Origin of the sequence: Grimontia sedimenti (assembly GCF_011045095.1) — a bacterium.
Lineage (GTDB): Bacteria > Pseudomonadota > Gammaproteobacteria > Enterobacterales > Vibrionaceae > Enterovibrio > Enterovibrio sedimenti.
The window spans coordinates 57,672-173,014 of record NZ_JAALDL010000008.1 but is presented as its reverse complement, the minus strand read 5'-3'; the positions used below and the strand labels follow the sequence as shown (position 1 = coordinate 173,014).

The 115,343-nt window shown below is 49.3% G+C and carries 98 protein-coding genes and 3 pseudogenes (2 of these 101 cut by a window edge); 47 read left to right on the top strand and 54 right to left on the bottom strand.

Annotated elements, in window-relative coordinates:
- Positions 1 to 156, top strand: partial view of a DUF6404 family protein gene (locus G5S52_RS12440; protein ID WP_165013959.1) — the final stretch only. 192 nt of this gene lie to the left of the window's left edge; 156 of the gene's 348 nt are visible here — the last part of the coding sequence; its start codon lies off the left edge, out of view; its stop codon occupies positions 154 to 156.
- Positions 157 to 214: 58 nt separating this feature from the next.
- Here the strand turns inward: G5S52_RS12440 and G5S52_RS12435 are convergent, their stop codons facing one another.
- The 5 genes from G5S52_RS12435 to G5S52_RS12415 form a co-directional block, all read right to left on the bottom strand.
- Complete coding sequence (locus G5S52_RS12435; protein WP_165013957.1) at positions 215 to 757, bottom strand: SRPBCC family protein; 543 nt, start codon at positions 755 to 757, stop codon at positions 215 to 217.
- Positions 758 to 920: 163 nt separating this feature from the next.
- Complete coding sequence (locus G5S52_RS12430; protein ID WP_046305993.1) at positions 921 to 1,769, bottom strand: ABC transporter permease; 849 nt, start codon at positions 1,767 to 1,769, stop codon at positions 921 to 923.
- 10 nt (positions 1,770 to 1,779) lie between these two features.
- Entirely contained in the window at positions 1,780 to 3,036 is a 1,257-nt protein-coding gene (locus G5S52_RS12425; protein ID WP_165013955.1) for an ABC transporter permease, read from the bottom strand.
- A gap of 71 nt (positions 3,037 to 3,107) precedes the next feature.
- Entirely contained in the window at positions 3,108 to 4,190 is a 1,083-nt protein-coding gene (locus G5S52_RS12420; RefSeq protein WP_165013953.1) for an ABC transporter substrate-binding protein, read from the bottom strand.
- 149 nt (positions 4,191 to 4,339) lie between these two features.
- The gene (locus tag G5S52_RS12415; RefSeq protein WP_165013951.1) at positions 4,340 to 5,452 is read right to left on the bottom strand and encodes an ABC transporter ATP-binding protein; all 1,113 of its coding nucleotides are present in this window, start codon (positions 5,450 to 5,452) and stop codon (positions 4,340 to 4,342) included.
- A 259-nt stretch (positions 5,453 to 5,711) separates the two neighbouring features.
- On the opposite strand from G5S52_RS12415, the gene G5S52_RS12410 reads away from it, so the two are divergent.
- The 3 genes from G5S52_RS12410 to G5S52_RS12400 all read left to right on the top strand — a co-directional run bounded on the left by G5S52_RS12410 (position 5,712) and on the right by G5S52_RS12400 (position 11,224).
- Entirely contained in the window at positions 5,712 to 6,698 is a 987-nt protein-coding gene (locus G5S52_RS12410) for an ABC transporter substrate-binding protein (protein WP_165013949.1), read from the top strand.
- Between the two features lie 307 nt (positions 6,699 to 7,005).
- Positions 7,006 to 8,109, top strand: coding sequence for an efflux RND transporter periplasmic adaptor subunit (locus tag G5S52_RS12405; RefSeq protein ID WP_165013947.1), 1,104 nt, complete (start codon positions 7,006 to 7,008; stop codon positions 8,107 to 8,109).
- Between the two features lie 10 nt (positions 8,110 to 8,119).
- Positions 8,120 to 11,224: an efflux RND transporter permease subunit gene (locus G5S52_RS12400; RefSeq protein ID WP_165013945.1), complete on the top strand. Its 3,105-nt coding sequence runs from the start codon at positions 8,120 to 8,122 to the stop codon at positions 11,222 to 11,224.
- Positions 11,225 to 11,303: 79 nt separating this feature from the next.
- Here the strand turns inward: G5S52_RS12400 and G5S52_RS12395 are convergent, their stop codons facing one another.
- From G5S52_RS12395 to G5S52_RS12350, 10 genes and pseudogenes are all read right to left on the bottom strand, one after another.
- Positions 11,304 to 11,768 carry a hypothetical protein gene (locus G5S52_RS12395; RefSeq protein WP_165013943.1) on the bottom strand — a complete coding sequence of 155 codons (465 nt, stop codon included), beginning with the start codon at positions 11,766 to 11,768 and terminating at the stop codon, positions 11,304 to 11,306.
- Positions 11,769 to 12,360: 592 nt separating this feature from the next.
- Positions 12,361 to 12,950, bottom strand: a pseudogene (locus tag G5S52_RS12390) (transposase); the annotation flags it as partial.
- A gap of 273 nt (positions 12,951 to 13,223) precedes the next feature.
- On the bottom strand, positions 13,224 to 14,186 hold the full coding sequence (locus tag G5S52_RS12385; RefSeq protein WP_165013941.1) for a transposase: 963 nt from the start codon (positions 14,184 to 14,186) through the stop codon (positions 13,224 to 13,226).
- A gap of 220 nt (positions 14,187 to 14,406) precedes the next feature.
- Positions 14,407 to 15,015: a hypothetical protein gene (locus G5S52_RS12380; protein ID WP_165013939.1), complete on the bottom strand. Its 609-nt coding sequence runs from the start codon at positions 15,013 to 15,015 to the stop codon at positions 14,407 to 14,409.
- Positions 15,016 to 15,404: 389 nt separating this feature from the next.
- Complete coding sequence (gene rodA, locus G5S52_RS12375) at positions 15,405 to 16,517, bottom strand: rod shape-determining protein RodA (protein WP_165013937.1); 1,113 nt, start codon at positions 16,515 to 16,517, stop codon at positions 15,405 to 15,407.
- A gap of 76 nt (positions 16,518 to 16,593) precedes the next feature.
- On the bottom strand, positions 16,594 to 17,271 hold the full coding sequence (locus G5S52_RS12370; protein WP_002539946.1) for a DedA family protein: 678 nt from the start codon (positions 17,269 to 17,271) through the stop codon (positions 16,594 to 16,596).
- Positions 17,272 to 17,300: 29 nt separating this feature from the next.
- The gene (locus G5S52_RS12365) at positions 17,301 to 17,696 is read right to left on the bottom strand and encodes a hypothetical protein (protein ID WP_165013935.1); all 396 of its coding nucleotides are present in this window, start codon (positions 17,694 to 17,696) and stop codon (positions 17,301 to 17,303) included.
- Positions 17,697 to 17,826: 130 nt separating this feature from the next.
- Entirely contained in the window at positions 17,827 to 18,837 is a 1,011-nt protein-coding gene (gene rlmF / locus G5S52_RS12360; RefSeq protein WP_165013933.1) for a 23S rRNA (adenine(1618)-N(6))-methyltransferase RlmF, read from the bottom strand.
- 81 nt (positions 18,838 to 18,918) lie between these two features.
- A complete protein-coding gene (locus G5S52_RS12355) occupies positions 18,919 to 19,308 on the bottom strand; it encodes a cupin domain-containing protein (protein WP_165013931.1) in 390 nt (129 codons plus the stop codon).
- Between the two features lie 23 nt (positions 19,309 to 19,331).
- Positions 19,332 to 19,679: a YkvA family protein gene (locus tag G5S52_RS12350; protein ID WP_165013929.1), complete on the bottom strand. Its 348-nt coding sequence runs from the start codon at positions 19,677 to 19,679 to the stop codon at positions 19,332 to 19,334.
- Between the two features lie 194 nt (positions 19,680 to 19,873).
- On the opposite strand from G5S52_RS12350, the gene G5S52_RS12345 reads away from it, so the two are divergent.
- Complete coding sequence (locus G5S52_RS12345) at positions 19,874 to 20,899, top strand: ion channel (RefSeq protein ID WP_165013927.1); 1,026 nt, start codon at positions 19,874 to 19,876, stop codon at positions 20,897 to 20,899.
- 67 nt (positions 20,900 to 20,966) lie between these two features.
- Here the strand turns inward: G5S52_RS12345 and G5S52_RS12340 are convergent, their stop codons facing one another.
- The 4 genes and pseudogenes from G5S52_RS12340 to G5S52_RS12325 all read right to left on the bottom strand — a co-directional run bounded on the left by G5S52_RS12340 (position 20,967) and on the right by G5S52_RS12325 (position 25,903).
- A complete protein-coding gene (locus G5S52_RS12340) occupies positions 20,967 to 21,932 on the bottom strand; it encodes a GTPase family protein (RefSeq protein WP_165013925.1) in 966 nt (321 codons plus the stop codon).
- Between the two features lie 506 nt (positions 21,933 to 22,438).
- Complete coding sequence (locus G5S52_RS12335; RefSeq protein ID WP_165013923.1) at positions 22,439 to 23,470, bottom strand: GTPase family protein; 1,032 nt, start codon at positions 23,468 to 23,470, stop codon at positions 22,439 to 22,441.
- 231 nt (positions 23,471 to 23,701) lie between these two features.
- Positions 23,702 to 24,129: pseudogene (locus tag G5S52_RS12330) on the bottom strand (Sbal_3080 family lipoprotein).
- A gap of 82 nt (positions 24,130 to 24,211) precedes the next feature.
- The gene (locus tag G5S52_RS12325; RefSeq protein ID WP_165013920.1) at positions 24,212 to 25,903 is read right to left on the bottom strand and encodes an amidohydrolase; all 1,692 of its coding nucleotides are present in this window, start codon (positions 25,901 to 25,903) and stop codon (positions 24,212 to 24,214) included.
- A 210-nt stretch (positions 25,904 to 26,113) separates the two neighbouring features.
- On the opposite strand from G5S52_RS12325, the gene G5S52_RS12320 reads away from it, so the two are divergent.
- Positions 26,114 to 26,554 carry a MarR family winged helix-turn-helix transcriptional regulator gene (locus G5S52_RS12320; RefSeq protein WP_165013916.1) on the top strand — a complete coding sequence of 147 codons (441 nt, stop codon included), beginning with the start codon at positions 26,114 to 26,116 and terminating at the stop codon, positions 26,552 to 26,554.
- 50 nt (positions 26,555 to 26,604) lie between these two features.
- On the opposite strand, the gene G5S52_RS12315 is transcribed toward G5S52_RS12320, so the two are convergent.
- The 7 genes from G5S52_RS12315 to malX all read right to left on the bottom strand — a co-directional run bounded on the left by G5S52_RS12315 (position 26,605) and on the right by malX (position 37,334).
- Positions 26,605 to 27,714 carry a porin gene (locus tag G5S52_RS12315; protein WP_165013914.1) on the bottom strand — a complete coding sequence of 370 codons (1,110 nt, stop codon included), beginning with the start codon at positions 27,712 to 27,714 and terminating at the stop codon, positions 26,605 to 26,607.
- Positions 27,715 to 27,729: 15 nt separating this feature from the next.
- Positions 27,730 to 28,491, bottom strand: a complete 762-nt coding sequence (locus G5S52_RS12310; RefSeq protein WP_165013912.1) for a hypothetical protein — start codon at positions 28,489 to 28,491, stop codon at positions 27,730 to 27,732.
- A gap of 207 nt (positions 28,492 to 28,698) precedes the next feature.
- Positions 28,699 to 31,827, bottom strand: a complete 3,129-nt coding sequence (locus tag G5S52_RS12305) for an efflux RND transporter permease subunit (RefSeq protein WP_165013910.1) — start codon at positions 31,825 to 31,827, stop codon at positions 28,699 to 28,701.
- 11 nt (positions 31,828 to 31,838) lie between these two features.
- Complete coding sequence (locus G5S52_RS12300) at positions 31,839 to 32,882, bottom strand: efflux RND transporter periplasmic adaptor subunit (RefSeq protein ID WP_165013908.1); 1,044 nt, start codon at positions 32,880 to 32,882, stop codon at positions 31,839 to 31,841.
- A 20-nt stretch (positions 32,883 to 32,902) separates the two neighbouring features.
- A complete protein-coding gene (locus tag G5S52_RS12295) occupies positions 32,903 to 34,264 on the bottom strand; it encodes a TolC family outer membrane protein (RefSeq protein WP_165013906.1) in 1,362 nt (453 codons plus the stop codon).
- Between the two features lie 241 nt (positions 34,265 to 34,505).
- Positions 34,506 to 35,678, bottom strand: coding sequence for a MalY/PatB family protein (locus G5S52_RS12290; RefSeq protein WP_165013904.1), 1,173 nt, complete (start codon positions 35,676 to 35,678; stop codon positions 34,506 to 34,508).
- Positions 35,679 to 35,753: 75 nt separating this feature from the next.
- Positions 35,754 to 37,334 (bottom strand): maltose/glucose-specific PTS transporter subunit IIBC, encoded by a 1,581-nt coding sequence (gene malX / locus G5S52_RS12285; RefSeq protein ID WP_165013902.1) that lies wholly within the window; start codon positions 37,332 to 37,334, stop codon positions 35,754 to 35,756.
- A 330-nt stretch (positions 37,335 to 37,664) separates the two neighbouring features.
- On the opposite strand from malX, the gene malI reads away from it, so the two are divergent.
- The 3 genes from malI to G5S52_RS12270 all read left to right on the top strand — a co-directional run bounded on the left by malI (position 37,665) and on the right by G5S52_RS12270 (position 40,721).
- On the top strand, positions 37,665 to 38,681 hold the full coding sequence (gene malI / locus G5S52_RS12280) for a Mal regulon transcriptional regulator MalI (RefSeq protein ID WP_165014018.1): 1,017 nt from the start codon (positions 37,665 to 37,667) through the stop codon (positions 38,679 to 38,681).
- Positions 38,682 to 38,742: 61 nt separating this feature from the next.
- Positions 38,743 to 39,825 carry a site-2 protease family protein gene (locus G5S52_RS12275; RefSeq protein ID WP_165013900.1) on the top strand — a complete coding sequence of 361 codons (1,083 nt, stop codon included), beginning with the start codon at positions 38,743 to 38,745 and terminating at the stop codon, positions 39,823 to 39,825.
- A gap of 110 nt (positions 39,826 to 39,935) precedes the next feature.
- Entirely contained in the window at positions 39,936 to 40,721 is a 786-nt protein-coding gene (locus G5S52_RS12270; RefSeq protein ID WP_165013898.1) for a class I SAM-dependent DNA methyltransferase, read from the top strand.
- A gap of 46 nt (positions 40,722 to 40,767) precedes the next feature.
- On the opposite strand, the gene G5S52_RS12265 is transcribed toward G5S52_RS12270, so the two are convergent.
- The 4 genes from G5S52_RS12265 to G5S52_RS12250 all read right to left on the bottom strand — a co-directional run bounded on the left by G5S52_RS12265 (position 40,768) and on the right by G5S52_RS12250 (position 45,817).
- Positions 40,768 to 41,586 (bottom strand): hypothetical protein, encoded by an 819-nt coding sequence (locus G5S52_RS12265; protein ID WP_165013896.1) that lies wholly within the window; start codon positions 41,584 to 41,586, stop codon positions 40,768 to 40,770.
- Between the two features lie 214 nt (positions 41,587 to 41,800).
- Complete coding sequence (locus tag G5S52_RS12260; RefSeq protein WP_165013894.1) at positions 41,801 to 42,739, bottom strand: class I SAM-dependent methyltransferase; 939 nt, start codon at positions 42,737 to 42,739, stop codon at positions 41,801 to 41,803.
- 539 nt (positions 42,740 to 43,278) lie between these two features.
- Complete coding sequence (locus G5S52_RS12255; RefSeq protein WP_165013892.1) at positions 43,279 to 44,289, bottom strand: M14 family metallopeptidase; 1,011 nt, start codon at positions 44,287 to 44,289, stop codon at positions 43,279 to 43,281.
- A gap of 58 nt (positions 44,290 to 44,347) precedes the next feature.
- A complete protein-coding gene (locus G5S52_RS12250; protein ID WP_165013890.1) occupies positions 44,348 to 45,817 on the bottom strand; it encodes a glutamate-cysteine ligase family protein in 1,470 nt (489 codons plus the stop codon).
- Positions 45,818 to 46,019: 202 nt separating this feature from the next.
- Here G5S52_RS12250 and G5S52_RS12245 point away from each other — a divergent pair, with 202 nt between their 5' ends.
- The gene (locus G5S52_RS12245; RefSeq protein WP_165013888.1) at positions 46,020 to 47,252 is read left to right on the top strand and encodes a DEAD/DEAH box helicase; all 1,233 of its coding nucleotides are present in this window, start codon (positions 46,020 to 46,022) and stop codon (positions 47,250 to 47,252) included.
- A 210-nt stretch (positions 47,253 to 47,462) separates the two neighbouring features.
- On the opposite strand, the gene G5S52_RS12240 is transcribed toward G5S52_RS12245, so the two are convergent.
- On the bottom strand, positions 47,463 to 48,056 hold the full coding sequence (locus tag G5S52_RS12240; RefSeq protein ID WP_165013886.1) for a pentapeptide repeat-containing protein: 594 nt from the start codon (positions 48,054 to 48,056) through the stop codon (positions 47,463 to 47,465).
- A 34-nt stretch (positions 48,057 to 48,090) separates the two neighbouring features.
- Complete coding sequence (locus tag G5S52_RS12235; RefSeq protein WP_165013884.1) at positions 48,091 to 48,861, bottom strand: alpha/beta hydrolase family protein; 771 nt, start codon at positions 48,859 to 48,861, stop codon at positions 48,091 to 48,093.
- A gap of 161 nt (positions 48,862 to 49,022) precedes the next feature.
- On the opposite strand from G5S52_RS12235, the gene G5S52_RS12230 reads away from it, so the two are divergent.
- The 4 genes from G5S52_RS12230 to G5S52_RS12215 all read left to right on the top strand — a co-directional run bounded on the left by G5S52_RS12230 (position 49,023) and on the right by G5S52_RS12215 (position 52,704).
- Positions 49,023 to 49,889 (top strand): helix-turn-helix domain-containing protein, encoded by an 867-nt coding sequence (locus tag G5S52_RS12230; protein ID WP_165013882.1) that lies wholly within the window; start codon positions 49,023 to 49,025, stop codon positions 49,887 to 49,889.
- Positions 49,890 to 50,027: 138 nt separating this feature from the next.
- The gene (locus G5S52_RS12225; RefSeq protein WP_165013880.1) at positions 50,028 to 50,894 is read left to right on the top strand and encodes a nuclear transport factor 2 family protein; all 867 of its coding nucleotides are present in this window, start codon (positions 50,028 to 50,030) and stop codon (positions 50,892 to 50,894) included.
- Positions 50,895 to 50,962: 68 nt separating this feature from the next.
- The gene (locus G5S52_RS12220; RefSeq protein WP_165013878.1) at positions 50,963 to 51,853 is read left to right on the top strand and encodes a protein-ADP-ribose hydrolase; all 891 of its coding nucleotides are present in this window, start codon (positions 50,963 to 50,965) and stop codon (positions 51,851 to 51,853) included.
- The gene (locus G5S52_RS12215) at positions 51,841 to 52,704 is read left to right on the top strand and encodes an SIR2 family NAD-dependent protein deacylase (protein ID WP_165013876.1); all 864 of its coding nucleotides are present in this window, start codon (positions 51,841 to 51,843) and stop codon (positions 52,702 to 52,704) included. Before G5S52_RS12220 ends, G5S52_RS12215 begins: the two co-directional genes overlap by 13 nt.
- A 60-nt stretch (positions 52,705 to 52,764) precedes the next feature.
- Here G5S52_RS12215 and G5S52_RS12210 read toward each other — a convergent pair whose 3' ends face one another.
- Positions 52,765 to 53,091 (bottom strand): gamma-glutamylcyclotransferase family protein, encoded by a 327-nt coding sequence (locus G5S52_RS12210; RefSeq protein ID WP_165013874.1) that lies wholly within the window; start codon positions 53,089 to 53,091, stop codon positions 52,765 to 52,767.
- Positions 53,092 to 53,354: 263 nt separating this feature from the next.
- On the opposite strand from G5S52_RS12210, the gene G5S52_RS12205 reads away from it, so the two are divergent.
- The 3 genes from G5S52_RS12205 to nadN all read left to right on the top strand — a co-directional run bounded on the left by G5S52_RS12205 (position 53,355) and on the right by nadN (position 56,262).
- Positions 53,355 to 53,780 carry a hypothetical protein gene (locus G5S52_RS12205; protein WP_165013873.1) on the top strand — a complete coding sequence of 142 codons (426 nt, stop codon included), beginning with the start codon at positions 53,355 to 53,357 and terminating at the stop codon, positions 53,778 to 53,780.
- A 99-nt stretch (positions 53,781 to 53,879) separates the two neighbouring features.
- Positions 53,880 to 54,248, top strand: coding sequence for a hypothetical protein (locus G5S52_RS12200; protein WP_165013871.1), 369 nt, complete (start codon positions 53,880 to 53,882; stop codon positions 54,246 to 54,248).
- Positions 54,249 to 54,435: 187 nt separating this feature from the next.
- A complete protein-coding gene (gene nadN / locus G5S52_RS12195; protein WP_165013869.1) occupies positions 54,436 to 56,262 on the top strand; it encodes an NAD nucleotidase in 1,827 nt (608 codons plus the stop codon).
- Between the two features lie 71 nt (positions 56,263 to 56,333).
- Here nadN and arsB read toward each other — a convergent pair whose 3' ends face one another.
- From arsB to G5S52_RS12180, 3 genes are all read right to left on the bottom strand, one after another.
- Entirely contained in the window at positions 56,334 to 57,359 is a 1,026-nt protein-coding gene (arsB, locus tag G5S52_RS12190) for an ACR3 family arsenite efflux transporter (protein ID WP_165014016.1), read from the bottom strand.
- Between the two features lie 81 nt (positions 57,360 to 57,440).
- A complete protein-coding gene (locus G5S52_RS12185) occupies positions 57,441 to 57,788 on the bottom strand; it encodes a metalloregulator ArsR/SmtB family transcription factor (RefSeq protein WP_205743883.1) in 348 nt (115 codons plus the stop codon).
- A gap of 96 nt (positions 57,789 to 57,884) precedes the next feature.
- Positions 57,885 to 58,913: an AraC family transcriptional regulator gene (locus G5S52_RS12180; RefSeq protein WP_165013867.1), complete on the bottom strand. Its 1,029-nt coding sequence runs from the start codon at positions 58,911 to 58,913 to the stop codon at positions 57,885 to 57,887.
- 161 nt (positions 58,914 to 59,074) lie between these two features.
- On the opposite strand from G5S52_RS12180, the gene G5S52_RS12175 reads away from it, so the two are divergent.
- The 3 genes from G5S52_RS12175 to G5S52_RS12165 are packed head-to-tail and all read left to right on the top strand — an operon-like array spanning position 59,075 to position 63,813.
- Positions 59,075 to 60,583, top strand: a complete 1,509-nt coding sequence (locus G5S52_RS12175) for a coniferyl aldehyde dehydrogenase (protein ID WP_165013865.1) — start codon at positions 59,075 to 59,077, stop codon at positions 60,581 to 60,583.
- Between the two features lie 50 nt (positions 60,584 to 60,633).
- A complete protein-coding gene (locus G5S52_RS12170) occupies positions 60,634 to 62,184 on the top strand; it encodes a long-chain-fatty-acid--CoA ligase (RefSeq protein ID WP_165013863.1) in 1,551 nt (516 codons plus the stop codon).
- Positions 62,185 to 63,813 (top strand): GMC family oxidoreductase, encoded by a 1,629-nt coding sequence (locus G5S52_RS12165; RefSeq protein WP_165013862.1) that lies wholly within the window; start codon positions 62,185 to 62,187, stop codon positions 63,811 to 63,813.
- Here G5S52_RS12165 and G5S52_RS12160 read toward each other — a convergent pair.
- Positions 63,810 to 64,040: a glutaredoxin family protein gene (locus G5S52_RS12160; RefSeq protein ID WP_165013860.1), complete on the bottom strand. Its 231-nt coding sequence runs from the start codon at positions 64,038 to 64,040 to the stop codon at positions 63,810 to 63,812. The genes G5S52_RS12165 and G5S52_RS12160 overlap by 4 nt on opposite strands.
- Positions 64,041 to 64,538: 498 nt before the next feature.
- Here G5S52_RS12160 and G5S52_RS12155 point away from each other — a divergent pair, with 498 nt between their 5' ends.
- Positions 64,539 to 66,260, top strand: a complete 1,722-nt coding sequence (locus tag G5S52_RS12155; protein WP_165013858.1) for a hypothetical protein — start codon at positions 64,539 to 64,541, stop codon at positions 66,258 to 66,260.
- Positions 66,261 to 66,325: 65 nt separating this feature from the next.
- Here G5S52_RS12155 and G5S52_RS24460 read toward each other — a convergent pair whose 3' ends face one another.
- A complete protein-coding gene (locus tag G5S52_RS24460; RefSeq protein WP_165013856.1) occupies positions 66,326 to 66,892 on the bottom strand; it encodes a glutaredoxin family protein in 567 nt (188 codons plus the stop codon).
- Between the two features lie 250 nt (positions 66,893 to 67,142).
- Between G5S52_RS24460 and G5S52_RS12145 the strand changes: the two genes are divergently transcribed.
- Positions 67,143 to 68,870 carry a hypothetical protein gene (locus tag G5S52_RS12145; protein ID WP_165013854.1) on the top strand — a complete coding sequence of 576 codons (1,728 nt, stop codon included), beginning with the start codon at positions 67,143 to 67,145 and terminating at the stop codon, positions 68,868 to 68,870.
- A gap of 70 nt (positions 68,871 to 68,940) precedes the next feature.
- Here G5S52_RS12145 and G5S52_RS12140 read toward each other — a convergent pair whose 3' ends face one another.
- From G5S52_RS12140 to G5S52_RS12095, 10 genes are all read right to left on the bottom strand, one after another.
- Positions 68,941 to 69,717, bottom strand: coding sequence for an adenine nucleotide alpha hydrolase family protein (locus tag G5S52_RS12140; RefSeq protein WP_165013852.1), 777 nt, complete (start codon positions 69,715 to 69,717; stop codon positions 68,941 to 68,943).
- Positions 69,707 to 70,906, bottom strand: coding sequence for an electron transfer flavoprotein subunit alpha/FixB family protein (locus G5S52_RS12135; RefSeq protein WP_165013850.1), 1,200 nt, complete (start codon positions 70,904 to 70,906; stop codon positions 69,707 to 69,709). Before G5S52_RS12135 ends, G5S52_RS12140 begins: the two co-directional genes overlap by 11 nt.
- Positions 70,907 to 72,823, bottom strand: a complete 1,917-nt coding sequence (locus tag G5S52_RS12130) for a (Fe-S)-binding protein (protein ID WP_165013848.1) — start codon at positions 72,821 to 72,823, stop codon at positions 70,907 to 70,909.
- 20 nt (positions 72,824 to 72,843) lie between these two features.
- Positions 72,844 to 74,904: an NADH:flavin oxidoreductase gene (locus G5S52_RS12125; RefSeq protein WP_165013846.1), complete on the bottom strand. Its 2,061-nt coding sequence runs from the start codon at positions 74,902 to 74,904 to the stop codon at positions 72,844 to 72,846.
- 158 nt (positions 74,905 to 75,062) lie between these two features.
- Positions 75,063 to 75,596, bottom strand: a complete 534-nt coding sequence (locus G5S52_RS12120) for a DUF5943 domain-containing protein (RefSeq protein ID WP_165013844.1) — start codon at positions 75,594 to 75,596, stop codon at positions 75,063 to 75,065.
- A gap of 28 nt (positions 75,597 to 75,624) precedes the next feature.
- A complete protein-coding gene (locus G5S52_RS12115; RefSeq protein ID WP_165013842.1) occupies positions 75,625 to 76,605 on the bottom strand; it encodes a dipeptidase in 981 nt (326 codons plus the stop codon).
- Positions 76,606 to 76,739: 134 nt separating this feature from the next.
- Complete coding sequence (locus G5S52_RS12110; RefSeq protein WP_165013840.1) at positions 76,740 to 77,894, bottom strand: sterol desaturase family protein; 1,155 nt, start codon at positions 77,892 to 77,894, stop codon at positions 76,740 to 76,742.
- Positions 77,895 to 78,035: 141 nt separating this feature from the next.
- Positions 78,036 to 79,649 carry a formate--tetrahydrofolate ligase gene (locus G5S52_RS12105; RefSeq protein ID WP_368737471.1) on the bottom strand — a complete coding sequence of 538 codons (1,614 nt, stop codon included), beginning with the start codon at positions 79,647 to 79,649 and terminating at the stop codon, positions 78,036 to 78,038.
- Between the two features lie 188 nt (positions 79,650 to 79,837).
- Positions 79,838 to 80,728 (bottom strand): methylenetetrahydrofolate reductase, encoded by an 891-nt coding sequence (locus tag G5S52_RS12100; RefSeq protein ID WP_205743882.1) that lies wholly within the window; start codon positions 80,726 to 80,728, stop codon positions 79,838 to 79,840.
- A gap of 47 nt (positions 80,729 to 80,775) precedes the next feature.
- A complete protein-coding gene (locus G5S52_RS12095; RefSeq protein WP_165013838.1) occupies positions 80,776 to 82,107 on the bottom strand; it encodes a glycine cleavage T C-terminal barrel domain-containing protein in 1,332 nt (443 codons plus the stop codon).
- A gap of 288 nt (positions 82,108 to 82,395) precedes the next feature.
- Here G5S52_RS12095 and G5S52_RS12090 point away from each other — a divergent pair, with 288 nt between their 5' ends.
- The 7 genes from G5S52_RS12090 (at position 82,396) to G5S52_RS12060 (ending at position 88,083) form a co-directional block, all read left to right on the top strand.
- Entirely contained in the window at positions 82,396 to 83,031 is a 636-nt protein-coding gene (locus G5S52_RS12090) for an SGNH/GDSL hydrolase family protein (RefSeq protein ID WP_165013836.1), read from the top strand.
- A 68-nt stretch (positions 83,032 to 83,099) separates the two neighbouring features.
- A complete protein-coding gene (locus G5S52_RS12085) occupies positions 83,100 to 83,618 on the top strand; it encodes a lipocalin family protein (RefSeq protein ID WP_165013834.1) in 519 nt (172 codons plus the stop codon).
- A gap of 312 nt (positions 83,619 to 83,930) precedes the next feature.
- Positions 83,931 to 84,128: a hypothetical protein gene (locus G5S52_RS12080; RefSeq protein ID WP_039850181.1), complete on the top strand. Its 198-nt coding sequence runs from the start codon at positions 83,931 to 83,933 to the stop codon at positions 84,126 to 84,128.
- A gap of 33 nt (positions 84,129 to 84,161) precedes the next feature.
- The gene (locus tag G5S52_RS12075; protein WP_165013832.1) at positions 84,162 to 84,656 is read left to right on the top strand and encodes a GNAT family N-acetyltransferase; all 495 of its coding nucleotides are present in this window, start codon (positions 84,162 to 84,164) and stop codon (positions 84,654 to 84,656) included.
- A gap of 97 nt (positions 84,657 to 84,753) precedes the next feature.
- Positions 84,754 to 85,896 (top strand): ABC transporter substrate-binding protein, encoded by a 1,143-nt coding sequence (locus G5S52_RS12070; protein ID WP_165013830.1) that lies wholly within the window; start codon positions 84,754 to 84,756, stop codon positions 85,894 to 85,896.
- 4 nt (positions 85,897 to 85,900) lie between these two features.
- Complete coding sequence (locus G5S52_RS12065) at positions 85,901 to 87,283, top strand: methyl-accepting chemotaxis protein (protein WP_165013828.1); 1,383 nt, start codon at positions 85,901 to 85,903, stop codon at positions 87,281 to 87,283.
- A 71-nt stretch (positions 87,284 to 87,354) separates the two neighbouring features.
- Positions 87,355 to 88,083, top strand: coding sequence for a MipA/OmpV family protein (locus G5S52_RS12060; RefSeq protein ID WP_165013826.1), 729 nt, complete (start codon positions 87,355 to 87,357; stop codon positions 88,081 to 88,083).
- A gap of 25 nt (positions 88,084 to 88,108) precedes the next feature.
- Here G5S52_RS12060 and G5S52_RS12055 read toward each other — a convergent pair whose 3' ends face one another.
- Complete coding sequence (locus G5S52_RS12055; RefSeq protein WP_165013824.1) at positions 88,109 to 89,056, bottom strand: LysR family transcriptional regulator; 948 nt, start codon at positions 89,054 to 89,056, stop codon at positions 88,109 to 88,111.
- Positions 89,057 to 89,175: 119 nt separating this feature from the next.
- On the opposite strand from G5S52_RS12055, the gene G5S52_RS12050 reads away from it, so the two are divergent.
- Together G5S52_RS12050 and G5S52_RS12045 are read left to right on the top strand one after the other, a co-directional pair.
- On the top strand, positions 89,176 to 90,198 hold the full coding sequence (locus tag G5S52_RS12050) for a zinc-binding alcohol dehydrogenase family protein (protein ID WP_165013822.1): 1,023 nt from the start codon (positions 89,176 to 89,178) through the stop codon (positions 90,196 to 90,198).
- 82 nt (positions 90,199 to 90,280) lie between these two features.
- Positions 90,281 to 90,571 carry a putative quinol monooxygenase gene (locus G5S52_RS12045; RefSeq protein WP_165013820.1) on the top strand — a complete coding sequence of 97 codons (291 nt, stop codon included), beginning with the start codon at positions 90,281 to 90,283 and terminating at the stop codon, positions 90,569 to 90,571.
- 54 nt (positions 90,572 to 90,625) lie between these two features.
- Here G5S52_RS12045 and G5S52_RS12040 read toward each other — a convergent pair whose 3' ends face one another.
- Both G5S52_RS12040 and G5S52_RS12035 read right to left on the bottom strand, forming a co-directional pair.
- Complete coding sequence (locus tag G5S52_RS12040; RefSeq protein ID WP_165013818.1) at positions 90,626 to 91,012, bottom strand: DUF2306 domain-containing protein; 387 nt, start codon at positions 91,010 to 91,012, stop codon at positions 90,626 to 90,628.
- A 133-nt stretch (positions 91,013 to 91,145) separates the two neighbouring features.
- Positions 91,146 to 91,652 carry a hypothetical protein gene (locus tag G5S52_RS12035; RefSeq protein ID WP_165013816.1) on the bottom strand — a complete coding sequence of 169 codons (507 nt, stop codon included), beginning with the start codon at positions 91,650 to 91,652 and terminating at the stop codon, positions 91,146 to 91,148.
- 210 nt (positions 91,653 to 91,862) lie between these two features.
- Here G5S52_RS12035 and G5S52_RS12030 point away from each other — a divergent pair, with 210 nt between their 5' ends.
- Together G5S52_RS12030 and G5S52_RS12025 are read left to right on the top strand one after the other, a co-directional pair.
- Positions 91,863 to 92,498 carry a DUF1826 domain-containing protein gene (locus tag G5S52_RS12030; RefSeq protein ID WP_165013814.1) on the top strand — a complete coding sequence of 212 codons (636 nt, stop codon included), beginning with the start codon at positions 91,863 to 91,865 and terminating at the stop codon, positions 92,496 to 92,498.
- A 338-nt stretch (positions 92,499 to 92,836) separates the two neighbouring features.
- Positions 92,837 to 93,715, top strand: coding sequence for a DMT family transporter (locus tag G5S52_RS12025; protein ID WP_165013812.1), 879 nt, complete (start codon positions 92,837 to 92,839; stop codon positions 93,713 to 93,715).
- A 38-nt stretch (positions 93,716 to 93,753) separates the two neighbouring features.
- On the opposite strand, the gene G5S52_RS12020 is transcribed toward G5S52_RS12025, so the two are convergent.
- Both G5S52_RS12020 and G5S52_RS12015 read right to left on the bottom strand, forming a co-directional pair.
- The gene (locus G5S52_RS12020) at positions 93,754 to 95,337 is read right to left on the bottom strand and encodes an alkaline phosphatase D family protein (protein ID WP_165013810.1); all 1,584 of its coding nucleotides are present in this window, start codon (positions 95,335 to 95,337) and stop codon (positions 93,754 to 93,756) included.
- A gap of 226 nt (positions 95,338 to 95,563) precedes the next feature.
- A complete protein-coding gene (locus tag G5S52_RS12015; protein WP_165013808.1) occupies positions 95,564 to 95,851 on the bottom strand; it encodes a hypothetical protein in 288 nt (95 codons plus the stop codon).
- Between the two features lie 286 nt (positions 95,852 to 96,137).
- Between G5S52_RS12015 and G5S52_RS12010 the strand changes: the two genes are divergently transcribed.
- From G5S52_RS12010 to G5S52_RS11960, 12 genes and pseudogenes are all read left to right on the top strand, one after another.
- Positions 96,138 to 97,148 carry a succinylglutamate desuccinylase/aspartoacylase family protein gene (locus G5S52_RS12010; protein WP_165013806.1) on the top strand — a complete coding sequence of 337 codons (1,011 nt, stop codon included), beginning with the start codon at positions 96,138 to 96,140 and terminating at the stop codon, positions 97,146 to 97,148.
- Between the two features lie 182 nt (positions 97,149 to 97,330).
- Positions 97,331 to 98,839, top strand: coding sequence for an O-antigen ligase family protein (locus tag G5S52_RS12005; protein WP_235956218.1), 1,509 nt, complete (start codon positions 97,331 to 97,333; stop codon positions 98,837 to 98,839).
- Positions 98,840 to 99,024: 185 nt separating this feature from the next.
- Positions 99,025 to 100,853: pseudogene (locus G5S52_RS24320) on the top strand (ATP-binding protein).
- Between the two features lie 120 nt (positions 100,854 to 100,973).
- Positions 100,974 to 101,216: a hypothetical protein gene (locus G5S52_RS11995; protein WP_165013804.1), complete on the top strand. Its 243-nt coding sequence runs from the start codon at positions 100,974 to 100,976 to the stop codon at positions 101,214 to 101,216.
- A gap of 318 nt (positions 101,217 to 101,534) precedes the next feature.
- Complete coding sequence (locus G5S52_RS11990; protein ID WP_002539874.1) at positions 101,535 to 101,861, top strand: STAS domain-containing protein; 327 nt, start codon at positions 101,535 to 101,537, stop codon at positions 101,859 to 101,861.
- A gap of 25 nt (positions 101,862 to 101,886) precedes the next feature.
- On the top strand, positions 101,887 to 102,696 hold the full coding sequence (locus G5S52_RS11985) for an OmpA family protein (protein WP_165013802.1): 810 nt from the start codon (positions 101,887 to 101,889) through the stop codon (positions 102,694 to 102,696).
- On the top strand, positions 102,693 to 104,792 hold the full coding sequence (locus tag G5S52_RS11980) for an SLBB domain-containing protein (RefSeq protein ID WP_165013800.1): 2,100 nt from the start codon (positions 102,693 to 102,695) through the stop codon (positions 104,790 to 104,792). Before G5S52_RS11985 ends, G5S52_RS11980 begins: the two co-directional genes overlap by 4 nt.
- Entirely contained in the window at positions 104,792 to 105,499 is a 708-nt protein-coding gene (locus tag G5S52_RS11975; protein ID WP_002539871.1) for a P-loop NTPase family protein, read from the top strand. Before G5S52_RS11980 ends, G5S52_RS11975 begins: the two co-directional genes overlap by 1 nt.
- 3 nt (positions 105,500 to 105,502) lie before the next feature.
- Positions 105,503 to 107,044: a response regulator gene (locus G5S52_RS11970; RefSeq protein WP_165013798.1), complete on the top strand. Its 1,542-nt coding sequence runs from the start codon at positions 105,503 to 105,505 to the stop codon at positions 107,042 to 107,044.
- Between the two features lie 55 nt (positions 107,045 to 107,099).
- Entirely contained in the window at positions 107,100 to 108,590 is a 1,491-nt protein-coding gene (locus G5S52_RS23935; protein ID WP_235956216.1) for a PAS domain-containing protein, read from the top strand.
- Positions 108,533 to 110,158 carry an ATP-binding protein gene (locus G5S52_RS23930; RefSeq protein ID WP_235956213.1) on the top strand — a complete coding sequence of 542 codons (1,626 nt, stop codon included), beginning with the start codon at positions 108,533 to 108,535 and terminating at the stop codon, positions 110,156 to 110,158. The genes G5S52_RS23935 and G5S52_RS23930 overlap by 58 nt, the downstream gene beginning before the upstream one ends.
- An 83-nt stretch (positions 110,159 to 110,241) precedes the next feature.
- Entirely contained in the window at positions 110,242 to 111,678 is a 1,437-nt protein-coding gene (locus G5S52_RS11960) for a sigma-54-dependent transcriptional regulator (RefSeq protein ID WP_165013796.1), read from the top strand.
- A gap of 81 nt (positions 111,679 to 111,759) precedes the next feature.
- On the opposite strand, the gene G5S52_RS11955 is transcribed toward G5S52_RS11960, so the two are convergent.
- Positions 111,760 to 112,698 carry an NAD-dependent epimerase/dehydratase family protein gene (locus G5S52_RS11955; protein ID WP_165013794.1) on the bottom strand — a complete coding sequence of 313 codons (939 nt, stop codon included), beginning with the start codon at positions 112,696 to 112,698 and terminating at the stop codon, positions 111,760 to 111,762.
- 423 nt (positions 112,699 to 113,121) lie between these two features.
- On the opposite strand from G5S52_RS11955, the gene G5S52_RS11950 reads away from it, so the two are divergent.
- Together G5S52_RS11950 and G5S52_RS11945 are read left to right on the top strand one after the other, a co-directional pair.
- Positions 113,122 to 114,129 (top strand): glycosyltransferase family 4 protein, encoded by a 1,008-nt coding sequence (locus G5S52_RS11950; RefSeq protein ID WP_165013792.1) that lies wholly within the window; start codon positions 113,122 to 113,124, stop codon positions 114,127 to 114,129.
- A 197-nt stretch (positions 114,130 to 114,326) separates the two neighbouring features.
- Positions 114,327 to 115,343, top strand: the 5' portion of a protein-coding gene (locus G5S52_RS11945; protein ID WP_165013790.1) for a glycosyltransferase. It continues 234 nt past the right edge of the window; the window shows 1,017 of its 1,251 coding nt (coding positions 1-1,017); the start codon lies at positions 114,327 to 114,329; the stop codon falls past the right edge of the window.

The window sequence follows — 115,343 nt, the reverse complement described above, 5'->3', positions numbered from 1 at the left end:
ATCATGTGGTTTATGCAGTGGAAATCTCTCGGGGTGTCCCTCAGCTATGCGTTTAACGCATCTCTGGTAACCGGCCTGTTTTTCGGTGTGATGATGTCTGCGTGGTACAAGCTTTCCGCGAAAAGAAAACAGCTTCCTAGCTGGGGCGAAATCTAGATCAGCCTGGTTTGCCGACCACCCTGATTAGGGGGATGGGTGGTCAGCAAGCCAGCTATTATTTTTTACCTTCCAGTACTTTCTTCAAGTTTCCTAAGCCAGCCTGATACAAGCCCGTGACACCTTTAACTGCCGCTTCATCTGTCAGATAGTCAGGCGGATTACTTTCTGGAAAGCCGCGGTAAAATTCACCGCTCCAACTCACTTCACTCACATTGTCTCCTTTCGAAGCCACCGAAATGGTTGAGGTGTAATGCGTGACGGGTAACAAGTCGACATTTTCCTTGGTGATTCTATAATTCAGCGTCATGGTTTTGTTATCTATGCCCATCAACTCTTCTGTTAACGAAGCATCATCAACATACAGTTTCCTTACCGCCCCGGCTTCGTTCGGCACACCCGACACCAGTTCATTTTTAGTGATACCCGGAATCCACGAATCCAGTCCATCAAAGCTGATGGCTTTGTTCCAAACTTCTTTCGCCGGCGCATCGATAATGACCATTTCCGTCACCGAAAGCTTTTCCAAACCATCCAATGCCATTGCAGGCATCGAGATCATCAATGCTGCCCCCGTAAAGGTTTTCAACGTCTTTATCATTCCTTGCATCCTCTGTTAGCGACACGCCATGTAAGCAACATCACCTTGCATAGGTGCCAGATGGAAATGAAATTAGTTGAGAGAGTCGGGATACAGATGAAAGAAAGATGGGAAAAAGAAAACACCCGCAGGAAGCGGGTGTTTTGAGTCTGTAAGGTCAGCGTTACTCTTCAATGCCCCGCATCTTTGCACTCCGTCGGCGGAGGAACTCCAAGGTTGTCAGCAAAGCGATAGATAACACCACTAACAGGGTTGCAGCGGCCAATATGGTTGGGCTGATTTCTTCCCGTATTCCCGACCACATCTGAATCGGCAGTGTCGTCTGTTCTGGGCCTGCGATAAAGAGAACCACGACCACTTCATCAAATGACGTAATGAAAGCGAACAGCGCGCCGGAGATAACCCCAGGCGTAACTAACGGCAGGACGACCTTGAAGAAAGTCTGAACCGGATTCGCCCCCAAGCTTGCCGACGCGCGGGTCAAGGAATGATCAAAACCACTCAGGGTCGCCGTGACGGTAATCACCACGAACGGAATACCCAACGCAGTATGCGCCAAGATCACGCCCACATAGGTTTGGGTAAGCTGAAAACGGGAGAAGAAAAAGAACATCGCCGCAGCGGAGATAATCAAAGGCACAATCATTGGCGAAATCAGAATGGCCATGATCGCGTCTTTATAAGGCATGTACCGGCTGGAAAGTCCAAGCGCCGCAATGGTTCCCAGTACCGTCGCCAACAAAGTGGAAGCAATCGCCACAATCACACTGTTTTTGACCGCCGTTTGCCACGCCTCAGAGGTGAAGAAATCGTCGTACCAGCGAAGCGAATACCCGGCAGGGTCAAAACTCAGCATTTCAGGTGTAAACGTAAAGTACGGTTCGGCATTGAAACTCAAAGGAATGATGACCAACAAGGGGCCAATCAAGAATAGGAAAATCGCCGCACAGATCAGGCGAAACACCACATACCAAACTTTTTCGCCTGTGGTTGCGCATTCAGGTAAAGCCATCTTGTCCTCCTTACCCTAACTTCACGTTGTCGACGCCGATAAGGCGGTTGTAAACCCAATACAGCAAGATCACCACGATCAGCAGAATGGAAGCGATAGCCGCCGCCAAACCCCAGTTGAGCGAAGTTTGCATGTGGTAAGCAATGAAGTTGGTGATAAAGGTCCCTGTTTGACCACCCACCAAGGCTGGTGTGATGTAATAGCCAATCGACAGAATAAACACCAAAATCGAGCCAGCGCCGATACCCGGCAGCGTTTGCGGGAAGTAGACACGGCGAAACGCCATGGTTTGCGTCGCCCCCATCGAGCGCGCAGCCCGCATATAACTCGGAGAGATGGTTTTCATAACGGAGTAGAGCGGCAGGATCATAAAGGGCAGCAGAATATGTGTCATCGCCACCAAGGTACCTGTCTGGTTATAGATCATTTGTATTCGGTTTTCGTCATCCAGAATACCAGCACCCACCATGAGATCATTCAGCACACCTTGTTGCTGTAAAATCGCTATCCAAGTGGCGGTACGTACCAAAAGTGACGTCCAGAACGGTAGCAGAACCAGAATCATCAAAAGGTTCGCCTGTTTCATTGGCAGGTTCGCCAACAAGTAAGCAACTGGGTAGCCCAAGAGCAGACAAAGGAATGTAATGCTCATACTCATGTAGAGCGTTCGCCAGAACAGGGCATTGTAAATTTGTAGATGTTCAGGCTGGGCGACGATACTGCCGTCATCGCCGTATTTCAGGTCAACCGCATTCAGGTAGTAAGAAAGCGTATAAGGCGACGACTCACGTTCAATCAGCTGCCAGACAGCAATGTCCATCCAGCGCTTGTCGATTTTTGCCATCGCTTCTTTGTAAGGGCCTTCGGTGAGGCGTTTGGATTTTCGCGCTGATTTCATGATCAGCGAACGCATACCGGATTTTGCATAGTTCAGGCGAGACGCCACTTTACCGATATTGCGCGCTTCAGCGCCGATTTTCAGATCTTGCACCAAAGCAGCATAAGTTTCTTCACCGGGCAGCTCTTCGCCATTCCAGTCTTGCAGCGCGGCTTTGGTGTTCGGAAGATAGGTAGAGACTTCAGGGTTTTCGACACTGCGTTGAAGCATGTCAACGATGGGGAATACAAAAGCCACCAGCAAAAAGATCAGTAGCGGCGACACCAACAAAAATGCCCTGATTTTGTTGCGGCGGATAGAGCGCTGCTGACTGACTCTCAGCGAGACACCATCGGCCGTGGTTAATTCATTCACTGGACTTCCCTGCACCAGACTCTCCCAACTTCAAATAAAAACTAAAACGGCGGGTTTCCTTTCAGAAACCCGCCAATCACTTCAGATTACTTCGCTAACCATGCGTTGAAACGCTGAGCCAGCTCATCACCGTTATCTGCCCAGAACTCATCGTCTTTCGGAATCGCGGTTTGGAAGTTTGGTCCGTAGGTTGGCATATGAGGTTTCATGTCGATGCCAGTATCAGCATGCGTCGTTACCATCGCCGCTGAAGAGTTACGCGCAGGACCATAAGAGATGTATTTCGCCTGATCGGCAAGACGTTGTGAGTCCGTTGCGAAGCGCAGATAGTCTTTCACCTTGTCCAGCTTGCCTTTTGGTACAACCCACCCATCCAGCTCGAACACCTGGCCATCCCAGATAATCTCAAACGGTTGCTTCTCGTTGACTGCAGCATTGAAGATACGGCCGTTGTATGCAGAAGCGAACGCCACTTCTTTGTCCGCAAGAAGTTGTGGTGGCTGCGCACCCTCTTCCCACCAAATCACATTGTCTTTGATGGTATCAAGCTTCTTAAATGCGCGCTGTACGCCCTCTTCGGTGCTCAGCACGTCATACACGTCTTCCGCTGCTACACCATCTGCAATCAAAGCCCACTCAAGGTTGTTGATCGGTTTTTTCTGCAGCGAACGCTTACCCGGGAAGTTTTTCAGGTCGAATACATCATCGATTTTGGTAGGCGCTTTATCAAACATCTCTTTGTTGTAAGCCACTATGTTTGAATAAACGATAGACGGAACAAAACACTCACTCAGCGAGCCCGCCAGGAAGTCTTTAGTTGCTGGCGTGCCGTCAGGTGCTGCTGCCAACAAGGTGTCGTGATCCAGCGGTTCAGCCAAACCCTCGTCACATGCAACAATGGCGTCTGAAGGCAGGATGTCTACCAAGTCCCAAGTCACGTTGCCAGATTCAACCTGTGCGCGCAGACCTGAAAGGCCGTTCTGAGATTTATCGATATTGATAACCTTGGTACCAGTTTTTTCAGTCCAAGGTTCGTGGTAAGCCTTAGTTTGGCTGGCGGTGTAAGCACCACCCCAAGAAACAACATTCAAGGTTTCATCGGCTACAGCGTGAGTCGCCATGCTTGCAACGCCTGCCAGAATGGCAACGTTTAACGCGAGTTTTTTCATTTGTCCTTCTCCTCAAGTCTTTCGCTTGTTTACGTCTGAGCATGAGCAGGAATCAAAATCTGCGCGTCGCCGCGACAGAAAAACTGCGTTCCTTACTAACTCAAATCAGATGTCGAGCCCTGCACAAAGCACTTGTGCTAGATGTTTCCTTACGAGGCGTCCAACGCCCTGCAATCTTCTTCAGACCAACCAATGCGAATGGTATCGCCACGCTGAAGGTTCGGGTGCCCTTCCGCATTGGGGGTTTTAATAATGAATTCATCGCTCTCACAGACTGAGACGCGGGTACGCAGGTGATCGCCGAGGTAAATCACTTCCTCTACCTTGGCGTCGAAAATATTGGAAAGCACGCCCTGTTCTGGATTTATCACAATGCGCTCTGGGCGGAGGGAGAGGGTAGATTTCTCACCAGTCTGGCCGACAGCCACGGGTTTGGCCGTGATAATATCGCCGTTGGGGATTTTCACCTGACAGGCTTGGTCATTCATTGAAATCACATCGCCGCGCAGACGGTTATTCTCACCAATAAACTGCGCAACAAAAGCGTTAACTGGGCGCTCGTAGAGCTCTTCTGGTGTTGCCAACTGTTGCACCACACCGTCGTTAAACACCGCAATGCGATCTGACATGGTCAGCGCTTCTGACTGATCGTGAGTCACGTAAATCATGGTCACGCCGAGATCTTCCTGAATGTGTTTTATCTCGTACTGCATTTCTTCGCGGAGGTTTTTATCCAGTGCGCCCAGTGGTTCATCCATCAGCACCAGCTCAGGTTCAAACACCAATGCACGGGCAACCGCAACACGTTGCTGCTGACCACCTGAGAGGTGCGCAGGACGGCGATGACCGAAATCAGACAAACGCACCATATCCAAGGCGCGCTTTACCTTCTTTTCAATTTCGGATTTAGAAAGGTTTCTGACTTGTAGAGGAAATGCGAGATTCTCTTCCACTGTCATATGGGGGAAAAGCGCATAGTTTTGGAATACCAAACCAATGCCACGCTTATGCGGCGGCAGCTTTTTGATCGGGTTACCGTTTAAGTAGATCTCTCCATGTGTTGGCTGCTCGAAGCCCGCCATCATCATCAACACAGTGGATTTTCCGGAACCTGATGGGCCTAACAGGGTAATAAACTCTCCCTGTTCGATATCCATTTCAAATCCTTTGACCACCAAGCTTCTGCCGTCATAGCTTTTCTGCACGTTATCGAACTTGACGAACGGCATCGAAGCGTTTCCGTTGCTCCCACTCTGCTGCATAAATTACGCATTCCTTTACACCACTAATCTTTTAGAGCCTATAACACGGTTTTAACAATGATCAAAAAGCGACCGCCCGAGTGAGAGGCTGATCATGAGCGCGTCATGATTCTGTGAAACATTGCACTTACTTCATGCTCATAGAAATGATGCAAAAGTCACGAATATCACTATCTTTCGGATATCGTTTTCAACACTTTTGATAAATTGGAAACCACTATTAAAAGACGTTCTATCGTCACAAATGGAGTCGCTCTCTATGCAATCCCGCTACTTACCTTTTGCGCTTCTGGCGCTCTCCCCCTTTGCTTCTGCTGATGAGTGTGGTGATGTCACCATCGCTGATATGAACTGGAACTCTGCTACTCTGATGGCACATGTGGATCAGTTCATTCTGGAAAACGGATATGGTTGTAACGCCGAACTGGTTCCCGGCGATACCATGCCAACCGGTGTATCCATGACCGAAAAAGGCGAACCTGATATTGCGCCGGAGTTTTGGAGTAACTCTCACAAAGAGATGCTGCAAAAAGGCGTTGATGCGAAGAAACTGCGCTTTGCTGGCCCTGCGTTTGCAGAAGGCGGTGAAGAAGGCTTCTGGGTACCGAAATACATGGTCGACAAAAACCCAGAGCTGGCAACGATTGAGGGCATCAAGGCCAACGCCAAGCTATTCCCTCATCCTGAAGATGATTCCAAATCAGGCTTTATGACCTGCCCTGCTGGTTGGACATGCCAGATCACTGCAGGTCACCTTTTTGATGCCCTTGGCCTTGAAGAAGCTGGCTTTGAAATGATTGACCCTGGCTCTGGTGCTGCGCTGGCAGGTTCAATTGCCCGCGCAAACGATCGCGAGAACGCATGGTTTGGTTACTACTGGTCACCAACACCTGTTCTGGGTCGCTATGACATGGTGAAAGTCGATTTCGGTGTGCCGGCAGATTCCGCGCACTACGAAAGCTGTATTACTCAAGTTGACTGTACCGATCCGAAAGTGACCGCGTACCCACCATCTGCCGTGAACACCATCACGACAGAAAGCTTTGCGACGGAATCCCCAGCCGCATATCACTACATCAGCAACCGTGCATATTCGAATGCAGACATGAGCGCCATGATGGCGTGGATGGAAGAAAATCAGGCAGACGGCGAAATCGCTGCATTTGAATTCCTCGAATCCTACCCGCAAGTTTGGACCCAATGGGTACCGGCAGACGTCGCTGAGAAAGTCAAAGCTGCGATGTAACCGCCCATTCATTATCTCAAAGGGAGGCATTCGCCTCCCTTTTTTAATTACCTCACTCATTTACTAAGAACTTCGTTCTGTCCCAACTTATAAACACGGCAGTATCACAGGTTGCATAATACTTTCCGCATTCGTCGCTGTTTAAAGTGAGTCTGCATGAAGCGGTACGCTGTTCACCTAAAGGTTTCCGGCATTTCAAACATGCCAATGCACGCCCTTCTTCCTCTCTTTTCGCCAGTTTTGGCGACGCTGCCCTATTTCGCTGAAACAACACCAAGCCGCAACATGTCGCCGGGGAGATCCACGCATGAGTAAATGGTTTATTGGAATGGTGGTTATCGCGGTTCTAGCCTTTGGCACCGTGATTGGCTTTAACCTCTTTGTGAATAAAAAGATTGAGACCACACTGGCTAACCTGCCTGAACCGGTTTATCCGGTCACGGTTGAGAAGCTCACGCCAACGGTCTGGCCACAAGGCATCAAAGCCATCGGCTTTATCGAGCCCAACCAAGGCGTCTCTGTCTCAAATGAAGTGGCGGGTATTGTCACCGCCATCAACTTCGAAAACGGCGCCAACGTGGAAAGTGGCACTGTGCTAGTGAGCCTTGATTCCTCCGTTCAGAAAGCGCAGCTAAAAGCACAGCAAGTACAACTGCCTTCCGTTCGGGATGACTACAACCGCTTGCGCAAGCTCTATCAGGAACGTTCTGTCTCGGAACAAAGCGTCGAGGCGGCACAATCCAAGTACGAAGCCATGCAGGCAAATATTGAAAGCCTGCAAGCCACCATTAATCAGCGGGAAATCAAAGCGCCATTCAGCGGTGTACTCGGCATTCGCAATATCAATCTGGGTCAATATGTTTCTGCTGGCACAGACATTGTCCGGCTCGACGATCTTTCCGTCATGCGGGTTCGTTTCAGCGTGCCGCAGGCAGAGATTGGTAAGCTTTCTGTTGGACAAGCCATTTCCCTAACCGTCGAAGCGTTTCCAGGTCGTGAATACAAAGGGAAGATCAACGCCATTCAGCCTGTGGTCAGTGACCAAACTGGACTGGTGATGGTGCAGGCAGAGCTGCCCAACGAAGACAAAACCCTGCGCGGTGGGATGTTCGCCGCTGTGAATGTCGCGCTGTCTGATTTGGATAATCAGGTGGTTGTGCCGCAAACCGCTATCGTCTTCGCCCTCTACGGGAACTCTGTGTTTGTGGCAGAAAAGAAAGACGATGAAACCCGCGTTCGGCAGGTCACGGTTGAAGTGCTGCAACGGGATGGCAACTTCGCCTTGGTAAAAGGGGATTTGAAGTTTGATGAGCAAGTGGTCACGACTGGCATTCTGAACCTCGGCAACAATACCAAGGTGAATATCGTCGACAACCCGATTTCGACACTAGACAGCATGCCGCAACTGTGAGGAACAAATTATGAGCTTCACAGACATATTCATCCATCGCCCGGTCATGGCGGCATCATTAAGTGTTCTGCTGCTCTTACTTGGCCTCAACGCCATGAAAGATTTGCAGGTTCGGCAATACCCTGACATGACCAATACGGTGATCACCGTTACTACGCCCTATCCCGGTGCCGATGCTGAACTGGTGGAAGGCTTTATCACACAGCCACTTGAACAAGCCTTGTCACAAGTGGATAACCTCGACTTTATGACCTCTGCCAGCCAACTCGGATCGTCGAGCATTACCCTGAACATGATGCTGAACACCAATCCGGAAGCCGCACTGGCAAACGTGCTTTCGCAGATAAATTCCGTCACCAACCAGCTACCCAAAGAGGCCTATAACCCTTCTGTTACCTCTTCGACGGGCTCCACAACCTCCATCATGTATATCTCGTTTTTCAGTGGTGACCTGAATTCAAGCCAAATCGCCGATTATCTCGAGCGGGTGGTCAATCCGCAGCTTTCGACGGTCAATGGCGTTTCCAATATCACCATGATGGGCGGCTCGCCATTTGCCCTGCGCATCTGGCCTGATCCGGAGAAGCTGGGGCAGTACGATCTCTCGACCTCTGATCTTGTCGGCATTTTGCAACAGAACAACTACCAGTCCGCGGTTGGTCAATTCAAAAGCTACTTCACCGTGCTCAACAGCACCATTGATAGCCAAGTCGACACGGTTGAAGGCCTGAAGAATCTGGTGATCAAAAGCTATAAGGGTCAGGTGGTGCAGCTTCGCGATGTGGCGGAGGTCAACCTCAGTAAAAGCAGCGACAGCTCGCGCGCACTGGCTAATGGCCGTGAAGCGGTGATCATCGGCATCAATGCCACACCAACCGCAAACCCATTGGATGTGGCAGCTGGCATTCGCGTGTTGTTCGAATCCATCCAGAAAAACCTGCCTTCCACCATCGAAGCCAGTGTGCTTTACGATTCCACCTTGGCGATCACTGACTCCATCAATGAAGTCGTCAAAACCATCGCTGAAGCCGCCGTCATCGTTATCGTGGTGATACTCCTGTTTCTTGGTTCTTTCCGCGCTGTAGTGATCCCTATTGTCACTATTCCGCTGTCACTGATTGGCGTCATGGTCGTGATGCAAGCCTTTGGCTTCACCTTAAACCTGATGACACTGCTCGCCATGGTATTGGCGATTGGCTTGGTGGTAGATGACGCTATCGTGGTGGTGGAAAACGTCGACCGTCATATCAAGATGGGCACCAAGCCTTTTAAAGCCGCCATTGAAGCCACGCGGGAAATTGCGGTTCCGGTTATCTCAATGACGATCACTCTGGCAGCGGTTTACGCGCCCATCGCCTTGATGGGCGGCGTGACAGGCTCGCTGTTCAAAGAGTTCGCGTTAACGCTGGCATGCTCGGTGTTTATCTCAGGATTTGTCGCACTCACTCTGTCACCCATGATGTGCTCGAAGATGCTCAAACCACACACTCATCCGAGTAAGTTTGAAGAAACCGTTGAACGGGTACTCGGTGGCCTCACCAAGCGGTATCACCATGCGCTTCTTGCCGTGCTTGACCACAAACGCGTCGTCGTCATCTTTGCCATTGTGGTGTTTGCTTCGCTGCCGGTGATATTCAAATTCATTCCTTCACAGCTCGCGCCGGATGAAGATCAAGGCGTGGTGGTGGTGATTGGCAGCACGCCTTCCACCTCCAACAATGACTACATTCAGGCCAACATGGAGCTGATTTCCAACATCATCGCCAAGCAGCCGCAGGCCGAAGCTTCACTGGCAATGATTGGCGTGCCAACGAGTAGCCAGGGCATCGCCATTGGCCCATTAATTCCCTGGACAGAGCGGACGCTCAGCCAGAAAGAAGTCTCAGCCAATATCAACGCAGAGGCGAAGAAACTTCCCGGCATCAACGCCACGGCTTACCAAATGCCCTCGTTACCCGGCGCGTCTGGCGGCTTGCCAATCCAGTTTGTGATCACCAGCCCCGCAGATTTCGAAACGCTTTACGCTGTCGGCAACAAGATTCTGGAGAAAGCCAAAGCCAGCCCGTTGTTTGTGTATACCGACGTCAACCTGAAATACGATTCCGGCCTGGTGCAGCTCAAAATCGACCGAGAAGCAGCAGGCGCGTATGGCGTGACCATGCAGGCGATTGGCGCTACACTCGGCACCATGATGAGCGGCGGCTACATCAACCGCGTCAACATTGATGGCCGTTCGTATGAAGTGATTCCCGAAGTGGAGCGGGTTTACCGCGCCAACCCTCATTTGATTTCGCAGTTCTATGTGAATGCGCAAAATGGCGAAGCCATCCCGCTATCAAGTTTGGTGAGCTTTACCGTGAATGGACAAGCGAGATCCTTGCCTCACTACAACCAGATGAACTCCATTTCCGTTGAAGCCGTGCCTGCACCGAATGTTGCTATGGGCGATGCGATTGCCTTCTTCGAACAGTTGGCAACCACCGACTTGCCGCAAGGCTACACCTACTCCTTTATGGGAGAAGCCCGCCAGTTCGTGGAAGAAGGCAGCTCTCTCTACCTGACTTTTGCCCTCGCCTTGGCGATTATCTTCCTTGTGCTCGCGAGTCAGTTTGAAAGTGTCCGCGACCCATTGGTCATTATGTTTACCGTGCCGCTTGCCATTAGCGGTGCGTTAATCGCCCTTGGGTGGACGCATATCTCAGGCGCAACCTCGATGAACATCTACTCTCAGGTTGGCTTGATTACCTTGGTCGGACTGATCACCAAGCACGGCATCTTGATGTGTGAAGTCGCTAAAGAGGAACAAGTGATGAAAGGGGTTTCCAAGCAAGACGCGATTGTGGAAGCCGCCACCGTTCGCCTTCGCCCAATTCTGATGACCACCTCCGCGATGATTGCGGGTTTGATTCCTTTGTTATTTGCAACAGGCGCAGGTGCCGCATCCCGCTACAACATCGGCTTAGTGATTGTGGCAGGGCTGGCAGTCGGTACCCTGTTTACCCTGTTCGTGCTCCCTGTGGTTTATACCTACATTTCAGGCGGTCACAGATACCATGAAGGAGAGCTTGATGAAGATGTGGATGAGGTGAACGAGGAGCATGCATATCCGAGTTAGCAAGGCTTAGTATTGGATTGAAAAAAGCAGGGAGAATCCTGCTTTTTCTCTTTTGTTGTTTAACTAAAAAGGCTCGACGCTAGCGCAATCTCTTGTAATAGAACTTGTTTCCCGACGTCAGGTTTTTAATAACCAGTGTATTTTCAGTTACCCTCAAGATTTTGTACGCATCATAGTTGTAGGCATCGTAGGGATCGGAAGGCGTCGCTGTCCCATTTTTCAGCCACCCTTTAAAGATCGTAAAATAGATGTCACCAGATACTCCCCAATCTCCGTATTCAGTCGTTTCATTGACGATATCTCCATCGTGGTTGGAAAATTCAAACCTGACTACATATCTTCCATCGGCACTTCTCGTTAAATGAGTCCTTCTGATGTTGCCGCCCTCCGTGTTTTGAAGTGATTCCCACTCCCCGAGAAAACTAGCTCTAAGCTGTTTCTGCTCTATAGTGAGGATTGGCTTAGCTTCAGTAATGGCAGGTAGTTCTGAGCTGGCGAAAACGAATAGTGGGAGAGCGAACAGAAGAAAAACGAGCTTTAACATCTTATCATCCTCGTTGAGCGACAGTGCTTTGGTAAGGAACAACGTACTACTCATTTAACTTTAGCAGTGAGAGCATATTGTAAGGAGATGCTCTCCATACCTAGGTGATTCATGGTTCGCAACCGGATACTGTTTTCCCACAAATTTCTGGGTGACTTGCAAAGCGAGGCTTGCACATCTTCTTGATAAAGCAACAGATGAGTAGTGGATGTCTAGGTTAGATTTAATACATCGCTGTGTGAGAAGCTGGCTTTGAATGCAAGATAAAACGTCTGCAAAGTTTGGGCTGCCAAACAGTCGAAAGGTCAATATGAAAACAAAAGCGGCAGCCCTTGTATTATTGCTACTTCCCCAAGGTATCCCTGAAGCCGAATCTGCAGAAGACAAATAGTTTTAGCAGGACAGGCATAAAACGAAAAATATGAGCAAATAGTGTTTCCCCCATTCGGTAAACCACATATTTAGGCAGCTATTTACGAAATTCAGCCTAAGCTTCGAAGCCTTAACGGAGTTTGGCTAGATTTATCTTGGTCTTAGGCAGCAGAAACATCAGACACAGGCCTGATTATCAAAAGGAAGGAGAAATAAGTGTTTAGCTGTCAGGTAAGCGTACTCCTGAGACTCTTTGGCACTGAAGAAGCGGTAATGCTGCTTTTATGGCGTTGTCCGTCCCCACCATATTGCCAGCTTCGATGTTTGAGGTTGTTCTTAGCCAAAGGGACGGCTCTATACCAAGGCGTTCCAGTAACGGCGGTAATTTAGCATCTATCTGCCCACGCTTATCATCACGAACTTGCCTGCCCGTCCATTCAACCAACTCCAGATAGTCCAAAAACCGAAAGGGGATACCGTCTGGCTGGTCTTTACGCAGATATCCCGTGAAAACATGTAAGCCTTCAGCATTCGCCTGGTCATTTCTCAGTGCTTCAATTCGGGCTTTGACCGACGTGTACTCAGAGGACTCAGGCGAATCGGAGATATCAGCGCGTATTGGGTTGAGGTCAACATAGGCCATCGCGGCAGCCAGCGCCTTTTCATCCAACAATGCTTGGCTCTTAAAACGCCCTTCCCAGAAGTGACCAGTGCACTGGTCTTCACGGTTTGCTTCCGCGGCAATATATTGATTTAGCAAGCGCATAAACAGCTGATAGAGGTTAAGCGTGCTCGCCACGTTTCTGAGACTATGTAAACTATGAGGACAGGCATGTAAACTATGAGGACAGGCATGTAAACTATGAGGACAGGCATGTAAACTATGAGGACAGGCATAACAAGAGAAGTATGGGCTGATAGTGTTTCCCCCATTCGCTAAACCACATATTTGGGTGACTATTTTCGAAATTCTGCCTTGGCTTCGAAGCCGTAACGGAGTTTGGCTAGATTTATCTTGGTCTTGGGCAGCAGAAACATCAGGCAAAAACCTGATTGTTTGAGGACAGAATTGAGAGAGGAGGATTAGCTGTCAGGTAAGCGCACTCCTGACACTCTTTGGCGCCGAAGAATCGGTAATGCTGCTTTAATGGCGTTTTCCGTCCCCACCATATTGCCAGCTTCAATGTTTGAGGTTGTTCTTAGCCAAAGGGACGGTTCAATACCAAGGCGCTCCAGTAACAGCGGTAATTTAGCATCTATCTGCCCACGCTTATCATCACGAACTTGCCTACCCGTCCAGTCAACCAACTCCAGATAGTCCAATAACCGAAAAGGAATGCCTTCTGGTTGGTCTTTACGCAGATATCCCGCGAAAACATGTAAGCCTTCAGCATTAACCTGGTTATTTCTCAGTGCTTCGATTCGAGCTTTGACCGACGTGTACTCAGAGGACTCAGGCGAATCGGCGATATCTGCTCGTATCGGGTTGAGGTCAACATAGGCCATCGCGGCAGCTAGCGCCTTTTCATCCAACAATGCCTGGCTCTTAAAACGCCCTTCCCAGAAGTGACCGGTGCACTGGTCTTCACGGTTTGCTTCTGCAGCAATGTATTGATTTAGCAGGCGCATAAACCAACTGATAGAGGTCAAGCGTTCTCGCCACGTTTCAATGAGTTCCAGACACCGTTCATTTTCTGCCTCAGACATTTCTTCGCCACGCATAAAGCGTTGTATCAGCACAGGGCCTTGATGAAACGACAACCACCGCTCAGCCAACTCTAATGGTGATAACACCTTGGCACTCTCTATGTTGATATGGAGAACGACGTGGTAATGATTGCTCATAATGGCGTAGGCGCACACATCGATACAGAACGCCTTTGATAATGAGAGTAGACGTTTCTCTATCCATCCTCGACGGTGCTCAAAGCACTTACCCTTTGCGTTATCAAAGCCGCAAAGAAATGAGCGGCGAACACAGCGAGATACACAGTGATAGTAAGGTGTGGCATCAACATTAATGAGTGAGGCGCGAGCGGTTGTCATAGTGAATTCGAATACTTATAGTCGTCATTGAATTCACTTACACTAACTTAGTCGGCCCATTCTTTCTGGATAAATGAACAGGTATGAGGCGACGTGCAAGCATGCATGAAACTGATAATTCGAACTTTTTCTAAAAGTGCCTGTCCTGCCATGTCCAACAGGTATGTCCTAACAGGTATGTCCTGCCAAGAGTGCCAACTAGATCCCCAACAACGAATTATTATTTTAACTTTGTATTCTCTGCCAAGTTAATAACTCCCAAAAGATTCTCCCAAGAAGTCATTGGATGAATTTTTTCATCAACATAACCTTGCTCCCCATAAAAACGTATCGTGACTGTACCGGGCGAAGCTGTAGCTATTTTCTTCGCATCTCGCATACTCAATGGTATTTTAAAGTGCTCATGTGTATAAACTGTATTTCCTAGACTTCCACCATCGACGATCGAAGTATTGGTATATCTACCTTCTTTCCAATTCGCGACTATCTTTTCTTTTCCTACAAAAATAGTTACTGAGTCTGCATGAATCCAGTTCAGTTGCATCGTGCGAACATCAGTGAGAATAGTGTTTTCTCCTGAGTCCGGATGATAAGTAAAGTTAATTTTGCGATAAGCTTCACCGAGGAGCCAATCATCAAAGTCAGAACCTGTATAATAAAATCGCCCTTCCAACTCATCTGTAACAACCAAGTTTGAATATTTGGTTAATAATGTTCCATCTACTGAATACTCCGATGCATCAATTACTGCTGTGTTCAATTTTTTTGACTGACAGCCGAGTAGGGAAAAAGATAAAACAATTGAAACTATTAAACTTTTGACATTCATTTCTTCGATTTATCCAAAAACATTCTCAAAACTTCACCTTTATTAATATAACCAAGGTGTTTATCACGAAATTCACATGGCAGAATCTATCACGTAGTACATAAGAGTAGACTTGATTTTCATCATATTAAAAACCAACTGGTTAATCATTATTCAACCAGCCCCCCATTTTAATAAACGAATAAGCTAAGAGGGAAAATTAGTTTTAATAAAAAAGGGTTGGTATTGCGAGACGAATGAAGAACGCACTTAACTGTACAAGATCAAAGATGGTTTATATAACCAAGAATTTTGTATTCCTAGTTGCAAAAACCATAGGAGACAAATCTCCCAAGAACCAAACCCTACCCTGACCTTCCCCTTAAAAAGGGGAAGGAACCAAGAGCAAGTTAAGCCTTACTGAACGTTCTCGCACTCCACGTCGCTTCTACTGGCTGCTTGCCACAACAGAGTGCCATGATGATGCCGAAGCATGCGCCTTGGGTGATCATCGCCGTGCCGCCGTAGCTGATAAATGGCAGCGGGCTTCCCATTACGGGTAGCAAACCGCTTACCATACCCAAGTTGATAAAGGCATAGAGGAAGAAGCTCATTGCCAGAGCGCCGCTGACAAGGCGGGAAAACGGTGAGGCGGTGTTGACTGCCAGCCATAAAGCGCGGCCTGAGATAAACAGATACAGCGCAATCATGACCGCACTTCCCAGAAAGCCCCACTCTTCTGCAAAGGTTGAGAAAATAAAATCAGTGTGGCTTTCGGGGATAAATCCCAACTGCCCTTGTGTCGCGTGCATAAAGCCTTTTCCGCGCACTCCGCCAGAGCCAATGGCAATCAATGATTGAATGATCTGATAGCCCGCGCCGAGTGGGTCAGATTCTGGGTTCAAAAACTGGGTGACGCGAAGTTTCTGGTAGTCCGCCATAAAGAAGAACCACATCACCGGTACTGTCGCCGCAACTGCTGCCAACACTGAGCCAATGATCTTCCAGCTCATACCTGCTAGGTAAAGCACGAACAGTGCGTACATCACGGTAAAGATCGCGCCGTCCAAGTCTGGCTGAATCACAATCAGCCCTGCGGGTAATGCTGTGACTAACGCGCAAAGTCCAATCTTTTGCAGACCCGGCCTGCCGGGGTCCCGCACTATCAACCAGGCGATAATCATAGGTACCGCCACTTTCACAATTTCTGAAGGCTGGAAGCGGATAGGGCCAAGCGCGAGCCAGCGTTTGGCACCGTTCACCGTGTCTCCCGCCACAATCACGCCAAGCAGAAGCACAATAGCCAAACCAAAAAGGTGCGGCGTGAGTGCCCGGTAGGTTTTGGCAGGGATCAGTGAGAAAAACAGTAAGGCCAGAAGCGCAATCATGGCGCGGGCGACGTGTCTCTCAAGGGTCGGAACACTGTAGCCACTCGCGCTCCATACGCTCATTGAGCCAAGGGTGATCAGCGAGACAATCGCGATCAGCAACGGAATATCCAGTCGTGGGCGCAGTATATTCATGGGTTAAAACGCCTTCGTAAAGTTCAGAAAAGCCACGTCGGTTTTGCAAGCGACGTGGCGATGAAATAGGTCAGGGTTAAGCTTGTGCTGAAGGGGGCTTATTGCCTCTCAGCAATTTGCGGACTCGCCAGGTAATCGCAGTCAGAATCGCCGCACAAAGCGTGATAACAGGAGCTGCCATCAGCCCCATGGTTACCGCACGTCCAAGTGCGTCTGGCAGTGAAGGCAGCAGGAACCCGATGCCCGCCAGCAGGAAGACCCAAAGGGTGGCACTCAGCCATGCAAAGTAGTGGAAACGTGGTGCTTCTTTCACGCGTATGCCCATCATCATCGGCACAATCGAGCGGACACCCGGAATAAAGCGCGCAGCAAAAAGCGCCACTAAACCATGCTGACGCAGTAAAGCATCGACGGTTTTCATGTTCTTTTCAGGGACTTTTTTCAGCCAGGATTGCACCATTGGCAACTTGTTCAGCCAGCGACCTTGCATAAAGGCCATCCAGCTTCCCATTGAAGCAGCCACAATCAGCAGCGGGAATGCGATAGCTGGCGTTAACACACCGACTGCCGCCAAAGTACCGACCAGTACAACCACGCTGTCGCAAGGTAAGGGAGCCGCCGGTAAAAAGCCGCTTTCAAGGCAAATCAACACAGCCACGATGATGTAGATTAGGGTCGCGCTGCCGGGAGCCAGCAGCGCATCGAAATCCTGGTTCCACAAGGCCACCAGCACTTCCTGAATTGCTTCAAACATATTCTCTCCAAGAATCAAAATAAATAGGGTTACGTGATGCTGGAGAAGGCTTCCCTAGAGTGGATAAAGCGAAACTGGAGATGGCAAGGTGCGAAGAAGCCTATGATGTTCTGTCGGCTCTGGCGAGTGCAGAAGTAGCCTGACGACAAAAGGCCAAAGAGAAGCAGAGAAATGCCTGAAGCTGGAAAGGCTGGCAGTGACGAAGGGTCGTCATCGATAAACTCGACGTCATCGGGAAGAATGCGTGATGCCACCGTGCGAAGCAGCGAATACTCTTCCTTTGCCAGCGGCACGCTTTCCCTATCCTGCAAAGCTGCGTGATGTCCCTGCGCCAAGTCGACCCCAATAACCCCCACAGCGCCGCTTAATAGCAGCACCATCATCAGGGCAACATAGAGGGGAAGTCGCGTGGTCGGCGTTTTCACAGCATATTCTCAAAGGTCAATTCAGGCAGAATTTACTGCTAAAACCACAAAAAGAACAACACTTTTTATCGCTTATGACGACCTTGCATAAGGCGGCGATTTTCCAACCAAAAACCGCCTGAAAAGCGCGCTATTTTTCGCCGTTTTTCGACCAGTTTTGGCGCGCAGATTCACTAAGGAAAGTCCATGCCACAATACGCGTTACTTTCTGGCCTTGCGCCATTTCGATAGTGCGGACATCTTCGACTTTTAGCGTCTTCAGCTGCTTGTAGATACCTGGCAGATTTTCTTTCTTGGAAACCATGGTGGTAAACCACAGGCATTGAGTCTTGAAGTCGGCACTTTGCTCTATCATTCGCTTGATAAAAGCAGCTTCACCACCCGGACACCAAAGCTCTGCGTTCTGACCACCAAAGTTCAATACAGGTTTGCCTCTACCTTTCATTGGCTGCGCTTTGAAGGGTTCTGAGCCTTTCTTGCGGGCATTGGCGGCAAGGTTCTTCACTTTGCGCTCAGAGCCTTTTGTTGCCTCTGCCATCGAAGCATGGAAGGGCGGGTTGCACATGGTGAAATCAAAACGCTCTTTGGCGTTAATCATGCCTGCGAAAATGTGGTCTGGGTTCTTTTGAAGGCGGCATTGAATGCCCCCTTTGAGGCTTGGGTTCATCTCCACCATCAGCTTCGCGCTTTTTACGGATACTGGGTCAATATCTGCACCCACGAACTGCCAGCCATAAACGCGGTGGCCGACCATGGGGTACACGCAGTTTGCGCCCATGCCAATATCCAGCCCCTTCACGGCTTTGCCTTTGGGAATTTCTCCGCTGTTGGATTCAGCCAGCAGATCTGCCAGGTAATGCAGGTAATCTGCGCGGCCTGGAATTGGCGGGCAAAGATAGCCTTCCGGAATATCCCAGAAACTGATTTGGTAGAAGTGTTGCAACAGAGCCTTATTGAGGGTTTTCACGGCTTGCGGGTTGGAAAAGTCGACAGATAAATCACCGAACGGGTTCTTCTTCACAAAGGCTTTGAGCTCTGGGGTACCTTTCATCAGCGCCGGGAAATCGTATCGCGCACGATGTGGATTTCTTGGGTGCAGACCTTTTTTAGGTTGTGAAGTGGTTTTGTGCGGTTTTGTCATGATGACGCCTAGTCGACTTTGTCCGGAAATTGCAGGGCAGCGATTCTAGCACGAGAGCCAGAAATTCCGAGCTGATTTCCGCTAGTTGTCAGGTCTTTCAATACTGTGTTCAGTCGGCTGCGGTGTCACTGTCATCACCTTCACGCCGCTTGGCGTATCAAAGCGGTGCCAGACATTTTCCGGCACCACGACCAACTCCCCGGCAGACAAGGAAATGGGGGTTTCTTCTTCGCCATTAAGCAAGAAAATGGTGGTTTGCCCTTCCAGCACATGCACCAGTTCGTCGCCCGGATGACGTTCCCATTCACTCTTTCCTTCGTAGTGGGCAATGAAAACGCCACCATCCCGATAATCTGCCAGCGTCGCAAAGGCATCTTCCCCTTCCCCGTTCAGCGAGTGTTCCGGCGTACGATCTTCCAGAAACGTGACTTTCTCAAACGCATCCTTGAGGTTGACTCTGCTTCCTTTCATGCCCCTTCCCCTCTCTGGATAAATTAATTGAGCTTCTTAAACCACTGATCCAGCTTCTCGCCCGCTTTTTCGCCGTGTTCTGCTTTCACATGCATCACGACCGCAGCTGCGGCTGCCGCCAATACACCGAGGTCATCAGAGAAGCCGACGGCAGGCGTGAGGTCGGGAATGGCATCAATAGGCGCAATAAAGTAGCCGAGCGCAGCGAATATAGTGGTTTTCGCCCATTTGGGTGTGTCGTCATCTGTCGCGGAGTAGTAAAGCTTGAGGGCATTTTCCAACACGTCATAACCTGCCTTTTGTGCAAAGTTACGGGCTTTGGTCCAAAAGCCATCATCGGAAAATTCATCCAGATATTTGTTGTCACTCATGGCGCAATCCTTCTCATTTAGAATGACTCACTTCAATCTACATCCTTCACCCTTTTTGCGCCTCAATCGAAAGTGAGAACTTCATCAAGATGAGAACTTTTTCACAGTCGGCAACATTGAGAAATTTGCTGATGGATTAGACTGTTATAGTGGCACGCTGGTTTGAACTCTAAGAAGGTTAAGGAAAACGGCTGATGAACAAGTGGTACATGGTTCGCCGATGGATCACCTCTCAATTTCAGCGTTTAAGCGGGAAGCACGTTGTTACTGCAGTGTTGGCCTATGCGGTCATAAGCTGGGTGCTGCTTCGCTTGGCGGGAGAGCACGCACTCACTTCTCCCTTCGTTGATTATATCTATTATCTGTTAGTGACCGCGTCTACCGTGGGTTACGGCGATATGTCCCCTACCACAACGGCAGGTAAATGGATTGTCGCCCTGTTTGTAATCCCCTGTGGACTAAGTATTTTTGCCATCGGTGTCGGTCGATTGGCAGGTGTAACCATTGAGTATTGGCGCAAAGGACTGTTAGGAAGAAGGAGCATTGACGTGTCCGGACACATTTTGATTTTGGGTTGGAACGAAAGCCGAACCCTTCACCTCATCGACATGCTTCTCCATGAAGAAAAGGACAAGCGCCCTATCGTACTTTGCGTGCGTGCTGACATCGAAAACCCGTTACCAAAGGAAATCGATTTTGTCCGCACCGCCAGCTTTACTGATGAAACCGCTATGAGTCGCGCTGGCGTCTCCGATGCAGACTGCATCATTATCGATAACCCGGAAGACGACATCACCTTCGCTGCTGCCCTATTCTGCGCCAGCAAAAATCCGGATGTTCACATTCTCGCTTACTTCCAGGAAGAAGTGCTGTCTGACCTATTGAAAACCCATTGCCCGAACGCAGAGTGTATTCCTTCCGTGTCGGTGGAAATGATGGCGAAATCTGCTGTGGACCCAGGCTCTTCAGAGCTTCATCATGAGCTCCTGAACACCCGAAAAGGTATGACGCAATATGCAGTCACCTATCCTGGCGATGCGCAATACACCACGGTTGAAGCGCTGTTTTTGCGTATGAAAAAGGAACATGATGCGACCTTGATTGGTTTCCGCCGCGATAGCAATGTCAAGCTGAACCCTTCCCTTGATCAAGAAATCAAACCGAACGATTTGCTGTTCTACATCGCCGATGAAAGGGTGCTGGACTTTAAGTGGGATTGATTTAACCCCACAGATAGCAAATACAAAAAAGGAGCCATTCGGCTCCTTTCCTTTTCTGTCTAGGCGCTTAAGCCAGGTTCAGACGCTGACGCAGGTTACGACGAAGCAGATAACCTATTTCACGTCCCTGCTTGCCCATATACGCACCAAGCAATCCGCCAAATCGTGCGCCGCCACGCGAGCCTTCGTAGATAGAATCAAACAGGGTGTTTTCCACTTCCACTACGTAATTCATACGGTCATCGCTATCAAACCATGCCAGCGATTGCTTGTTAAGTGGCGTGTCGACCAAGGTGATTTTTTTCTCTGCTGGCAGTTTTGCCACGATTTGGTTCAGCAACTTAATGGTGTTGAACGGACGACGGCCTTCGCCGTTTGAGCGCTCAAAATCAGCCGCATAACAAACAGGGGCAATCTCGAGGCCAGACTCATCCAGCATGCAGTGACGAATCAAAGACGCCGTGCTTTCCGGCCAGATTTCCACTTCTGGTGACGGCGAATCGTTGAGGAAATCCCACTCGTAGCTGTGACTGGCAATATCCACCTTGTTCAGTCCAACCACCAGACGGTTATCAAATTCATCGCCTAATGCTGGCACTATCACATCACAAATCAGTCTATAGCCTTGGTTAAGGTTGCGCTCCGCAGCGTCTAGCACCACAACCACCATATCGATAAGCGGGTTACCCTCGGCATCGCTTTCGCTCAAGGTCGAACCAATCTGCATATCCAGCATTTTGTCGTGCTGCTCATCACCGTTGTGACCAGGGTAGTCCCACACAACCAGATTGCCGTTTTGAAAACGGGTAATACCGGAAGAAGCATTGAACTCTTCAGTCAGGTTATCGCCAAACACCGCTCTGATGGTGGCGGTTTTACCGACACCTTTGGGGCCGGCAACCATAATGTTTAATGGCTGATCTTCCAGCTCATGCAGACGCAGTTGCAAGGTGGACTTTTTGAACTCGTCCACCAATGAAGAGTGGCTGATGTCCCAGGCCAGTTGTTGAGAAAATGACTTGCTGTTTTGCATGGGTATGTCCTCGGTAAATACTTCCTATACCCAAGCGTTTTTCACGCCAGCGACTTCCTGTCAGCTTGGGTATTACCATTCACGTAACCAATTTATCATCTGCAACTATACGCAATGCACAAGTGGCGATTTGTCTCGCTCTTGATAGCATTTAACAATTTGTTTACTTAGGGAATGATGTGCGGTTTGAAGCTAATGAAACTAGGGAAGTTAAGGGCTCACGAAGTTATGAGCCCTTTTGGAGATTTATATGGAAATAATACCCAAACAACCTGAAGATGCAGAATTCAGCGAGATTGACTGGCGTTGTGATCGCGGCGTTCCTTTGCAGGTGTAGTCACCTCCATCAAAAAGGAACAACAAAGAGCACGGCGTCAGTCAACTCGCCCGGAGGGAGGGCCTCAATGCGCCCACTTCGTCGTTAAATTCCACGGAAATAGAACCACTATTCCTCGCGAAATTTGCCTCGAATTGAACGCATTGATGACCTCTGAATACAAGTATCTTCAGGTTATTTGGGTATGCAATTGACTGCGGATTTCGTCTGAAACAATGTTTCCAAGCGCACGGCCATGACGCCCCAAAAACGCACCTAGCTGACCACCGAAACGATCACCATCGTGCGCGCCAAGATGGATGGCATCGAAGCAGGCATTTTCAATGAGCTGCAGATACAGCAAGTTGTCATCATGCTCACGCCAGTGGTCATCCCCACGGCTGAGAACATGATTGAGCAAGGTCAGCGCTTTGTCTTCGGGTAAGATTTCCATCGTGCGGGCCAGAAGTTTTAGCAAGTTGAAAGGACGGCCACTTGGGGACTCTCCCGCTTCGGCACTGAAGGCCAAAGGACGGGTCTGAACACCTGCGTTGTCAATCAGTCGATACCGAAGCGTGGCTGCTGTGCAATCTAACCAGATCTCTGCATCCATCGGCATCACATCTTTTACGTACTCTCCACGAATGGCATGAGCAACTTTGTCGCACTTGCTGAAAAGCACCATCAATCGACCATCAGCGTTTCTGCCCATCATAGGGATGATCGTGCGGCAGATATCAAGGTAACTATCGTCAATATTGCTGGAGGAGGCATCAAGCACCACCATGACCAGATCAATCAGTGGTTTGTTGTGGTCATCGGTTTCAGACAATAGCGCAGACAGTTCCTGTATTAGCGGCTTAGATTCTGGGCTGTAGTCCGGAAGGTTGGCTTCCCAAAGCGTCACTCGGTTGAGCTCTGTACGCTGAATCTCGTTGGCCGGGCGAGACCAATCCCTTTCTCCAAACATCGCTGAAAGCATGGCAGATTTGCCTGTTTGAGGCGAGCCGAGCACGAGAACGTTTAATGATTCATCGGCGAGCACCTGAAGGCGGCGCTTCAATCTCGCTTTGTACCCATGTTCCATTTCAACACTGTTTTCGACCTGGCTAAGCACGCGGTCAAAGAAGATATAGTCGGGCGTAGGTGAATTGGCATTCTCATCTTTTAAGGCGCTCAGTTTTTTGAACAACTGACTATCGACATAGTGGTTTCCCTGCATGGTGGTGGTTCTCCTCTTCAATCAGATTCACAACGGAACCATCCACCACTATATGCATGAAATGTCGTAACCAAGTGTCTCGCTGTTGATAGCAATCGATGATTTTCTACTTGAAGAATGCGGTAAGAATCGGTCGCTAAAAAGCTGCAGGCGAGAAAAAGCCCGCAATTGCGGGCTTTTTCTTCAGTACTCTCCGGCGCTCAACTTCTGTTGCGCTTCAGAAACGGTTATTCACCCAAACAATATATCCATCATGGCCTGAATACGTTTGTTGTCATCACCATACTTCGAGAATGTAGCGTGGTTCGGCGCTTTAAATTCTACTTCTCCCACTTGGGCATCATTCTTGTAGGCTTTGATTTTCGCATCAGCAACAAAGGTTCGGATGTCCCAACTCCAGCGGGAGATATATGTCAGGGTCAGTTCACTTGAATCAGGCGTGGTATTGGGTTTCGCCACTTTGCACTTTTTGCCTTCATCCATACACCACGTCAGCATGTTATCGAGAAACACACTGCGGGTCGCTGGATGCTCCACGATAGTAACTTCAGCGCTTTGCTTTGATTCGCTTCGCTGATTGGCGACGCTGTGTATTTGGGACCAGAGCAACCTGTGATGAAAACGCCAACTAGGATGATAAACAACAATCTTGCGGTCATTTTTCTTGCCTCTGCTTAAAACGAAAGGCCCGCTTGTTTGCAGGCCTTTCACGTGGATTATTTATTTCGTGCCACTTGTTACTTAACTTCTTTCGTAAACCACTCGGCCTTCGAAGATGGTGATTTCGACTTGAGTATCACGAATTGTATCTGGTTCTACTTTCAGCGGGTTGCGGTCGATAACAATCATATCAGCACGCTTACCTGGCTCCAACGAACCTGTCATGTCGTCTACACCAAACTGAATAGCGCCGTTGATAGTATAAGCTTCCAGTGCCTGCTGAACCGTGATCGCTTCAGAAGGGTTGAGTAAATTCCCGTCTTCTGTCACTCGGGTCACCGAGGTTTCAATGCCCAACCAAGGCAATGCCGGCGTTACAGGTGCATCGTTGTGGAGGCTGACTGGCAAACCCGCTTCAAACGCTGTGTTAACACGGAACATGTAGTCCTGAGCATGTTTCAGGAAGTACTGGTTCATGATTTGACCGCCCGCCCAGTAGGTATGGCCGATAATAAAGGTCGGTTCTACACCCAGCTCAGCCATACGCGCATATTGCTCTGGCGTTGAGATAGAAAGGTGAATCGCCTGACCTTTGAAGTTGGTGTCATCAATGCCTTCAGCTTTAGCACGCTCACGTGCATATTCCACCGCGTTTAGACCCATTTCCAGACTAAGATTGCCATTCGCATGGAATGAGTAGTTCACACCGTTCAGCACAGAGTTCCATGCCACATCGTTAAACATTTCCTGCGTGCCCCAAGGCGCCAGTTTGTTGTGCTTGTAGGCATCGTTCTGGTATTCCAGATCCGTGTAAATGTTGCCGCCGTGGACTGCGCCATCCAGCCACATCTTGGTCTGGCTGATCCAAACCTTGTCAGTTTCGAAATCCGCGCGGTTGCTCAGGATATCCAGATAGCCATCTGCATTGGTTACGCCAACAGCGACACGGACATTAAAGTTTTCATCCAAAGACGCTTCAGACAGGACTTTCAGGTTATCAACGTTATCGGCACCGATATCAGAAACCGTGGTAAAGCCTTGTGATGCCGCTTTGTGGGTTGCTTTTACTGCGGTGTCTAAGCGTGGTCCCGGATAGCTGCCAATAGCTTCCAGTACGGCATACAGACCGCTGATTTCTCCTGTCAATTCACCGTTTTCATCTTTCACATAGGCACTGTCACGAGGTGGCTCTTTGTCCTTGGTAATGCCTTTAAGCTCCATGCCTTTGCTGTTGTACCAACCACCATGACCTTGCATGGCAACGAATACTGGCGTGTCCGGGAACAGAGCATCGCGTTCTTCCAACGTTGGAACACGGCCGTGTTTACCTGCATCCCAACCAAGGCCAATCACCCAGCCCGGCATAAATGCGTTGTCTTCCGCAAGAGGCTGGCCCGCCGCGAAGATTTCCAACATCTTGTCGAAATCAGGCTCAGCCTGATAGCTCATATCGAGGAAGTCCATCATCGCCGCTTCCATCATGATGTGGTGATGGGTTTCTACCAAACCAGGCATCAGCGTCTTGCCCTGAAGGTCAAAAATGGTGTGGTTGTTCCACTCTTTCTGAAGATCAGACAGGCTACCCACTGCGACAATATCTTCACCAACCACCACCACCGCTTCTGCGTTAGGTGCCGCTTTGTTCATGGTCAGGATGTCGCCATTGGTGTAAATCACGGCTTCAGGCCCTGCTACTTCGTTATCTTTTGTACAACCCGCCGTCGCCAGAATTGCCGCTATTGGTAGTAGTTTGAACAGTTTATTTTTATTCATTGGATACCTGCATAAGAGCTTTAACGATTTGTTTAAATTCTAAAGATCTGGCAGTTTTTGAAAATCGCTCTAATTTTCAGTCATAAAGAATCCGAGGCATCTGAAAAGTCAGCACTCGACTATGTCACTGATTGCATCTTTGATCTCGAAATCACATAGCACTTAATAACTTTGATATCATCTCGGCGATAGTGATAAGTAAGGAACAACATGAACATCAGTAATGCATACAAGATGTATCGCGTCATTCTTGAGCTTAAAGACATTGTGTTGGCGGTTTACCCAGGCAAGGTGTCACTCAACGAGTTTTTCGTGTTGCAGCACATCAGTTTCAACACTGACGGATGCACACAGTATGAGCTGGCCAAAGCGATGAGACTGAACACTTCCCGAATCAATGCTTCGGTGAAGAAGTTAGTGACCGATGAGATGGTCACCATTGAGCAGATTGATGAAGATTCTGCACGGGTGAAAAAGCGTGTCGCCATAACAGAACAGGGCCAGGCATTGATCGACGAATATCACGCCCGTTCAAATAAGCTTTACCAGAAAGCGCTGGAAAACCTCGGCTACACCGATGATGAACAACAGGAGCAGAAAAAGGCAGAGTTCGAAAAGTCATTGACTGCCATGTTCATCAGCATTGACTGATTTGGAAAAGAAAGAAAAAGCCACCTTGGTGGCTTTTTTCGTTTAGAAGTTCAATCGGAAGGCAAGATAGAAGAAGTCTTCTTGTTTTTGCCTGATTCAGAACCGATCTCATCTGCATTTCTGAAGCTGTATTCGCCAATCAAACGCATCTTTGGTGATAGGAAATAGTGAGCATCAAACACAATGTCATTGATCATCTTGTCGCCATACACATCATTTTTCTGCATGAAATAGCCCGCACGAAGATCCAGCTTATCGAACCCTGTCCAACGCACCATGGTTTCCAAACCTTTGTTGGTACCCAGATCTTGCAACGTCCCATCAAGCTTGTCTTCGGAATAGATAAAGGACGTACCAAAGTCAGCATAATAATACTCTGCACCTATACCCCAGAAGGTGTAACTATCGGCATCATTGTCCGCGCGATCCGCAGCATAGGTTTTCTGGAACGCGACGACTGGCTTCACATGACTGAGTTCAGACAGGGTAAAGTTGTAGCTCAGCGCACCATTGAACCCCTTATCTACCCCAGTATCACTGAACACGCCAGAATCCATGATGTAACCAGTGGAGAAGGTCAGTCCGCCAATTTTATGCCCGTACTCAATAGTGTTGTCCTGACGGGTTACACCAGATGCGCTTGTATCAATCATTGATGCGCGCGATGCAATGGTTTCACCACCGCCGTTAAAGGCAAAAAAGTCTGTCAGGTTCACCAGCTCTAACAAGCCAGAACCTACACGGCCCACAGAGACCTTTCCGTATTCTTTTGAATCAATACCTGCAAACACATAGCGTGGCATCAGCTCGTTTTTCTTGTTATCCATTCCCACCACGGCTTCTTTGGAGCTGATATCAAACTCCATAATACCGAAAGCGGTCAGGTCATGATCAATCGGTTGATAGGTCTGAGCACCCAATCGCGCATCTAACCAGCCAATTGTGTCTTGAGATGGGAGCGCACCATCGCGGGTTTGAATATTGCTCACATTATATTGCAGACGACCCGTTACAAACGTTTTTGGTGGGGGAACTTCAGCTAATTGGATTTCTTCTACCTCGATAATGTCTTGCTCAGGGTTTTCTTGAATACCATCAGCAAATGCCATCACAGGAAATAGCGCAAAAGGGATTAAGATTTTCTTATTAATATTTGTCATTGTATTCAAACCTAATTAGAAGAAGTAACGAAGGCCCATATAAACCTGCGAGTCATCAGATTTAATGGCGGCAAGGTCATTGGCTTTCATTTCAGACTGACCGTAGTCAAGGCGGGTATTGACCCATAACTTTCTGCTCGTTGTGATTGGAGCATTCAAAGACAACTTTGCGCTGGCTTTAGTCAGGGTAAGGCCATAACCCGTGAGCTTTTGGTATTCTGGCCAGAGCAGGATAAACGCCCCTGTATCACCAATTTGGTGTGTCGCTGCCAGAGCAAGGCTGACTCCATCAACCTGTGCTTTGTGGTCAGAAATTTTGATGTCCCCGTCTACATAGGCAGCAATAGGAAAAACCATAAAGCCTGGTGTATACAAAGGATTAACACCCACCACAGTCCCAACCGCAGCCAGGTTGGTGGTGACTGAATCAGTTTTTTGATGAATGTAATCAAGCGACACTCCAAACGAAGGAATAAAGCGGTTGTTTGCATCTAGGACATGAAAATACTGCGCGCGGGAGTCGCGGTAATTCAGGCCGAACTTGTTATCTGCGTCTTCGCCTTTCGCGCCAAACGTCGCCTCACCCAAAAACGCAAATTTGTGCCCATTGTCATATCCGCCACTGACCATAGTGACTGGCTTTAACGTGGAGTCCCCTCCCACTAAAAAAGCAGCTTGGGTGTAAACATTGGTCAGGTCGGAAGGATCAATATTCTGCGCCATTGCAGTGGCAGAACATCCCGCGACTAATAGTGATAAGAGCAACCGTTTCTTCATCTCAACCTCATTGGATGGTGTTCACTTCCCGAAAATATTCGGGGAGTTTTTTAAGGTTGAGTTCACTCTATCAACGGGAGAAAAACGCCGAAATGACGTGTTTTTCGACCATTATTTTTTTTAGCTATTGGTGGAAGACTTCTAGGGGCTGTTGGAGAGTTGAAATAAAAAATGCCGGGGATTAACCCGGCATTTTTCTGGTATTTTTTAAACCGTAGCTGCTATTTGAGGCGCCTTTTTCAACTTCTCCCTCAGTCGCTGGAAGATGGCGTAGAACCCCGGCGTGATGATGGTACCTAAAGCCAGAATACATAGGATGCCGCCCAGCAAAGCGATACCCATATTGTTCTGAGCCACAGCACCGGCACCTGATGCCAGAGCCATTGGCAACACACCCAGAATGAATGACCAGGACGTCATGTTCACGGCACGGAAACGCATGGTTCCGCCAAGAATGGCTGCCGTTTCGATGTCCTTGCCTTCGCTCTCACGCTTCAGTTTCGCAAATTCAACGATAAGGATGGAGTTTCTTGCCGCCATGGAGATCAAAAGTACCAGACCAATCTGTGCGTAAAGGGTGATTGGCATACCTGCCAGGTACAAACCGACCATGGTTCCCACCGCAGCCATCGGTGCGGCAATGATGATCACCACAGGCAATGCCCATGATTCATACTGCGCCACCAAAAACAGGTAGATAAAGACCAATGCCGCCACCAATGCAATGGCGATGGTATTCCCTGCCGTTTTTTCCTGAAGTGCCATAGAAGTCCACTCATAGCTGTAGCCTTCGGGCAGCACTTCATTTGCCACACGCTCCATGGCTGCGATTGCCTGACCGGATGAGTATCCCGGCGCAACGCCCACGAACATCTTGGTCGCAGAAAGCATGTTGTAGGTATTGGTGACATCCGCATCCAGCTTTGGCTCCAGTGTTGCCAGTGCTGACAATGGAATCATCTCTCCTGCCGCAGAGCGAACATGGATACGTGAGATATCCTCTACATCTGCCCTTTGCTCCGTTTTCGCCTGCAAGAAGGTGTAGTAGGTGCGGCCAAACATCGAGAAATCGTTCACGCGTGAGCCCGCCAAGTAAGTCATCAGTGTTTCGTTGATCACCGAAACAGGAATGCCGTACTGACGCGCTTTTTCGCGGTCGATATCAATGTAGTAATGAGGAACGTTGGCGCGAAATAGCGAGAACACACCCTGCAACTCTGGCGCTTGGTTTGCTGCCATCATCAATTGGAATGTTGCAGCTGCCAGATCTGCTTTTGTACCGCCAGCCCTGTCTTGCAGCATGAACTCCAGGTTTTCACCCTGCCCTACACCCGGAATTGCCGGTGGCGCAATTGCCATCGCCATGCCTTCCTTGAGTGAGGCCATCGTCATGTTCAGGCGCGCTGCTACAGCGTTCACATCGTTCTGACCATCAAGTGCTTTGCGCTCTTCCCATGGTTTCAGGTTCACAAAGAAGGTCGCTGAATTCGGCTGGAAGGACATAGACAGTGCCGCAAAGCCTGTTGCTCCGCCCACTTCCTGAACGGCCGGATCAGCCAGCATGATCTCTTGCAGGTCATCGACAAAGGCTTGCGTTCTGGCGCGGGATGCGCCGTCCGGTAAGGTCGCGACTGCCAGCATGTTGCCCTTATCTTCCCTTTCAACAAACGCTGTAGGAATCGAGCTTCCCAGCATCACCATTGCTGCTAAGGTGCCACCAAACACCGAAAACAATACAACCGCTTTGCGGACAACCAAGGTCACCATCTTGCCGTAAGCTGCTGTAATGCGCTCGAAGCCTCGATTGAACGCGATGAACCAAGCGGGTTGCTTCTCCACGCGGCGCATGAAGATGGCACAAAGCGCAGGAGACAGGGTAAGTGCGTTAATGCCTGAAATCACCAGTGCGATGCAGATGGTCAAGCCAAACTGCGCAAACATCTGACCCGTAATCCCTGGCAACATAGAAACAGGTAGGAAGACTGCCAGCATGACCAGCGTAGAGGCAACGATTGGACCCGTCACTTCTTCCATCGACTTCAATGTGGCTTCAGTTGGCGTCAGGTCCTTGTTCTCACGAAGAATTCGTTCAACATTTTCGATAACCAGAATTGCGTTATCAACCACAATACCAATCGCCAGAATCAGGCCAAACAGTGTGATGGTATTGATGGTGAAGCCCAACAGATCCATGAAGAAGAATGAACCCACCAGAGAAACAGGAATCGCCGCTATAGGTACGATGGTTGCGCGCCAATCACCAAGAAAGATGAAGGTGACGATCACCACCAGAACCACTGCAATCACCAGCGTTTCAACGATGTCTGAGATGGAATCTTCAACAAATGTGGTCATATCAAACGGCAGGTTGTATTGCACGTCGTAAGGGTAGTCAGTGCTTTCCAATAAGGCTTTCACCTGCTCACCGGTTTCCAACGCATTGGCACCCGGCGCCAGCGTGATGTACATCAACGCCGATTCGGCCTTGTTGTAGAAAGTCGCCGCGTTGTAATGCGCATCACCCAGCTCAATCTCAGCGAGATCGTTGAGGTAGATGTTGGAACCGTCAGGCGCCGTTTTCACCATAATATTGGCGAACTCGTGAATTTCATTGAGACGGCCTTTGGTTAGCAACGGGATTTGCTTTTGCGTGTCATCAAGGTGCGGGCCTGCGCCAACCGCGCCAACTGGCATTTGAAGGTTCTGGTCACGAAGGGCAAGGCGAACTTCATTGGTGGTCACGTTCAGCGCAGCCATCTTGTCGACATCCAACCAAATACGCATACCGTAGGTCGGCCCAAGAAGCACAGCTTCAGATACGCCTCCGATACGGGTCAGTTCATCAATCAGGTTGATTTCCGTCCAGTTGTTCAGGAGGGTCTCATCAAACGTCCCGTTGGGTGAGCTAACCGCTACAGCCATTAAGAAGTCCGGGGCCGCTTTGTTCACACGCACACCAAACTGGTTAACGATATCCGGCAGGCTGCGGGAAGCCGTGGCTACCCGGTTTTGCACCATGACCTGCGCCTGATCGAGATCAGTACCAATTTCGAACGTCACCTGGAGCATATAGGTGCCATCGTTCGCCGCGCGGCCACTCATGTAGAGCATGTTATCGACGCCATTAATCTCGGCTTCGATAGGTTTAGCCACCACTTCTTCAATGGTCTCGGCACTCGCGCCAGGGTAAACCGCGATCACGTTGATCATAGGTGGCGTAATATCTGGGTATTCCGACACCGGCATGGTCTTGATGGAGATAAGCCCCACCAGCATCATGACAATCGAGATAACAAAAGCAAATTTGGGTCTGCTAATAAAAAACTTACTCAGCATAGGCGGTCACCTTACTCCTCGCTCACAACCACTGGTACATCAGGACGCACGCGCAGCAAACCTGCGGTGATCACTCGCTCACCCGCTTCAATACCATTGCTGACAAACACGTTAGTGCCTTGACGCTCCAGCACTTCAATCGCACGGCGCTCTGCCTTGCCATCATTGACGACATAAACGAACTGTTCAGTCAGCGCTTGTTGAACTGAAGCTTGAGGGATCCATACGCCATCGAAAAAAGCGGCATTGTTTAAAGAGACACGAACAACCTGATTTGGAAATAGCGCAAGGTCCTCGTTATCGAACGTCGCCGCCACTTTGATGGTGCCACTGGCAGGGTTAATTTTGTTATCAACAAACTTCAAGCCACCCTGTTGACCAGTTTCCTCAAGCAAAAATGAAATGGGCCCCTGATGTTTTGCCTTCTGCTGTTGATACTCATCATGACTTACTGAAAAGGTCGCCGTGATAGGATGAATTTTGACAATATCAGTGATCGGCCCGGATGCTGGAGTGATCATGTCGCCGCGGGAGAAGTTACTGCGACCCAAACGACCATCGTAGGGGGCACGGATTTTGGTGTAAGACAGGTCATCCCGCGCTTTGTTTGCAGCCGCTTCCGCCACCGCGACATTCGCCAAGGAAACCGTCAATTCAGCCGTGGAATCGTCAAGATTTGACTGCGTTGCGCCGCCGTTGTCCTGCAATGCTTTCACACGCTTGTGCGACAGCTCAACGCGGGCCAGCGCCGCTTTCGCTTTTTCGAGGTTAGCCTCTGCAATCGCCAATGCTTGCTGATACGGAACAGGGTCAATTTCAAACAACACGTCCCCTTCGTTTACCCAGGCACCGTCACTAAAGTGTTGCTTCATCAAATAACCCGAAATGCGTGTCATCAACTTGGCGTGTTCAGCCGCTTCAAGCTTGGCAACATAAGATTGGGTTGGTGTAAATTGTGCGTGCTCTGTCGTCATCGCATCAACCTGTACACCTTGTGCCAGCGCTAAACCGGGAAACAACAGGCTGGCAAGCAGAAGATTTTTATTCATTTTCATCGTCTTAATCACTCCTAACTTTATAATTCGCGCTTGAGGCTGGCGTTTAAGCCATGGATATCATCGACAGCTAACTCACCTGCCACGAACTTGAGCATTAGGCTATTGATGATGAAGTTATACTTCGCTTGATTGACTTGGTTTTGGGCTTGGAAATAGCGGGTATTGGCATCCAACACCTCGGTCATGGTGCGTGTACCAACTTCATGCCCTTTTTCGATGGCTTTAAGGGCAGCTTCAGCAGAAATAAGGCTTTGTTGATGAGCTTTCAGTGCATGTAAGGAAGCCGTCGCAAAGCGCTCTGCCTGGTTGATTTGCTCCGTCACACTCCTGAAGGTTTGTTCCTGCACACTCTGCGCCAGTACTAAGCCTTCTTTTGCTATATCCACCTGAGCCGAGGTGCGACCACCTGTGTACAGCGGCAAATTCGCAGCAATACCGACTTCCACCTCAGTGAGATTGTCCAGCTTGCCATCTTCAATTTTGTTGCCACCCAAATGGGTAATATCCATGAGCAGTTCTTGATTCACACCGCCAAACAGGACAACGGTTGGCTTGTGGCCACTTTGCGCCAGCGCTATCTGTTGTTTGGCAATGTCCATAGCCTGAGTTGCCATTCGTAGGTCATGGTTCTGAGCTTGGGCTTTTTGCTGCCACAGCAGCAGGTTGTCGTTTGCAGGCTGCTTAGGAGAGAAGAGCGCATTATCAATCGGATACACGCCGGAGAACTGCTTTCCCGTTAATGTATAAAGGGCATCAAGGCTGTTTTCATACATGGCACGGGTTTGAATAATGTTCGCATTGGCCATGTCATATTTTGCCTGCGCTTCCCAGTGGTCCAAATCGCTGGCAAGGCCCAGTTCAACACGCATCGTGGTTTGTTTGTTCATTTCTTCGATGGTGTTCAGGTTGGCTTCCGCAACAGAAAGCGCATCACTGGCGCGCAGCACATCGAAGTAAGCAGTAGATGTTCTCAACACCAGCGAAGACTCTGCTTTCTCCACTAAGAGCGCAACTTTGGAGGCATCCTGCTTGGCAATATCAACGCTAAGCTTGGCCGCTGGTGTATAAATTGCCTGAGTTAACTTTGCGCCAACACCCACACTGTTTCCTGAGCCGCCAATCGTCGCATCAACACCTCGATGGTCATGTAAGTGGCCCGCATTAAAGTAAGCATGGATTTGAGGCAACAGGTTTGCAAAAGCCAGATCAATGCTTTCGTTTGCCATGTTCGCCTGGGCATTAACCTGGGAAAGTAGGGGGTCGTTGGAAAGAGCGAGTTGGTGAAGTTGTTTCAAGTCTACGGTTTCTGCCAGAACAGATCCCGAAGCCAGCGCGCCCATCATCAATGAAGTAAATAGCTTTGTTCGCCGATAGTTCATAGAGCCTGCTTATTGTTATGAGAAGAATTCCTGCTGAGGGAAAGGGATGTCCACCATCCCCAACAGGAATCTTCACTAAATATTCAGGCTTTCTCTATGACGCTTTTTTGCATCATTAAAATTTTGAGTGATTGAGGTTATGCAGGCAGAAAGGGAATAATCAAGGCTCTTCGAAAAGCATCTACTTCCGATTTTCTCCTTATCTCTACGAGATTTGCGCCACAGATTGTGGCGCTTTTTTTTAAGGTCGCTGACGCTTTATTGCCTCAATCAACGCTTTCAATCCCGCTTCCACTTTCGAGCGCGGACAGCCCAGATTCAGGCGGACATACCCTTTGCCCGACTCCCCATAAACACTGCCATCCATAATGGCGACATTGAAGTGTTCAATCAGATCACTTTGTAACTTCTGCATATCAAGGTTTAGCGGCGACAAATCAATCCACGCCAAATACGTCGCATCAGGCACCACGTAGTTGAGTTCTGGGAACATGCTGAGTGTGTCACGCACAATCCCGTGACTATCACGCACATAAGCATTCAATGCGTTGAGCCACTCTTCACCGTGATTGTAGGCGGCCATCATCCCTATCACGCCGAGAATAGAAGGCGATGACAGCCCATCCACTTCTTTCAGTTTGAACAGGTAATCATTACGCGCTTTGTCTTCGGCAATAAACGCGTAAGCGCCGTTCAAAGCCGGAATGTTGAAAGACTTGGAAGCTGAGGTCACCAGCGCCCAACGCTGCGTCATGCCAAAGCCTGTCCAAGGAGTATGAGCTTTGAAGGCGACATCCATATGGATTTCGTCGGAGATCAGCGCCACATCGTGCTCATCGCAAAGCGTTGCGATGCGCTGCAATTCATCTTTTTGCCAAACACGACCGGTTGGGTTGTGTGGGCTGCACAGCAGGAAAATCGTGGTATCGGCTTCTGCCAATTGCGCTTCCAGCAAGTTCCAGTCTATTTCCCAGCCGGATGCTGTTTTGACGAGTGGGTTTCGCACACAGCGACGCCCTGCCCCTTCCACCAACTTGTCGAATGCATCATATGCTGGCGTTTGAAAGACTACGCCATCGCCCGCGTGGCTCCACGTTTCAATCAGCTTGGCGATGATGTAAATCACTGAGGGGCCGTAAACGATGGTGTCTTTGTCGATTTGCACATCGAAGCGGCGTTGATACCAGCTTTCAATCGCGCCTTTAAAGTCATCGTGATTCCAGCGCGAATAGCCCAAAACAGGATGTTCCAAGCGCGCTTTCAGGGCTTCCATCACAGGTGCTGGCGCTGCGAAGTCCATGTCTGAAATCGTGAATGGCAGCAGCCCTGCTTTGCCGAATCTGTCCTGCACATAGTCCCATTGAGTGCAGTAGGTGCCCATGCGGTCAATTGGGGTGTCAAAATTAAATGTCATGTGTGCCTTCTTGTCGTACACAAACAGGAAAACCCCCGACTTATTGAGTTGCGGGGGTTTAGGGGGAACAAGTTATCAGCTTGCCGTTGCGGTCATCAGCGCCTGCATTTCATTTTTCACCAGATGAACCTGAGTACCAATCACGACTTGCAGGTTGTGAGCATCCAGCTTCACCACACCCAGCGCACCGTATGATTTCAGCTTGTCAGCATCTACCAGTTCCATGTTGTCGACAGACAGACGCAGGCGGGTAATGCAGTTGTCCAGCGCGGTGATGTTCTCTTTACCGCCAAGTGCTGCCAGAATCGCTGCACCTTTACCAGATTCGTTGATGAAAGCCGCTTCCAGCTCAGAGTCTACTTCCGCGGTGTCCACTTCACGGCCCGGGGTTTTCAGGTTGAACTTGGTAATCGCGAACTTGAACACGGTGTAGTAAACCGAAAACCACGCGCCTGCCACCATTGGAACCAGATACCACTTGGTTGCTGTGCCTTGCAGAACACCAAACACCAGGAAGTCGATGATGTTGCCGTCGGTGTTACCGATAGTCACATCCAGCAGACCCATAACCATGAAGCCAAGGCCAGTCAGGATAGCGTGGATGAAGTACAGAGCCGGTGCCACGAACAGGAACAGGAATTCCAGAGGCTCTGTGATACCGCCGACCACACACGCCACGACACCAGAGATCAGTAGCGCTTTAATCTTGCTGCGGTTTTCAGGTTTCGCACAGTGGTACATTGCCAGTGCTGCACCCGGCAGACCACCAAGGAATGCTGGCATCTTGCCTTGGGACAGGAATGCGGTCACTTCAGGGCTGAAGCCGTTGGTATCTGCACACGCCAGTTCAGAGTAGAAAATGTTCAGCGCGCCAGAGACTGTCTGACCACACACTTCCATGGTGCCGCCCGCTTCAGTAAAGCGGATCAGTGCAACCAGAATGTGGTGAAGACCAACAGGCAACAGTAGACGCTCACCAGTACCGAACAGGAACGGACCGAACGCGCCAGCACCTGCAATCAAGTTACCGATACCGTTGATGCCAGCAGCAAAGTAAGGCCATACGAATGGGATCAGTACACCCACAACACCCAGCGTAATTGCTGAAATGATAGGAACGAAACGTGCGCCACCAAAGAACGCCAGTGCATCCGGCATCTTGAAGGTGTAGAAACGCTGGTGCAGTTTGGCGACGATGATACCTACCATCACAGCACCCAGAATACCGGTGTCGATAGATTCAATGCCGATAATGCTCTTCACGCCGTAGGCTTTGCGTTCCAGTTCGTCACCCAGCACGCCGTTCACGGTCAGGAAGAAGTTGATCGCCAGGTTAAACGCGGCATAACCCACGAAACCCGCAAAGGCTGCGACGCCTTTTTCTTCTCGTGCCAGACCCAGCGGAATCGCAATCGCGAACATCACTGGCAGATAGATGAATGCCACCAAGCCAATCTTGGTCATCCACATAAACAGGTATTGAAGCAGGGTGTTATCTAAGAAAGGGATCGCTTCGCGGATGGCATTACTCGACAGCGAGCTACCCACACCGAGCAAAATACCTGAGAACGCCAACAGCGCAACAGGCAACATAAAGGTTTTACCAAGACTTTGGAGGAATTCCCACATGGTGGTTTTGGTGGCTTTCTTCGTCATTACAACTCTCCGAATTATGAGCATATGACTGGTGTGGAGTCCTCAACCAAAGCATGAATCGGTTGTCTGCCCCACACACGGGACTATGTGTTTTCGCCGCTCATATTAGGGAAACAAAATTTTGGTAAAACGTTTTATCAAAACATTTGTGATCTGCGCATCGATGCTTAATCCACAAATTTGATCAGGTTTAAATAATGGGAATTTGGCAGTATCCTTTCTTGGTAAAACGTTTTACTAATGTCACGCTAACCCATATTCAAACGACATGAGGATGCACGCTGAATCCTGCATTTTCACGTCGTCTGGTTATTAAGTATCAAATAAGGAATTCACTTGAAGAAAGTGACGATCACGGATGTCGCTGAGCACGCAGGCGTCTCAGTCACCACGGTCTCAATGGTGTTGGGCAACAAAGGGCGTATCTCTCCGGATACGGCGGATAAGGTCAACAAAGCCGTGACTGAACTTGGCTATGTCCGAAACCGTGCTGCTGCTAACCTTCGCTCTAACAGCAGCGAAATTGTTGGTCTGATCCTGAAAGACATCAGTGACCCTTACTACGCGCAAGTCGCTGCCGGGCTTTGCGAAGAAACCGAAAAACAAGGCTACATGGTGTTTCTGGCGCAAAGTGGCGATGCTGAAAAATTTGAACAGTGCATGCTGACCATGGCACGTCAGGGTGTTGGCGGCATTGCTTTCTGTCCGACCAATGAAAACCAGCAGGTTGATGCGGATGTGCTCAAAGCGCATAACTTGCCGTTGGTGTGTATCTCCCGCGCATCGGTCAATCACCAGATTGATTACGTCGGGCCGGATAACGCCAGTGCGGCGAAAATGGCGACGGAATACCTGATTGAACAAGGTCATCGTCGCATTGCTTACGTCGGCGGGAAAAGCAGTTCACTTTGTCGCGCTGAACGCGTGGGAGGTTATTGCAGCACGCTAATGCAGTTTGGTTTGCCGTTTAAACCTGAATGGGTGGTGGAATGTGAACCCGGTCAGGCACCCGCCGCAAAAGCGGTCGAAGCATTGCTTGCCAGCCATCCGCAAATCAGCGCGGTACTTTGCCATTATTCGTCAACGGCAGTCGGCGCGGTACAAGGCGTTCACCGACTTGGCAGAGACGTCGGGAACGACACCATCTTCAACAAAGAAATCTCCATCGTAGGTTTTGATGCCGTTCAAGAGGCGGAACTCACCGAGCCGCCCATCGTATTTGTGAATTCAGATGCCAAAGAGATTGGGCGACAAGCCGCAAAACGCTTGATTGAGCAGTTAGAGAAAAGTGATTCCGCCCCGCGCAAAATCATCGTCGCTCCTTCACTAACCAATCTCCCTACTTAGAGAAATCCGGCGCTAATGCTGGTACATTAGCGCCAACGTTTTCTGATGAAGCACTAACACTTTGGAACTATTCAACATCACCTGTCTCGGTAAGCCTCTGCGTCTTGAAGGATCGCTGGCGGGCTGGCAAGCACTTTACTGGGACAACCAACTCGTTTCTCAACTCGCCGCAAGCGCCGATAACGACGGCGAGAAAGTCCACACTTTCCAACTGACGGCCAACGACCAAATCATTACCGTCGATGTATCTTCCAGCCTCAGTTGGCAGCCATTCAACATCGACTACAAAGTGGCGGTAGACGGAGAAGTGGTGGAATCTGGCTCGCGCAATGAAAAAGACATCGAGCGACAACAGCCGGAAGTTAAACCCCAAGCCAAACAGAAATTCAGCCTGATTGGTCTGGCATCACTGGGCTTGAAACTCTTCAAGAGTGCCAAAGTCATCAAAGTAGTACTCGCGGGCGCAAGTGTCGCTGCCTATTCCTGGCTGTTTTCCTGGCAATTCGCCTTGGCCTTGATTGCTTGCCTTGTGGTGCATGAATACGGCCATATCCGCGCCATGAAATACTTTGGCATGAAAACCAAAGGCATTTACCTTATCCCGTTTATGGGCGGATTGGCGCTTTCGGATGAGAAGATAAATACGCGCTGGCAGGATGTGGTGATTTCCATCATGGGACCAACCTTCGGCCTGTTTATGTCTTTGGCAGCGCTCGTGGCTTACTGGGTAACAGGGAATGTGTTTTTTGCCGGTCTCGCAACCTTTAATGCGCTATTAAACTTGTTCAACCTGCTACCGATTTTGCCCCTTGATGGCGGACACATCCTCAAAAGCATCAGCTTTTCGATGAACAGCGTTGCGGGCTTGGTAGCCTGTATTGCTGGTGCGGCGGTGGGCGTATATGTCAGTTATGCATTCGGATTGGCCCTGCTTGGCTTCCTGTTGCTGATTGGTAGTGCTGAAATTATCTTCGAATGGAAATACCGTCATCACTCACATCTGTTGCCGCTGAGCCGCTACGGTCAAATCTTCAGTACCGTGTGGTACTTCTCAACGGTTGCCGCTTTGGTTGGCGTGATTATCTATTTCGCAACCAAAGACGATGAAATGTTGGCATTGCCGCTGTTGATTCTGCAGAGCTAACTGAAAGCACTCCTCATAAAGCGCCAGCCATTGCTGGCGTTTTTTCTTTCCAGCCTCAGTACAAATTCATGATGTGATTTATATCGCGCTAAAATGAAAACCGATGTACGATGCGCCACCTTTTTCATTTCGGTGTGTTTTACGTGATTACTCCATCATCAAATGCGCTGTATACAGATCTCTCGGGTTATTACGATCTGATGTGCGCAGACATTAACTATCAGTCTCAAAGTGACTGTGTGCGCAGACTTCATCAACTGTTTGGTAACCAAGGGAAACGTCACCTGGATCTGGCGTGTGGTACTGGCCCACATATTCGCTATTTTATTGATACCGGCTTCTCGAGCGATGGTCTTGATCTGAACCAGCCAATGCTGGATCAAGCGAAACTGCGCTGTCCAGAAGCACAATTCTCGCTGCAGAATATGTGTGAGTTTGTGGTGGATGCGCCTTATGACCTCATCACCTGTTTTCTTTATTCAATCCACTACAGTGGCAATCTCGAAAACCTGAGCGCTTGTATTCGCAGTGCTCACGCAGCTCTGAAGCCTGGCGGTGTGTTCTGCTTTAACGCCGTTGAGAAGAACCTGATCAACAATAACTCTTTCGTGCGCCATATTGTTCAGCACGAAGGCAGTGAGTTTGCATTTAAGTCAGGCTGGTTCTATTCCGGTGAAGGCGACAAACAAGCACTGAAACTCAGCATCGAAAAGACCACGGACAAGATGACCGAAGAATGGCATGACGACCACCCAATGGTCGCCGTTAGCTTCAACGAGTTAAAAGATCTGCTTGAACCATACTTTGAAGTCACTGTGTTTGAACACGACTACGAAAAGCTGGAGATGTGGAACACCACGTCAGGCAATGCCATTTTCGTATGTGTAAAGCGATAAGCTAAATCATGATAGAAAAGGCCGGATTGAATCCGGCCTTTTTTGATTAGATTGGATTGCCGTTGATGGTGGCAGAAACAAGCCTATCAGAACCAGTAAATTGATCACCATCGCTGGTTGTAATCATTGAATCTTCTCGGATCATCAAGCCGTTTCCAACGCCAATATACTGGGTGTATTCAGTGGTTGCAGAGGTTCCGTCGGAGGAGGTACTGTTATAGGTCAAAACCATCACACATGTGTCAAATGTCCCGGCTGGTACTGTGACTCTCTCCGTTCTAAGGAATTCAAATGAATACTCGGCTGAGCTAGTTTCATTACCGTCAATCTGCTCTGTTACTGTGGGATAGCTTTTTGTCTCTCCCAACGCAATGTCGTAGTCGAGAAGCAAACCACTGGGATGATAGGTAAATTCCTCGCCATCGAGAAGTTGACCTAATGTCGTGACACTTTTCGCTGACGTATCGGCCAAAATATAGTATGTACTTGTCGAACTACCAGACGTAATGCTTTGTTCAAAAACATCAGAATAACCACGATATGAAGTAACTCGAGTTACCTCAGTCGTTTCTGAATAATTTGGTAATTGAGTTCCTCCATCGCGTCGCTCTAACTCAGTTGAAACAATGGTTCCCACTTGATAAAAAGTTTCATTAAAACAAGCGGAGGAATTAGTCGGGCTAGGTATTTCTTCTTCATCATTTGGTACCTGCGGTGCAACAGGATCATCAGGTGTTTCGGAGCTTTCAGTACCGCCATCTATTTCCTGTCCACCATTGTTTCCAGAATCATGTTCTCCGCCGCGACTATCTCCACATCCTCCTAAAAATAGTGCGACACTTAAAAACAATAGACACGACTTCATACTTCATTCTCCAACTGCAATCCATGGGCAGAATGCCCTTCGCAAGCAAAATACACTTCGATTCTATCGACCGTATTTCTGAGAATTTGTATTGAAAACAAGACGAAATATAAATAGAAAAACAACAAGCCCAAATATGCTCTTTAAAGCTGAGCTACTGCACACTTTTAAATATCAATAAAATAGGAAAGCGCTTTCTTTCTGATGACAATTTTTATTGAGCACCTTTGTAATGAGCCACTATCTCCGCATTACCAATTGAACGTTCCGACTTGGAACCAAGAAAAAACACGCCATTGGCTGCATCTACATTGTATTTTTCAGGGATCAAACGGTCGAACAGCATCACCCAAAACAGCGAAAGCTTGATTGCTTTCCCTGCCCAGTGCGAGCGGAAAAGTCCACTGAAGAAACCTTCAAGCGCCCACAATAACTGCGTACCTGCCCCGGAACAGACTCCTGACTTAACCAAGCTGAACTGACGGAATAACAAACGGTGTCCACTTTCGGTAAAACGCATGAAATCGTAGGGGCCTTCATGGACGTGCTGTAAAAAAGGGGTTTCCGCATACACCAAACCATTGGGTTTCAGTACACGATGGATTTCAGAGACAACCATTCCCGGATCCATAACATGCTCTAGCACGGCTTGAATGATCACAGCGTCGAAACTGTTGTCGCTCAATGGAATACAATGAGCATCAGCCACAAATTGAACGTTTGGAGACGCGTAAACATCAAAAGAAACTAATTCGATATTCTCGTCTTCATAAAAGCGTTCCATGCCTTCACCAATAGTACCTCCCCCTATTATCAACACGCGTGGCTTTCTGCGTAACTCAAACAGTGTGGATATTAGCGTGTCTACATTCTTCTTCGTTACACCGGAAGGTGGCGAAACCAGGCGCTTCATCACCTTCATTGCACCAGAATAGGTGTGTCGTGTTACAGCGGAAGCATCAGATGACAATTGCCATCCCAACCCTTTGCAGCGTTCAGAACACAACAAAATCGGGTAACCTCCCACTACTTCGTAGTGTATGTCCCCCGTGCTTGACGCCACCTTGGCGTTTTGATCGTCCAATTTATCAAGCTCAGCGCCACTACGCGGACAGCGCAACAGTGCTAAAACTTCTTTTTGATCCAAAAGCATTATTAGCCCTAATCCCTTACTGCAAAATACTAAGCGTTTGAACCTTTTGTCTAAGTCTAAAAAATCTGAACTTTTAGCATTTCATTATTATGTGATAGACCTTATAGATTTTATGGTAAAGGATCTAGGGATAATCATCCTTTAATAAAAAATAGGACTTAAAGACTAAACAATCCCCATACACAAAGAAAGGAATAGTTGTAGAAAGGATGTATACAATTGAGAGGAACTAAAATTATTTCCTTTTAATACAATTAATTAGAAGGATAAGTAGGGAATTCTTTACAACATTAGTAATGCATAAATTAGAAAACATTATTTTCCGAGACACCATACGGAAAACTTTCAATTTTCTGACAGCGCCTTGACGGCAATATTTCATGCGGAATAACCCGTGAATACCGATCAAGACACTGTGCATGGAAATGCATTCAATCTCATAAAGTCCATTATGCCATTTCAGCCTAGCAATGTGTATTAATTATGCATGACACCTTATTGAAAATAAAATTATGCAACGAAACAAAATGTTAGCGAGTTTAGTCAACCACCATATAAAACAGGCAGTCTGATAGGGCAATATGGTGTTTGGTGGTGATCATGAAAAGCTTGGAGGCATGTTTTAAAAGAAGCTCACCATTATGTTCATAGAAAAGTGCGTCAATTGGGTGTCCGCCTTCGCCATCATTGGTGGTCATGCCGTCCAGTCCTTTCTCTCCGAGCCACCCAATCATGCTATCTGCCGCCATCCAACCGAAGTTATGGCGGTCAATATCAGGAGGAAGGGTCAGGTCTGCATCCTCGACCTTCCGGTCGTGATAGCAAAGTTCCAACCCTTGTTTCAGTTGCACTCGCACTGGGTGGTAAAGCAAGTCCAGTGGCCAGAAGCCAGAATGATTGGCAAAGATATTGTCTGCTGTCAGGAAATGATGAAGCCCATTTTTCGCCACTTCATGGGCGGCATGATCGGCAGCGCCCCCACATTCGACGGTAACGATAGGTGACTCGTCAGTGGTTTGCTCCATCAGCGCGCCCAAACGAACACTGGTGCAAAGCATTCGCTCAGTAAACAGTGAGGCTATCTGCTGGTGTTTTTCATCATCAATGATAGAGACAGAGAATGAAGGACTGGTGCCGGAGGTGTTGTGTAGGTCGACAACCGCTTCAGGTTTTAACTTGGCAATACGTGTCATGATTTCAGCCGCGATGCCATAGCTGTCATCCTCGCCTGTTTTCCCAAAGCAGCGATTCATGTCCGGTTTATCAGCGAAATGTCGGGTGGTAAAAGGCTTGTCGTAGAGCGCAGCTTTCACATTGGCCAAACAAAAATGCGTAGTCACTGCACAGTCAGGAGAATTCTGGGCAAAATGCCAGAGTGCCTTGGCTCCGGAAGGTTCATTGCCGTGAAGTAATGTCACCACCACACGATGTCGTTCAGGATCCCGGCCCGGCAACGTCAGCCAACTGGCTCCCGGCAGCGTATCCAACCAGGCAACCAATCCGCGTCGTAAATCTTCATCGTTAGGCCAGCTAACATCATGCAGCATCATGACTTTCTTACACTCCTTGTGAAATTCTTAGGGTCTGTTAACACTAGCACCCACTGCATCATAAAATCGGCCAGTGTGAAACTGGTGCGCCTGATAAATATTGCTTTTGATACAGAGCGAACATCTTGTTCAGGGCGACTTCTCGGCCGTATTTTCTTTCCAGCTCAACCAGAGTCGAAAGCTGCCAACTCGCTCCGTTCTGACGTTTTGCCAAACGGTGCTCTATCACCACCATCAACATGTCAGCCTCTACCCTGGAAATGCCCAGTTCAACCAACGAATCGGCAACGCGTGGTAACAACTTATCCAACACATCCACCAGTGGGTATTCTTGCAACGTGCCGTTTTCTGATTCCCAAAGGATATTGGCATTCACACCATATTGAGCTGCTCTATAGAAATTATACTTGGCAAATTCAAAAGGTAGCCTGTCCATCAGCCTGTCCAGGTCACGTTGAAGCGCATGCGCCAAACCAATGCAAAGCGCCGCGTTCGCTACCATGTCAATGGTGGTTGGCCCGGCGGGCAAACTTCTGAGTTCAATACGAAGATGTCCACCGTCTGCATCGTCATACACAGCGCGATTCCAGCTCCAAATCGTGCTCTGGTGAAGACGCAGCGCGTCAAGCCTTGGTCCGCAGCCTTCCTTACATTTAGATTCCGGCAGATCAGGCAACAAAACTGGTTGAAGGCTGACACCCTGTCTGAACAGTTCCAGCGCGCTTTTTCGCACATACCCTTTACCGAAGGATACCCGCGCAGGCGTGTGCCAGTTCATACCACAAAGATTGCGGCTGTCTATGGACTGCTTAAACAGCGGTATCCGGGTTTCATGCCAGAGTTTTTTCTGTAAGAAGACAGGGGAATTCGCTGCCATCGCCAAGGTGAAAATCGTGGCGATTTGAATACCGTTGTACCACTGAGCAAACTCATCAGGTTTAACACGATAATGCACCTGAAAAGAAGTATTAGCACCTTCCAGCGTGAGATCATCGGCATCCACTTCCAGGCTTTCTGCGCCATGAATACGGATGTGGAATGGCCCACCGCGGGATTCGCAAAGGATATCAGTCAGAGCGTGATAACGGGGAGAGTCCGTCATTGATGCCAACCCAAAATCTCCATCTTTTAATGTTGGCAAGATCCCGATAGGTGTGACATCTACGCCATCATTGTGCGCAATGGTCTGCAATGATTGCAGTCGTTCATCCATTTTCTGCTTGAGGAAGGTGAAGGGAGAACCGCTGAATTCGGTGTAAGGGCAATTGTATTCAACGTTAAATCGATTGATTTCAGCCGTCATTAGGGGGTCTGAGGCTTTGTCGAGAATATCGAGGTTGTAGTGTGCGGGTCGATGATGTTTGTCGGTAAGATAAAGCTCCAGTTCGGCACCCAAGGTGCACTTTCCTATTCCCCAACCCGGCGTATTCAACAATCCTTCGAGTTGGTCCAGTTCTGACTTTAGCTGCTTGGCGAATTGCTCATGATCGCTGGCGCTAAACGAGGTTTTATTAATATTCTGTCCCACTGCCTTACCCTCGCTTGACTTCAATGTTTAACATAGAACAAAAACACCGCCGTTACAGGCGAGTAGCGACTTCCGGGTCGACAATCACGCTAATATTCGCATTCCTGAGCTAGTATACGAGTGCAGATTATGCACAGCATTTCCGTGAATTCAGACTATCTGATACACTCGCGCCCCTTCTTTATGTCGGAACTTTTTACCCATGTCAGACAACGTATTTTCACTTCTTCATCCCACGCTTCAGCAAACGCTGAGTGAACTTGGTTACAGCGAGCCCACTGATATCCAGCAGCAAGCGATTCCAAAAGTGTTGGAAGGAAAAGACGTGATGGGTGCTGCCCAAACAGGCACAGGCAAAACCGCCGCCTTTACGCTGCCGCTGATCCACCAGCTTCTGGAACGTGGTGTAAAAGGTTCTACCCGTGTGTTGATCGTCACGCCAACCCGAGAGCTGGCTCAGCAGGTGTATGACAAAGTTGCAGAGTATGGTCAGCACACGTCGCTAAAATGTGTGGCGCTGTATGGTGGCGCGAACATTAATCCTCAGAAGAATCAGTTGGCGAAGAAGCCAGAAATCATTGTCGGCACGCCGGGTCGCCTGCTCGATCACCTTCATATTGGTACCTTGCAGCTCAACAGCCTGGATACGCTGGTTCTCGATGAAGCTGATCGCATGCTCGACATGGGCTTTATTTCAGACATCAAGCGCCTGATGAAGAAAATGCCAAAGGAACGCCAGACGCTGTTTTTCTCCGCCACCTACCCAAAACAGGTTTTGGATTTAGCTTACCGCCTGCTTAACGACCCAGTGCGAGTCGAGGTATCGACCGCCAACAGCACAGCTGAAACCGTCAATCAGTTGGTACATCCCGTTGACAGAAAACGTAAGCGCGAACTGCTTTCCTATCTGATTGGCAGCCGTAACCTGCAGCAGGTATTGGTGTTCGCTAAAACCCGCCAAAGTACTGAAGCGCTGGCAAACGAACTCAAGCTTGACGGGCTGGCTGCAGAAGCTATTCATGGAGAGAAAACCCAAGGCGCACGTAACCGCGCTATGGAAGGCTTTAAAAATGGTACTGTGCGTGTGTTGGTAGCAACCGATGTAGCAGCGCGCGGCTTAGATATCCCCTCGCTGGATACCGTGTTCAACTACGAACTGCCACATCAAGCGGAAGATTACATTCACCGAATCGGCCGTACCGGTCGCGCGGGAAAATCTGGCATGGCGATATCGCTCGTGAGTCGTGAAGAAGAAGGCATGCTGAACGCAATTGAAACCTTGATTGACCAACGCCTCCCTCAGGAGTGGCTGGCGGGTTTCGAACCAGATATCAACGCAGATAAAGAGCACCATGAAAAGCGTGGTGGTCGCGGCGGAGAGAAGCGTCGCCTCAAGCGCCAGCTTTTGAAAAAAGCAGGGGCTAAAAAACGTTAGGGGCTAAGCAAAAGAAAAAACGGCGCATTCAGCGCCGTTTTTTCTGTTCATACCAATCGCAGTAGGTAGCTGATCAGAAATAGCGCAGGAAAAATGCTAGAGAACAAGGCGGGAAATTTCGATAAGTAGTTATTCTACAGGCAAATTTTCCAACACAGTTATCGAGCATTTTAACAAGCTAGGATGAGCAGATATTTACTACGATTGGTATCAGTCCACCAACTCTATGCCGAGGCTTTCCAGCAGGTTAAGCGCTTCGTAGCGAGAGAACTTGGCGCCTTTAAGCTGATTTTCCAATACGTTGATGGCGTAGTCTGTCGATTCAGTGAAATCGACCTCTTGCAGATTGGTGCGCATAAACTGGGCATGGGAAAAATCGCAGTATGTCATCGAAGATTGCTGGAAGTTCCCTTCCCTGAAATCCACTTCATGCAATTTGCACTCTTCGAGTTTGAGCTCGTGAAGCGTCAGCCCAAAAAATGAAGCATCATTCAGAATGCATTGCTTGAACCTGAGTTCGAAATCCACATGGTATGAAGGCCAGTCAGCCTTGCTCCAGTCCACGCCCACCAGCTTGCATTCTTCAAACTGCACAGTAAAAAGACGCGTGCCGGAGAGGTTCATCAAACTCAGATTACAGCGTGAAAACTCACAATTAATAAACTTACAGTTTTTGAAAATGGCATCAGAGAAGTCACACTCTTCAAAGCGACACTCCTCAAACTCAATGCCCGCGAACGATTCGCCTTGAAGGTCTTTCTTCGCGAACAGATCGTCGTAATAACTTTCGCCACTTTCAATCATTATTGTTGTTCCCTAATAAACTCGCTGGAGGGCATTATGCCTGACAATCCGTCTCTATTGCCTGAGTATTCTTGCTTTGGTTCAAAAGCACATTCACTTTTCTAACCACCGCATCCATGACAAACTCATCCAGAAAAATGTCATGACCACCCGAAATAAAATCGACGCTCACTGTCTTGCCTTGCTCCTTCAACACATCACCATAGGTTTCAGTCAGGTAGGGTTGGGTGACATCGTCTTCCAGGCCGCAAATCAGATGAAGATCTGTTTTGGTATCAATCCTGTCCACCAACGCAATCGGTGAGTTTACCCGAAGGTTACCCCAAAACAGCGGATTGCGGCGTTGGTCATACATGTCTTTGCGCCAACGGTTAATATCCGCAGGACAGGAAACCATTACTGCTGCATCAGCAAGGCTTGGATAATACGCGATGATCTTTCCCGTTATCGCCGCGCCACCGGAATGACCACAAATGATCACTTTAGCGGGACTATAGAGGTCTTTTAGCGCTTGAATGGCCAAGACAATATGCTCGATACGTTTGCGGTTGTAATTGTCCCCAACGGTAAAACCTTTCCAACCCCCGGATTTTCGTCCCAGATTATCTTTATAACCCGGCCTCAATAACCCGACAGATACGACATTGCTAGTGCGTTTAGCGATGGCTTTCGCAAACTGATTTTGATAACTCACCGAACCAAAAGGACTGTCGCCATGAATTGCCACAACCAGACAAGGATGAGCCCGCACACCATTCTCGTGAATGTCGACAATAGTTCTGCGGTTATCTATTTTGAGTTCCAAGCAATTGTTCCTTGAAAGAAGGGAGGACAGACCACCGTTTACTTTTTACGATATGCGTCTCGTTCGGCATTCAATTTATTTCATAGTCAATCACTTAGTCACGCTTTGGCTTCACATTGAGCTAGAATGATTTCATCTTTTTCCTAATTTTCGCGACGCATATGGCAATTCCACTGATCGACTTTAAACAGCGTGAAGCCGCCCTACAGGATGTAGAGATCATCGAACTCTCCAAACTCTACACCCGCGAGTTCAAAGACCACGATCCTCAAGCGCCGCACCGTCTTTCCTTCTTCATGACAGTGATATTTGAAAAAGGGGAAGGTAAGCAGATGGTCGATTTTAAGGAATACGATTTCAAACCCGGCTCAGTGATCAGCGTACAACGCGAACAGGTCACTGCATTTGACCTGAAGGACAATCCAGAAGGGAAAATACTGATATTCACGCAAGAATATCTAGATGCGGTTCACGCCAACATGAGGCTACCCAGTTTCACGCCGACGCACCTCAACAGCCAATATTCGCCAGCCTTTGAACTGGATGAAGAAAACCGTAAACGCACATCCTCATTACTTAATGAAATGATCGCAGAACTCACCTGTGAAGGTGGTGACCCATTGATCGTGATGTATTTGTTCTCAGCTTTGACTTTGCTTCATCGACGTTTGAAAACTGTCGGGGAAGTCGACAACCTTTCACCTTCGCAAAGTCGTCTCCTCTCGCGCTTTATCGCACTTCTACAGGAACATTTTGAACGTACGCGCGATGCAAACTGGTATGCCGACCAACTTGCTACTACCTATAAAACTCTCAATCAGGTTTGTAAGGCATCTACGTCTCTCACCGCCAAACAAATGATTGATGCTTTCACCATTACTGAAATCAAACGGCGGTTGGTGGTGAGCAAAATCACCTCTCAACAACTCGCCTATGACTTCGGGTTCGAAGACCCAAGCAATTTCGTTAAATACTTCAAAAAGGAAACGGGACTCACGCCTAGCAAGTTCAGAAATCACTATCGATAACCATTGATGCATAAAAGGCTTGCACTGAACTCAGTTTACACCGGTTCGATATTGACCATTTTTCTGCCTATTTCCACTCTGCACGGATTCAGTGCAACGTCCTAACATTGTTTCAACACCGAACAAAAGGACGAGACAATGAAAACAATGACAAACAAACTTCTTCGCTCTGTTGCTGTGGCCAGCGTGATGGGAATTGCTGCATGCAGCGCCCAGTCAGCCTCGGAGTCGCTCTCAAACAAAGACAAAGCCGTTGCACTGATCAGCAGCATTGAAACCGGTGATCCGGCACCTATCGCTTATGTAAACCCAAACAAATACATCCAGCATAATCTAGCGGTTGCAGATGGTCTGGAAGGTTTCGGTGAAGTCATGAAGGCCCTGCCAGAAGGAAGTGCAAAAGCGGACGTGAAACGCGCATTCCAGGATGACGATTACGTGTTTCTGCACACTGAATACGATTTCTTCGGTCCGAAAGTTGGCTTCGACGTATTCCGCTTTGAAAACGGCCAAATTGTTGAGCATTGGGACAACCTGCAAGACATCGCCCCGGCAAACCCTAGCGGCCGCACCCAACTCGACGGCCCAACCGAAGCGGTTGATCTGGATAAAACTGAAGAGAACAAAGCCATTGTTGCAGACTTCGTGAAAACCATCCTGATGGAAGGCAACATGGCGCGCATCAATGACTTTATCGACAACGAACCGGAAGCCTACCTACAACACAACCCAATGGTGGCAGACGGTCTGGCAGGTTTGGGGGCAGCGCTGCAAGCGCTGGCTGAGCAAGGCATGCCAATGTCTTACACCAAAAACCACAAAATTCTAGGTCAAGGTAACTTCGTGTTGACGATCAGCGAAGGAAAATTCCTGAACGAGCACGTCGCATTCTACGATTTGTTCCGCGTCGATAACGGAAAAATCGTAGAGCACTGGGATGTGATTGAAACCATCCCACCGCGTAGCGAGTGGAAAAACGACAACGGCAAGTTCGGCTTCCAGTAAGCGAAACTTCCACTGTCAAACACCCATCATGAGGCCACAAACGTGGCCTCAGTTATTCGGAGGCCAGCATGAGAAAATTAACTGTCAGCGACTACGCCGATCGCATATCGCTCCATCGCCCGTATGTCCCTACTCCATTGCAAGGTCTGACGAACCCTGCGTTGGTGCTCAGAGTATTGCAGGAACTGACACCCGTTCTGAAAAAATCTGGCATCACTGACGTTCGTGAGTTGGATTCCGACGAGCAACGCACTCTGCTGGACTCCGCCATTACTGTTCTTCCTCCAGGTTACTTGAGTGACAACGGTAAAAGCGCGCTGGATACCCTGCTATCTGCAGAGTGCCAAAGCCAATCAATCACGGATGTCAGCGAATTAGCGCCATTTCTAAAAATCGGTGATACGAAGGTAGTGCTCTGGCGCGGAGACATCACCACACTGAAGGCAGACGCAATTGTCAATGCCGCTAATAGCCAGCTTCTCGGGTGTTTTCTGCCCCAGCACAAATGCATTGATAACGCGATTCACAATCGAGCAGGGGTTCAATTGCGTGAAGACTGCGATGTCATCATCCAGCTTCAAGGTGGAGAAGAACCAACAGGCGAAGCCAAGATTACGCGGGGTTACAACCTGCCAGCAAAATACGTTATCCACACAGTTGGGCCGATTGTACAAGGCAGTGTGACTAAAGAGAGCAAGCAATTACTCGCCGCCAGCTATCAGCACATTCTGGATATTACTCAGGAAGTCGAAGATGCACGTAGTGTGGCCTTCTGTGCGATTTCTACCGGTGTGTTTGGCTACCCGATTGAACAGGCAACACCCGTGGCGATTAACACCGTCGCTAACTGGCTGAAAGCCAACCCCGGCAAACTGGATACGGTTGTTTTTAATGTGTTCAGTCAGCGGGATTACGATGTTTACCAATCAGAACTGGAGGAGTTTGTATGCAAAAACTGAATCTTCAAACATTGAGAAATGTCTCCACTCTGATCAAAGACGCCGATGCGATCTTGATTGGTGCAGGTGCCGGGCTGACGGCAGCTGCGGGGATCAATTACCTTGATCGCGACAAGTTCGCCGAAGTGTACCCTGGCTGGAAAAAGAAAGGCTTCAACGCCCAATACGAGCTCATGGGTTATCCCTACTGGTCGCAACAGGAGCAATGGGGCTACTACAAAGTCCATCTGGAATACGTGTATTTTTCTCAGGGCGCGAACCCGCTGTATGAAGCTTTGTATGATCTCGTGCGCGACAAAGACTACTTTGTAATGACCTCCAATGTGGATGGTCTGTTCTACAAAAGTGGATTTGCCCGCGAACGTTTTTACGCACCGCAGGGCGACTACGGGAAAATTCAGTGCACCAAACCCTGTTCACAGGAAGTGTGGGACATTAAACCCTTCCTCGATCGCATGGAGCCCTATTTTGATCCTGTCGAACAGGTGCTGACATCAGAGCAAGGTGTGCCAAAATGCCCAAACTGTGGCGAAGACATGTTCATTCATGCCCGCGTCGACGGTTCATTTATCGACACCGTGCATGAAGACGAGCGACAAGCTTTGATCCAATGGCTGGATAACATCCGAGAGAAGAAGGTCGTGGTGCTGGATTTAGGTTCAGGCTTTAACACGCCAACCGTTATCCGAATTCCCATGGAGCAAATCACCCATGCCTTTCCGAATGCAAGTTTGGTCAGGGTGAATATGGATAATGCCTCTACGCCGCCAGAGTTGGGGTTTAAAGCGACGTCTATAAAAGGTGATATCGCAGAATTTGTTCATCAAACAAGCGCATTGATGGTTGCGTAATCACCTAAATATCAGGGCAGCAAGTGCTGCCCTTTTTTGTACTCAGAATGCCAAAATACGCTATCTCAAGGCGTAGACGTAAGCATCGACCATATTGCCACTTTCGCAGGCTGCTTGCGTCAATACTCGCTGGTATCCTTCACCTTCAAACTCATCTAAGCGTTTCCAATGCGCTGGCAACGCTTCAGAACTGAAGATAAACCCTTCTACTTTCTCTGCCGTTTCTTCCAACACAATACCAGGGTAACCTTGCTCTGCACCCCAACCTTCCTGCAGCAATTTTCCTTTTACCGACGCAGGTTCCCAAGTACCTGGAACCATTGCCAATATATGTTCGTTCGGACGCCCCGGTGCCAGCGTTCCATAGACAAATAAACGGGAAACCATCTTCAACTCCTCAATGGATTTTTCGACATCCTATCACTGACTTTACCAATAGATTTTATCGAATTTTAGACGAAGCGAAGTTTATATCTGGCATGTGTTACATCCTGCTCCAACATCAAATAAATGAATTATAATCAACGATCTAGTTGGATGTCGCTCGCCTTTTTACGCCCTGTCCCCTGCGTCTTCACTAGCAAACGTTAACATCCCCCCATTACTCTCAAACCACAACCACTCAGTGTGTTAAAAACGGGCTCATGACCATGAAGAAACTAATCATCGCTGCTGCTATCGGCCTCACCGCTTTTATCATCTACTCAGAAGCAAACCGAGAACCAAGAGAACGCATTAACTATGCACAAGCTCTCCCTGAAGCTCCCGCCTTTGAGGCCTCATCAAACTTCGACGGCCAGTGGGAAGGTAAACGTATTGATATCAGCGGCGACAATATCTGCCTCGAAACCCGCATTCTCGGAAGCATAGAAGACGGTAAAGTCTCCCTTCGCCTGATGTATAACAACACCCTGCTGAAAGGCTGGATTGCCGATGATGGAAAGCTTGAACTCTACAGCGATAACGAGCGCTGGGGTTACGATTTCAAAGGGACGGCGCTAAACGGTCAAATTGATGGCGAATGGAAGGTATCAAACGCCCCATGCCGAGGCTCGTGGAAAGTGGTGAAGGTTTAATCTACAGATCCTCAGCACTGGAAAACTGTTCGAATGAGCAGAGTAATGAGAAAGTAAAAAAGCGTTCGTGACTAAGGTAAGGATAAAAGGAAAAAGAGCATGAACTATCTGGTTTTAATCGCTGTGATTCTTCTTGTCTGTCTGGCAGCCGCTCACTCCTACTTGGGCGAACGCTATATTCTGCAACGTCTTTTCAGAAGGGATAACTTGCCCAAGTTATTTGGGAGTGATGATTTTACAAAGCGGACATTGCGCTTCGCTTGGCATGTCACTTCTATCGCCTGGCTGGGTTTTGCAGGCGTTATCATCGCCCTGTCTCTCCCAACGGTTGATGTCTCCCTCATTACAACAATCATTGTTATCACCTTCTTTATTCATTTCGTTATTGCACTTGTCGGCTCTAAAGGCAAGCACCTCTCCTGGATAGCATTTTTGATTGTCACTGTAGCCGTGTATTTCGGGGTTTAGCACCACAATCTCATATGAATCTCTTATCGCTAGTTCCTAACACCCTTTGAAAGCACTCTACTCAGAATCCGTCTCACCCTTGCGTCATCTTCGTTTTGTCATTTTTTCTTTACTTGAGTGACACATAGCGCCAATAGCTTAGTGCCCGCTAAAGAAAACGCTATCTTCACTAAGGAAGGAACGAAGAATGAAAACCAAAGTTCTTGCAGCCGCTGTCGCAGCGCTGTCTCTCCCGCTCACGGGCTGCTTTGAGCGTCCAATGGATCTCACTATCGCGCATATCAATGACCACCACTCACACCTGGAAGCTGATGACGGTTTCGACATCACTGTCGGTGGTGAAAACACACGCGTTGAAGTGGGTGGTTTCCCGCGCGTTGTGACCAAAATCCGCGAAATCGACGAAGCGAAACAGAACGTTTTGAAACTACACGCGGGTGATGCCATCACTGGCGACCTCTACTACACCCTGTTTGGCGGTGAAGCAGACGCAGCCATGATGAACCAGGTGTGTTTCGATGCATTCGCACTGGGTAATCATGAATTTGATGACGGCGATGCGGGCCTGAAAACCTTCCTGGATCAGCTGGCAAGCGGTGACTGTAATACCCGTGTGGTAGCTGCAAACGTTCGCCCAGAAGTTGGCGTTTCTCCGCTGACACCTCAAGGCAAGTGGGATTCGTTCCGTCCTTTCGTTGTTAAGAAATTCAACGGTCAGAAAGTGGGTATTATCGGTATTGATATCGCCACCAAAACCAAGAATTCTTCGAACCCAGATGCAACCACTGAGTTCTTGGATGAAACCAAAACCGCGCAGAAATTCATCAACAAACTGAAGAAGAAAGGCGTGAACAAGATTGTTCTGCTGACTCACTACCAATACGGTAACGATTTGGAGCTGGCAAAGAGCCTGTCTGGTGTTGACGTGATCATCGGTGGTGACTCTCACACGCTTCTGGGCGATTTCGATTCTGTTGGCCTGAACAGCGCTGGCGACTATCCAACCGTGGTGACCAACAAAGATGGCGACCCAGTTTGTGTGGCGCAAGCATGGCAATATGCGTCTGTTGTGGGTGAGCTGGATATTAGCTTTGACCGCAAAGGTGTTGTTGAAGAATGTTCAGGTACTCCGCACCTGCTGCTGGGTGACACCTTCAAACGCCGTAACGCCGAAGGCGACCGCGTAGAGCTGGAAGGCGCTGACCGTGAAGCGGTTTATGCCGATATCGACGCGAACCCAGTTCTGGGTATTGTTGAACGCGATACAGAAACCCAAACTCTGCTGGATACCTACACGCAACGCATCGAAGAAGAAACCCAGACAGTGATTGCAAATGCGACCTCTGATCTTTGTCTTGAGCGCATCCCTGGCCAAGGCCGCAGCTCACTATGTGACGTGACAGAAACCCAGTCTAACGGTTCTGACATTTCTAACCTGGTCGCGAAAGCCTTCATGCTGCAAAGTCTGGAAGCTGATGTCGCCATTCAAAACGCGGGCGGTGTGCGTATCGACGTGCCAATGGGTGAAGTGACTATCGCAACGGCTTACCAGCTGCTGCCATTTGCGAACACCTTGGTTAACCTGAACATGAGTGGTGCTGAAATCAAACTGGCACTGGAGCAAGGCGTGGATTACGCCCTGAGCCCAGACGGTTCAAGCGGTGCTTACCCCTATGCGTCGGGTCTGCGTTTTGATGTGAATACGTCAAAAGCATTCGGAGAGCGTGTCACCAATATCGAAATCAACTCTCGTCTTGCTGGTGATTGGATGACGCTGGATACGACAAGCACTGAAGCGAACATTCAAGTAGTGACTAACAGCTTCGTGAGCGCAGGCCGTGACGGTTACTTTGTGTTCGGCGACGTGACTGACGATGGTCGTGCAGTAGACACTTACCTCGACTACGCGAAGTCTTTCGTTGACTATGCAGAAGCGGTTGGCACATTGAGCAAACTCCCTCTGGAAGAGTACAGCACACAACGTTTCTACGACGCTGACGGTAACCTGCAATAATTAGACACCTATCTAATCAACAAAGCCCGCAAATGCGGGCTTTGTTATTTGGATGCTAGGATCAACAGACCCTACGCCTTTGCTGGCTCAAACCAGTGGGTTGTTCTGTTTGCAAACCACACTAGAGAGAGCATCACAGGGACTTCCACGAGCACGCCCACAACCGTTGCTAGTGCTGCGCCTGAATGCAAACCAAACAACGAAATCGCGACCGCGACAGCCAGCTCAAAGAAGTTAGACGTACCAATCATCCCAGCAGGAGCTGCAACGTTGTGAGGAAGTTTGAGCCATTTGGCTGCGCCGTAAGCGATCGCGAAGATGCCGTAAGTTTGAATAAGCAGAGGTATCGCAATCAACAAAATCGTTTGGGGCTGACTGACGATAGTCTGCGCCTGAAAGCCAAACAACAGAACAACGGTGCCCAGCAAACCCACAATAGACCAAGGTTTCACAGCCGTCAGGAAGCTTTGCAGTTTTTCCTCACCTTTTGCCAGCAAGTGTTTACGTGCCCAAGCGCCTGCGACCAGCGGAAGAACAACATACAAGGCAACGGAGAGAATCAAGGTTTCCCAAGGCACCTGAATATCTGTCACACCCAGCAAGAATGCCGTGATAGGGGCGAAAGCAAACACCATAATGAGGTCATTCACTGACACCTGAACCAAAGTGTAATTGGCATCTCCTTTGGTGAGTTGGCTCCATACAAAAACCATGGCGGTACAAGGCGCCACACCAAGAAGAATCATGCCCGCGATGTATTCGCTTGCACTTTGAGGATCAACCCAATCTGCAAAGATGCCTTTGAAAAACAACCAGCCCAACGCTGCCATGGTGAAAGGCTTCACTAACCAGTTGATCACCAGCGTCAGCGCGAGGCCTTTTGGCTTTTTGCCCACGTCTTTGATGGCGGAGAAATCGACCTGAACCATCATCGGGAAGATCATCACCCAAATCAGTACCGCAACCACCAGATTTACGTGTGCAAATTCCAGATTAGCCACCACTTCAAAAGCAGAAGGAACAAGATTTCCAAGCAGTACACCCGCACCAATACACACTGCTACCCACACGGAAAGGTAGCGTTCAAACATCCCCATCATTCAGTCCTAAGTCATTTTAATATATGAAATTTCATATATATTGAGCCATAAAAACACCATCATCCTGGCTCTCTACTCTTAACAGCAGGTAGAAACGCGCTCTGGGCGATCGCCCATTTTGCATAGGCGGGTCATACATTCTTGCAGGAAAACCGGATTAGAATCGGTCGTCACGGCAAGCACCTCTTTCGCCCACGCTGGCAATGCACTGGAAATGCTGTAGAACACCCACTGGCCCTGACGGCGATCGGTCAGCAGTTGGCATTTACGCAATTGAGCAAGATGACGGGATACTTTTGGCTGGCTTTCTTCGAGCGCTTCCATCAACTCACACACACAAAGCTCCCCTTCCTGTTGCAGCAACATAAGGGTTTTCAGACGGGTTTCATCAGCTAAGCATTTGTAGAAATTAACGGGAGAAATCATTCATATTCACCAGGTCGTTGTTCACCCTGCACACTGTATATATGTTTTTTCATATGTAAAGTGACATTTGGATGTCAGCATCTTCCCTTCACTGAATCAGGCGCAAAGTTGGTTTCGATAATCTCGCGGCGAAGCGCCACTCCACTTACGAAATGCATGACGGAAGTTAGCGGGATCTGAAAAACCCACCCGCTCGGAAATATCTTCAATGCTGATTTGGGTTGAGCGCAGGTAGTGGCGGGCAAGACTGAACCGCACATGATCCAAAATGTCCTGAAACCCGGTGTTTTCATTTTTCAGGTGGCGGCGGAGTGTTCGGGAAGACATACCCAGCTCTGAAGAAACCACTTCAATCGACGGATACCGACCGGGGTTTTCCAACAACATCTGGGTAATTTTTTCATTCAACGTCAGCGCACCCGAGACTTTCTCCAGCATCTCATCACAGGATTTAAGACACATACTCAGCGTCATCGGATTCGCCGTTGGCAGCGGCTCATAAAGCTTGGTAGCGTCGAAATGCCATTCAAGGTGTTTGCTATTGAAATAAACCGGGCAGTGAAAGGTTTCTTCATAGAGTTCGGCATATTCCGGCTCAGGGAAGGGAAAATAAATGGCTTTGGAAGGGAACGGTTGCTGAATCACCTCTTCACACAAGCTCAAGATCGCCGCAAACCAATATTCAGAACAAAACGGCAGCAATGAATCCAGCTCCACCAGCTGATCAGCACGGAAGTAGCCGACATCGTCTTCCACCCACATGGTTTTCTTGAGCACGGGTCCCGCCAAGCGAAGGTATTTGAAACCCATCATCAAGGCGTCAAGCAAAGTATTGCTGCTGAATACGGCGTAGCCCAGGACGCCAAAGTCGCTAAACCTCGCCTGTTGACCGACCTTCAACCCGAGCCCCGGCTCTGAGGTGTTGTTGATGGCATTGCTGAAGGTAGCGAGTTTTTGCATCAGGGTAATGTGGGTATCAGGCGCGTAAAGCCTGTCTTGTTGCAATCCGGTTCCTTCAAGAAGGGTTTCCATCGGCACGCGATCTTGCAGATAACGGCTTAAAAGCTGCAAATCCAACACGCCACAGGACTTCATGTCTGGCTCATAAACCGCAGTGTACTTCATGGCGCTTCCCCAAGCTGCTCGTCACCGGAAACAGTGATAGGTCTATAAATACCGCAATTTTGTCCGAATATCACCGGATTTTGTCTTTTTGGCACCTGTTCGGGAGTTTGATCCGATGCTGTAATCGAATGGTAAATGACAAAACCATCAGGAATTCGGGCATGAACAGTCAAAGCAGTACCGCACCTTTCTCCCCACACACTGCGCTTAGTGAATTAGAGACGTGGTTTTACGCGCTGAAATCAGCCTATCAGCAAGATACCCAGCCCACACTGGAAGATAGAAAAGCACAGCTTTCCGCGCTGAAAACCCAGCTTCGCCGTTATCAGAACGTGTTGGCTCAGGCCATGAGTGAAGATTTTGGTGGCCGCAGCCATTCTGAATCTCTGATGGCAGATGTGCTGGGGCCGATCCTCGACATCAATCACGTACAAAGTCACCTTCGCCGCTGGATGCGTCCGAAACGCCGCCCAACGGAATGGCTGTTCAAAGGCAACAAACTTGAACTTCGTTACCAGCCGAAAGGGGTGATTGGCATTATCTGCCCGTGGAATTTCCCGCTTTATCTCTCTTTGGGTCCCTTGATCACCGCGCTCGCAGCGGGCAACCGCTGCATGATCAAAATGCCGCCGAACTGCCCAAAAACCACCTCCGCATTGAAAGCCATGCTGGCGGAAATCTATTCAGAAGATCGTGTTTGCGTTGTGCCGGGCGATCATCCTCAGGCAATGGAAATCAGTCACCTGCCGTTTGATCATCTAGTCTTTACCGGATCGCCAAACAGCGGAAAGATCATCATGGCGAACGCAGCAAAGAGCCTCACGCCAGTCACCCTTGAGCTGGGTGGAAAATCCCCTGCGGTGATCTTTGATGATTACGACATCCAGCAAGCAGCCAACCGCATTGCCCACGGCAAGAGTTTTAATGCCGGGCAAATCTGTATCGCACCGGACTATGCGTTCGTGCCAAACGAAAAAGTGAATGCCTTTGTTGAAGCGCTATGCCGCGCTTACGACAAGATGTATTCAGGTATCGCGGGCAACGCTGATTGCACATCCTTGGTTGATGACGCCCAGTTCGAACGCTTTCAGGCACTCGTTGAAGACGCCAAAGCCAAAGGTGCCAACATCGTCAAATGTCGCGATGACAACGATAAACGCAAAATGCCGCTACACATTGCAACCAACCTGTCGCCGGACATGCGGATTTGTCAGGAAGAAATCTTCGGACCCCTGCTGCCAGTTCATGGCTACCACAGCCTTGAAGAGGTCGCTGATTACATCACCAACCGTCCAAGACCACTGGCTTGCTACCTGTTCAGTCATGATAAAGAACGTCGGGAATGGATGCTTGAGCGCACCCACAGCGGCGGCGTCACTATCAACGATTGGGGCTGGCATGCCCTGAACCATGCTGTGCCATTTGGTGGCATTGGTAACTCTGGCATTGGCAATTATCACGGCGAAGAAGGCTTTCGCGAACTTAGCCATGCCCGGACCGTTTTGCAGATGCGCCGCTGGTTCCCAATCAGCCTGTTCGCGCCGCCATATGGCAACCTCGCGCAAAGACTGGTGATGCGACTATTCATCGGCAAACCCGATCCCATGCTTTCCACACAAGACAATGCCAACGCCGCTATTGAAACCCCAGACATCGCTTCTGGACGATAGCGCTCGATAAAAACAAGGCAAACTAAAAAGGACGATAAGGAGTACAAGGGATGCACAATCTTGCTGTCAATCTGGAGCGCAGTGCGGCGCTCTTTTCCGATAAAGTTGCTGTTCGAATGGCCGACACCGCGTTCACCTTCGAACAGCTCGACAAACTCGCCGCCAACGTCGCCCACCACCTAGTTTCACTCGGCTTGGGACCGGGCGACAAAGTAGCCCTCTCCTGTCCCAATATCCCCTACTTCCCCATCGCTTATTACGGCATACTAAAAGCAGGCTGCGTGGTAGTACCGATGAACGTGTTGTTCAAACCCCGCGAGATTGCCTATCACCTGAATGATTCTGACGCTAAAGCCTATCTCTGTTTTGATGGCACGGAAGAATTGCCCATGGGCACTTTTGGCCAGGAAGGGTTTAAGCACGCGGAAGGCTGCGAACACTTTGTGTCCATGCCGGGAAATGAATCGTCAGCCCATTCCCTTCAAGTCTGGCTGTCAGAACCTTCACAGCCATTTGAAGCGGTTTCCAGACAAGGCGATGATACGGCGGTTATCCTCTATACCTCTGGCACCACAGGCCAGCCCAAAGGTGCTGAGCTTTCCCACACCAATATGATGACCAATGCCATGGCATCGCAGAACCTGATGCGTTTGGATTGCAGCGACACCACCATGGCGGCACTGCCACTGTTCCACAGCTTCGGGCAAACCGTGATGATGAATGCCAGCATACTGACTGGCGCGACTGTGGTGCTGGTGCCCCGCTTTGAACCTGCCAGCGTGATTGAACAAATCATCGAACATCGGGTGACTGTATTTGCTGGCGTTCCAACCATGTATATCGCCCTGCAACGTGCCAGCGAAGCCTGTGCTGAGAAAGCCGAGAAAGTGCGCCAGAGTCTGCGACTGGGCATTTCTGGCGGTGCCTCTCTGCCTGTTGAAGTGTTGCGCCAGTTTGAAGCGACCTTTGAACTTCCCATTCTCGAAGGCTATGGCTTGTCTGAAACCGCACCTGTAGCAACTTTCAACCATATCGACAGCGACAGGCTTCCCGGCAGTGTCGGCCAACCGCTGTGTGGCCATATGATCAAAATTATCGACTTGGCCGGAAACAGCGTCCCGACGGGCGAGCGTGGTGAAGTGTGCATCAAAAGCCCAAGCGTGATGAAAGGCTATTACAACCGTCCAGAACCGACAGAAGAAACCTTTATCGATGGCTGGTTCAAGAGTGGTGACATCGGCTATCTCGATGAGCACTGCAACCTCTTCATCGTTGATCGCGTGAAAGACATGATCCTGCGTGGTGGCTATAACGTCTATCCGCGTGAAATCGAAGAAGTCATGATGTGTCACCCTGCTATCGAAATGGTAGCTGTGGTGGGTGAACCTCATGAGAGGCTCGGCGAAGAAATCCATGCTCATGTACTATTGAAGCAAGATGCTGAAACCATCGAAGAGATCGAGATTATTGCTTGGTGCAAGGAACAACTGGCGGATTACAAATATCCGCGCCGCGTCATTATCCGTAACAGCTTCCCAATGACCGCAACGGGCAAAATCCTTAAGCGTGACCTCCACCCTTCCAATGATGGAGACGCATAAATGGATAGCTTTGATTACATTGTGGTTGGTGGTGGTTCAGCAGGATGCGTAATGGCATCCCGCCTGTCCGAAGACCCGACAGTGACTGTCTGCCTGCTCGAAGCCGGCGGCAAAGATACCAGCGCCCTCATCCAAACCCCTGTTGGCGTGGTTGCAATGATGCCAACCAAAATTAATAACTGGGGATTTGAAACCGTTCCCCAACCGGGATTAAACGGACGCAAAGGTTATCAGCCGCGCGGTAAAACCCTTGGCGGTTCCAGCTCAATCAATGCCATGATGTACTGCCGCGGACACCGTTTCGATTACGATCACTGGGCAAGCTTGGGAAACCAAGGCTGGAGCTATGATGAATGCTTGCCGTACTTCAAGAAAGCGGAAAACAACGAAGTTCACCACGATGAGTTTCATGGCAAAGGTGGCCCGCTCAACGTTGCTGAGCTTCGCTCGCCAAGTCCATTGATTGAGCGTTTTCTGGATGCCTGCGAGAGCATTGGCGTTCCCCGAAACCCAGATGTGAACGGCGCAGAGCAATTCGGTGCGATGGCGACTCAGGTTACTCAGCTTAACGGTGAACGTTGCAGCGCTGCCAAAGCCTATCTCACGCCCAATCTTGAGCGCGCTAACCTGACTGTGATCACCAATGCCACCACTTGTCGTGTGCTGTTTGAAGGCAAAAAAGCAGTTGGGGTGGAATACGAAAAACAAGGACAACGCGTTCAGGTCCGCTCTCAGCAAGAGGTGATCCTGTCAGCCGGTGCGTTTGGTTCGCCGCAAATTCTGATGCTTTCCGGTGTCGGGGCGAAAGCTGATCTGAATGCCCACGGCATAGAGCAAATTCACGATCTTCCCGGCGTGGGTGAGAACCTGCAGGATCATATCGATCTGGTGCATTCTTACCGCTGTACCGCCAAACGCGACAGCTTTGGTGTCTCGCTGCAAATGGGCGTTGAAATGGCGAAAGCCCTGCCCGAGTGGATGAAAGAACGCAAAGGTAAACTGAGCAGCAATTTCGCGGAAGGTATTGGCTTTTTGCGTTCATCGGATGACATTGATGTGCCGGATTTAGAGTTCGTCTTCGTCGTTGGCGTCGTCGACGACCATGCCCGTAAAATTCACGCCAGCCATGGTTTTTGCTCGCACCTCACCCTGCTTCGCCCCAAGAGTATTGGCACGGTAAAACTCAACAGTGCCAATCCTTCAGATTCACCGCGTATCGACCCCAATTTCTTTGCCGACCCTGATGATATGCGTGTGATGATTGAAGGCTGGAAGAAGCAATATCAGATGCTTGAAAGCGACGCGTTTAAAGACATTCGAGGCAAGCCTTTTTATCCGGTCGATGCCACTGATGATGCAGCGATTGAGCAGGACATCCGCAACCGCGCTGACACCCAATATCACCCGATTGGCACCTGCAAAATGGGAACGGAAGACGACCCAATGGCCGTGGTGGATAACCAGCTTCGTGTCTACGGTTTGGAAGGATTACGCGTGGTGGATGCGTCCATTATGCCGACGCTGGTAGGTGGTAACACTAATGCCCCGACCATTATGATTGCGGAGAAAGTCGCCGACATCATTAAGCAGCAGCGACAAACCTTCACAACCATCGCCAAGGCGAATTAATCACCTTTCAGCGCTTTCTCCACGGCTTTCACGTTGAAGCCGTGGAGAACTTTGTCACCAATCTTTATCACTGGCACGCCACGTGCACCCAGCGAGGCGTGTTCTTTTCTGCCTCTTGGTGTACCCACATCGCACAAACGGTAAGCGATTTTCTTGCTGTCGAAATACTGCTTGGCCGACTGGCAGTGCGCACAGTTTTTGCTGGTGTATAACACTACTCGTTTCATCTTTTGACCTTAATATTTCAAACAAAGCCCACCTATCTTACTTCAAAATGACTTTCATTATATGCAATTGATCTTGCGCCAGAATAAAAACTGGGGACGTAATAGTAAGAAATATGTTTCAGTAATTTTTATAATGGCAATCTGCGCCTCATCGAGCCCATCCCCAACAATAAATAAAACAATCGTTTTAAATAGACCTAATCAATTCTCTTATTATTTCCATCGAATTCAAGATTCTCATCTGAAAGAACTTAGCATTCATAAACCAACACACTAAATTAGCTCTATCTTATTAATTAATATATCTAATACATAGAGCATTATTAATTAGACACCATTCGATCACTCAATTTAAAAGCTCAATAATGAGACATTTTTTTATCAATTTTAACCTTACTATCTTAGTGGTTAAGCATATCATTCAAACAATAAGCATTTCATAAAAACAATTAAAACGTAGATTCAAGTTCTTTAACTACTTTGAGACAAAGGGTGTTTATGAAAAAGCATATTTTGGCAACATTTGTACTGGCAACCTGCGCGTCATCAGACGGGTTCGCGCAATGCTATGGCAACGTCTACGCCATGAACGCAGGACGCGGACACGTAGGTGTTCTTTTGGACATTCAGGAAGATAAGAAAGTGACAGGCGCCTACGATGGCTCACGCGTAGTCAAAAAATCACGTGCGCTCTTCAGTTCGTCGGCAATAGCTTATGACTCAAACAACAATCGTATTTACTACGTTAGTGCTCCAAGGCCGGAAGCTTTCTATGTTCCAGGGCTCGAGGACGAAACCCAGTCTGGCGAGTTTCCAAGCCTTGATTTCCACGCTTCAAAAGTAAAGAAAAACCAGCTTGCCTATTTTGATCCAGAAACAGGCACTCATACCATTGTTGGCGAGACACCTGATGTCTTTCGTATGGCATTTGACTCCGCCACTAACACATTGTTTGGTTCCAATAATCGCGACATTTTTAGTATTAATGTTGATGACGGAACACCGACCAAAATCGCTGAATTTCCTATCGGCATGCGTTCTGGAGGTTACTCCAGTTGGGGAGATTTCGTGTTTTACGAAGGGAAACTCTTATTCGTAACCAACACACGAACCTTTGTCATCAACACAACATCGGGCGAAGTGAAATTACACTCTTTCCATTACGTTAATTTCGTTACCGCCGCCACACTTGACCAAAATGGGCAAATGCTAATTGCTGCAAAAAATCAGAACGTGACCGGGAATGTCAACAGTACTTGGCTTTGGCGTCTGAACCCAGACACAGGAGAAAAAGTGTCTGTTGGGCTTTTCCCGAATCGTATTAGCGCAATGGCAACCAACTCAAGGGAAACTTACAAGTGTTATGAAGGCACTGTATTCCCGAGTGAAACCGTCATCGAAGTCGCTGACGTTTCTGGCGATACTGTGACTGAAGGGCAAAATGCGGACTTTACAATTAACTTTGACAAAGAGATTAAAGCGGTAAAAGAAGTCACCCTCGCTCTTCGCAATGGCACCGGTATTGCGGGAACAGATTATCTAAGGGATGTCACTGTCAAGTTTGGTGATGATAGTACCACAGCCACCTTAACCGATACGGGTGTCGTCGTTGAAGTCCCGCCCGGTGTTTCAAGTATCAGTGTTGCTGTACCCACAATTGACGATCAGGACGATGAAGATGCAAAAACATTCTTCCTCGATGCTTGGATTAATGAAGACCAAAGTGATAAAGCCTCAGGAACGGCTACCATCAATGACAATGATGAACCATTAGGCGCTTGTAGCCCTGGGGTCAACCTGAAAATAAGAGCTCAGACTAAGTTCGCAACAGCTGATCTTTGGGTGGATTGCGACATCGGCAGCGTTGTATTTAGTGCCTCGGGTCAGGTGGAACCTGGAGACATCACTTTGCAATGGACAACAGATTACGGCTTCAACAGGGTGACGAATAGTCATGGTAGAGTTACAGGCCATGTGGGATTGACTGAGGTGAAAACACTTCAACAGATCAAAGTATATGGCAGTAGCAATGTTGAAAAGTCATGCAGCAATGGCCCCATTTATGGCAGCAATAGATTTTGGGGATGGAGCGGAACTATCACTATCAATGATGATGGCACACAGCAATGCTACCTGAGACTGGCCAATAATTATTGTGATGGAAATGATGGCCAAGTAAGTGAGGTAGTAGAAAGTTACGATTGTGACTACACCGACTGACTGTAGAACCTAAAGACGTAAAAAATTGCCCTCGCACATGAGGGCATTTTTATTAACTATTCTGCTTACCGTCTGAGTCCTTTTTCTTCAAGCAACTTCAGAATCGCTTCTGCCGCTTCTTGCGGGCTTGGGTTCATCATCACTTTTCCGCCCGAAGATGCGGGCGCTGCAGTGGCGGCTTTAAAGCGGTCTCGGCTGGAGGCTTTCGCAGCGACGGTTTTGGTGCGCTTCGGGCGTTTCTTGGCAGGCTGCCATTCCCAGCCCTGTTGCTCCAAATCCATTTTCACTTCAACTTCCAGCACATTCACTAAACCATCTCGCGCTTTGGTAAACGCGCTTTGCCTCGCTGCCGGTGCTGATGCACTGGCAATCAGCACGGCAGGTAGTTCGACGATTAGTTTTCTGCGCTGCCCCCCCGCCAAAGCCTGAAGCACTTCAACGTGGGAGTTGGTTTGCTCCATCACATCGACCACTTCCGGCACGCCGCGCGCACCCAGCGAGGCGTGCTCTTTTCTACCTCTTGGTGTACCCACATCGCACAAACGGTAGGCGATTTTCTTGCTATCGAAAAACTGCTTGGCTGACTGGCAGTGCGCGCAATTTTTGCTGGTGTATAAAACGATGCGTTTCATCTTCTGTCCTCAAGTTGATGTTTGATTATGATCTGTTAATTTTCAGAACAGTTGATTCAAACACCACCTCCTAATTTAGATCTAACTTATTAATTTTATTAATCAAACACAAAGCGTCTTATTCAGTAAACGCTAATTATTTATTTCCGACGTCGCATCATATTCGAGACAAAATACGTCTGTCTCACCTCATACGATTTTCATGCTTATGCAGTTGATTTAATAACAATATAAACACTAGGGAAATTGTATGAAGAAGCATACTTTGGCAACTTTCATTCTGGCAACTTGCGCCTCGTCTGGCGCTTTTGCACAGTGTTATGGCAACGTCTACGCCATGAACGCGGGACGTGGACATGTGGGCTTTCTTATAGACCTGCAAGAAGACAAAAAACTCACAGGTGCTTACGACGGCTCTCGCGCACTGAAAGAGTCACGCACACTATTCAGCTCTTCGGCTATGGCTTATGACGCAGTCAACAATCGTATCTACTATGTAAGCGCGCCAAGGCCGGAAGCCTATCATGTGCAGGGGCTTGAAGACGACACCAATTCCGGTGAATTTCCTAGCCTCGATTTCCATGCGTCAAAGCTGAAGAAAAACCAGCTCGCCTATTATGACCCTGATACAGGTACTCACACGATTGTTGGCGACGCGCCGGATGTATTCCGCATGGCATTCGACCCCACTACAAATACTCTTTATGCCTCTGATAACAGTGATATCTTTACCATCAACACTAGCGACGCTTCCACGACAAAGATTGGCGAGTTTCCCAGTGGTATTCGCTCGGGAGGTTACTCAAGTTGGGGGGACTTTGTGTTTTATCAGGGCAAACTCCTGCTAGTCACCAACACCCGAACATTTACCATTAACACCTCTACGGGGGAAACCGAGCTAGAGTCTTTCCATTTCGTCAATTTCGTTACGGCCGCCACCCTCGATCAGAACGGGCAAATGCTTGTTGCTGCCAAAAACCAAAACGTCACAGGGAACATCAACAGTACCTGGCTTTGGCGACTGAATCCTGATACGGGCGAGAAAGTCTCTGTCGGGCTTTTTCCAAATCGCATCAGCGCGTTGACGACCAATACACAGGAAGCTTACAAGTGCTATGACGGCACCGTGTTCCCGAGCGAAACTGTCATTGAAGTCACTGGTGTTTCCGGCGATACCGTTACCGAAGGACAAAACGCCACCTTTACCGTCAACTTCGACAAAGAGCTCAAAGCCTCAAAAGAAGTCACCCTTGCACTTCGCGATGGTACGGCCATTGCGGGAACAGACTATCAGACTGGCGTCACGGTGAGATTTGGAGAGGAAAGCACAACAGCCACACTTACCAGCACAGGCGTGAAGGTAGACATCCCGCCCGGTGTTTCCAGCATCAGTGTCATCGTGCCAACCATTGATGATGACGATGACGAAGAAGCTAAAACCTTTTCGCTCGACGCCTGGATTAAAGATGACCAAAGCGACAAAGCTTCAGGAACCGTTACCATTAACGACAACGACGAGCCCCTCGGTGCCTGTAGCTCAGGCGTGACACTCCAAATGTCTGCGGGCGGGGATGGTGCTTGGTCTTACTTCGGTGTGGATTGCAATAAATCTGATGTCTACTTCAACGCTGCAGGGCTTTACCACCCATCCGCACGCCACACCCGGCTCAGATGGACGACTGATTACGGCAGTTTCTCAACCACAAGCTACGACCGTTATTCTGGCGGTATTCGCGGCTATGTTGGGGTAACCGAAGTGAAGACGTTGAAGACACTGAGCATTAGCGGCAGTTCAACCATTAAACCTGCCTGTCAGCATGGTGATGTGCGGGGCACACCGCTTTCCTACGTGTACAACGGCACCATTACCATCAAAGAGGATGGTACACAGCAGTGTTTCCTACAGTTGAATTACGACTTCTGTGACGGTGCAGATAACCGGGTGAAGAAAGTGGCAACCAGCTACAGCTGTAACTAGCCCAACTCCAGACTTGCTCAAACGACAATGCCCTCATAATGAGGGCATTTGTTGGCAAACCCGTTTACGTTCAATTCCTAAGACCTTTCTCTTCAAGCAGCTTCAAAATCGCTTCTGCCGCTTCTTGCGGGCTTGGGTTCATCATCACTTTTCCACCTGAAGATGCGGGCGCTGCAGTGGCGGCTTTAAAGCGGTCTCGGCTGGAGGCTTTCGCAGCGACGGTTTTAGTGCGTTTCGGACGTTTCTTAGCAGGCTGCCATTCCCAGCCCTGTTGCTCCAAATCCATTTTCACTTCAACTTCCAGCACATTCACTAAACCGTCTCTCGCTTTGGTAAATGCGCTTTGCCTCGCTGCAGGCGCTGATGCACTGGCAATCAGCACGGCTGGTAGTTCCACCCTTAGTTTTCTGCGCTGACCGCCCGCCAAAGCCTGAAGCACTTCAACGTGGGAATCGGTATGCTCCATCACATTGACCACTTCCGGCACAACGGCTGCACCTAACCCATCAGCAACCAAATACGGCACCATGCCGGATGATTCCCCCTGCTCTGCCCGGGCTCCACAGAAAACAAGTTGAGGCTTCTGTGATCTGACGAAATCCGCCAGTGCCTCACTGGTGTCTGCCCCTTCTGGTTGCTTCAACACATTGACCTTGGAGACGCCCATACCGAGATATTCCCGAATAGCGGGTGATTGTGGGTCTCCGGCAAATACAACCATTGCGGATTCGGACTGAGACAATGCCAATTCCAGCGCCTTAGCATCACGCTCTGCCCGTCTTGGACGCCCAGAGAGCGGATGTTGGCCGGCTGAAACCAGTACCAGGATGTTTTGGTTATCCGACATTATCAAGCTCTCCTTTACCGCCAGCGGTCGCGTCAACCAATGCCTGCATCACCTCGCTGCTGTCAGCAATAATGCTCAGATCAGCACGCTTAATCATGTCGCAGTTGGCATCGGTATTGAGTGCGATGACAGTTTCACAGGTCGTCATCCCCTGCAAATGCTGAATCGCGCCCGAAATACCTACCGCGACATAGACTTTGGCGTTCACGTAAGTGCCGGTTGCACCCACTTGAGTCGTTCTCGGCATGTGTCCGTTATCGACAGCGACGCGGCTGGCACCTTCTGTCGCGCCCAATGCTTGCGCACATTGGTGGAACAAGGCCCAGTTACGAATACCGTTACCACCAGAGAGAATAAAGCGGGTTTCCGCCAAAGGAATGTCTGCCGGATCAACGGCGACATCACCAAGATCAGTGACTTTGGGGATCACGCCCGCCACTTCTGCGACATCCAGAGAAGACGCTTCAGTGATAAAGCCAGCAATGGGGTCAGCCACTTGTTCTTCCACCAGCAAGATGCGGGAAAGCTTCCGGTTAACGCTTTTCGATGCATCACCACCGCCACAATTCAGGGTGCCTTCAGCGTAAAGCTTGCCGCGAGTCACTGGTCTTACGCCCAATGAAACCGCCAATCTTCTTGCTAAATCACCACCGACTAAGGTGCCATCCGCGAATATCCAATGTTTGGGAGAAAGCTCTGTTTCGATGGTTTGTAAAATCCCGAGCCAGCTGTCAGGGGAATAGTTGGCTGCATCAAGCGCCAGTGCTCTGTCTGCCCCTGCCGAGGCGAGGTCATCTTCACGGCTGTGCAGGTTAATCATTATGACGGCTGTGCCATCATCAGCCAAAGAATGAGCAAGCCCTAACATGTCTTTATCCAGCACCGTCAGCTTGGCACTGTCAGAATCCGAGAACACCACAATATGGCTGGAAGGATTAACAATAGCCCTGAGTGGCAAACTTTGCTCTTGCTGTTTTTTCGCAATGCCAGCAGCTGCGACCGCAGCACCAGAGCGGTCAATCCGTTTGATGCCTTCCGCCGATAAATACCCCTGCTTGTGGGGATTTTTGCGGTTGGTACCACCTGACATCAGCAAATCATGGTCAACAGCCATCTCATCATACTGAGGGTGCAGGCGATTTCTCAGGATCTGTTCTTTACGGGGATCGCGTCGTTTGATGTCGTCCATTTACTCCCCCACCGCTTTTGCTTGGCCAGCGTCGGCGTTTTCTGCCACGGCATCGAGCAGCATGACTGCAATGTCTTTCACTTCCGGCCTTGGCATCACTACGCCTTCGAGCATTACTGCACACTGCGGGCAGGCAACCGCTACCATTTCTGCACCTGTCTCCCTGGCATCATCCATCCGCATATCTGCAATACGGTGTTCGCCCGGAATATCGGTGACTGGCGCACCACCTCCACCGCCGCAACAACGCGAGCGATAACCTGAACGCTCCATCTCACTGACCGTCAGCCCCATACTGCTCAACAGGTAACGCGGTGCGTCATAGCCACCGTTGTAACGCCCTAGGTAACAAGGATCGTGATAAGTCACCGATTGGGCTTTGGCCTGATTCAGCTTGATATCACCTTGCTCAACCAGCTTCGCCAGATACTCGGTGTGGTGGAATACATCATAGCTACCACCGAAATCCGGGTACTCGTTTTTCAACACATGGAAGGCGTGAGGGTCCGGCGTAACAATCGATCGGAACTGGTACTTATTCAGGGTTTTGACATTGGCAATCGCCAAGCGCTGGAAGGTGGCTTCATCACCCAGACGACGCGCCAGATCGCCGCTATCCAATTCTTCATTACCCAAAATGGCGAACTCGATATTGGCGTTACGCAGTAGAGCTACAACCGCCCGGAGCGTGCGTTGGTAAGCCAGATCAAAGGCGCCATCACCCGCCCACAAAAGCACATCCGTAGTACCTACCTTTGACAGATGATTGAGTTTAAGATCCACGGACCAGTTCGCTCGGCTGTTTGGCGACAGGCCATTCGGGTTATCGGTTGCAATCAGGTTCTCCAACACCTCTGCACCTTTTCCGACCGTTTCACCTTTTGCTAACGTCAAGTTGCGGCGCATGTCGACGATGGCATCAACGTGTTCGATCATCATCGGGCATTCTTCAACGCAGGCGCGACAGGTAGTACATGACCAGACGGTTTCTGCATCCAGCAAACCTTCAAACAATGGTTTATCCGGCGCACCACAACGGGCTTCATCAGATTTGCCGGGGTACTGGCTGCCTGCGTAGTTGCCAGTGTCCCCGCCGGCCATCCCGACCACCATATCCTGAATCAGTTTCTTCGGATTCAGCGGCTGACCTGCGGCAAACGCGGGACAAACCTTCTCACATCGCCCGCATTGCACGCAGGCATCAAAACCCAATAATTGGTTCCAATAGAAGTCCGATGGTTTTTCGACGCCCAGAGTTTGCTCGTCAAGATTGATTGGTTTCAGTCCGGTTGAACGGCCACCGCCGAAACGTTCCTGACGACGGTGAAAACCGAGATGCAGGGCCCCCGCGAAGGCGTGTTTCATTGGGCCGCCCCAGGTCATGCCAAACAGCAGCTCAGCCAAGCCCAACAGAATGCCAACAATAAGCAGTGCTGCGACGATGATGGGCACATTGCCTATACCCAATAACAACAGCAACGACATCATCAAGCCAGAGAAGGAGAAAACCAGCAGACTGTTAGGTAGCCTCTGCCAAGGTCCTTTGGAAAGGTTCGCAGGAGGGTTTTCACGCCGTTTTTTCACTTTCACTGCACCAAACGCCATCGCAGAGAACGTTGCACTCATCAATGCGAATGTCAGGGTATTGTCTAACCCCAGAACGAAAACCAGCACCATTAAAAGGCTGGAAGCGACAAAGCCCCCAGCAGTGGCGACATGCGTGTTCGCAAACGCTTTGTCACGTGCAACCACATCGTGAAGATCGACCAAGTAGCGTCGGGGAATGGCAGCAAGGGCTTTCCCGATGGAAAAGCTGGCTGGCTTTCCTTGCTGCCAGAGACGAATTCGTTTGACTGCGCCCGCAACCGCCAGCGCAATCATGATGACTAACAAGGGACCGATAAGCGACGTCCACATCACAGCTACCCCGCAGTCGGTCAGAGGTCTTTAAACAGACGCAGTGAATCGTAGATGGCAGCGTGAATATTACGCTGCGCGCTGCAATCCCCGATGCGATAAAGCAGGTAACCGTCCGCCTGTTCAGCAAATGCGGGTTGTGGTTCGAAGGCGAAAAGAGTGTCGATATCTACCTGACCACGGTTGCGGGAGCCCTCTTTGAGCGCATAGTAGAGCGCTTCGTCTGGTCTGACGCCGTTTTCAATCACTACCTGATCGACCACGCGCTCTTCGCGCACACCTGTATATTCGTTTTCAAAGCGGGCAATCAGTTTGTCACCCTCTTTGTAGACTTCTTCCAGCACCAGATCCGGCGTCATCACCACATCGCGCTCGTAAAGGCTGCGATAGTAAGTGGGGAAGCTGGTGCCACCGACAGCGACACCCGGTTTGATGTCATCAGTGACTATTTCCACCAGTGAGCCTTTCGCGGCTAGGTAATCCGCCACAGACATGCCCGCGAATTCACAAATAGTGTCGTACACCACCACGTTTTTGCCCGGCTCAACCGCACCGCTCAGAATGTCCCAACTGCTCACCACCAAACCGTCATCACCGCCCCATTTGGCTTCCTGATTGATAAACGGTTTACCGCCAACAGCCAACACCACCACATCTGGCGATTCCGCCATAATAGTCGCCTCATCTGCCGCCGTGTCGAAGACAAGGTTCACACCCAAACGGCGCAGTTCCAGATCGAACCAACGGGTAATACCTGCGATTTGTTCGCGCTGAGGCGCAGCAGCAGCCAGCGTAATTTGCCCGCCAAGTTCGCTGTTTTTCTCAAACAGGGTGACCTGATGGCCACGCTCGGCACAGACACGCGCTGCTTCCATGCCACCGGGGCCGCCACCGACCACCACCACTTTGCGAATTGGGCCGTCGGTTTTGCTGATGATGTGTGGCACTTTGGCTTCGCGAGATGTCGCTGCGTTTTGGATACAGAGGACATCAATACCCTGATATTGGCGGTCAATGCAGTAGTTGGCACCGACACACTGGCGGATTTGATCTGTCTGTCCCAGCTTCACTTTGGTGATGAGATGAGGGTCAGCGATATGGGCGCGTGTCATGCCGACAAAGTCAATCAGGCCACTTTCCAGTGCACGTGCTGCCTGCACCGGATCTTTGATGTTCTGCGCGTGCATCACAGGCACGTTCACCACACTGCGAATACCTGCGGCGAGGTGAATAAACGGCTCTGGCGGGTAAGTCATATTCGGGATGACGTTCGCCAGCGTATTGTGGGTATCGCAGCCCGAGCCCACAATACTGAAGAAATCAATCATACCCAGCCCATCATAGTAGGCCGCGATTTCTTTCATGTTCTCGTGGTCAAGGCCATCAGGATGGAATTCGTCCCCCGTCATGCGGATGCCAACCGCAAAATCCGGGCCTACTTCCGCACGCACAGCTTTCAGTACTTCAACGCCAAAACGCATACGGTTTTCGAAGCTGCCACCCCATTCATCGGTACGACGGTTAACGCGCGGACTCCAGAATTGGTCGACAAGGTGTTGGTGGGCAAAAGAGAGCTCAACACCATCCAAGCCACCTTCTTTTGCACGACGGACGGCTTGCGCGAAATCATCGATAATGCGCCAGATTTCTTCCGGCTCGATGGTTTTACAGGTCGCGCGGTGAACAGGTTCGCGAATACCGCTAGGGCTCATCAAGGTCGGCCAGTGACCACCATCCCAACGGGAACGACGTCCCATGTGTGTCAGTTGGATCATGATAGCCGCGCCGTGCTTGTGCATGGCATCTGCCAGGTTCTGGAAGTGCGGGATAATCTCATCCGTACTCACGTTCACTGAGCTCCACCAGTGCTGTGGACTGTCGATAGACACAGGGCTTGAACCGCCGCAGACACAGAGGCCAATACCGCCCTTGGCTTTTTCCTCGTAATACTTGATATAGCGCTCAGTCGGCATGCCATTTTCCGTCGCATACACCTCGGCATGTGCCGTACTGATCACCCGGTTTCTGATCGTCAGCTTGTTGATCGCAAGCGGCTGAAAAATTGCGTCGAACTGAGACATTGTACTTCCTTATATTTGTTTTGAGGTCCTAGGTCCTAGGTCCTAGGTCCTAGGTCCTAGGTCCTGCACAGATTTAAGAGGCCTAGATTCAGATTCAAACTCTTTGCTCTCCATAGGACCTGCTTTTCCTAGGATCCAGGACCTGTTCTTACCTGCTCTTAACCAATCGGCTTAACTTCAAACAGTCCAAAATCGCAGCCTTCTTCAGAGCCGCTTTGCAACTGCACTGCGTGGGTTTTAAACGGAAAGCCGACGCTCTCCGTCACCTGATCCATGGCGCCAGCAAACCAACCCGTGAACATGTAATCCACCTTGCGGTTGACCTTGCCGTAGTAGTAAACAAACGCGGAGTTTTCTAGCCGCACTCTTGCCGTTCCCTGCGAAACATCCAGATGCTCGATAAAAAATTGTCCCCAACCGCGTTGAGACAGACGCTTCATGTAATGGTCGTACACTTCTGCACCTGAGATGCCGTGGGTTTTACCTTCCTCTTCGCACCAGAAGTAGGCCGATTTGTAGCCCGCTTTGTAGAGCAAATCCGCGTATTGATCCGCGCCAATGGCGTCTTCAACTGCCGCATGGTTATTGATGAAAAAGTGTCGGGGGACATAGAGCATGGGCAAACCATCTGTGCTCCAAACGCCGGTTTCGTCGTCGACCTGAATAGGGATTTCCGGTGGATGATGACCCATTAAAGTTTCCTCTCTTTATCTGTCTGGCTTATTCGCCCCAAACGTCTTTAAGAACTTTGACCCAGTTGCCACCCATGATTTTCTGTACTTTCTCTGGTGACCAACCACTATCGAGTAACGCTGCCGTTAGATTCGGGAATTCCCCCACAGTGCGAATACCTTTCGGGTTAATGATTTCGCCAAATTTGGTCAGCCTTCTCGCGTAGCCTTTGTCATGAGTGATCCACTCAAAGAATTCCTGATCGTGACCTTGGGTGAAATCTGTGCCGATACCGACACAGTCTTCACCGACCAAATCAACGATGTAGTCGATGGCTTCCACATAATCTTCAATGGTGGAATTGATGCCGTTTTTCAGGAAAGGGGCGAACATAGTGACACCGATAAAGCCGCCGTGGTCAGCAATGAATTTCAGCTCTTCATCAGATTTATTACGGGGATGATCTTTCAAGCCAAGCGGCAAACAGTGGGAGTAACAAACCGGCTTTTTCGATTCCAGAATGACTTCTTCTGAGGTTTTTGGCCCAACATGGGATAGGTCACACATGATGCCGACGCGGTTCATTTCCGCGACGACTTCGCGACCATAACCGGATAAGCCACCATCGCGTTCATAACAACCCGTACCGACCAGATTCTGGGTGTTGTAAGCCATTTGCGCGATACCGACACCCAGCTTTTTGAAAATCTCGATGTAGCCAAGTTTGTCCTCAAACGCGTGAACATTCTGGAACCCGAGCATGATGCCGGTTTTTCCTTCCCGCTTGGCGGCGAGAATGTCTTCAGTGGTGTGCACTGCACGAATGAGGTCGCTGTTTTCACGCAGCAGTTGGTTGAACTCGACAATGTTATCGACGGTGCCCTGAAAACCTTCCCAGACCGAAACCGTGCAATTGGCGGCCGTCAGCCCACCTTTTGCCATATCTTCAAACAGTTCCCGGTTCCATTTGGCGATTATCAGGCCATCAATGATGATGGAATCTCGATGCAGCGCTACAGCGTCCGACATGGGTGCGTCCTTTGTTGGTTTTTCCTTTTCTATATTTAGCCAACTTAAACAACACTCAGCTGATCCAGCGATGCGAATGCGACAGGATGTATTTGGAATGCGCCGCGAACGGCGCATAGAGGAAAGTTATGAATTTATTTTTGCTTTTTAATCAGTGCAGTAAGCGGATACAGAGTTTGTCCGATGACGCCCTTCGGCATAGGTTTGGTGGTGCCATATTTTGCTGGCCAATGCTGTTTAGGCATGTGCATGGTGCCGAACAACCAGTCAAACAACACCAGATGCGCACTGTAATTGGTATCAATCGCAGGCTTTTCTGAGCTGTGATGCCAGTGATGGAATTGCGGTGTCACAAAGATATATTTCAGAAAACCAAAGTGCATGCGGGTGTTACAGTGAATCAATACCGCTTGCAGCGCTGCGAACGCCACGTACGCATTCAATGCTATTTCTGAAGGCCCCAGCAAATACAGCGGCACCATTACCATTGCACGTTCTGAGAACACTTGAATAAAATGACCGCGCGAGCCTGCCAGCCAATCCAATTCTTCCACCGAGTGGTGAACCGCATGAACGGGCCACAGCGCTTTTACTTCGTGGAATAGGCGGTGTTCCCAGTAAAGAACAAAGTCCGCCGCAAGCAGAATCAGTACAAATTGAACAATGACAGGCAAGGATTGCACTGACTCTTGCAATGAAGCGCTCACTGCCCAGTCAAAATGCGAGGTATGGTAGTTGGCATAAATCAGGATGGCGGAAATCGCCAGATGGTTGAAGCAGAAATAGAAGAAATCCGTTTCCCATTCTTTACGTAAAATCACCTGATTTTTGTACTTAGGTAGTAGCTTCTCTAGCGTCATAAAAATCGCCGCAGAGCCCAAAAACGCCAGGATTAACCAATCCACTCCCAAGGAAAGTTCTTTCGGTTCAACCGGGCCAACAGGTACGGTGTACCCACCCAAAGCAAAAGCCACCAGCGTCAGCAGTATGCCGAGACAACCCAAACGACGGTACCTTTTCAGCAGGTGAGTCATGGCACCAAAGAACAGAGAAAAGTACATGCCGTATTTCAAAACATGTTGCAGGCTTTCCGCATCGTAGGTTTTACGAAGTTCAGTCGTGGTGAGATAGGAAGGAAAGAGATAAGCCAGTACGGCAAGCAGCGACAAACCACCCAATATCACGGACAGATAACCGCTGATTTTGCCTTCACCAAGACGAAACGCGCGGTCGGTATCTAACTCAACCCGACGTTCCTGATACTGATACGGTTTGTCCTTCTTACACATCACTTGCTCCTGCAGCCAAATCACTTGGAATTGAATGACAGGTACTTTACGTGCTTCAAGGGAGGAGAAAAACGTTCAGGGAATAAGTAACAAAAAGCGCTACCCAAGGTAGCGCTTTTTGACACCGTAACCGGAAAATACTCAGAACAGGCCGACAATCTCGCCATCATCATCCAGTGAGATGCTGAGCGCGGCGGGCTTACGCGGCAGTCCTGGCATAGTCATGACATCACCACAAATCGCGACTACAAAGCCTGCTCCCGCCATCAGGCGAAGTTCACGCACAGGCAGTATGTGTCCTGATGGTGCACCAAGCTCCGATGGCTCTGAAGTGAAGCTGTAAGGCGTTTTCGCGATACAAACAGGGAGATGTCCATAACCCAACTGGTGAATTTCATCGAGCTGCTTTTGTGCCGCGATGTTGAACTGCACGTCTTCCGCGCCATAGAGCGAGGTGGCGACTTTGCGGATTTTGTCATCAATTGGCAGGTCATCTTCATAGAGGAATTGCACATCTGGCGCTTCACCGTCCAACATGGTTTTGACCGCTTCAGCAACCGCTTTGGCGCCCACACCACCTTCCGCCCAATGCTGTGCTTCTTCGACACGCGCGCCCAAGCTCATGCACGCTTCTTTGATAAGAGAAAGCTCCTTGGCATCATCAGTCGGGAAACGGTTGATTGCTACCACAGGCGTCAGGCCAAACTTCTGCATGTTTTTGATGTGACGTTTGAGGTTGGCTGAACCAAGCTTCACCGCGTCAACGTCAACTGCATCAAGATTGTCTTTCGCGACGCCACCCTGCATTTTCAGCGCACGCACGGTACACACCAATACAGCAGCATCCGGTTTCAAACCAGAAATACGGCATTTGATGTCAATGAACTTCTCTGCGCCCAAGTCCGCACCAAAGCCCGCTTCCGTCACCACAACATCGGTCAGACCCATGGCTGTGCGTGTCGCCATCACGGAGTTACAGCCATGAGCGATGTTGGCGAACGGACCGCCATGAATAAGCGCCGGGTTGTGCTCCAAGGTCTGGATCAAGTTTGGCTGAATCGCGTCTTTCAAAAGTACCGTCATTGCGCCTTCTGCGCCTAAATCACGCGCGGTCACTGGCTTGTTGTCGCGATCGCGTCCAATGATGATATTACCCAGACGACGCTGAAGATCTTTTCTGTCTTCCGCCAGACAAAGGATTGCCATGATTTCAGACGCCACGGTAATGTCGAAACCAGATTCGCGCGGCTGACCATGCGCAGGGCCGCCCAATCCCACTAAGGTATGGCGAAGCGCGCGGTCATTCATGTCCATCACACGACGCCATGATACCTTGCGCGCATCCAGATTAAGCTCGTTACCCCAGTGGATGTGGTTGTCAATCAAGGCTGCCAGCAGATTGTGCGCGGAGGTGATCGCGTGGAAATCGCCGTTGAAGTGAAGATTTAAATCTTCCATCGGAATGGCTTGCGCGCGGCCACCACCAGCGGCACCACCCTTCACACCAAAACATGGGCCCAGTGACGGTTCACGCAAACAAACGCTGGCGCTAACACCAATGGCATTCAGTGCGTCTGCCAGACCAATACTGGTGGTAGTTTTACCTTCCCCAGCAGGAGTCGGCGTAATCGCGGTGACCAGCACAAGTTTACCCACCTTCGAGGTGGTATCAATCTGCGCCAAATCCAGTTTGGCTTTGTAATGCCCGAACGGGATCAAAGCATGTGCGGCCACGCCGAGTTTACGCTGGGCCACTTCAAAGATCGGCCAAGGTTTTACCGCGCGGGCAATTTCAATGTCCGGCGCGCCGGTGGAGGTAAAGCTGTCATATTTTCAGTCACTAATACGGTATTATTTTGATTATTCATTAGAATGCCCCAAATTTCACTGTCTCTCGGCCTAGCAATCAAGATCAAATGCCGGACTACAACTCTTAAATTGGATTATCTGGCTTTGTTAGCGAGCCATTCGGCGGATTGTTTCAGCCCACCAAACGGAAATAAATGTATCCCCTTCAATACAGATTCCGACCGCTTTGATTGGTAAGCTGCCAACCCTTCCAACAGTGAGTCGGGTGTCCAGGGCCTCAACAACCGGACGGCACTTAGGTTCTTGGTCAGCGCCTTTGCTGATGTTGCCACCCCGCACTGCGCCGCGTACGAAAGCAGGTTTTTCAAACGCGTAGGCCCGGCAAGTCCGAGATACACCGGAATGCCAGCAAGTATGGTTTGGTGTTCATCGAGCCACTGCTCCAAAACCGTCTGATCAAACGAGAATTGCGTCACTACCCAAAGACTCAGCCCATGTGTTTTGGCATAGTTACGCTTGAACTCAAGTGCGCGTTTCAATGTGGCTTGGTCAGCATGCGGGTGGCCCTCTGGATGACCCGCCACGCCAATGCCTTCGATCCCATATTCCTGCAATAAACCTGACTGCAACAGCTGCATAGTGTCAGAGTAAGGCCCTTGGATGGTCTCGATGTCACCAGAAATAAGCAGCAACTGTTTCACGCCAATCACTTTAAGCGCCAGTAGCCATTCACGGAGTTTCTCTTCACTGGGTACAGCGCGTGCAGGAAGATGAGGAACCGGAACCGCCCCCCAAATCAACAGGGTTTTACAGGTATCGAAAGCATCTTCAAAGTTTGAAGAGGGAAGAAAAGGTACGTACACACGGATACCTTCCGGTAGCCATTCAGGACGGCTTTCCAATGCGCTCACTTGACGTGGTGTCGCCTCAAGGGAGGCATGATAAATAAGCTCTGCCGCAGCAAAAGCAGGATCGGGAAGCTGAGGCATACAATCAACATTGCCTTGTTCAAAATTCATGGTCATGAGCATTTCGCCAGAAAAAGCGGTGCATAGCACCGCTAACATATAAGTCAGACAGCAGGCGCGCTGACACGTGATTTTTCCACTTCACGGGAGTTTGGATTGACCGAAGGCCGGAAAGGTATACTGACGACCTCCGCCTCGACGATCTCTCCGCCGAACTCCGTTGGTAAGGCAACCTTGTACTTAGTCCCTGCCTCTCGGCCATTCCAAGGCACATGGCAAAGCGCGATATTGGTTTCCAATTCAGGGCTGTACCAAGGTGAGGTCACGTATCCCACCGCTTCTTCACTGTCTTCGCCGTAAATCAGCCAGAAGTCATTGGCGTAGTCGATGACAGGCTCGCCACCAAAGACAATGCCGACCAAACCAAGAGGATACGGAGATTCTCCAGCTTCGATTTGCGTTCTGGCTTTCTCAAGTGCGGCTTTGCCAATGTAATCGCCTTCTTTGTCTTTAGGTACCTGATAGGCAAGGTTGCACTGGAACGGAGACACCTCCTGATCAACGTCCTGTCCCCAGGAAAGAATACCAGCGGCAATGCGGCGGTGATGGGCTACGGCGGTGACTTTCAGGTTGTGCTTTTCACCTGCTTCCAGCACGCCATACCAGACTTTTTCCGCATTCAACGTTGCGTCCAAGCAGTAGATTTCGTAGCCCTTTTCGCCGCTAAATCCGGTCTGGGAGATAATCACGTTTGCCCCATTGAGCGTGCCTTCCATCAAACCATAAAAGGGAATATCACTGACAACTGAGCCAAACAGATCCGTCATCAGCGCTTCTGATTTCGGCCCTTGGATTTGCACCGGACAAACATCAATTTCCGCGATGGTAACGTCAAACCCCATACCGATGTTTACGCCACGAAGCCAGAACTCGACATCACTATCTGAAATAGAAAACCAGAATTCGTCTTCGGAAATCCGCAGGAGTACCGGATCATTCATTATCCCGCCTTCCTCGTTACAGAGAATCACGTACTTCCCACGCATAGGCTTGATAATATTGGCTGGGCGAGTGATAACAAAGTCGACGAACTTTTCAGCGTCCGGTCCTTTCACCTGAATCTGGCGCTCAACCGCAACATTCCACATTGCCACGTGATTGACCAAGGCATCATACTCCGCCATCACGCCGCCTTGCTCTTTGGGAATATGAGCACGGGGGTGATACATGCGGTTATAAATCGTAGCCTGCCAGCAGTCAGATTCGTAAGAGAGATGCCAATAGGGAGATTTTCTCACCCGTGTAGAGATCAGAAGTTCGACCGGTGTGGGACCCGACTGCCTGAGGTTAATCGGCACTCGTCGGTTAGATTGATCAACAGAGGTTGTATGCCTTGCTGCCGCCGCTCGCTTCTGCATGGGTGTTTTTTCATTCATTGCATTTGAACTCCTTGTATTCGGACCCCTATCTGTCCAAAACTCTGACGGTCCTTCTGGCAGATCACGCACCGTCCGTTGATTGGATGCTTCGCCCTTTTTTATAAAAGCGCTTTCTTGATGATGAGCTAGCCTCACCCTGTTGCCTAAAGTGAGCCGTTTTAGAAATCCCAGCGGTTCAACACGCGACACGGTAAAAATGAAAAGCGTCAATCCATCGCAGTCAATTGGCGACGAATTCCGCTAATCATCGTAAAATGGAAGCACTTAAGAAAAAGGAATACCTCCATGCCACGCATTTTATGTTTCGGTGATTCAAATACTTGGGGTTATAACCCTTCAAATGGCTCGCGTTGGGGCGAAGGCATTCGCTGGACGTCACGCCTCCAACACGCACTCAACATCGACAAAGACGACGGCTCCGAAGACCGTTTTATGATTGTTGAGGAAGGGCTCAATGGACGCACCACAGTGTGGAATGACCCAATGAAGCCTTACCGCGATGGAAGCGCCGCTCTGCCCATGCTGCTGCTCTCTCACCGTCCACTGGATGGCGTGGTGATCACACTCGGTACCAATGACTTGAAGTCCCAGTTTCCTTCAGAACCCGCTTGGATTGCAGAAGGCATTCGAAAGCTGATTGGTCAAGTCAAAGAGTGCGACAACGCAGGTCACCCGACACCGCGTATTTTGATTGTTTCGCCTGCGCCAATGCACGACGCCAACAACTGGGCTTCAGGTTTTCGTGATGGTCGGCAGAAGTCTCTTGAGCTTGCGAACTTTTTCCGTGCAGTGGCTGAGGAAGAAGGCTGCGATTTCTTCGAAGCTGCCACCGTCTGTGAGGCATCACCTATTGATGGCCTCCATCTTGATGAAGCAGGTCATGCGGCATTAGCTGATGCGCTGGCGAAAATTCTTCGCTAAATGAGCCACTAGGGTTTTGGCATCGTACTAACAGCAAACTTTCCAACAATAAAAAGAAGACAAGATTTATGTTTAAAGCGCTCTTGATTGCGGCCTCTCTTTTTGGCCTGACCGCCTGCCAATCCGTTCCTGAAGGTGTTGAGCCTGTCACTGGATTTGACGAACAACGCTATCTAGGGAAATGGTACGAAGTCGCAAGACTAGACCACTCCTTCGAACGCGGCCTTTCTTCCGTCTCAGCGGAATACACACCACGCGAAGATGGTGGCATCAATGTCATTAACCGCGGTTACAACGATGAAGACAAAGAATGGAGTGAAGCGTTAGGCCGAGCCTACTTCGTCGGCGAACGTGATGTTGCTCATTTGAAGGTCTCCTTCTTTGGCCCATTTTACTCGTCTTACGTGGTATTTGGATTGGGTGAAAACTACGATTACGCCTTCGTCTCTGGTTACAACACTGACTATCTGTGGCTGCTAGCGAGAACACCAGAGGTTTCGGAAGAGGTAATGCAGAAATTCATCGAAGCTGCCAAATCCCGTGGTTTTGATACTGAGGCGCTGATTTACCCTAGCCACAGCCAATAGTCGCCTACATTGTTCGAAGCTGATCGCAAAACTTCAGCGCTCTTGGAAAGCAAGTAACACGTGATTTCCGCGCTTAGAATGGCATTCAAACAACTTAATGATTGGCCGCTTTGAGTAACTTTAAGCGGCTAATTTCATTACAATTGGGTGACAAGTCTAATTTTCTGGTTAATTTTTACACCAACTCTGCCGCCTATGACGCCAAGCGCTACACTTCGATTGACTGAAACAATCCGTTTCAAAACCAGATTGTTTCCTTGAGTCGCTTTCTGATTAAATAGCCCAACATTAATAACAAAAAAGCCAATAACAATGCCTATTACAACTGATACTCCGGCGACGCGTAATGCACTCGCCAGACTTAACGACGACGTTCTAAACTCGATGGACAACGAGGGCAATTGCACGGTGAAAGTGAGTGATCTTTCCACCCTGTTGGCTGCCTATAAAATTGAACTTAACAAAGCCCGCTCGCTGAAAAAGTCCCTGTCTGAAACGTCAGAGGTCTAAACTCAACGCCGCGGTCGCAGAACACTGGGATCTATGCCGATATCACTGACAAAATCTACCCATCCTGACGATTGGCTAACAATTGAAGGGTTTCTTTTCGAAGCTATTGAAAGACTCGAAAGCGCGGGAATCCCTCTTTGGGAGCGTGATGAGGTCTCGGTGTCTGCACTGCAAAAAGCATACGGCGATGACAGCCTGTATTTGGTCAAAGAAGAAGACCAGATCATCGGCGGTGTCTTCATCCTCGAACGAGATGCTCTTTTCTGGCCTCAAATCACTGCTAATGACTCTTTGTTTTTTCACAAACTAGTGATTGGCGATGCCTTTATCACCCGCGGTATTGGTCATCGCGTTTTAAAGGCTATGGTGGACTTAGTTAAGTCAGAGGGGAGACAGTGGCTGCGCTGTGATTGCCACGGTGACAGGCCGAGGCTTCGTAATTTCTACGAATCGTTCGGTTTTTATTTCATTGACCGGCGGGAAGTAGAAGGCTTCGATGCCGCGCTTTACGAATATCCCTGCCTATAACCAGCATTGATTTCGACATCACAAAATCTCAACAATGAAACATTGGCCATGTTTCCTATACTCACTAATAACCAAATAGTTAGTAAGGGGCTTTGTGATGAAATTCTTACGCTGGATATTGGTGTCCTTTCTCGCGCTACCATATACCGTTTTTGCTGAAGTCGGCGTCACTGACACCACCATAACATTCGGCATGAGTAATGCCCTTTCCGGCCCTGCCTCGGGCTTAGGCACAGGGGTGAAAGCGGGTACCCTCGCCTACTTTGAAAAAATTAACCAGCAAGGCGGCGTTCATGGCAGGCAGATCAAGGTCATTTCCCTTGATGACGGTTACGAGCCGGATCGCGCAGCCAAGAATGCGAAGAGGCTGATTTACACTGACAAAGTCTTTGCCCTCGTCAGTTTCGTTGGCACACCCACTTCAAAAGCCGTCGTTCCCGAAGTGAACCGTGCAAAAGTCCCTTATATCGGCCCTTTCACCGGCGCTGAGTTCCTCCGCACCCCTGCGAATCCAAATATTTTTAATATCCGCGCCAGCTACTTCAATGAAACCGAAAAGCTGGTTAACCATTTCATCAATGATTTGGGGTACAAGAAAATTGCTGTGTTTATTCAGGACGACGGCTATGGCGCAGCAGGTAAAGCGGGCGTGCAGCGCGCGCTCCGAAAACGCGGCCTCAAAATCCATGCGGAAGGCAGATACACCCGAAATACATTGGATGTCGAGCAAGGGCTGAACAGCATCATGAGTAAAAATCCGGATGCCGTGATTTTAGTCGGAGCCTATCAAGCTTGTGGTGCCTTCATCAAACTGGCAAATCAGAAAGGCTTTGACGCTAAGTTCGCCAATATCTCTTTTGTGGGCACTAAAAAGCTGATTGCTGAATTAGGTGCTGACGGCAACGGCAGTTACATCTCCCAGGTTATGCCTAACCCAGATGAGAGTGACCTTCGCATTATTGAAGACTTCAAAAAAGATCTCGCCGCCCAAGGTGTTGAGAACCCTTACTACACCCAACTGGAAGGCTATTTGAATGCCATGGTGATTGTTGAAGCCTTACAGCAGGCAGGTCAGTCACTCACCCGCTCAAATTTTGTCAGTGCGATGGAGAACATCAGCAACAAGAACTTTGGCGGCCTTAACGTGAACTTCAGTAAGTCTGATAGACAGGGGCTGGACGATGTATACCTGACGAAAATCGAGAATGGCAAAGCGATTCCAGTCAACAGCATGAAGTGAAGCCATGAATAAGTGGATGTCGTTTTTTAAAGGGTTGTCGCTTAAATACCGGATTCTTGTTCCCTTAATTGGGAGTATCACCGCATTGCTGGTGTTGGCAGCCGTGTTCTTCCACCACATGACTGCTCAAGAGCTCTCCCAAATACAAAAAGGGAAAGTGCAGTCATTGGCGAACTTTCTGAATCAATCCAGCAAGACATACATCATGAATTATGACTTGTCGGCGTTAGAGGAATTTGTTCAGGTCGGAATGAAAGATCAGGATATTGATCATATCCAGTTTATGGACAGCCTTGGAGTGCCTTACACAGAAACTGCCCCCAAGGAAACCAATGAAGGGGCATTGAAGTATTCGGAAGAAATCCTCTCTCCTGATGGTACTTTACTCGGTGTGCTGAACATTACCTACAACCAGAAGGCTTCAACGGCGGCACTGCAAAGGAATCTGCAAGTGGTGCTGTTTTGCTTTGTCAGCATCATCATTCTGCTTTGCTTAATCATCTATTTCGTTTCGATGCGACTTTCTAAGCCGCTCATTTCAATCACCAAAGACCTCGCCTATGTATCTGAAGCTGCCCAGGAAAATTCCCAGCTTGTTCTGCAAGGCGCGAAAGACATTGCCAATGGGGTTGAGAAACAGCGGAGCGCGCTGGATTCCAATGTATCTGCCATGTCAGAAATTCGGGAGATGGTGGAACGCACCAATGAAAACGTCCTGACCTGTCTGGATGTGTCCAAAGGTACGTTAGCGCTAAGCTCTGACGGCAGCAAGAACATGGACAAGATGGCGCATTCGGTGGTGCTGATTGAAAACTCCAACAAGCAATTGCAGGAGATAAACGAGATCATCAGAAAGATCTCCGACTACACCAAGGTCATTCATGACATTGTTTTCCAAACCAAGCTGCTATCACTCAATGCTTCTATAGAAGCCGAACGTGCAGGTGAGCACGGACGCGGGTTCGCCGTTGTGGCTCAGGAAGTGGGCCAGTTGGCCTTAATGTCGGGTCAGGCATCGCAAGATATTGATAAACTGCTGAAAGACTCGATGGTCACCGTTGGCCAGATAGTGCAAGACACAGAATTGCGGGTGAAGGAAAGTAAGGCGCTTTCGGAGCAAACCCAGGTCAGTTTTTCGAATATCTCCAACAAAATTGAAGGGCTGGCGCAGGAAATTGATTCCTTTAGTCAGGCGTTCAACCAGCAAATGAAAGGCCTCATTCAGGTGAATTCTGCCATGGAGTCCATGACAGGAATCGTCAACAACAACCACCAGATTGCCAATGAAACCTCAGAAGTCTCGATGAGTTACAAAGAACAGAGCCTGAAACTCAAACAGGTAACTGAGACCATCGAAGATCTCATCAAAGGTAACCGGAAAAATTAGATTTTTGCCTAAGCCCACTGAAAGAAACTTCCCCCATTGCAGTTCTTCTTTTTATAGAAAGGAGAGCTGTAATGAGAAAACGCGTCATATCAATCCTGTCCCCTCTGTTGCTGTCTGTGATCGCGACGCCAGCTTTAGCACAGGATAAATACAAGGATTTTGGTTTTGTCGGTGCCGGGCTTACTGTTGGGGAATCGGTCTTTTCAAATCAAGGCACAAAGGCTGGGGCTGAGCCATACCTGTTTTACAACAGTGAACATGGCTTTATTGATGGCAGCCTGTTCACTTACAACCCTATCCCATTTATTGGCCTTTCCGGGAACCTGCGCTTTGCAGAAGTTTCTGACGATTTCGACGACATCCCTTCAGGGATAAATAACCGCGATGGCAACGGCGAGCTTGGCGTGACTATCGGTACTGTCGGTGCCCGCCTCACTTATCTTCATGATGTCACCAACGAGCACAATGGCTACGAAATCCAACTTCATCTGGGCCGAGCGTTCGACACGCCCATCACCAACTTTGTCTTGTCACCCTACGTGGAAGTAAATTATCGCGACGAGAAGCTTTCCCAGCATTTGTATTCCATCTCAGCTCAGGAGTCTTCTGCCTCTGGCTTGGCTGAATTCAGCGCTGACGAAACCTGGGTGTACAAAGGCGGTGTTATTGCCCTTTACGATCTTTCTGAAAACTGGCTGGCCATTTCTGAAGTTGCACTAGAGCACCATGATAGCGATAGCCCCCTTGTACAAAACGATTTGGGTTGGGAGTTCAGCCTTGGGGCTGTCTACAAGTTTTAGGGCTGTAGACAGTCCCTAGGCTGGCTTATTGCACTGATGGAGCAATATCATCGGCGCTCAACACACCCGCTTCCACCAGCCCTGTCAGTAGTGCAGTGCACTTTTCCCGAAGCAAATCCCGCAGCAGCCTTGCTGCGGGAGTGATGGATTGACGACTGGGGAAGACCAACCATAATTCAGTGCTTACAGGTGGTGTCTCTCTCATTAGATTCACTACTCTGCCCGCCATCAAGTCTGCTGCCATGTCCAATGAAGACTTCGCTGCAATCCCCTTTCCGGCGACACACCAGCGGCGCACCAAATCTGCATCGTTTGATGCGCGGTTACCACTGACCCGAACCTTCTGTTTACAATCACTACCCTCAAACTCCCAAACATCATGAAGCATGTCACTCAACTGAAAGAGCAGTGCATTGTGTTCTGTCATGTCCTGGGGGTGTGATGGTACACCATGCTTTTCAATGTATTCGGGCGCCGCACAAAGCAGTCTTGGTACGTGACAGATTTTGAAGCCATACACATTACTCTCCCCTGGCGAGCCATATCGCAGTGCGATATCGATAGCATCCCGATAAAAATCCACATTGCTGTCGCTGATGTTAGTACGAAGGGTTACACCTGGGTGCGCATCTATAAATTCATCCAACCAAGGCAGGACAACGTTTCGCCCTAGATCTGATGACACAGCAAGACGCAATTCACCGTCGATGATATCCAGTTCATCTTTCATATTGCGGTTAGCTTGATCCAGCATCTGGAGAGCTTGTTCACATTGCGGAAGGTATCGCTCCCCTGCACTGGAAAGGCGAAGGCTACGTGTTGTACGAACGAACAATTCGACACCCAGTTCATGCTCCACCCGTTTTACGGCGGCGCTGGCCGTTGCCGTTTGCATGTCCAGGTGCGTGGCAGCGACCGTAATACTGCGAAATTCTGCCACCTTAAGCACAATCTTAAGATCGTTAATCTGCATAGTCTTGCTCTTATTCTCAAAATTAATTTGATAATTATTTCAAGATTACGCTGTTTATCATTAATTCGCCAACCCCTAATCTTTCCCCATCAAAACAAAAACACATTCGGAGAAAGAACATGAAAGCCATTGGATACGCAAAAAGCCTCCCCATCTCTGATGCAGAATCTCTGATTGATATCGAGCTGCCTCAACCCATAGCTGCTGGTCGCGATTTGCTTGTTAAAGTCAGTGCGATTGCTGTTAACCCTGTTGATTACAAAATCCGACAAAATGTCTCTCCCGAAAACGGTGGTCATAAAGTCATCGGTTGGGATGCGGTAGGCGAAGTTGTCGCAGTCGGTGAGGAAGTCTCAAACTTCCAGGTTGGCGACAAGGTTTACTATGCCGGTAATTTGCTACGCCAAGGTAGTAACGCCGAATACCAATTGGTGGATGAGCGTATTGTTGGTCATAAACCGAAGAGCCTGACCGACGCCAAAGCGGCAGCATTGCCACTCACGACCATCACTGCCTATGAATTGTTGTTTCATCATCTGGCGCTGCCACAAACAGCTAACCCATCCGAGAAATCAGAAGAGGTATTGCTGGTTGTTGGTGCGGCTGGTGGGGTTGGTTCTATTCTTGTGCAATTGGCGAAACAACTTACGGGCGCAACGGTGATTGGCACAGCTTCCCGAGAAAGCTCTCAAGAGTGGGTGAAAAATCTTGGCGCTGACTATGTGGTTGACCACAGAGAAGCACTGCAGCCACAAATCGAAGCACTAGGTGTGGGCGTTGTCACTCATATTGCCAGCCTGAACGCCACAGAGTCATACTTTGAAACTTACACAGAATTGCTCGCTCCTTTCGGCCACATCGCGATGATTGATGACCCGAGCCATATCAACGTGATGCAGTTGAAGAACAAGAGTCTGACGCTACACCTCGAATTTATGTTTGCGCGTTCCATGTTTAACGCAAAAGACATGCAAAAACAAAGTGATCTGCTAAACCATGTTGCTGAGCTTGTTGACCTCGGTCGCATTCAAACCACAGCAGGCAAAAACCTTGGAGCCATCAACGCAGCGAACCTGCGTATGGCGCACGAAGAGCTCGAGTCCGGCACTGCCATTGGAAAGATCGTGCTGGAAGGATTCTAATAATATATCCAAACAAACTGAGGATGTTCGCATTCAGAGGTCATCAGGTTATTTGGGTACAAAAACAAACAGGAAAGAAGTCATGAGTAAATTAACGATTGTTGCCAACATTATCGCCAAAGAAGACAAGATCGAGCTGGTAAAAGCTGAGCTTCTGAAGCTGATTGACATTACCCGCGCCGAAGAAGGCTGCATTAACTACGACCTGCATCAGGACAATGAAAACCCAGCGCATTTCTTGTTCTATGAAAACTGGGAAAACCGCGAGTTGTGGCAAGCACACATGGGTAACCAACACTTGGCTGATTACCTGGAAGCGACAGATGGCGCGGTCGAAACCTTTACGGTGAATGAAATGACAGTGATTGGTTAATCACCAAAAACAGAAAAGGGCTGCGGAGCAGCCCTTTTTAATCGTTAAGTGCAACTAAGCAAATAGCCAAGTATGCAGTAACCTTCCTGGTGTAAACGCCAATGCACCCGCTACCAGAAGCGCCAACACATACAAAATCACCATGCCTTGCTGATGTTTTTTCACATTACCCCGTCTAATCGCCATGAAGGATTCAGGCACGGTGTAAAGGGTGACAATACTGAGAATATGAATATAACCAAAGTGGTAGAACACCTGAGGCCCCACTTGCGCTGGGATAAATAGTGTTGAGATAGCTGTTGCTATCATGAGCAGCATATATATCTTACCAAGACGCTTATGTAGCGGACTCCCTTTTCTTCTGGCAAGCAAATAGGTTCCCAGCAAAAATGACAGCACTGCCGTTACCAGATGAAAATAAATCAGCCCCAAACTTTCCATGTTCTCTTGCTCCCCTTCAGATCCTCTCTCCAGAAACACGCAGATAGCGAGCTACTTTCAAGCTTTCGGCGAAGGTATCAAAAGCCAGAGCTGGCTTCAGAAACAAGAGGATGCTTAGCGAGTGACTTCTCAATCAATATTCATTCAGCAACTCAGTCATTTGGGCGACACACTTTAGCGCCTCCTTCTCCGGCATCCCCTTGAACATCTGAATACTTCGATAAAGAGGGCCATAATCAAACACAACCGAGCCGCCAAGCATATGCAGCCTCAATTGTTCTGAAAAAGGGCCTTGAGGGTCAAAAAAAGACGGCTTTGACATGCTTGGGTAAACACGCAAGTTATGTATGTGTCCAAGTAGGTACTTTCTTTTTTTGTAGGTCACACCAAGCAGATGATAAGAATGCTCCAGTGTAGATGAGTTAATTTCTACCAACTCATGGCTGGACAGATAACCAAAGAACAAAAAGAATACGATGAAAACGAGTAATGATGCTAAAAACAGCGTCAGTTCAAATTCGTGATTCATCAAGAAAATCAAGAAGAAAGCCAGCGGAGGCAAAAAGAATAATTTCAACGCGAACGGTAAGCGGTTGTTAAAATCCCATGCTCGGGTCTCAGTCGAAGATTCAGTCATCATGCGTACCTATCCTTGGCACCATAGTAAATATCTTTTTAATCAATGGTCTAGTTTGAACCAGACGCCTCTTACCTAGATGCTTCATTTTCAAGAACGAATTTCAGTTCGAAGAGAATCAAAACAACTTCTATCTGCAATACTCCGTGTAGTCGCACATGCTAAAATGTTATGTTATAACATTTCAACTTTGAGACAATTTGGAGACTGTCCATGATAGCGGAAATCGAAACAGTAACCCGGCCAGTAACGGTTCAGAATACCCACCCAGAATGCCTGACCGAAATATTCCGGGAAGACGTGAATCTTACCGTCTGGCAACGCGATCTTTCGCAAGATTGCAGAGAGTTTGCTGACCAGTTCGCTGCACGGGTAGGAAAATACAATCGCTTTGTCACACTGGAAAATTCTCTGTCGATCTGGGAACTTCTGCCTAAATGGGCGTTGGAACTCAAAGGCATAGAAAGCTGGTTAGCGGATGTGGAAGATGTGATCGAAATGTATCGATGCCTTTTTGAGCCCGACGCATTGGGTGTTCGCCTGCAGGTGTTGGATACAACCATGTGTCCGCGTTTCCATATCGACCGCGTCCCAGCCAGATTGCTGGTGACATACTCTGGGCGTGGCACAGAATGGATTGATGAGAATGACGTTGAGCGCTCTAGCTCACCGGGGCAATTACCAGAACAATCTGTCGCCCCCTCTGGTATCAAAGAGATCCCCACCGGTGCTGTGGCGATATTGAAAGGTGAAGCCTGGGTCGGCAATGAAGGCCGAGGCATTGTTCACCGCTCTCCCGCTCCCGGAAGTGCCCCAAGATTACTGCTCAGTCTGGATTGGTTGTCTTAAGCCCTTCAATGCATAAAGCTCACATCTGTGGGCTTTTTTCGTCGTTCAAACAGTTAACCTACTTACTCGCCTGAATTCATACGCTTTTGGACGAAATCATTTTCCTTGTTGCCGTACACGGATTGCGTTTTAATACCAATCACAGTAGATAGCTGCTCAGAAATAGTGCAGGAAAAATGCTCGAGAACAAGGCGAAAAGTTTCGATAAGTAGTTACTCTACAGTCAAATTTTTCAACGCAGCTATCGAGCATTTTAACAAGCTAGGGTGAGCAGATATTTACTACGATTGGTATGATCACCTCTCGACTCACTCTCATCGTGCAAGGATTGCTGCCCCATGCTGAAAAGCGCCATTCCCTTTGTCTTTGTCTTGCTTTGGAGCACAGGCTTTATCGGTGCCAAATTTGGTCTTCCTTATGCGAATGCAGCCACTTTCCTCTTTATTCGCATGGTGTTGAACGTCTTGGTATTTGTGGTGATTCTGGGCGTAATGAAACCCGTAATGCCTAAAGGCAAATTGCTGTTTCACGTTCTAGTGTCTGGGCTGCTAATCCACGGTTTTTATCTCGGCGGCGTGTTTGCTGCGATTGGTTTTGGCATGCCCGCTGGTTTGTCATCCTTATTGGTTGGATTCCAGCCAATCCTGACCGCGCTGATTGTGATTAGTCTTTCCAGCGAGCGGCTTAATCCGGCACAGTGGGTTGGCTTGTTCGCAGGTATTTTCGGCATCGCATTGGTCGTGCAAGGCAAGATGAGCTGGAATATCGACGCCCAACCTTTTTACGCTTACATGTTTGTATTTCTTGCTTTGCTTGGCATTACCCTTGGCACTTTGTACCAAAAGCATTTTTGTCAGGGTGTTGATTTGGTTGCTTGTGCGATGTGGCAATATGTCGCAGCTGGTGTGTTCTTTTTGCCAATTGCCTGGTTGGTGGAGGGCTTCGAAGTGACTTGGTCGTTAACGTTCACCCTCACCATGATATGGTCAGTACTGGCGTTATCAGTCATTGCGGTGTTGCTCTACCTCTACATGGTTGGACAAGGCGCAGCATCTAAAGTTACCTCTGTCATTTATCTGGTTCCGCCCGTTACCGCTATTCAGGGGTGGCTCTTTTTCGATGAAGCATTTTCAACAGCCACCATTATTGGCTTTGCAGTGTGCGCTCTAGCAGTGTTCCTTGTAATGCGCGCGCCCAAACTCAGTATTAGTCGCTAACGAAAACAGCCCTCCTGACAACAGGAGGGCTAAGCGAGTTAGGCCGACTTCTTCGGCGTCAGCGTTTTGGTATACAAACTGCTGCCGACCAAATCTTTCAGCGTCACCTTCATTTCTTCCGACTCACCGTCAATATCCACTTGCCCAAAGAACTGTAACCCCGCTGATGGTGGCAGATTGATTTGCCCACCTTCAGGATGCTTACTGAACAAGACCTGTGGGCCAAAGGTGTTATCCATGTCGTTTGGGCCAAACGTACCCGCATGGAGTGGGCCAGAGACAAATTCATGGAAAGGTTCGAAGTCCTGGAATTGCGCCTTGTTTGGATCGTAGTAATGTGCAGCGGTGTAATGAACATCTGCCGTCAGCCAAACGACGTTTTCAATTTTGTTTTGTTTGATAAAACGCAGCAGCTCAACCATTTCGAGCTCACGCCCTTTGGGTTGTCCATCACCATTCGCCATGTTTTCGAAGGTTGATTTGGTTTTCCAGTCATCGTAAACAATCATGCCTATTGGCATATCTGAAGCAATCACCTTCCAGGTCGCTTTCGATGCTAGCAATTGCTGTTTTAGCCAAAGGATCTGCTTGCTGCCAAAGAATGCAGTGTCAGCTGAAGACTCGGTTTGGTTGTTCGCACCATTGTCAGCACGATAACTGCGCATATCGATCGCAAACACATCCAACAGTGGGCCATAATGAAATTTGCGGTAAATACGTTGAGGATCCGCAGCCGAACTGCGGATAGGGTTCATTTCGAAGAACGCGCGACGCGCTCGGGCTGAGAGCAAAGCGACGCTCTGCTCGTTCTGGTAACGTTCATCGTTTAACACCTCGGCCGGATACCAGTTGTTAACCGTTTCGTGGTCGTCCCACTGCACGATCATCGGCACTTCGTTGTTAAACGCTCGGACGTTCTTGTCCATCAAGTTATAAGCGAAATTGCCACGGAACTCTTGAAGCGTTTCTGCCACTTTGGCTTTTTCCGGCGTGACGATATTCTTCCACACTTCGCCGTTTTTCAGCGTGACTTTTTCTTTCAGTGGGCCATCAGCATAAATGGTATCACCACAGTGAATAAAGAAATCCGGTGCTGTCTGGCGCATGGTTTCGTAAATACGCATGCCACCCCATTCTTCGTTGATGCCCCAACCCTGACCCGCGGTATCACCAGACCAAAGAAAACGAATATTGGATGCAACTGCTGGCGGAGTGTTAAACGAGCCCACCACTGGCTCACCCCAGCTCTGCCAGTCTTCTAAAGACTGGTAGCGCACACGATAGAAAACTTTCTGACCAGGAGCTAAATCATTGATTGCCAGTTTGCTGGAAAACCCGGTTTCTGCCAGCGCGTTGGGTCCTTGTAGAGTGATGTGCTTTCTGAAATCTTGGTGATAGGAAATGTCGACCCACATTTGGGCTGGGGCATCAGATGAAGACCACAGCATGGCTTCCCCCTGGGTCACGTCGCCACTGGCAACGCCATAAGGGGTGCCCGGTCGTTTACTGTCACCACGCGCAAATGCCGGTGCGATACCGCCAAGCATCAATGTGCCCGAGGCGGCCGCTGAACCTGCAATAAAACGACGTCTGTTGATTCCATTTTTTGATTGTTCTGACATTGCGTTCGTCCTTTTCGAAACTGAAAGAAACCAGCACAACGTCAACAAACGCTGCGCTGGCGGAGCAAGCTTTACAGTGGAAAAAGACAGCGTAGTGATCGTCAGTTTTCTTCTACATGACGGTATTGATACAAAGACAATGTATTAACTAATTTTCAATGTCTTAGATAACTATCTTACTTCTGAAACGAAACAGATTTCGGTACTTTCTTGTCATTCGAGTTCATTATTCAACCACTTCTGCGCCTGGCTCTGATGAAGTCGTACCAAATAGCCGCTCACAGTGGATCCAATCCTTCACACCTTCTTCTTTGCTCACGTTCACCACACATTGCCCCGTCAGCAGTCTCACTTCGGTTTCTTTCTGAAGGTCATACTGCACTTTCATTCCATAGATGAAGTCCGGTATTCGATAGATGTAGAAACCAGCAAGCACAATCAGGACAACAAGGATTGGAATCGTGATTTTCTTGTGTTCTTTAGCGAAGTCGAACAGTACTTCTAGGTTACTCATGGCATTCCCTTGCGAACTCTTTGTTTGTACAAACGATATCCAATTGAAAAACGAGTGTATACCCAAATAACGTAAAGGCGCGCAAACTTAGCACTTCTTAGTGTGTTCGCGGTAAAGTGTATTTGGCGATTGATGGTGCTGTTTTTGTCATCGCAAGTATCAATGTTGTGAGTGCACATCTCACTGGCTTCGCGTAAGCTTAAAGTATTATTGAAGGCGGGATGACAATCTCGCCTTTTTTGAGTTTTAACGACCTATAAAATTCTTAAAAATAAGAACCTAAGTAATGACGAAGTGTATTGAAGGAAACAAAATCGACGGTTTGTCCGTGATCTCTTCACTTGATGTGGACCAACTGGATGCAGGCTCACACAAGTTTTGGTTCCGCGCGGCAACCGATGCATTGGCACAGTGGCAACATCTTCCAGTCTGGGTGTTTAAAGGCACTGAGCCGGGTAAGAAAATCATGATCACCGCCGGTGTTCACGGTGACGAATATAATGGCGTTTTGTCAGCACAAGCGATTGCCCGTGCACTGCGTGGTAAATCGCTGAAAGGCTGTGTGACCATCGTGCCTACCGTCAACCTGAGCGGTATGCTGCACCACAGCCGCGATTTCTTTTCCTCTGACCCCGACGTTTCCTGTGGCAACCTGAACCGCCATTTCCCGGGCAATCCGCAAGGTAACGAACCTCAGCGTTATCTCGATCCGATCTGGCGTAACCTTCTCCAACCAAATGCCGATCTGGCGATTGACCTGCACACGCAAACATCTGGCACCCGCTATCCGCTTTATGTGTTCGCGGATTATCGTTTGGATGACGCTGTAAACATGGCGCGCTTGATGAACCCAGATGCCATTCTGAACGATCCGGGCGACCCGGGTATTCTGGAAACCGTTTGGAATCAGAATGGCATTCCGAGTATCACGGTTGAAGCTGGTGTCGGCCGTTACACCGATATGGAAATGGTCAACCGCACCGTGCGAGGCATACTGAACATCTTCACCCTTTACGGTTTGATTGATGGCGAATTTGCGGCGGTTGAGCCTGCCATTGAAAGCGCCCGTGTGACCAGTATTCGCGCTGTTCAGGGTGGTTTTATTCTGCCGCAGGTTGAATTGATGCAGTTCGTTGAAAAAGACCAGTTGCTGGCCATTCAATACGACAGCTTTGGTGAAGAGGAATACCGCTACCTTGCGCCGGAAGGCGGTGTGGTATTGAGCCACAATGTCGAATCAATGCGTGCAGCAGGTTCGTTGGTGATTCGCCTGATTCATCCTGGCGCAACGCTCTGAATTCGCTTGATTTCCTAATTTGACATGCAAAATCAAACAAAACGCGCTGAACTAGCGCGTTTTTTCTTATCACTTTCCATAACCCATTATTTTAAAAACATTTAATAACTCTACTTTCTCTGGCGCACATTTTGCTGCGATCTCTGCTTTACTCAATGCATGGGATTTCTTCATCCAGAAAAATGCAATTAATCGAATGGCTTAACGACCAGCGCCTGCTGTTGCTTGTCCGTATCAGAACACACTTCGTACACGCGACTGCTGCGTTTGTCGCGCTGTCGTGTTTGCTATGGTTGGTCATTCCTCATCCCGTCATTCCCATTGCGATTGGTCTGGTGCCCCTCGCCATTCTTATTACCCTTTCTCAACCTGTCCTACTGGGGCTGCTATTTATCGCTTTCTCTTTTTTCCGCCTTCATGAGGCTTTTGCGCCACTCTACAATTTCAAAATCCCTCTGTTGTTGTCCCTCGGCACCCTGACCACTCTGGCATGGCACATAGGTATCAGTGGCAAGCTAAAAATGTGGTCTTCCAAAGAACTGAATACCTTCTACGTTTTTTTTGCACTTGTCGTGATTGGTATTCCACTCTCCAGCAATGTGGGTGAAGCCATTGCCTACTTCAAAAACATCTATGTCAAAATTGGCATCATGACTCCAGCACTGGCATGGCTACTTACTGGGGTGCACCACTATCGCAATGCGCTGGTCATGATTACCGTGTCTGGGGTCGTGGTGGCAATTGTCACCCTGTTCAATAAGGTCAATGGCATTGGCTTGGTGGAAGAAACGCGTGTCACCGTGGGCCGTGAACTCGGCTCCGTGCTTGGTGACCCCAACGACTTAGCGCTGGTGTTACTGTTCCCCTTTTCTTTTACCATCAGCATCTTGATGACGTCCGGGCTTTCCAAGAAAACCCGCTTCTTTGCACTGATTGCCACTATCGCCATCTTCTCTGCCATTATCGCGACTCAAAGCCGTGGGGGTTTACTGGGTATTATGTCTGCTGTTGGCATTCTTGCCTGGCGCCGCGTGAAGTCGAAAACCTTGCTATTCATTGGTGGCGCTGTTGCCGCTGCGGTGCTGTTCGTCGTGGCGGGTATCAGTGGGCGAAAATCTGGTGGAGCAGCGGAAGAAGGTCTGGATGCATCGGCACAAGGCCGACTCTATGCGTGGGAAGCGGCTTTCTACATGGCGTTGGAAAACCCTTTGTCTGGTGTTGGCCTTAATAACTTCTACTTCAACTATTTCTTTTATTCAAAGCACTGGGATGGTTTGAACCACGCCGTTCACAGCACATGGTTTGGCGTGCTGGGTGAAACGGGATTTGTCGGTTTTATCGCTTTTCTTATCATGACAATCACCGTTTACCGTTCAGCCAAAAGTGCTACCAATATCGTGAAAGAAAACGCCGAAAGGTACAGCCCTGTTATTCGCGCGATTTCTGAAGGACTTTACTCGGGTATCATCGCGTTCTGTGTGTCAGGTACCTTTCTCACCCAAGGCTTCACTTGGCCAATCTATATTTTGATCGCACTGACCGCCTCCGTTTACCGGTATGTAAAACTGACGGAAGAAGCATTTCTACAGCAAAGCGAAGCGGAAAAACAGACAGACGACCAAAACGCCGACACATCGCCTCCTTCACAAGAGCCACATGGATCTTCAGCATCTCCCTTCGATAAGCGCTAACTAGGGGCTATTGACCCTTGCATTTAAAAACTTGGCAAAGTCCCTGCATTGTCCTCTTAAGAACACAGTTAAATACGTTAAATAATGCAGGAATCGCGCTCAATTTGCTCAAAGTGACACGCAAAGTCATTGTCAAACTGAGAGCATGACAAGGAAATAAGCAGGCAGCGAGGACGGCGAAGGAGATGATGATGAAACAGTTACCACTCTGGCTTAAATACATGCTGTCCGTACTTGCAATAACCATGGCGCTAAGCTTTATTGCTGGCGAAGCCGCTCGTTCATTTGAACGCCAATATCTTTCTGATCGAATGGACAATCAAATCCGCGCCAATTTTTCCGCGCTGACGGCTGCACTGTCTTCAGACGTACTCATCAAGAATTCTGGCGCACTGAATGAAAAGCTCGCACTGATGGCAGAGCATTACCCCGACCTCTGCTATATCTCCATCATTACTGATGGCGGCGTGCAAATTGGACAATGGGGCGATAAACCTCACGACAACAACCCAATGGCTCTCAATTTCGTCAACTCTGTGACCTATCGTGACATCCAAGTCGGCGACATGCAGATTTCCATGAGTAAAAAACAAATGATGGCCGACATTGAAATCCACGTAGAAACCGTGCGCTTTTACACAGCGCTGGCTTTACTCTCGCTTGGTTTTCTCATTTTCTTGCTGTCACAAAAGATGGTTTTTGGCCCACTATCAAAAATCAATCAGCGTTTAATAAACATCGCCGAACAAGAAGGCCGCGCACCGCAGCACGTCAATGAAATTACGCGCCTGTCTAAGTCCGTCGATGATCTGGAATTTCACATTGAGCATTTGCGGTATCGAGAGCAAGAACTCGAGCAGGCGCGGGAACATGCTGTCGCCGCGAACCTCGCCAAATCCCAGTTTATTGCGACCATGAGCCATGAGATACGCACACCTATGAATGCCATTTTAGGGGCGATCGATATCCTCAAAGAAGAAAAGCTCCCGGAGCAGTGCCAAACTCTGACCAATATGGCTGACGACGCTGCGCACCTGCTGCTTAACCAGCTCAATGACATACTGGACTACTCAAAAATCGATGTCGGTGCCATCAAGGTCGAAGAAAAAGAGTTTGATGTCGCTGAGATGGCGCGTGGCGTGATCTCTATGTTTGAAAAGTCAGCAGAGACTAAGGGTATCAACCTGAGATTTGACGACAGACTGAACCATCACATCATTGCCAAAGCTGATGAAGGCAAGCTCTCCCAGGTTGTCACTAACCTGGTGGGCAATGCCATCAAGTTCACCCAGTGTGGCGAAGTGGAACTCATGCTCAGCCATCATTTCCCTCACGGTCTTCGCATTCACGTCAGGGATTCCGGGATTGGGGTGGAGCCAGAGTATCAGAAAATTATTTTTGAACCCTTCACTCAGAAAGATGCGACCTTCTCCCGCACCTACGGCGGTGTAGGTATGGGGTTGGCTATTTCCAAGCGTTTGGTCGAGTTAATGGGTGGTGACATCCAGTTGGAAAGTCATGTCGGATTGGGCAGTGAATTCACCGTGGTGCTGCCGTGTGAGCTGCATTACCCAGAAGAATATACACCTGGCCCGCTAAGCAGAACTGCCTTTAAAAGTGACTCAGCCACTGCGATTCTTCTGGTGGAAGACAACGCTGCCAACCAATTGATCGCCCGTACCATGCTGGAGCGTGCGGGGTTCAGAGTCACCACCGCCAACAACGGCAAAGAGGCGATATCTGCCATAGAGAAAGAAGAGTTTGCGTTGGTCCTGATGGACTTGCAGATGCCTGAATGGATGGTTTCACTGCCTGTGAAACCATCAGGGCACTCAATGAACATGGTCGTACTCTGCCGATTCTCGCCATGACTGCCAATGTTTCAGAGAAAGACAGAGAGAAATGCAAAGAAGTCGGCATGGATGATTTTCTGGCGAAGCCCGTCAATAAGCGCAAGATGATTGATGTCATTGAGAATTGGACGGGTAAAAAGCACATCAGCTTTAACGCCTAGCCGCCTAACAGCCCCTCCCTTTGTTTCAAAAGAAGAGGGAGGGGCTGTTTTCTCAAACCTCAGCCTGTGCATGTTGTCCTGTTTTGCTCTAATTGGGTATAAAGAAGCAGGATAAGTACGATGGCTGTGACCGCAAAACACCTTTTGAAGATCTATCAAGACCGCGCCAGCATGCAAGCGCTTGGAGTCACTCACCCGCCCACTCACATTGTCGAGGGGACAGCGAGATTGGTTGAAGTGCTATCCAAACTCCCGCCAGAAGAAAAAATCTTGATCGAGTGTGCGGGCAAAACTCTGTTTATTAGAGAGACCAACGGCGAAGTGCTGGCAGAGATAGATCCTCGAATCTCTAGGGACCGTTAACGTACTGGTGTCGCTTAAAGTTGGATCAACATAAAAAGCCAGCATTTCCTATTCCGCCAACTCACCAACAAATCCTCTACTCCCTCCCGCAAAATCATCGATTTACTTCTATCTTATATTTAAGACAAATCGCCATATTGAGCACTAATTGGCAATCAACATGAAGAGTGCATGAGTTTCCCATTTCTGTTTTCAAAATGAGAAATCCAATATATGCCCTCCACTAAGAATCTCTATCTGACTGTTTTTAATAAACATTACAACATGGTATGGAATTCGCATTAGAACCCATATCTATACAGGTGAGGCAAAAAAGTCATGCAAATCGAATCCATTAAACAGCCTGATGAATCCCTTCTACTGATAGTTCGTGGTGACATGGATGCTCAGGGATGCAGCGAAGCACAACCCATACTGGATGAGCTTGTTGCCGATGAAAAAATGACGGATATCTCCATGAACTTAGGTGAAGTGGACTTCCTCGACAGTTCAGGCATTGGAGCGATTGTATTTCTGTTCAAGCGTCTGAAAGCGAAAGGCCACACTCTGTCTCTGACCAATGTTCATGGTCAACCGATGGAGATCATCACCCTGCTGCGCATCAACAGTGCGATTACCGTAGAAGCCGCCCAAACGACTCAGTAAGGCTTTCTTCCCAGGGAGAATTAGGATGACAAACTGCTTCACACTTTTCTTCGCGATACTGCTGCTCTCTGGTTGTTCAGCGTTTCCTGACCACGGTCAAGGTGGTATGGCCGAAGGTTATCATTCGTCAATTTCTCCCGTTATGCCTGATGAACCTCTCGGCCCTGAGCATGGTCTGCGATTCGAGTGGGAGTTGGGCGCCAGACACCTCGATGTTCTTGTGCTGGAAGGGGCAGAACTTTGCTTCCCTGCTACCGTATTACAAGCACGCCGTCTACAAGACCGCATTGTCCGTGAGCTGCATGGCGGACTGGAATTTGACGCCGCCAACGACATTATTATCCAACGTGCCACCCTCGAAAGGCTCGAAAAGCAGCTAGATGCAGTGAAGCGCAGTGGCGCTTGCGTACCAGCATCGGCAGACGGCTACAGCAACGCCTCAGACCTCGCTGCAGAAATCTACACCTTACTCAATGTCGATAATCAATTTGCCTTCAATTCACCTGAAGTGAACCCCAAATACATGGGTCACCTGGCAGAAGCCGCACACCTGCTACGAGACCTGCCTCAGTACAGTCTTCATGTTACCGGACACGCAGATTCGGTGGGCGGTTCTGCCGCTAACAAAAAGCTGTCTCTCGAACGTGCAAATCAGGTCAAACGTTACCTACAGATATTCGGTTTATCCCCCTCACGCATCACGGTCGATGCAGTGGGTTCAACCGACCCGCTTTTTGAAGGCAGTGAGCCTCAAAACCGCCTCGTAAACCGCCGTGTTTCTATCGAGTTGGTCGAAGCCGAAGCCAATTCAGAAGATGAGGGGAGTCAACCATGACCCGTTTCATCACCCTATTATTCCTGCTGATGGTCAGCGTTTCCGCGACCGCAGACGAGTATCGTGTGCAGGTGGGTGATCAGATTGCCATCATGTTGCCCGGCGAAGTCACCCTGAACAAAGAGTTTCAGGTTGATCGTCAGGGAAGGCTCACTCTCCCTGAAGTCGGCATGGTTGAAGCCAACGGCATGACAGAAGCCGAGCTGGATGCCGCAGTGAAAGAAACGCTTGGCGCTGTGTTCCGTGATCTTTCCTCCCTGCAAGTGTTCATCAGTAAACGACAACTGCTCGTGACCATTCAAGGCTACGTGGAAGAGCCGGGTGAGTTCACGCTAAATCAAAATGCCTCAGTGCAAATGGCCCTCTATGCCGCAGGCGGACTGCGTGCTGGTGCCCAGTTGGACCGCTTCCAGCTGCGTCGCAACGGCGAAGTGATTATTTTTGACTACAAGAAATTTCTCGATACCGGCGATTCAAGCCTGCTACCTGAACTGCGTTCGCTGGACACGCTGTTCGTGCCTGCCTCTCCAATGATTGGCAACATTGAACAAACGTTTGACCCTACCGCTCTGGCTGATTCCGGTGATGCCGCAGAAGACAGAGAAGCCATTAAGGTGTTTGGTGAAGTGTTACGCCCGGGCAGTTTCTCCGCCAAAGAGGAAAACAACCTGGTGGACATGCTCATGCGTGCAGGCGGCGTGACCCGCTATGCGGCAGTGGAACAAATCCGCGTTATCTCCGACAACGAGCCAAAAATCTTCGACCTCAAACGCTATCTAGACTCAGGTGATGAAAGCCTTCTGCCGAACATTGTGGCAGGCGCGACGATTTTTGTACCTAAGCAGGAAGAAGAAATCAAAGCCGGCTCCAACACCGTGTATGTGATGGGAGAAGTCGCCAAGCCGGGTGCCTACGAAGGCAAGGAAGGGGCTACCTTCATTGATATTCTTGCTAACGCTGGCGGCCCCACGCGTTTCGCTGAAAGTCGACAAATCCGTATTATCCGGCGAAATGGCACCAACGTACCGTTCGACCTCACCTTGTTTTCGGAAGGACGAATGACAGATGCCATGCCTAAGATCATGCCGGGCGACGCCATCTTCGTGCCAGAGAAACTGGATTTAAATGAAAAATCCTGGCTCAAGGTATCGCCTACCCGCGCCGTCCGCGTGATCGGGGAAGTTCTTCGACCCAGCCGGGTTGAGTGGTCAGACGAAATGTCGCTGATGGATTTACTCGCCCATGTTGGTGGCCCCACCTCACGCGCCGATACCAGCCGTATTGAAGTCGTCACGCCCATTGGAGGGAATCGCACTAAAACCTACGTGCTGAACCTTGATACCTTCATCAACGAAGGACGCCCTGACAGCGAATTACCCGAGATTCGTGCCGGTTCAACCGTCAGGGTCCATGATTTGCCAGATGATCCGACGGACAACAAGTCCAAATGGATTCGTCAAAGCTCAGACAGCTCCATCTATATTTTCGGTCAGGTCGGGGCGCCGGGGCGCTACCGTTTCACCGAAGAAATGCATTTTCTCGACATCCTCTCCGCGGCTGACGGCCCAACCACTGATGCCGATATACATAACATTCGCATCACGCACTTAGACGGAAAGCATGCCCGTGTCAGTCGCCTCAACCTTGCCCTGTTTTTCGAAACCGGTGATGCGAATTTACTGCCGGAAGTAAATATCGGCGACACCATTTATGTACCAGAAAAAGATCGCAACTGGTTGGATCGCCCGAAAGAAGAAACCATCCGCGTACTGGGCGCTGTGAACAAACCCGGTCGCTATAACTTCGATGATCATATGACTATTCTGGACTTGCTCGCTGAAGCAGGAGGCACGTCCAACAATGCCTATGTCGAGAAGATCACTGTCGTGAACCTCTCTTGCTGCCGAGATCAGGCGCGAACCTTCAATCTTTCAGAATTCAGCCGAACCGCCCGTTTTCAGGATCTGCCCGTGCTTCGCGCCGGTGATACCGTGTATATACCCAGCAAGGATGAAAGCACCGCAGAAAAAATCCGCCAAGGGATTACCGACTTGTTCCAGATAGCCGGTATCGCCGCACTGATAGGAATATTGTGATGTTTATTTCGCCGCTCAACGTCGAGATCGAACGCATTTACTTTCAGATCGTTCGCAACAATTACAAAACCCTGACCATCACCGCCACGGAATCAGGCGAAGGTGTGACTTCTCTAGCTTCTGCCATTGCACACCGTTCCCTGCTAGCTGGGCAATCTACCCTTGTGGTTGACCTGAACCTTTACCATCCCAGCCTCGTCAGTCAGGGCATGACAGTCACGACTTATGACAATCATTACCTGCCCAACCCCGAACTGGTGGGCGTGGACGGTGAAAGCACATACTTCACCGGGATCATTGCGCCGTCCAAGCGCGAAACCATCATGGAGCTTCGTCGCCCGGGCTCTTTGGAAGCGTATGTCGAAGAGTGGCACAAAGATTATGATCTCATCATCTTCGACACCTCGCCGATGGCGCGCTTGAACGCCAACAACATTCCTCCTGAAAGGGTCGCGTCTGCGTCGGACGGAACCATTTTAGTGGTAATGTCAGGGCAAACCACTGAAGCTCAGGCATCCGAATCTGTGAAAAAATTACACGATGCCGGAGGTCACTTGTTGGGCTGTGTGATGAACGACAAAAACAACCCTTCGCTAAAGACTGAAATTCTTCGCGAGGTCGGCAGGCTGTCCAAACGATTCCCAAAAATCACCCAAAGGCTACGTAAATCTATTTTCAGTAGCCATCTGTTGTCGTTGGAGATATAGCGTATGGTCTCTGTGGTAAAGGAAGAATGCCGCCCCGCTACACTCACTAAGGTGAGTAGCACTCGAAAGCATTTGGGCGAAACGCTCAAGCAACGTGGCGTCGCTGATCACCTTTCCAACAAAATCCAGCTGTGCTTTTCTGAAGCAACCGCGAATCTGATAGAGCACACAGACCCTCACCCGACCTTCATTGCTGTCACTTTAGAATGTGTTGATGGTGCCTGGCTGCTGCACATTGATGATGACGGCGAAAGCTGGGACCCAACATTGGCAAGCCGGGTGCAATCACTCGATACCTTTGAAGAAAAAGAGGGTGGACGAGGTCTCGCTCTGATCCACAGCCTGACCGACGAACTCGAATACGTTAAGCGCACCACGTTTGGTGCCAATCGCCTCACACTGAAATGGAAGATACAGCAGGTAGCGACCAAGCCCAGCGTATTAGTCGTTGAAGACGACGATAGCCAGCGTCGCCTGATAAGCGCGTATCTCTCAGAACACTTTAAGGTTTCTGAAGCCGCAAATGGTCAGGAAGCCCTGCAGTTCTTGATGAATAACCACGTTGATTTGGTAATTTCTGATATTCGTATGCCCAGTATGGACGGGTTAGATCTTAAAAGAGCACTCCATAAACAAACCAATACGCTACTTACCCCATTCATTTTCCTCACCTACGCGGACAGCCAGGAAGTACGGGACAACGCCATGGGTTTGGGGATCGATGACTATATCCTCAAACCTGTTACCAAATCTGCATTGGTACAAAGCGCTCGAAGAGTATTGCATCGCTCAGAGCAAATCTATCGTCAGCTCACCGATAAGGTGAACCATAGGATTACGCAATCTCTAACTCCGTCACTGCCAACAGAGTCCCGCAACTGGCAAATTGCCATTGCCACCAGAAATACCGGGATTGGAGGTGGTGATTTGGTATTGCACCGCAACACGGATGATTTCCTGATGATCAACATGGTCGATGTGATGGGCCATGATGTAGCAGCCAAGTTCTTCTCTTACGCCTATGGCGGCTACCTACGCGGATTGATGTATCACGTCGACGATACTGATGATCCGTGCGGCACGCTATTAAGCCGTCTTTCCGACTGTGCCATGGACGATAATTTGCTCTCACAGGTCATCTTAACCTGCTGCTCTGTCGCGCTTTACGACAATGCCACCTTATCAATGGCAACCGCTGGTCATCCTCCGCCAATTAAAGTCAGTGAACAAGGCGCTGAACTGATGGATGTCGGCGGCATTATGCCAGGTGTGCTCTATGGCGCAGACTACCAAACCCTGACCTCGACACTCAGTTCAGGAGAGCGCATTGCACTTTATACCGATGGCTTGTTTGAGGCAGCAGACTCCACGGAGAGTCGACAGGTTCTCGAAAAAGCGGTGATGCGCGAGCTGGAAAATACACGCTCATTACCCGTCAATGAGGCTGTACAGCATGTCATGCAGGTTTTTGATAACTATGGGGATTGGCACCGTGACGATGCCACCATTGTGCTGTTGGAATATGCCGACCCTGTACTAGACTGACAGTAAATCGTTCGCTTTATGCCACCGAGCTCATATTTAACAGCAGAGGCCCGCTTTGAAGATTCGCATTAGAACTGTTTATCGCGTTGCTCTTATTTTCGTCATTGGGCTGGCAGTGATGATCGCTTTTGCTGCGACATTACTTGAAAAAGAAAAGCATCATGATGTGTATCATCTCGAGGCACATATTTCTCAATTGGTCACGCTTACCACCCTGCCTTATTTAGAACGCAGAGATCTGGAAGGGCTGCAACGTATTTCAGACCAAATCACCAAGCAACCAGGGATCTTGTATCTGACGATTGAAAAAGGGCAAAACGTTTGGGCGCACTCTCATTCAACGCGGGACCCAACCATTAAAGTCACCACCGTGTCGCTTCCCATCGAAAAGAGCCCAGTCCCAGGCGTTGAAGCTGTGATTGGTTTTCAAGCTCAGCACTTTGAATCAGCATCATCCGAACTGGGGCAAATCATCATATTCAGCACGGTGGCGCTCGCCATCATCGCCATATTCAGCATCTACTTTATGATGGTCGGCGCAATGCGGCCGTTGAAACGCTTAAACCATCTCCAAGGCACAGACACAGCACCAGAGGATGTCAAACTGGTCAATTACGCCGATGATATCAGCGCCACCGTCGAATATATTCTCAACACCAAAGAAAAGTTGGATAAAAGCTACGCCCAACTCCACGCTTCGCTCAAAGAACAAAAGTATTCGTACATTGAAGCGCGCCAGATTGAAGAGCAAAGCGAAGCTATCTACAAAGCCTCACACGATGCGATCATTGTGGCCAACGATCAAGATATCATCATCGAGTTCAGCCCGGTGGCAGAACAAATTTTCGGCTGGGATCGGGATGATATAGTCGGAAAATCCATGGCGGAGACCATAGTGCCTCCTCCCATGAGAGACATGCACATTCAGGGCATGCGCCATTTCCTGGAAACCGGAGAAGGCCCAGTACTCAACCAACGGATCGAGCTCAGTGCTATCCGACGAAGCGGTCGTGAATTCCCGATTGAAATATCCATCTCCGCAGCCAAAACAGAACAGGGGCACATTTTTGTCTCTTACATCCGCGATATTACTCAACGGTTACAGAACCAAACAGAGCTGAAAATTGCAGCGCATGCTTTCGACACCTCCCAACCCGTCTTCATTGCAGATAACAAAGGGCACATTATTCGCAGCAATCCTGCCTTTACGACTATTACAGGCTACCACAGCAGCGAAGTGGCCGGCGAAAAACCACGCTCTTTAACCGCTAACCCTGAAGACCTTGGGTTCCACAAAAAGATTTGGCGCATTCTGCACGCTGAAGGAAGCTGGGAAGGGGAAATGCGCCTGAGGCATAAAGAAGGGCATGAAATACCCGTTTTTATGTCCATCACTTCCATTACCGATGAAAACGATGAACTTAGCCATTACGTTGCACACTTCTTTGATCTGACAGAACAAAAAGGGGCGAAACCCGACTCAAAGAAATGCAACTGGCAGCAGAGAATGCCAACAAAGCGAAGAGTCACTTTCTGGCTGCCATGAGTCATGAGATTCGCACCCCCATGAACGGCGTACTTGGCGTACTTGGACTCTTAAAAGAAACTGAACTTAATGATTTACAGAAGAAACTGGTAAAAACAGCCCGTGAATCCGGTGAATTGTTGCTGGCCATCATCAACGACATTCTCGACTTCTCCAAGATGGAAGCAGGCAAGCTCTCGCTCGAGAACAACCCGTTCAACATGTATGACTTGTTCGAACACACCGTCGATATCGTCTACCCGCAGGCAGAGAACAAAAACCTCCAGCTGACCTCCCGCATCGCTGACGGTGTGCCAAAGTATTTGGTCGGCGATGGCGATCGTGTCCGCCAAATTCTGTTGAACCTGCTTTCCAATGCGGTGAAATACACCAACACCGGCACCGTCAATATCAACCTTCAATGCTTACACCGCCGACATGATTCGGTGCAACTTCAGGTCGATGTGAAAGACACGGGAATAGGGATTGACCAAAAGCACATTCCTACGCTGTTTGAAGAGTTTACGATGGCACAGGCCACCTACAGCCGTACCCATGAAGGAAGCGGATTAGGCTTGGCAATCTGCCGTCAGTTGGTCAGTCAGATGAACGGGCAAATCTCTGTGATCAGTGAAGTGGGTAAAGGATCCACCTTCACTTTTACCATTGAGTTGGCCATTGCGGATGAGCAGGAATATGGTGAGGTAACCAGCAAGAGTAAGCAAGACATCAACCCAACCAATATTTCAGATAATCTGCGCATCCTTGTGGCAGAAGATAATCCCGCAAACCAAATCGTGCTGCGCACCATGATGGAATTCTCCGGTATTTCTGTCGATATCGTCAGTAACGGTGTCGAAGCCGTCGAAGCCGTTTCACATATTCCTTACGACATTGTTTTGATGGACATTTCGATGCCACACATGGACGGCATGGAAGCCACCAAGAGAATCCGTGCAATGGACGCTCCGGCTAAAGATGTCGTGATTGTCGCTCTCACCGCCCACGCACTTCGTGGCGACCGGGAGCACTTTATCGAACTTGGCATGGATGACTTTGTTTCCAAACCCTTTACCCGACAATCCATCCTAGACTGCCTTGCCCGCTGGCAACCCAATGACACTGCAATTAGCCCAAAGTCTGCGCCAGACAGTGCACTCTCAATGGCCTCGAAACCCATTACAGACATGGCGGACATTAACGCCGAAACCGATACTGGTGCAGATAAAGACGCGCCGATGGTAGATGAGGCCACTCTGGCACAATTGGCCAAAGATACGTCCGCAGAATTGGTGCCAGAGTTGATTGAGTTTTACATCAAAGATGCCCGTCAGCGGGTGGAAAAAATCGCCCAGTCGGCGAACGAGAACGACCATTACACGCTGGAGTTTGAAGCACATACGCTCGGCAGCAGTGCTGCAGCTCATGGCAACAAACAGCTTTGTGCGTTCTGTAGAGACATCGAAAAGCATTGTCTTGAGCAAAGCTTTGACCTTGCGCTCGCAAGTGCACAAGCCATTTCTGATATTGCTGAAAAGTCTTTCGAAGCGTTAGAAGCTCGGGCAGAAAAAGGCTTTACGAAACAGTAGGTCGAACATGTCTTACACTTAAGACAGAAACCAACCATCGCTTACCGTGCTAAGCCGACGATCACAAAGAGGAAAAAGCTCACATGAAGTCAACGTACCGCGTCCTGATCATTGAAGACTCGCTACCACTCGCTAACCTCTACAAACAATATCTGGCTAACGAGTCTGTTGAGCTGGCCTGCGTCGAAACCGGCCAAGCGGCACTCGATTACCTGCAGGAAAGCACGCCTCACCTGATTTTGCTCGACCTGAAACTGCCTGATATGCCTGGTGAAGAAATCCTGCAGTGGATTAAAAAACAGGGGATTCCTTCTTCCGTTATCATCGTCACCAGCCATGGCACACTCAACACTGCCGTCGATTTGATGCGCCAAGGCGCGGTGGATTTTCTCGAAAAACCGGTCAGTGCAGAAAGGCTCAAAACAACCATTAAGAATCAATTAGAGCATGCACGTCTTCAAGGTTTGGTGGAAGATCTACAAAGCAGCTTTGAACGCCACACCTATCATGGCTTTATCGGTGCCAGTCTACCGATGCAGAACGTTTACCGCATTATCGACTCTGCCGCCCCAAGCAAAGCCACCGTTTTTATCACTGGGGAAAGCGGTACCGGGAAAGAAGTATGCGCAGAAGCCATTCATAACCAAAGCCCTCGCGCAGGTGAACCATTTGTGGCATTGAACTGCGGCGCCATTCCTCACGATTTGATGGAGAGTGAAATTTTCGGCCATATCAAAGGGGCATTTACCGGCGCGAGCAATGACAGAAAAGGGGCGGCGGCACAAGCCAATGGCGGGACCCTGTTCCTTGATGAAATCTGCGAAATGGATTTAGAACTGCAGAAAAAACTGCTGAGATTTATCCAAACAGGACGCTACCAGAAAGTCGGTGCCAGCAAAGAAGAGAGCGTAGACATTCGCTTCTTGTGTGCAACTAACCGCGACCCAATGAAAGAAGTTGCCGAAGGCCGTTTCCGCGAGGATTTATACTACCGTCTCCACGTGGTGCCACTTGCCATGCCGCCCCTTCGCGAGCGGGGCGATGACATCCTTTCCATCGCCACCAGCTTCTTGGTTTCTTACGCCAAGGAAGAAGGAAAACTCTTCACCCGCTTTTCCCCCGAGGCAGAAGTCGTGCTGCGCCATTACCCCTGGCCGGGCAACGTCCGCCAGTTGCAGAATGTGGTTCGCAATGTAGTGGTTCTTCATGATGGGGAGGCGGTTACCATCAAACAGTTGCCGCCACCTTTGAATGAAACCTTGAGCGATCAGGAAATCCGGTCCATCACCAAAACCATGAAACCTGTTGAGCCTGTGAAATCTGGATTTATTGAGGAAAGAGCGGACGAAGACGCAGCACCTGATTCTGACATTCGTCCACTGAGCGAAATTGAGCGGGAAGCCATTCAGAAAACTATCGCCTATTGTGATGGAAACGTGTTGAAGGCCGCCGTTCTATTGCAAATCAGCCCTTCCACGCTTTATCGGAAAAAGCAGGCTTGGGAAACCGACGAAGCCTGACCGACATTTCCCTCTTCAAACCAAAAACAACGCCGCATAAATGTGGCGTTGTTCTTTCGGAATGTTATTGAGATTGCAGGGCTATCCCACCGAGCGTTCACCGTCTTCGTTGAGGTAATCAATCAACTCTCTCAGCCCTTGCGTGACTGAGGTTTGCGCGACCAGACGCAGCTCTTTTTGGGCATGCATGGGGCTGCCAATTGAGGTGCGGATATCACCTTTTCGCGCTGTCAGGTAGGACACACTGACTTTTATCCCCGTTAACGTCATCAAGGTATTGGCAAGCTGGTTAACGGAAAGTGCTTCACCACGGCATACATTAAACACCTCAGGTGTCGTCGAGATACTCTGCATCGCACCACGAAGGAAACGAACCACATCACCGACAAAAATGAAATCGCGCGTTTGCTCGCCATCACCAAAAATTGTCAGGGGTTGAGAGGCCATGATCCTATCGGCGAAGATAGAAATCACGCCGGAATAAGGCGATTTAGGGTCCTGTCTAGGTCCAAACACATTGAAAAAACGCATTCCCGCTGTCGGAACACCATGAACCATGGAAGCCACTCTGGCGTGAAGTTCCGATCCCAGCTTATCTGCGCCATAGGCGGTCAATGGTCGGGGGATCGAGCGCTCTGACAGAGGCATATCAGCGTTATCGCCATATACTGCAGCAGAAGATGCGTAGACGACAGGCGTTTTAGCGGTTCGGGCAGCTTCAAATACACGAATGCTGGCGGTCAGGTTCACCTGATGGGTTTCAATCCACTCTTCATTCGAACGTTCAACAGAAGCAATGGCGGCGAGATGATAGCAACCGTCCATTTCTTTCATCGCCTCTTCCAACACACCCGGCTGGCAGATATCGGCAACGCGAAGTTCACAGTGTCTTGGAACGTTGTTGCGGTAGCCCGTTGAGAGGTTGTCGACGACCCTGACATGGTGACCCTCTGCCAGAAGCGATTCAACTAAATGGGAGCCGATAAATCCGCATCCGCCTGTCACTAAATAACTTGCCATAAAGACCTCTGTCCGTTTCGAGATTCTATCGGTACTCTCTGCAAAGGGTTTGCCAGATTTTCTGAACCGAGGGTCATTTCAGAAAGAAAAATCACTCAAATTCGATGAGTTATTCAATAAAAACATGAATATAAAATCATTTCACGTTATTGCTATTGATAGATTTCCTCCTGAGCCAACAAGCCACCTGTTCCCTCTATCCGCACGAGAAAGAAGCGGGCTCCTATCATTTCGTCATTTTGACATGCGGTTTGACTAATTCCGTTTTCTCCTTTTCTCATTTTGATGAATTTCAACACCTTGCACACACTGCGTAATAACGCCCTGTTCGCTATTTCAAGGAGTTAGCACACTGGCATTAAGTTTGCTGAAAGGCTTTCGGTAGAGTCTTTTCACTTTCTTGATTGGAAATGGGTGGTAAAAATGGAAACGAAGAAGATTTGGTTAGTATTAGACAGTCGTGGTTTCGGCGGTATCGAGTCTCACGTAGAGCATCTGGCGCTTGGCTTGAACAGTGCGCGGAATGAAGTGACGGTGGTCTTTCTCAATAACTACGGCAGCCATCCTGTCCAACGCCGCCTCCTCTATGCAGGTCTCCAATGTGAAGTGCTAGACGGACGTCTGACAACCCTGTGGCGTGAAATACGCAAACACAAGCCTGACGTTATTCATACCCACGGTTACAAAGCCGGCATTCTGGTTCGCCCTATGTGTAAGATGATGGGAATCACCTGTGCAAGCACCTTCCACAGCGGCGAAGAAAAACAAGGAAAGCTAAAGATGTACGACTGGTTTGACCGTCATACCGCTTTTTTGGCCGACAAAGTGTTCGCTGTCAGCACGCCCATTCTGTCAACGATCCCTTGCCCTGCAGAACTGTCAGACAACTTTGTGAATACCCGAGACCTCTCTTTATCATCCGGCGAAGAGATTGCCTTTGTCGGTCGCCTCAGCAAAGAGAAAGCGCCTGACCGTTTCGTGCTGCTTGCCAAACACTTTCCTTATCTCGACTTCCACATTTATGGCGATGGCCCCATGCGCAAGGAACTTGAAAAGTCTGCGCCTGCTAACGTGGTGTTCCATGGCGCGCAGACAGACATGAGAAGGGTCTGGCCGCGAATCGGGCTGTTGGTGTTGCCGTCCCGCGCTGAAGGCCTCCCTATGTCATCGCTTGAAGCCATGGCAAGGGGGATTCCGGTGGCCGCTTTCAATGTCGGCGCACTGGATAAGCTCATCCAGCACGAGAAAAATGGTTGGTTGCTGAAACAGGGAGACGTCACATCTATGGTCGATGTAGTCCATGACTGGCGAAACAGCGATCCGCAAAAGCGTTCAACGTGGCAAATCAACGCGATTTCAACCATTAAAGAGCGTTACTCTGCTGAAGCTGTCGTTCCGAAATTGCTGAAGGCTTATACCCAAACGACCTGAAGTTACTCGTATTCAGGTTGTATCGGCATATTCCCTGTAAATCTGACTCTCAAAATGAAAGAAAACCCTGAGCCTGAGGCGAGAAATCCAATCAGGCTCTTTTATTTCAATCACTTAAAAACTGGTGCGTTCTTTGCAGTCACACTCATATACACAAGTCCGGCGCTTTCATCGCCAAAAGGACTGGAGGAAGAACAATGAACGCATCACTGCAAACTCAACAAACCCGTCAGAACGTACTTTTTGTGCATTATGGTGATAACTGGATTCGTGGCAGCGAACGTTGTCTAATCGACCTGCTGACCCACCTCGATAAATCTGCGTTTGCACCTGTGCTCTGGTGTAACAATGAAGCATTGGCTGAACAGGTTCGCCAACTCGATATTCCGGTTTACGTCAGCAACTTTACTTTGCTGTTTGGGGAACAAGCGCCCAAGTGGGACGTGGTCGGTTACACCAAGTTGGTCAACGAAGGACTTCGTATCGTTGATAAGCACAACATTTCTCTTCTGCATTCAAACAGTGGTGCCCCATCACAATGGCTGAATCTGGTTGCCAGAGCCCGCAAACTACCTTTGGTACTTCACCTGCACTCCCGCTATCCACTGCGTGATCGCATCACCCTCGGTTTTCATCATGCCAGCGTGGCCGTTGGTGTCAGCCAACCTGTGGTCGACCAATTGCTGAGTGACGGCGCGAACGAAAATCGCTGTCAGGTCATTCCAAACGGCATCGACACCCAAAAGCTGTTAAGCCAGCCTGTTGAGGATTTACGCAAGAAATGCGGCATTCCTTACCATGCTTTCGTTGCGGTGACTGTGTGCTCACTCATTCACCGCAAAGGCGTCGATTTGCTGATTGAAGCCTGCCGCCAGATGCGGGAATTGCGCTTGCCAGCCCACCTCGTTGTTATCGGTGAAGGCAGTGAACGCGCGGCATTGGAAAGCCAGATCGCAGAAGCTGGCATGGAAGATCGCATTCACCTGATTGGCGAACAGGAAAACGTCGTCGGCCTGATGCGTGGCGGTGCGGATGTGTATCTTTCCGGCGCGAGAGAAGAAGTATTCGGCCTGACTCTCGCGGAAGCAAACCTCGCGGGTTTACCGGTTGTCGCCCCACGAGTGGGCGGCATTCCAGGCGTTATCGCCCATCAGAAAACCGGGATTCTTGTTGAACCCGACAATGCACATGCGATTGCACAAGCGGCTTACCAC

Excerpts from the sequence above, each read along its gene's own strand:
- G5S52_RS12115 (WP_165013842.1), bottom strand. The coding sequence starts at position 76,605 with ATGTCGGACGCTGTAGCGCTGCATCGAGATTCCATCATCATTGATGGC.
- rodA (WP_165013937.1), bottom strand. The coding sequence starts at position 16,517 with ATGAATATACTGCGCCCACGACTGGATATTCCGTTGCTGATCGCGATT.
- G5S52_RS12055 (WP_165013824.1), bottom strand. The coding sequence starts at position 89,056 with ATGCAGATTAACGATCTTAAGATTGTGCTTAAGGTGGCAGAATTTCGC.
- G5S52_RS12410 (WP_165013949.1), top strand. The coding sequence starts at position 5,712 with ATGCAATCCCGCTACTTACCTTTTGCGCTTCTGGCGCTCTCCCCCTTT.
- G5S52_RS12035 (WP_165013816.1), bottom strand. The coding sequence starts at position 91,652 with ATGATGACTGAATCTTCGACTGAGACCCGAGCATGGGATTTTAACAAC.
- G5S52_RS12265 (WP_165013896.1), bottom strand. The coding sequence starts at position 41,586 with ATGAAGTCGTGTCTATTGTTTTTAAGTGTCGCACTATTTTTAGGAGGA.
- G5S52_RS12415 (WP_165013951.1), bottom strand. The coding sequence starts at position 5,452 with ATGCAGCAGAGTGGGAGCAACGGAAACGCTTCGATGCCGTTCGTCAAG.
- G5S52_RS12030 (WP_165013814.1), top strand. The coding sequence starts at position 91,863 with ATGATAGCGGAAATCGAAACAGTAACCCGGCCAGTAACGGTTCAGAAT.
- G5S52_RS12320 (WP_165013916.1), top strand. The coding sequence starts at position 26,114 with ATGAACATCAGTAATGCATACAAGATGTATCGCGTCATTCTTGAGCTT.
- G5S52_RS12350 (WP_165013929.1), bottom strand. The coding sequence starts at position 19,679 with ATGAGTGACAACAAATATCTGGATGAATTTTCCGATGATGGCTTTTGG.
- G5S52_RS12340 (WP_165013925.1), bottom strand. The coding sequence starts at position 21,932 with ATGCAAAACAGCAAGTCATTTTCTCAACAACTGGCCTGGGACATCAGC.
- G5S52_RS12335 (WP_165013923.1), bottom strand. The coding sequence starts at position 23,470 with ATGCAGGGAAACCACTATGTCGATAGTCAGTTGTTCAAAAAACTGAGC.
- G5S52_RS12290 (WP_165013904.1), bottom strand. The coding sequence starts at position 35,678 with ATGACATTTAATTTTGACACCCCAATTGACCGCATGGGCACCTACTGC.
- G5S52_RS12220 (WP_165013878.1), top strand. The coding sequence starts at position 50,963 with ATGAGAAAATTAACTGTCAGCGACTACGCCGATCGCATATCGCTCCAT.
- G5S52_RS12305 (WP_165013910.1), bottom strand. The coding sequence starts at position 31,827 with ATGCTGAGTAAGTTTTTTATTAGCAGACCCAAATTTGCTTTTGTTATC.
- G5S52_RS12080 (WP_039850181.1), top strand. The coding sequence starts at position 83,931 with ATGCCTATTACAACTGATACTCCGGCGACGCGTAATGCACTCGCCAGA.
- arsB (WP_165014016.1), bottom strand. The coding sequence starts at position 57,359 with ATGGGGATGTTTGAACGCTACCTTTCCGTGTGGGTAGCAGTGTGTATT.
- G5S52_RS12085 (WP_165013834.1), top strand. The coding sequence starts at position 83,100 with ATGTTTAAAGCGCTCTTGATTGCGGCCTCTCTTTTTGGCCTGACCGCC.
- G5S52_RS12315 (WP_165013914.1), bottom strand. The coding sequence starts at position 27,714 with ATGACAAATATTAATAAGAAAATCTTAATCCCTTTTGCGCTATTTCCT.
- G5S52_RS12165 (WP_165013862.1), top strand. The coding sequence starts at position 62,185 with ATGGATAGCTTTGATTACATTGTGGTTGGTGGTGGTTCAGCAGGATGC.
- G5S52_RS11960 (WP_165013796.1), top strand. The coding sequence starts at position 110,242 with ATGAAGTCAACGTACCGCGTCCTGATCATTGAAGACTCGCTACCACTC.
- G5S52_RS12120 (WP_165013844.1), bottom strand. The coding sequence starts at position 75,596 with ATGGGTCATCATCCACCGGAAATCCCTATTCAGGTCGACGACGAAACC.
- G5S52_RS12040 (WP_165013818.1), bottom strand. The coding sequence starts at position 91,012 with ATGGAAAGTTTGGGGCTGATTTATTTTCATCTGGTAACGGCAGTGCTG.
- G5S52_RS12075 (WP_165013832.1), top strand. The coding sequence starts at position 84,162 with ATGCCGATATCACTGACAAAATCTACCCATCCTGACGATTGGCTAACA.
- G5S52_RS12185 (WP_205743883.1), bottom strand. The coding sequence starts at position 57,788 with ATGATTTCTCCCGTTAATTTCTACAAATGCTTAGCTGATGAAACCCGT.
- G5S52_RS12015 (WP_165013808.1), bottom strand. The coding sequence starts at position 95,851 with ATGAGTAACCTAGAAGTACTGTTCGACTTCGCTAAAGAACACAAGAAA.
- G5S52_RS12090 (WP_165013836.1), top strand. The coding sequence starts at position 82,396 with ATGCCACGCATTTTATGTTTCGGTGATTCAAATACTTGGGGTTATAAC.
- G5S52_RS12240 (WP_165013886.1), bottom strand. The coding sequence starts at position 48,056 with ATGATTGAAAGTGGCGAAAGTTATTACGACGATCTGTTCGCGAAGAAA.
- G5S52_RS12100 (WP_205743882.1), bottom strand. The coding sequence starts at position 80,728 with ATGACCATGAATTTTGAACAAGGCAATGTTGATTGTATGCCTCAGCTT.
- G5S52_RS11990 (WP_002539874.1), top strand. The coding sequence starts at position 101,535 with ATGCAAATCGAATCCATTAAACAGCCTGATGAATCCCTTCTACTGATA.
- G5S52_RS12245 (WP_165013888.1), top strand. The coding sequence starts at position 46,020 with ATGTCAGACAACGTATTTTCACTTCTTCATCCCACGCTTCAGCAAACG.
- G5S52_RS12420 (WP_165013953.1), bottom strand. The coding sequence starts at position 4,190 with ATGAAAAAACTCGCGTTAAACGTTGCCATTCTGGCAGGCGTTGCAAGC.
- G5S52_RS12430 (WP_046305993.1), bottom strand. The coding sequence starts at position 1,769 with ATGGCTTTACCTGAATGCGCAACCACAGGCGAAAAAGTTTGGTATGTG.
- G5S52_RS12175 (WP_165013865.1), top strand. The coding sequence starts at position 59,075 with ATGAACAGTCAAAGCAGTACCGCACCTTTCTCCCCACACACTGCGCTT.
- G5S52_RS24460 (WP_165013856.1), bottom strand. The coding sequence starts at position 66,892 with ATGAAACGCATCGTTTTATACACCAGCAAAAATTGCGCGCACTGCCAG.
- G5S52_RS12310 (WP_165013912.1), bottom strand. The coding sequence starts at position 28,491 with ATGAAGAAACGGTTGCTCTTATCACTATTAGTCGCGGGATGTTCTGCC.
- malX (WP_165013902.1), bottom strand. The coding sequence starts at position 37,334 with ATGACGAAGAAAGCCACCAAAACCACCATGTGGGAATTCCTCCAAAGT.
- G5S52_RS12020 (WP_165013810.1), bottom strand. The coding sequence starts at position 95,337 with ATGTCAGAACAATCAAAAAATGGAATCAACAGACGTCGTTTTATTGCA.
- G5S52_RS12140 (WP_165013852.1), bottom strand. The coding sequence starts at position 69,717 with ATGTCGGATAACCAAAACATCCTGGTACTGGTTTCAGCCGGCCAACAT.
- G5S52_RS12355 (WP_165013931.1), bottom strand. The coding sequence starts at position 19,308 with ATGAAAGGAAGCAGAGTCAACCTCAAGGATGCGTTTGAGAAAGTCACG.
- G5S52_RS12005 (WP_235956218.1), top strand. The coding sequence starts at position 97,331 with ATGCAATTAATCGAATGGCTTAACGACCAGCGCCTGCTGTTGCTTGTC.
- G5S52_RS12380 (WP_165013939.1), bottom strand. The coding sequence starts at position 15,015 with ATGAATGTCAAAAGTTTAATAGTTTCAATTGTTTTATCTTTTTCCCTA.
- G5S52_RS12025 (WP_165013812.1), top strand. The coding sequence starts at position 92,837 with ATGCTGAAAAGCGCCATTCCCTTTGTCTTTGTCTTGCTTTGGAGCACA.
- G5S52_RS12130 (WP_165013848.1), bottom strand. The coding sequence starts at position 72,823 with ATGTGGACGTCGCTTATCGGTCCCTTGTTAGTCATCATGATTGCGCTG.
- G5S52_RS12385 (WP_165013941.1), bottom strand. The coding sequence starts at position 14,186 with ATGACAACCGCTCGCGCCTCACTCATTAATGTTGATGCCACACCTTAC.
- G5S52_RS12155 (WP_165013858.1), top strand. The coding sequence starts at position 64,539 with ATGAAAAAGCATATTTTGGCAACATTTGTACTGGCAACCTGCGCGTCA.
- G5S52_RS12065 (WP_165013828.1), top strand. The coding sequence starts at position 85,901 with ATGAATAAGTGGATGTCGTTTTTTAAAGGGTTGTCGCTTAAATACCGG.
- G5S52_RS12200 (WP_165013871.1), top strand. The coding sequence starts at position 53,880 with ATGAACTATCTGGTTTTAATCGCTGTGATTCTTCTTGTCTGTCTGGCA.
- G5S52_RS12345 (WP_165013927.1), top strand. The coding sequence starts at position 19,874 with ATGAACAAGTGGTACATGGTTCGCCGATGGATCACCTCTCAATTTCAG.
- G5S52_RS12060 (WP_165013826.1), top strand. The coding sequence starts at position 87,355 with ATGAGAAAACGCGTCATATCAATCCTGTCCCCTCTGTTGCTGTCTGTG.
- G5S52_RS12295 (WP_165013906.1), bottom strand. The coding sequence starts at position 34,264 with ATGAACTATCGGCGAACAAAGCTATTTACTTCATTGATGATGGGCGCG.
- G5S52_RS23930 (WP_235956213.1), top strand. The coding sequence starts at position 108,533 with ATGCAACTGGCAGCAGAGAATGCCAACAAAGCGAAGAGTCACTTTCTG.
- G5S52_RS12225 (WP_165013880.1), top strand. The coding sequence starts at position 50,028 with ATGAAAACAATGACAAACAAACTTCTTCGCTCTGTTGCTGTGGCCAGC.
- G5S52_RS12370 (WP_002539946.1), bottom strand. The coding sequence starts at position 17,271 with ATGTTTGAAGCAATTCAGGAAGTGCTGGTGGCCTTGTGGAACCAGGAT.
- G5S52_RS11995 (WP_165013804.1), top strand. The coding sequence starts at position 100,974 with ATGGCTGTGACCGCAAAACACCTTTTGAAGATCTATCAAGACCGCGCC.
- G5S52_RS12135 (WP_165013850.1), bottom strand. The coding sequence starts at position 70,906 with ATGGACGACATCAAACGACGCGATCCCCGTAAAGAACAGATCCTGAGA.
- rlmF (WP_165013933.1), bottom strand. The coding sequence starts at position 18,837 with ATGACAAAACCGCACAAAACCACTTCACAACCTAAAAAAGGTCTGCAC.
- G5S52_RS12395 (WP_165013943.1), bottom strand. The coding sequence starts at position 11,768 with ATGTTAAAGCTCGTTTTTCTTCTGTTCGCTCTCCCACTATTCGTTTTC.
- G5S52_RS12095 (WP_165013838.1), bottom strand. The coding sequence starts at position 82,107 with ATGAATGAAAAAACACCCATGCAGAAGCGAGCGGCGGCAGCAAGGCAT.
- G5S52_RS12325 (WP_165013920.1), bottom strand. The coding sequence starts at position 25,903 with ATGAATAAAAATAAACTGTTCAAACTACTACCAATAGCGGCAATTCTG.
- G5S52_RS12435 (WP_165013957.1), bottom strand. The coding sequence starts at position 757 with ATGATAAAGACGTTGAAAACCTTTACGGGGGCAGCATTGATGATCTCG.
- G5S52_RS11950 (WP_165013792.1), top strand. The coding sequence starts at position 113,122 with ATGGAAACGAAGAAGATTTGGTTAGTATTAGACAGTCGTGGTTTCGGC.
- G5S52_RS12270 (WP_165013898.1), top strand. The coding sequence starts at position 39,936 with ATGCGCCACCTTTTTCATTTCGGTGTGTTTTACGTGATTACTCCATCA.
- G5S52_RS12215 (WP_165013876.1), top strand. The coding sequence starts at position 51,841 with ATGCAAAAACTGAATCTTCAAACATTGAGAAATGTCTCCACTCTGATC.
- G5S52_RS12045 (WP_165013820.1), top strand. The coding sequence starts at position 90,281 with ATGAGTAAATTAACGATTGTTGCCAACATTATCGCCAAAGAAGACAAG.
- G5S52_RS12125 (WP_165013846.1), bottom strand. The coding sequence starts at position 74,904 with ATGTCTCAGTTCGACGCAATTTTTCAGCCGCTTGCGATCAACAAGCTG.
- G5S52_RS12230 (WP_165013882.1), top strand. The coding sequence starts at position 49,023 with ATGGCAATTCCACTGATCGACTTTAAACAGCGTGAAGCCGCCCTACAG.
- G5S52_RS12145 (WP_165013854.1), top strand. The coding sequence starts at position 67,143 with ATGAAGAAGCATACTTTGGCAACTTTCATTCTGGCAACTTGCGCCTCG.
- G5S52_RS12210 (WP_165013874.1), bottom strand. The coding sequence starts at position 53,091 with ATGGTTTCCCGTTTATTTGTCTATGGAACGCTGGCACCGGGGCGTCCG.
- G5S52_RS12400 (WP_165013945.1), top strand. The coding sequence starts at position 8,120 with ATGAGCTTCACAGACATATTCATCCATCGCCCGGTCATGGCGGCATCA.
- G5S52_RS12010 (WP_165013806.1), top strand. The coding sequence starts at position 96,138 with ATGACGAAGTGTATTGAAGGAAACAAAATCGACGGTTTGTCCGTGATC.
- G5S52_RS12260 (WP_165013894.1), bottom strand. The coding sequence starts at position 42,739 with ATGCTTTTGGATCAAAAAGAAGTTTTAGCACTGTTGCGCTGTCCGCGT.
- G5S52_RS12170 (WP_165013863.1), top strand. The coding sequence starts at position 60,634 with ATGCACAATCTTGCTGTCAATCTGGAGCGCAGTGCGGCGCTCTTTTCC.
- G5S52_RS11955 (WP_165013794.1), bottom strand. The coding sequence starts at position 112,698 with ATGGCAAGTTATTTAGTGACAGGCGGATGCGGATTTATCGGCTCCCAT.
- G5S52_RS12180 (WP_165013867.1), bottom strand. The coding sequence starts at position 58,913 with ATGAAGTACACTGCGGTTTATGAGCCAGACATGAAGTCCTGTGGCGTG.
- G5S52_RS11975 (WP_002539871.1), top strand. The coding sequence starts at position 104,792 with ATGTTTATTTCGCCGCTCAACGTCGAGATCGAACGCATTTACTTTCAG.
- G5S52_RS11980 (WP_165013800.1), top strand. The coding sequence starts at position 102,693 with ATGACCCGTTTCATCACCCTATTATTCCTGCTGATGGTCAGCGTTTCC.
- G5S52_RS11970 (WP_165013798.1), top strand. The coding sequence starts at position 105,503 with ATGGTCTCTGTGGTAAAGGAAGAATGCCGCCCCGCTACACTCACTAAG.
- G5S52_RS12205 (WP_165013873.1), top strand. The coding sequence starts at position 53,355 with ATGAAGAAACTAATCATCGCTGCTGCTATCGGCCTCACCGCTTTTATC.
- G5S52_RS11985 (WP_165013802.1), top strand. The coding sequence starts at position 101,887 with ATGACAAACTGCTTCACACTTTTCTTCGCGATACTGCTGCTCTCTGGT.
- nadN (WP_165013869.1), top strand. The coding sequence starts at position 54,436 with ATGAAAACCAAAGTTCTTGCAGCCGCTGTCGCAGCGCTGTCTCTCCCG.
- G5S52_RS12070 (WP_165013830.1), top strand. The coding sequence starts at position 84,754 with ATGAAATTCTTACGCTGGATATTGGTGTCCTTTCTCGCGCTACCATAT.
- G5S52_RS12405 (WP_165013947.1), top strand. The coding sequence starts at position 7,006 with ATGAGTAAATGGTTTATTGGAATGGTGGTTATCGCGGTTCTAGCCTTT.
- G5S52_RS12300 (WP_165013908.1), bottom strand. The coding sequence starts at position 32,882 with ATGAAAATGAATAAAAATCTTCTGCTTGCCAGCCTGTTGTTTCCCGGT.
- G5S52_RS12255 (WP_165013892.1), bottom strand. The coding sequence starts at position 44,289 with ATGATGCTGCATGATGTTAGCTGGCCTAACGATGAAGATTTACGACGC.
- G5S52_RS12050 (WP_165013822.1), top strand. The coding sequence starts at position 89,176 with ATGAAAGCCATTGGATACGCAAAAAGCCTCCCCATCTCTGATGCAGAA.
- G5S52_RS12110 (WP_165013840.1), bottom strand. The coding sequence starts at position 77,894 with ATGTGTAAGAAGGACAAACCGTATCAGTATCAGGAACGTCGGGTTGAG.
- G5S52_RS12160 (WP_165013860.1), bottom strand. The coding sequence starts at position 64,040 with ATGAAACGAGTAGTGTTATACACCAGCAAAAACTGTGCGCACTGCCAG.